The following is a 115,343-nucleotide window of genomic DNA, read 5'->3' as shown; positions in this document are numbered from 1 at the left end:
CCTTGTGCACGCGATAGGAAATCGCGCGATCGTTGTACAGGGATGCAAAGACGTGGCGGATCTTTTCCAGCACGTCGTCGATGCCGACCACGTTCAGGTAGGTTTCCTGCTGGCCGGCGAAAGAGGCGTCCGGCAGATCTTCGGCGGTGGCCGACGAACGCACGGCAAACGAGCCTTTGCCATCGGCATCCAGCTGGGCGAAAGCGCCACGGATGGCCTGTTCAAAAGCAGCCGGGAACGGCGTGTCGATCACCCACTGGCGGATTTCCGCGCCAGCGGCGGCCAATTCGCGCACGTCGTCGGCATTCAGCGCATCCAGACGCGCCTTGATGCGGGCATCCAGCCCGGTGGACTGTAGAAAATCGCGAAACGCATCTGCAGTGGTCGCAAAGCCGCCCGGCACCCGTACCCCGGCGCCGGCCAGCTGACTGATCATTTCACCGAGAGATGCGTTCTTGCCCCCTACCGAGTCCACATCCGACATGCGGAGCTGCTCGAACGATACAACGTACGACATGATGTCACCTTTGAGATAGAGAAAGCGTGTTTGCCCGACGCACGCAATGCGATGAACCGCATGCGTCTGGCAAACCAGCCTTGCCTGACCATCAGGTGACTGGTAACCTTCGCGGATTGTACCGTTTCTAAGGCTTGATGGTTCAACATCCATGATCAATCCCGTCACCGAACGCCCCGTCTTCATCGTCTCGGATAGCACCGGGATCACCGCCGAGACCTTCAGTCACGCCGTCCTGTCGCAATTCGAGGAAATCGCCTTCCAGGCCGTGCGTCTGCCCTTCATCGATTCGGTCGAAAAGGCGGACGCCGCCGCCCGCCGCATCACCCAGCGGGCGGATCAGGGCGGGCCGCCGCCTCTGGTGTTCAGCACCCTGGTCGATTCCGACATCGCCGATCGCATCCGCAAGGCCCCCTGCATCTTTCTGGACCTGTTCGGCGCCTTTGTGCAACACCTGGAAAGCGTGCTGGGGGTGAAATCCAGCCGCTCGGTGGGCCGGTCACACACCAATGGCCTGTCCAAGCAATACAACAACCGCATCGAGGCCATCAATTTCAGTCTGGCTCACGACGACGGTCAATACATCCAGGGGCTGGAACAGGCCGACGTCATCCTGGTGGGGGTCTCGCGCTGCGGCAAAACGCCTACCAGCCTGTACCTGGCCATGCAGTATGCGGTCAAGGCCGCCAACTACCCCCTGATCCCCGAAGACTTCGACCGCGGCGCCCTGCCCGCCACGCTGCTGCCCTTCCGGCGCAAGCTGTTCGGCTTGTCCATTCAGCCCGAACGCCTGTCGGAAGTCCGCAACGAACGCCGTCCCAACAGCACCTATTCATCCCTGAAACAGTGCCGCCAGGAAATCGCCGATGCCGAACGCCTGATGCGCATGGAAAATATCCCCTGGCTGTCGACCACGACGCGTTCCATCGAGGAAATCTCTACCAAAATCCTGGATGAAGTCGGCCTGGATCGCACCACCTATTGACGCCCGACCCCCGCAGCCGATGCAGCATCCGCGCCAGAGATCAGGCGAGCTGCTGCCGGCGCTGCTCGAACAGGCAGATGGCGGCGGCGGCGGCGACATTCAGGGATTCGACACCGTCCGATTGCGGAATATGTACCCGCCAGTCGGCGATACGCAGCAGATCCGGCGTCACGCCCCGCCCTTCATTGCCAAACAGCCAGGCGCACGGCGAGCGCAAATCCTGCTGGTACAAGGACTGAGCCTGTTCCAGGGTGGTCGCCGCCAAAGGAATCTGCAAGTGACTGTGCAAAGCCAGTAAATCCACCCGCTCGTGCACTTGCAATGCAAAATGCGCGCCTTGCCCGCTGCGCAGCACTTTGGGCGACCAGGCGGCAGCGCAACCGATGGACAGAAAGGCGGCCTTCAGACCGGAAGCGGCAGCCGTGCGCAGCAACGTGCCCAGATTGCCGGGGTCCTGCACGCGATCCAGCCATAGACAGCCTTCTGTGATGCGCTCGGGCAAGGTCGCGACCGGCGGTTCGACCAGGAAAAACACGGCAGGACCATGTTCGACCTGAGACAGGCCTCGCGCCAGACGGTCCTCGAGCACGATGCGGCGGGTGCGTTCGCATTCGCGCCAGAGCGGCTTGATCCAGCCGGGGGACTGCGCCTGGACGGCCTCGCCGACGATCAGCGCCTGGGGCAGCCCGTAATGTTCAAGCCAAGCGCGGCACAGATGCTCGCCTTCCAAGAGAATGCGGCTTTCGATATGCGCCGTGCGTCCCTGGGCCAGGCGCAGCCAGAGCCGGTAATCGGGATTGTCGCGCGAGGCGATATGCCGCACAGGGACGATGGAACTCATGCCGGGGTATCCCGCAAAAGCCGCTGAACCGGGGCAAAGCTGCGCCGGTGCGCGGGACAAGGACCGAACTGCGTCAGGCGGGCCAGATGCAGGGCCGTGCCATATCCCTTGTGTTGATCAAAAGCGTAGCATGGGTACTGCGCATGCAAGGCCAGGCAGCAGGCGTCACGAGCCGTTTTCGCCAGGATCGAGGCGGCGGAGATCGCCGGTTCCAACGCATCCCCGCCGACGACGGCACGGGCGGGACACGGCAAACCCAGCGGCAGACGATTGCCGTCCACCAGAATCAGCTGCGGCGTCCGGGACAGATCCGCACAGGCCTGGCGCATGGCCAATAAGGTCGCCTGCAGGATATTCACGCGGTCGATGGTCTCTACATCCGCTTGGGTGACGGCCCACGCCAGGGCGCGCTCGCGGATCTGCACCGCCAGCATTTTCCGACGCTTGGCGCTGAGCTTCTTGGAATCATTCAGGCCCTCAATGGGCCGGTCCGGGTCCAGGATGACAGCAGCGGCAAAGACAGGCCCTGCCAAAGGCCCTCTGCCCGCTTCGTCGACCCCGGCGATCCAGTCCGCCGACGGCCCGGCTGCGGCGAACAGATCAGGCTGCATGGCCATGACAGACATCCAGAATCGCCTGGGCCGCCAGGCCCGGCGTGTCGCGGCTCAGGCTGGCGTGCAGCGCGGTAAAGCGCTGGGCGACGCGCTGGCCATGTTCGCGGTCGCTCAAGGCGATCCAGGTCTGTTCCGCCAGCCCTTCGGGCGTTGCGGCTTCTTGCAGCAGTTCCGGGACGACGAAATCTCTTTCCAGAATATTGGGCAGCCCCACCCAAGGCAGGCTGGGCGCTTGCTGGCCGGACTTCCAGGCCATGATGCGCCGCATCCAGGGGCTGATGACGTAGGAAATCACCAAAGGCCGCTTGAATAGCGCCGCTTCCAGGGTCGCGGTGCCGCTGGCCACCAGCACGGCGTCGGCGGCTTCCATCGCATGCCAGGCAATCGGCCATTCGCTGGAATCCAGGCCATCCGCGCGCGCACCGGCAGACGACGCGGCGGGCAAGGCGCTAAGCACTCTGCAGCCCGGCACCGGGTTGTCGGCCAGGATGGCTTCGAACTGCGCCCGTCGTTGCGCATTGACGACCGGCACGATAATTTGCAGATCAGGGTCCTGTCGGCGCAGGATCTGGGCCGCCTGCAGGAATCTAGGCGCCAGCAGACGCAACTCGGATTCCCGGCTGCCCGGCATCACGGCCAGCACACGCGTTGCAGGGTCCAGGCCCAGCACGGCCCTGGCTGCCGCACGGTCCGGCCGTGTAGGAATCAATTCGGCCAAGGGGTGGCCGACGTAGGTCACGGGCACGCCCTGTTCGCGGTACAGATCCACCTCGAAGGGGAACAGCACCAGCATGTGCGACACGGCACGACGAATCTGATGGATGCGCTCGAACCGCCAGGCCCAGATCGAAGGTCCGACGAAGTGCACGGTCGGGATACCCGCCGCCCGTACTTTTTCTTCCAGGCGCAGATTGAAATCCGGCGCGTCCACGCCGATGAAGACGTCGGGCCGCTGGGCCAACACCCGGTGGCGCGTGTCGCGCCACGTACGGATCAAACGCGGCGCCGCGCGCAAGGCATCGACATAGCCGAACACCGACAAGGCATCCATGGGATGCCAGGCCTGAAAACCGGTTCGTGCCATGGCCGGCCCGCCGATGCCGGACGCCGCGGCAGCGGGATCCCGCGCCTGCAGACCCCGGATCATGCGGGCAGCCAGCAGATCTCCGGAAGGCTCGCCGGCCACGATGGCAGCGCGGATGCCGCTGGCCATCAGAGCAGGCTTCCGGGTGCCTGGAATCCGACCCAGGGGCGGTCCGGGACGACGATGGGGATCACGGACGCGCAATGCCCCGACTGGAAGTCCGCAGAAAATCCAGCAAGGTCTGGACGGCAGGGGCCTCGTCGGGATGGTCGGCCTGCAAAGCTGCCAGGCCCTGGATGGCCTGGTCGATGTCGAGCTGGCGGCGGTACAGGATTTTGTAGGCTTCTTTCAGCACCTGCAGGTCTGCGGGGGTAAAGCCGCGCCGGCCCAGGCCTTCGGAATTGATGCCGACCGGACGGAAGGAATCCCCTGCCCCGATCATATAGGGTGGAACATCCTGACGCACCGAGCTGGTGCCGCCGATCATGGCATGCGCCCCGATGCGGACGAACTGATGGATGGCCGACAGGCCGCCCACGATGGCCCAGTCGCCGATGTGAATGTGCCCGCCCAGCTGAACACTGTTGGAAATGACGATGTGGCTGCCCAGCTGGCAATCATGGGCGATGTGCACATAGGCCATGATCCAGTTGTCATCGCCCAGCCGGGTGGCGCCCACGTCCTGCACCGTGCCGATATTGACCGTCACGAATTCACGGAAGGTGTTGCCGGCGCCGATGTCCAGCGTCGTGGGTTCTCCCTGGTATTTTTTGTCCTGGGGAATGCCGCCGATCGAGCAGAAACGGTAGAAATGATTGTCGGGGCCGATGGTCGTGTGGCCGTCGATCACGCAATGCGGGCCGACGCGCGTCCCTGCCCCGATGCGGACATGTTCCCCGATGATGCTGTAGGGGCCGACGCTGACGGTCTCGTGGAGCTGCGCCCCCGGCGCCACGATCGCCGTGGGATGTATCTGCGCCGCCGTCATTATTCTTCCAGGATGCGCACCGCGCACATGATCTTGGCCTCTGCCGCGATCTGGTCGCCCACTTTGGCCACGGCCGTATATTTGCAGATGGAGCGGCTGAGCTTATCCGCCGAGACTTCCATGCGCAGCTGATCGCCCGGCACCACGGGACGGCGAAAACGCGCGCCGTCAACACCCACCAGGTAGTAGGCGATTTTCGTGCTGGCCAGATTGGGGGCGCCTGCATCGGCAAAAGAAAACAAGGCGGCGGCCTGTGCCAGGGCCTCGATGATCAGCACGCCGGGCATCACAGGGTGATGCGCGAAGTGTCCTTGAAAAAACGGTTCGTTATAGGTGACATTTTTGATGGCGACGATGCTCTTGCCTGGATCCATTTCCAGGACGCGGTCCACGAGCAGCATCGGCTGTCGGTGCGGCAGCCGTTCCATGATGTCTTTGATATCGAGTTCCATTATTATGTGTCCTGCTTGTAATTCATCAATTCAGCCAGGCTGGCTGCTTGCCGCTCTGTCGTGCGCACGCGCTTGCGTAATTGCGCCAACTGGCCGATGACCGCTGCATTGTGCTGCCATGCCCCATGCTCGGCCACAGGAAAGACGCCGGTATAACGACCGGCAGTCAGAATATCGGATGTCACCGCCGTTCCGCCGGAAATATGGACATCGTCTCCCAGCGTCAGATGGCCGCCGAACATGGCCGCGCCGCCGATGACGCACCGCTGGCCCATGATGGTGGATCCTGCCACCCCCACGCAGGCAGCCATGGCGGTGTGGTCTCCGATGCGGCAATTATGGCCGATCATGATCTGGTTATCGAGCTTGACCCCGTCACCCAAAACCGTGTCCTCGACCGCGCCACGATCCACCGTGGTATTGGCGCCGATCTCGACGTCATTGCCGATCTGCACACCGCCCAGTTGAGCGATTTTCGCCCAGGCGCCTGGCGTCCTGGGGTCGGGAGCAAAACCAAAACCGTCGGCGCCCAGCACCACGCCGCCATGCAAAATGGCCCGGTCGCCTACTTTGACCCCATGATAAAGCGTGACGTGCGCATGCAGCAGACTGTCGCGCCCGATGACGCAGTCCGGCCCGATCACGCAGCCAGGGCCGATCCGGGTACCGGCGCCGATCCGGGTGCGCGATTCGATCACAGCCAAAGGCCCGACATGCACGCCGTCTTCCAGGACTGCATCGTCGGCCACCACCGCGCTGGGGTGTATGCCCGAAGGCAGACCGGCCAGGCGATGCTGATCGAACCACTGCGCCAGCAGGGCGTACATCAGATAGGGTTGGCTGCACAACACGGCGACCCAAGCGGGAGATTCCGGATGCTGGGCCTGGAATTCCGCCCAGTCCTGAGGGCGCAGAATCACGGCGGCAGCCTGGCATTCGGCCAACTGTCCTTGCAAGCGCGGATTGGACAGAAAGCTGATTTCCGTCGGCCCGGCGGTATGCAGGGAGCCTATGCCCGCGATGCGCAAGGCATCAGCCGACACCGTACCGGTGATGCTGCACCCCAGCCCGACCGAGTCTGCAGCCTGCAAAAGCTGTGGCAGCGCAGGAGCCCGCTGGGGCGCAAGCAACACCGGCATTGGAAATCAGCCGCCCAGCGCCTTGATGACCTGATCGGTGATGTCCACGCGCGGACTGACGGTCACGGCGTCCTGGATGATCAGATCGTAATTCTGCTGTTCGGCGATTTTCTTGATCGCAGCGTCGGCCTTTTCCACGATGGCGGAGAATTCCTCGTTGCGACGACGGTTGAAGTCTTCCTGGAACTCACGGCGCTTGCGCTGCAGATCGGAATCCATGTCCTGCAATTGACGCTGGCGCTTGACACGTTCGGACTCGGACAGCACGGGCGCGTCCTTGTCCAGTTGTTGCGCCTGGGACCGCAGGCTGTCCGAGAGCTTCTGCAGATCCTGGTCGCGTTTCTTGAATTCGGATTCGATTTTGGTCTGGGCGGCCTTGGCGGGCTTGGAATCCCGCAGGATGCGCTCTGTGCTGACGAAGCCGATCTTGGTTGCCTGAGCATACGCCGGGGCGACAAACAGCGCGCCCAAGCCGATCGCAGCAGCTACCGCCAAAGCACGGTGGCTGGACATGGCGCGTTGCGCCAAAGTTGAAACATTCAAACCTGAAAGAGTCATGATGACAAAACCACCTGCGATCAACGCTGCGATAAAAGAGGACTATTGTGCCATTAAACGATCGAATCAGAAACCTGTCCCGATCTGGAATTGAAATGCTTGTTTCTGGTCGCCTTCCTTGGCGTTCAGCGCCCGGCCAAACGAGAGCTGCAAGGGACCCAGCGGCGATTCCCAGGACAGGCCCAGACCTGCGGAGTATTTCCAGCCGCAAGGATCGGCCACCTGACCAGACTGCCCTTGGGCGCATGGGGAGCCATCGGTGTTGGAGATCTGCCCCGCGTCGGTGAACATGAACCAGCGCAGGGTACGATCACGCGTCGCGCCGGGGAAAGGCAGATACAACTGGATATTACCCACGATGCGTTTCGAGCCGCCCAGGTAGGTGTCGGTCAAGGTGTCGCGCGGCCCCAGCGATGAACCCTCGTAGCCGCGCACCGAACCGATGCCGCCGGCATACATGTTCTTGATCACCGGGAAAGGCTTGTTGCTGTTGCCGTAAACCTTGGCCCAGTCCATCTGGCCGTTGAATGCCAGCGTAAAGGCGCGGCCCAGGGGCAGGTAGTACTGCTGCTGCCCCGACAGCTTGTAGTAACGCAAGTCCATGGTGGACACGTCGGCGGACAGACGTGTGAAGCTGCCCCGATGCGGCGCCAGTGCGCTGTCGCGGGTGTCTTTCGCCCAGCCCACGTTGAAGATGCCGGCATTGGTGGTTTCGCCATACTGGTCTGCGAAATCCTGGTAGGCCAGCGGTGCCGGGTTGCAATTCGTCGTCGTGCACCGATTGATGTCCTTGAGCGAATTGCGCTCGAAGGTCACGCCGGCGAAGATACGGTCGACTTCGGAAATCGGCACCCCGAAATTCAGGCCCAGGCCCATGGCTTCTACGGTGTACCAGCCCAGCGAACCGCTGTCGGCCACGTCGTACGGCGTGGTGCGGCGGTAGTAGATCGAGGTGGTCTTGCTGATGCCGTCCTGCGTCCAGTAGGGGTTGGTGTGCGAGAGCACGGCAGCCCGGTTGGTCTTGCTGGTATTGACGTTCAGCGACAAGGAATTGCCGCTGCCAAAGACGTTGTCCTGGCTGATGCCGGCCGACAGCATCAGTTTGTCCGTGGTGCCATAGCCCACGCCCAGATTGATCATGCCGGTGGGCTTTTCCTTGACGTCCACATTGACGTCGACTTCGTCGGGAGAACCCGGCACCGGCTCGGTCTTGACGTCGAGTTCGCTAAAATATCCCAGGCGGTCGATCCGTTCCTTTGAGGTTTTGATGCTGGAGGCATCGTACCAGGCGGCTTCCTGCTGGCGCATTTCCCGGCGCACGACTTCATCCCGGGTGCGGGTATTGCCGCCGACGTTGATCCGGCGCACGTAAACACGGCGGCCCGGATCGACATAGAAGGTCAGCTTGGCGACGTGCGTGTCGTGATCCAGCACCGGATTCGGGTTGACGTTGGCAAAGGCGTAGCCCAGCGAACCCAGATAATCGGTCAAGGATTTGGCGACCGCGTTGGTTTTCTCCGCCGAGAACGTCTCGCCTTCTTTGACGGTGAGCAGCGGCTGGAGTTTGTCCTCCAGGCCCAGCAGGTCGCCAGCCATGTCGATCTGGCCCAGCTTGTAGGGTTCGCCTTCATGCACCGTCATGGTGATGTAGATATTCTGGCGATCCGGTGAGATCGTGACCTGCGGGGGTTCCATGGAAAATTCCAGGTAGCCGCGATCCAGGTAGTACGAGCGGATGCGCTCGGCATCGCCTTCGAGCTTTTCGCGCGAATATTTATTGGTGCCCGTATACCAGGTCATGAAGCCGCCGGTGGTCAGCTCCAGCTGGTCTTCCAGGGTGCCTGCCGAGAACGCCTTGTTGCCGATGAATTCGATCTTGGCGATCGTGGCGACATCGCCTTCGAAGATATCGAAGCTGACCCCCACGCGATTGCGCGGCAGCGGCGTGATGACGGGGCTGATCTGCACCCCGTACTTGCCCTTGGACAGGTACTGTTGTTTCAGTTCGAAGACAGCGCGGTCCAGCATGGCCTGATCGAAGATCCGCCCCTGGCCGAAACCGACCTGGGACAGGGATTTCGTCAACGCCTTGGCATCGAATTCGCGCATGCCGTTGAAGTTGAGGGACGCGATGGTCGGCCGTTCTTTGACGGACACCACCAGCACGTCGGCGCGCGAATCGATCTTGACGTCGCTGAAGAAGCCCGTGCCATAGAGCTTTTGAATGGCGCTGGCGGCTTCTTCTTCAGTAAATGTTTGTCCGATCTTGACGGGCAGATACGTGAAGATCGTGCCCGGATCGACCCGTTCAATGCCCTGAACCTGAATATCGCGTACGACAAACGGGGTAAAGGCGGCGGCCACGGTCGGCGCCAGCAATGCAGCCAGCACCACGGGAATGGCACGCTTGATGAGACGAGAGTTCCGGAGAGACGACATCCTGGCAATCCTTTTCAGCCGTAGCAGGGACATGGGATAAGTGATGCGCGATTGTAAGTCACAATCCGATCACCTGAAAAGCCGCGAAAAATCATTGAACAAGGCAAGAAACATCAGACCGAATACCACACTGATGCCGATCCGGGATCCGAGGTCGCGGACACGCTCTGATACCGGCCGCCCGCCACGCAAGGCCTCGATCAAATAAAACAAGAGATGGCCGCCATCCAGCATGGGAATGGGCAGCAGATTCAGGACGCCGATACTGATGCTGATCAGCGCCAGAAAGTGCAGATAGGCTTCCAGCCCGATGCGAGCCGTCTGGCCGGCATATTCGGCGATCGTGACCGGCCCGCTGATGTTACGCCAGGAAACAGCGCCCACCACCATGCGGCCCATCATGCGCACGGTGAACACACTCGTATCCCAGGTTCGACGTACACCCGACCAGAGGCTGTCCAGCGGCCCCAGGCGCACCAGCACCAGGGGCTGGCGGCCCTCCACCAGCGCGCCGATCCGACCGATCTCCCGCCCGGCCTCGGTCACGGACGCCGGCGCCACGTGCAGATTCAGCACGGTCGCCTGCCGTTCGACGGTCAGCGACAGCGGCTGGCCGGCGTGATCCTGGACGATCTGCACGAATTCCTGGACAGACGGTTGTGGCTTTCCTGCCACTGCCAGGATGACGTCGCCCGGCAGCAGGCCGGCTTGCTGGGCGACCCCATCGGGGCTCAGGGGACCGATGACCGCCTGCGGCGCCTGCAGCGCCAGTCCCGCCTGGACCAGCGGATCGGGGCCGTCCGGGCCAAAATTGTGCGCAGCCAGTTGCAGCGTCGCCTGGCGATCCGCCTGACCGGGAGTCTGCACAAGCAGCGTCACCCGCCCGCCCTGGGCCAGGGGTTCGAGCAACTGCCAACGCGCTTGGGTCCAGGAAGCCACCGGCTCGCCGTTCACGGCCGCAAGTCGGTCGCCCGCCTGCAAGCCGGCCTGGGCCGCCGGTGTGCCGTCAGCGGGACTGGCCAGAATGGCGGCGGGTTCTTGAGCGCCCCACATCCCCAGGAAGGCGTAGATGAGCGCCGCCAGCACCAGATTGGCGATCGGCCCTGCCGCGACCACCGCTACCCGGCGGGACAAAGGCTGGGCATTGAAAGCGGACCGTTGCGTGGCGGCATCTGCGCCGGGGGGCGCCTCGTCCAGCATTTTCACATAGCCGCCCAACGGGATGGCCGACAGCGCCCATTCCGTTCCGCGGCGGTCGGTGCGGCGCAGCAGAATCGGGCCAAACCCCACGGAAAAGCGCAGGATGCGCACCCCGCACCGACGGGCGACCCAATAATGGCCCAGTTCGTGAAAGGTAACCAGCAGGCCCAGGGCCAGAATGAAGGAAAGCAGCGTCAATAACATGCAGGATCAGCGCAGGGCCATCTGGCAGTAGCTGGAAGCGGTCCGGCGGGTCTGAGCATCCAGATCCAGGACTTCGTCCAGCGAGGCAGGTGTCCGGGCACCGACGCTGCCGGATGCGTCCAGACAGCGTTCGATGATGGCGGGTATCTGAGTATATCGGATGCGCCCCTGCAGAAAGCCGTCGACGGCGACCTCGTTGGCGGCGTTCAGGGTGATGCAGGCGTTCTGCCCTTGCTTCAAGGCGTCCAGCGAGAGTTTCAAGCAGGGAAAGCGCTGCAGGTCAGGGGCTTCGAAATCCAGACGCCCCAGGCGGGTGAGTTCCAGCAGCCCTACCCCGCTATCGATGCGATCCGGATAGCCCAGACCAAAGGCGATGGGGGTGCGCATATCCGGCTGGCCCAGCTGGGCCAGGATGGACCCGTCTGTGTACTCCACCATCGAATGGACGATGCTTTGCGGATGAATCACGACCTGGATGCGTTCCATCGGCATGGCGAACAGCCAATGCGCCTCGATGACTTCCAGGCCTTTGTTCAGCATGGTGGCGGAATCCACCGAAATCTTGCGCCCCATGCTCCAGTTCGGGTGGGTGCACGCCTGCTCGGGGGTGACGTGTTCCAGTTGGTCCAGCGCCGTACAGCGAAAGGGGCCGCCCGACGCGGTCAGCAGCAGCCGGCGCACGCCAGCCGCCGGCTGGGCCGGCGCGCGCGCGCGATCCGCGGACTGGGGCAGACACTGGAAAATCGCATTGTGTTCGCTATCGATGGGCAGGAGTTCAGCCCCCGCATCGCGGACGGCCTGCATGAACAGGGTGCCGGCGGCCACCAGCGCCTCTTTGTTGGCCAGCAGCACGCGCTTGCCGGCGTGAGCCGCCGCCAGAGCGCCCGGCAGGCCGGCAGCCCCCACGATGGCGGCCATGACGGTGGTGACCTCGGAATCCGCAGCCGTGTCGGCCAGCGCTTGCGCGCCCTGACGGATCTCGGGGATCGGCAGGCCGGGGGGCCAGGCGGCCAGAAAGCGCTGTCGCGCAGCGTCGTCGGGCACGATCACGACCCGGGCGCGATGCTCCGCCGCCTGGGCGGCCAGCGATTCCATGCGGCTATGAGCGCTGAGTGCGTGAACCGACAGCCGATCCGGATGGCGGGCCACGACGTCCAGGGTGCTGACCCCGATGGACCCAGTGGAACCCAGGATACACAGACGTTGGACAGCAGACATGGCCTTACCCGAGCAGCAACAAAAGAATGGCCGCCGGCGCGACCGGCAGCACGGCATCAATCCGATCGTACACCCCGCCGTGCCCCGGCAGCAGCTGGCTGGAATCTTTGACGCCGGCGCGGCGCTTGAGCAGGGACTCGAACAGATCCCCGATGATAGACCAGGCGGCCAGAACAATGCCGACCAGGACCAGGCCCGGCCACCCCAGGCGCGGCAGCAGCAAGGCCCCATAGCTGTCAGGCCACCAGACCGCCGTGGCCAGCAGCCAGAGCGTGGCCGCCAGCACGCCACCCAGCGCCCCTTCCCAGGTCTTGCCCGGACTGACGCGCGGCGCCAGCTTATGGCGCCCCAGACTGCGGCCGGTAAAGTAAGCAGCAATATCGGCGCACCAGATCAAAGCCCACAGACTGATCAGCGCCGCCGCGCCATACTGCACGAAAATCCATGCCAGGGCATACCAGGTCGCCAGCAGCGTCAGTCCGCCGGCCAGCGCCAGCCCTGCCGCCGGGCAGCGACCCGGCACCTGGGCCCGCACCACCATCCAGAGCGCCGGCACGGCCCAGAACAGCACCGCCAGCGGCAGCAGGATCGTTTGAAACACGCGCTGCAAATCCGCCTGACCATCTACCAGCAGCCGAGACACCACCCCCAGGATGCAGGCCGTCAGAAAGGCCGCCACACCCCGCACCAGCGGGCGCGGCCACACCAGCCGCCACCATTCCCACAAAGCGCAGGCAGTCATGATGGTCAGCAACGACAGCATGGGCCAGGGGGTGGACGCCGTCACAGCGCCCGCGACAATCAGCAACAGAATGATCGCGGTAATGATTCTTTGACGCAGCATGGGGCTTCCTTCAGGTCGACGCGCGCAACTGTTCGCTGGTGCGACCAAAGCGCCGCTCCCGGTCACGATACCAGGCAAAGGCCTGATCGATGTCCTGCGCGCCGAAATCAGGCCAGTAGCAGGGGGTGAAATACAGTTCGGTATAGGCGAGCTGCCACACCAGGAAATTGGAGATGCGTTGCTCGCCGCCCGTGCGGATGAACAGGTCGGGTTCCGGCGCATAGGCCATCGCCAAATGGGCGCTCAGGGCGTCCTCGTCCAATTGTTCCGGATGGGCGGCCAGATCGGGACGATCCGCCAGCAAGGCCCTGGTGGCCTGCAGAATATCCCAGCGCCCGCCATAGTTGGCGGCAATGGTCAGCACCAGCGACGATTGCCCGGCGGTGCGGGCTTCGGCGTCGCGGATCAGATCCTGCAATTTACGATCGAAAGGCGTCAAATCCCCCACGATGCGCAAGCGCACCCCCTGGGCGATGAGTTTATCGACTTCTTTTTCCAGGGTGCGCACGAACAGCTTCATCAGCAGCGAGACTTCCTGGGCCGGGCGCCGCCAGTTCTCGGAACTGAAGGCGAATAGCGTCAGGTACTCGACGCCCCGGTTTCCGCAGGCCTCGACGGCGCGGCGGACTGCCTGCACGCCGCGCACATGACCTGCCGTACGCGGCAGCAGGCGCTGCGTCGCCCATCGTCCATTGCCATCCATGATGATGGCCACGTGTCGAGGGGTTTGCCCGGTCTCGGGAATGCTGCGTGTGGAGCTGTCGGTCATGCGGCTGCGATCAATCCAGTGGCGGCGATCAGACCGTCATGATCTCGGCTTCTTTCTGAGTGACGAGCTTGTCGATATCGGCCACGTAGCGGTCCGTGAGCTTTTGAATCTCGTCCTGGCCGCGGCGCTCGTCGTCTTCGGAGATATCCTTGTCCTTGAGCAGCTTTTTCAGGGTGTCGTTGGCGTCGCGGCGCAGATTGCGCACGGCGACCTTGGCGTCTTCGCCCTCGCCTCGCACGACCTTGGTCAGATCGCGGCGGCGCTCTTCGGTCAGGGCCGGCATGGGCACCCGGATGTTGTCGCCCATGGCGATGGGGTTGAGCCCCAGATCGGATTCGCGGATAGCCTTATCCACCGCCGCGGCCAGGGATTTTTCCCAGACCTGGACGCTGAGGGTGCGGGCGTCGATCACCGTGACGTTGGCCACCTGGCTGACCGGCACGGGAGAACCGTAATATTCCACCTGCACGTGATCCAGAATGCCGGCATGTGCGCGGCCAGTGCGGATTTTGCCCAGGTTGGTCTTCAGGGATTCGATGGTCTTGCCCATGCGCTCGTCAGTCGAGCGGCGAAGGTCGGAAAGGCTCATGAGGATTCCTATACCTGCACCAGGGTGCCTTCGTCTTCGCCGCAGACGACGCGACGCAGGGCTCCCGGTTTGTTGATCGAAAAAACCTTGATTGGCAGTTTCTGGTCGCGGCACAAGGCGAAGGCGGTGGCATCCATGACTTCGAGGCGACGCACGATGGCCTCATCGAAGCTGATGCGCGAATAGCGGGTGGCGCTGGGGTCCTTATTGGGATCGGCGCTGTAGATCCCGTCGACCTTGGTGGCTTTCAGCACGATTTCGGCGCCGATTTCGGCCCCGCGCAGGGCAGCGGCGGTATCCGTCGTGAAAAACGGGTTGCCGGTACCGGCGGCAAAGATCACGACCTTGCCTTCTTCCAGGTAGCGCAAGGCCTTCGGGCGAATGTAGCGTTCGACCACCTGATCGATATTCAGGGCCGATTGGACGCGGGCGTCTACACCGTGATTCTTCAGGGCGTCCTGCAGGGCCAGGCCGTTCATGACCGTCGCCAGCATGCCCATGTAATCGGCAGTGGCGCGGTCCATCCCCTGGGCGCCGGGCGCAACACCGCGGAAAATATTGCCGCCGCCGATGACGACGGCCAGCTGCACGCCAAGCGACACAATGCCGTGGATTTCTTCGGTCATGCGAAGAATGGTCGCGCGGTTGATGCCGAAGGCATCACCCCCCATCAGCGCCTCGCCTGAGAGTTTCAACAGGACGCGCTTGTAGGCTGGATTTGACATGCACCAGATTCCTGGAAGGACGAAGAAAGAAAGGAAAACGTCCGGGACAGACGTGAAACGGCATCGCGCACGCGGCGCGATGCCATCGTACCTGAATCAGAGGGAATCAGGAACCGCTGGCGGCAGCGGCGACTTCGGCTGCGAAATCCTCGGATTTCTTCTCGATGCCCTCGCCCACGACAAACAGCGTATAGCGGTTGATGCGCGCGCTATTTTCCTTGAGCATCTGTTCCACGGACTGTTTATCGTTCTTGACGAACGGCTGCGACAGCAAGGTGACTTCCTTGAGGAATTTCTGCACGGCGCCATCGACCATTTTCGCGACGATTTCAGCCGGTTTGCCGGATTCAGCGGCTTTTTGCTCGGCGACCGAGCGTTCGGCGGCGATCAGGGCCGGATCCACGCCGCCTGCGTCCAGCGCGCGGGGCTTGGTGGCGGCAATGTGCATGGCCAGGTCTTTGCCGATTTCGTCCGCACCGGCAAAATCAACCAGCACGCCGATACGGCCGCCGTGCACGTAGCTGTTCAGACCGTCCACGGTCTCGAAGCGCTGGAAGCGACGCACAGTCATGTTTTCGCCGATCTTGCCGATCAGGGCGGCGCGGGTGGATTCCACCGTGCCCTCGCCCATGGCGCATTGGCCCAGAGCGGCCACGTCAGCCGGATTCTGTTGGGCGACCAGACGAGCCAGATCGTTGACGAATGCCACGAAGTCGTCGTTTTTAGCGACGAAGTCGGTTTCGCAGTTGACTTCGACCAGTGCGCCGGTTTTGCCGTCGGCGGCGATGTGCAGGCCGATCAGGCCTTCGGCGGTAACGCGGCTGGCGGCCTTGGAGGCCTTGCTGCCGAGCTTGACGCGCAGCAGCTCTTCGGCACGAGCCAGATCGCCATCAGCCTCTGTCAGGGCCTTTTTGCATTCCATCATGGGCGCGTCGGTCTTTTCGCGCAGTTCCTTGACCATGGCGGCGGTGATTTGAGCCATTAGATTCTCCTGTTCGATCAATGCGGATACCGGCAGGCGCCGGTATCGGGCTGACAGGCGCGGGGCGGACCCGCGCCGGTGAGATGAGGGGGACGAAGAGGATTATTCCTCGTGCGTGTCCTGCTCGACCTCGATGAATTCTTCGCCTTCGGCCAGCTCTTCGACCAAGCCGTGGATGCTTTGTTCACGACCGGCCAGCACCGCATCGGCCATGCCGCGGGCATACAGAGTGATCGCCTTGGACGAGTCGTCGTTGCCGGGGATGACGTAATCGATGCCTTCGGGCGAGTGGTTGGTATCGACCACGCCGACCACCGGGATGCCCAGGGTGCGGGCTTCGGCCACGGCGATCTTGTGGTAGCCGACGTCAATGACGAACAGGGCTTCGGGCAGCGTGTTCATGTCCTTGATGCCGCCGATGGACTTGTTCAGCTTGGTCAGTTCGCGTTCGAACATGAGCGCTTCTTTTTTGCTCATGTGTTCGGTCGCGCCTTCGGCTTGCTGGACTTCCATGTCCTTCAGGCGTTTGATGGACGTTTTGACCGTCTTGAAGTTGGTCATCATGCCGCCCAGCCAGCGGCTGTCGACGTAAGGCATGCCGCAACGCTGGGCTTCGGCTGCCAGCAATTCGCGGGCGGAACGTTTCGTGCCGACAAACAGCACGTTGCCGCCACGGGCTGCCACCTGACGCACGAACTGCGTGGCTTCCAGGTATTTCGCAACCGTGCGTTCCAGGTTGACGATGTGAATCTTGTTGCGCTGGCCGAAAATGTATTCGGCCATTTTCGGATTCCAGTAACGGGTCTGGTGGCCAAAGTGCACACCAGCTTCCAGCATTTCACGCATGAGGCTCATGGAAATTCTCCAAAGGGTTTGGTCTTGTACATAGCCAGCATCCGGGACTAACATGACCTGCATTAAGGCCCACGTCCCAGACACCCATGGGTGGCTATGCACGCTATTTACAGCGAAGCCTATAATTCTACTATTCTTCCTATCTTTTCAGCAAGTTTTCCCCATGATTCCATTGATCACAGACCCCCAGGAACTCTCCCAGATGCGCGCCGCCTGCCAAGCCGCCGCCAGCATCCTGGATTATCTGGCACCGCATGTGCGCGCCGGCGTCACCACCGGGGAACTTGAACGTCTGTGCATGGATTACCTGACCAATGTGCTGAAGGTCGAATCCGCCACGGTGGGCTACGCACCGCCAGGCTACCCGCCCTACCCGGCCTCGATCTGCATCTCGGTCAATCATGTCATCTGCCACGGGATCCCCGGCGATAAGGTCCTGAAAAACGGCGATATCCTGAACATGGACATCACCATCATCAAGGACGGCTGGTTCGGCGACACCAGCCGCATGTACTACGTCGGCGAACCCTCGATCCTGGCCAAGCGCCTGACCGAAACCACCTACGAATGCATGTGGCTGGGCATCGAACAAGTCCGCCCCGGCGCCACGCTGGGCGACATCGGCCATGCCATTCAACAGCATGCCGAGGCCGCCGGCTTTTCCGTCGTGCGTGAATACTGCGGCCACGGCGTCGGTCGGCGTTTTCACCAAGACCCGCAGGTGCTGCACTACGGCAAACCGGGTACGGGCCAGCGCCTGGAAGCCGGCATGATCTTCACCATCGAACCCATGATCAACGCCGGACGGCGCGAAATCCGCACCCTGGCGGATCAATGGACGGTGGTCACTCGCGACCACAGTCTGTCGGCCCAATGGGAGCACAGCATCCTGGTGACGGATCAGGGCTACGAAGTCCTGACAGTCTCGCCCGGCATGCCGCCGCCCCCGGCCCTCGTCAAAGCCGCTGCCTCTGCATGATCTCCGCGTCGCAAGACGGCATGACCGCCTTGCGCAGCCGCCTGCAGGCGCGCCGCGCGCAAGCCGTCGCGACATATCGCCAGCAGCTGCGCGCCGAAACCCTGCTGACCGCCTTGCGTCGGATCGCCGATCAGGCGGTCCGCGAACTGCTGAAGCTCCACCCGCTGCCTAAAGACGCTTGTGTAGCTGCCGTCGGCGGCTACGGGCGCGGCGAACTCTATCCTGGTTCGGACCTGGACATCCTGATCCTGCTGGAACGCAGTCCGAACGCCGATGACCGCAAGCAGATAGAGGCTCTGATCGCCGCCCTGTGGGATGCGGGCCTGGAACCAGGCCATAGCGTGCGCACACTGGCGCAATGCCGCCACGAGGCCGGCGCAGACATCACGGTGCAGACTTCCCTGCTGGAGGCCCGTTGGCTGGCGGGCAGTCGAAATCTGTTCCAGGCATTCAGCTCCCAGATGCAGGAAGATCTGGATCCGCGCGAATTCTATCTGGCCAAGCGCACCGAAATGCAGCAGCGCCACGCGCGCCACCAGGACACGCCCTATGCGCTGGAACCCAACTGCAAGGAAGCCCCCGGCGGCCTGCGCGACCTGCAGGTGCTGCTGTGGCTGGCACGCGCTGCCGGTTTGGGGGTCAGCTGGAAGGCCGTGGCCCGCACCGATCTGCTGACACCGACCGAATTCCGTTCTTTGCGCCGGGCCGAACGCGCCTTCAAACGCCTGCGCATCGAATTGCACCTGCTGGCGGGGCGTCGCGAAGACCGGGTGTTGTTCGATCTGCAGCCGCGCCTGGCGCATATCTACGGCTTTACCGATCAGCCGCACCGCCGCGCCAGCGAACTGCTGATGCAGCGCTACTACTGGGCGGCGCGGGTGGTGTGCCAGGTGAATCGCTTGCTGATGCAAAGCCTGGAAGAGCATCTATTCCCCCTGCCGCAGGCCGATGCCGTCGCCCTGGATGATGATTTCTGCATCCGCCGAGACCACCTGGCGCTGCAGCGCCCCGATGCGTTCGAACGCAATCCCGCCCTGCTGTTGCGTGTCTTTCTGGTCATGCAGCAGCATCCCGAGCTGCAAGGCATGGCAGCCGGCACGTTGCGGGCCATCTGGCATGCGCGGCGGCGCATCGACAAGCAGTTCCGCGACAACCCGGTCAACCGCCGGCAGTTCCTGCAGATCCTGCAGCAGCCGCGCGGCATCGTCCACGCTATGCGCGACATGACGATGTGGAATATCCTGCCGCGCTATCTGCCGGTCTTTCGCCGCATCGTCGGCCAGATGCAGCACGATCTGTTCCACGCCTATACGGTGGATCAGCACATCCTGATGGTGATCCGCAATCTGCGGCGCTTCACCATGCCGGAGCACGCTCAGGAATATCCCTTGGCCAGCCAGCTCATCGCGGACCTGGACGAGCATTGGCTACTGTACGTGGCCGCCTTGTTCCATGACATCGCCAAGGGCCGGGGGGGCGATCATTCTCAGCTAGGCGCCGCCGAAGTCCGCCGTTTCGCCCGACAGCATCAGCTACTGCGCGAACAAGCCGATCTGCTGGAATTCCTGGTGCGTGAGCACCTGACGCTTTCCCAGGTAGCGCAGAAGCGCGATCTGAGCGACCCCGGCGTGATCCACGAATTCGCCACTCGGGTCGGCACACAGCGGCGCCTGGCGGCCCTTTATCTGCTGACGGTAGCCGATATCCGCGGCACCAGCCCCCGCGTCTGGAATGCCTGGAAAGGCAAACTGCTGGACGATCTGTATCACCAGACATTGGCAGCCCTGGGCGGCGCCAGGCCCGATACCGGTACCATCCTGGCGCTGCGCAAAGAAGCCGCCGCCGCCGAGATCCGCCGCCTGGGCCTGCGCGACGAGAGCCGCGATGCCTTCTGGTCGCAGCTCGATGTCGCCTATTTCCTGCGCCACGATGCCAATGAAATCGCCTGGCACACGCGCCATCTGTATCACCGCTTTCAGGGGCCGGACCCCGTGGTGCGCGCGCGGGTTCTCGGGCAGAACGAAGCGCTGCAGATTCTGGCTTACGCTCCCGACCGCGCCGATCTGTTCATGGACATCTGCACCTATTTCGACCGGCACGGGCTGAGCATCCAGGATGCCCGCATCCATACGACACGCCAAGGTTGGGCGCTGGACAGCTTCATCGTGCTGCTGCCCGACGGGGACCGCGACTATCGCGCCCACGCCAGTGTCATCGAACACGAATTGCGAGCGGCGCTCGCGGCGCCGCCCAGCACCTCGCCCCGCCCGTCTACTTTGCAGCGGCGGGGATCGCGGCGCTCGCGGGTCTTTCCCATCATGCCCAGCATCACCTTGCAGGCGGATGAGCAGGGCGGCATCTGGCGTCTGTCGGTCACCGCGGCGGACCGCGTCGGTTTGCTGCACGATCTGGCGCGTGTTTTCACCCGCCACGGCGTCAGTCTGAAAATGGCGAAAATCATGACCCTGGGCGACCGGGTCGAAGACATTTTCATCCTGCAAGGGGCCGTCCTGGAACAGACGCGCGGCCAGATGCAGTTCGAACGCCATATCTTCGACGCCCTGGCAGCCAACGCCGATACTCCCTCGATTTCCGGATCGCATCCGGCCACTTCACCGATCAATCCCTCATGAACAAAAATCGATCCGACCGCATCTTGAGATCCATATCCCTGCTGTGCTTGGCCGCCGTGGGCTTTGCCTTGGTGTCGCAGCACCTGTTCGGTATGCAGCCATGCGCCTGGTGCGTGCTGCAGCGCCTGATCCTGCTCGCCATCGCGGCGGTCTGCGGTCTGGCCGGCACCGGCTGGGGGTCCGCCCTGGCCCGGCGGGCGGGCGCGGTGCTGGGAGCAGCGCTAGGGATCGGCGGCATCATCGCCGCCTGGTATCAGTATTCCGTGGCCAGCAATGCGTTTTCCTGCGCACAGACCTTCGCGGACCGTTTCATTGCCGGATCAGGGCTGGATTCCGCCGTGCCCTGGCTGTTTGGCATCTACGCCAGCTGTGCGGACGCGCGCGTCAGCCTGCTGGGGATCGAATATGCGCTGTGGGGGCTGATGCTGTTCGTGATCTGCACGGCCTTGTGCCTGTGGGTGCTGACCAGGGGGAAGTAAAAGCCCCCACGCTGCGCAGCCTGACGGCTGCTTGCTGCCCCCCAAGGGGGCTTCTCCGACCTTGGGGCGGCCCGGCGGTCGGAGCGCCCCCACGCTGCACAGCCTGATGGCTGCTTGCTGCCCCCCAAGGTCGGAGGCCTATATCAACTATCGTCGGACACGGCTGGCGTCATCGCGCCGGAGCGGATGGGCTGGCCGCCCCGCGACTGGCTGAGGCGTTCCAGATAGGCGGCATCGATGTCGCCCGTCACGTAGCGACCGTTGAAGCAGGACGACTCGAAGACCTGCAAGGCGGGATTCAAGTCGCGCAGCGATTGTTCCAGATCGTCCAGATCCTGATAGACCAGGCTGTCGGCGCCGATCTCGCGGGCGATCTGATCGGTGTCGCGGCCTGTGGCGATCAGTTCGGTCTGCGTCGGCATGTCGATGCCGTAGACGTTCGGATAGCGTACCGCCGGGGCCGCCGAGGCGAAATAGACCTTGTTGGCGCCGGCGGCGCGGGCCATATCGACGATTTCCCGGCTGGTGGTGCCGCGCACGATGGAATCGTCCACCAGCAGCACGTTCTTGCCGCGAAATTCGAGATCGATCGCGCTGAGCTTCTGGCGCACGGATTTCTTGCGCACCGCCTGGCCGGGCATGATGAAGGTACGCCCGACATAGCGGTTCTTGATGAAGCCCTCGCGGTAGTTCAAGCCCAGCCGCGAGGCCAGTTGCATGGCGGACGGTCGGGAAGAATCGGGAATCGGCATCACCACGTCCACATCGCCCAGGCGCAGCGTCTTGGCGACTTTATCGGCCAAATATTCCCCCATATGCAGACGGGCATCATAGATGGAGACCCCGTCCATGATGGAATCGGGGCGGGCAAAATATACGTATTCGAAGACACAAGGCGTCTGGACGGCATCCGGGTCGCCGCACAATTCGTGGCTGACCTCGCCGTCTTCGGTGATCACCAGCGCTTCGCCAGGCGCAATATCGCGCACCAGAGAAAATCCGCTGCCGGTCAGCGCGACCGATTCGGACGCCAGCATCCACTCGACGCCCGCTTCCGTCTCGTGACGGCCCAGGCACAAAGGGCGGATACCGTGCGGATCACGAAACGCCACCAGGCCGAAGCTGCTGATGCGGGCGATGACGGCATAGGCGCCCTTGGCCCGACGATGCACGGCGCGCACCGCCTGAAACACCGCATGGGCATCCAGCGTGCCGCCGTTGGAAGCCTGTTGCAGTTCGTGAGCGAACACGTTCAGCAGGACTTCGGAGTCGGAATTGGTATTGATGTGGCGCCGGTCGTGCTTGAACAGGGCTTCGCGCAATTCGCGCCAGTTGGTCAGATTGCCGTTGTGGACGAACGTGATGCCGAACGGCGCATTGACGTAAAAAGGCTGGGCTTCATCCACGCTGGCGCTGGATCCTGCCGTGGGATAGCGCACCTGCCCCACCCCGCTATTGCCGGGCAGCGCGCGCATATTGCGGGTGCGAAAGACATCCCGCACCAGGCCATGCGCCTTGTGCATGCTGAAAAATTGTTCGTGCGCCGTGGCTATTCCGGCAGCGTCCTGACCCCGGTGTTGCAGCAGCAAGAGACTGTCATAGATCAGTTGATTGACTGGGCTTTTGCCCATCACACCGACGATTCCGCACATGATTGAGTTCCGGGCTAATAGGGAAGCAGCTGAGCCACATCGACGGGCAGCAGCAGTTTGACTTGTTGAAAACCTTTGGTCAGGGCCTGAGAAGTGCGGGCCTGTTGCCACCAGGGTTCTTGGGGCAATTCCGTGTAACCGGCCAGGCCCACCAGGGCCAGCACCAGCACCAGTCCCCGCACTGCACCGAAAACAGCCCCCAGACCATGATCGGCCGGGGTCAGGCCGGTGCGATCCACCAGCGCGCCCAGCGCCATGTTCAGCAGGCCGACGGCCAGCAGCGCCAGGATGAAGATCGCGCCATACGCAGCCAGGGTGCGCAGCAAACCGTTGTCTATCAGGGTATCGAGCCAGACGGATGCCGTCGGCCCCCACCAGATGGCGGCGAGAAAGGCCACCACATAGGCGACCAGCGACAGGACTTCTCGCAAGAAGCCGCGCAGCAAGCCGATCAGGCAGGACACCACCACGATCGACAGGACAATGTAGTCGAAGCTGGTCACTTGTCGGAGATCAGGCCGTTCTGGTATCCCAGGGCTCGCAGGCGGGCCTGGGCAGCCTGGGCGGCCTCGTGCGAGCCAAACGGCCCGACACGCAGCCGGTAGACGGTGCGACCGCCGGATTGACCGCGTTCGACATAAGCATCCGTGACGCCAGCCTGACGCAGGCTGTCGCGCCGACTCTGGGCGTCCTGTTCGGTCGTATAGGCGGCCACCTGCAGGTAGTAGCGTCCCTGCCCGGATGCCGACGCAGCCTTATTGTCCGGGGATTTTCCCGACAGCAGCGCCAGCGCCACAGACCCATCGTCGGTACGTTCCATCGATTTTGCCGGCTTGGCTGGTTTGGCGGGTTCTTCAGCGGGTTTGTCGACAGCGGGCGGCGGCGCAGGCGGCTGGATGGGGGGCACGGCGACTGCCGGCGACTCGGGCTGCGCAGCGGCGGGTTCCGGGGCATGCGGCGCGCTGTTCGGCTCATTTGCCGGATCGGGCGCGGACACGCTGCCTTGGTTCGGGTTGGCGGCGGCGTCATCACCGGCATGCGGGGCGGCATCCACAGGCGCCGGGATGCTGGAGGTCGGCGGCAGACCTGCCGGCGCAGCGGGCACGACGACGGGCGCATGCGCATCGTCTGGCGCAGGTTCGTCGAACAACCAGGGCACCACGATGAAGGCCGCCAGCACCAAGGCCAACGCGCCAATCAGGCGGCGGCGGGCCTTGCTGCGCAGTTCTTTCAGTTGGGCTTCGGTCGCGCCGCCGGAGCGTGTGCCGGCGCGTTTTCCCGCGTCGGTCCCTTGACGAAAAAGCATCGTGCAGCTTACCCGTTAGCTAAAGGCGGGCCGACGTTCCCGCCCGATCAAGAAAGGACGTCCCGGCCTTCCTGGCGCAGGACCTGCAATACCGGGCCAACCGTCGCAAAGGACCCGAACACGAGAATTCTATCATTGTCGGTCGCCAGCTTACGGGCTTCGGCAAAGGCTTGTTCCGGACTGTCAAATGTGGAAACCTGCACATCACGCACCGCAACAGGCGGTCGCGGGGCGGCGCGCACGCCGGGCTTGCCGTCGGCGCGTTTGATTTCCGCCGATTGGGCGATAAAGGGATCCAGCGGCGCAGTATCGCCGGTGAGACGGTGGATGACGTCCGCCAGTTCCTGAGCTGTCGTGCCGCGCGGCCCTTCCAGCGTCGCGCACAGCCAACGGTCGATCCGTCCCGCCAGGCGCGACAACGTGGCCTCGATGTCCTTGTCGTGCAACATGCCGACCACGGCGTAGGTGTGGGGGTAATGCCCCATGCTGTCCAGATTCTGGCCCACCGCCGCCGCTGCATGCGGGTTGTGGCCCACATCCAGGATCGTGGCCGGCAGGCCCGGCAGGATCTGCATGCGACCCGGCAGGCTGACGTGCAGCAGGCCCTGGCGCACGTTCTGCTGGGTCACCACCAGCCGGTCACGTAGATTTTCCAGCGCGGCCAGAACCGCCGCGGCATTCAGCAGTTGATTGGCGCCACGCAAAGCGGGATAGCCCAGGGCGTTGCGGCGCTGATTGCGCCCCCCGTAGGCCCACTGCTGGCGGTCGCCGGAATAATTGAAGTCGATGCCGAAACGCCAGAGATCCGCACCGATTTCAGCGGCATAGTCGATGACGGTCTGGGGTGGCACAGGGTCGGCGCAGACCGCCGGTTTACCGGGACGGAAGATATGCGCCTTTTCCCAACCGATAGCCTCGCGCGTGTCGCCCAGATAGGCCGTGTGGTCCAGATCCACGCTGGTCAGAATGGCGCAGTCCGTGTCGATCAGATTGACGGCATCCAGGCGCCCCCCAAGACCGACTTCCAGGACGACCACATCCAGATTCGACGCCTGGAACAACAGCAGGGCCGCCAGCGTCGTCATCTCGAAATACGTCAGGGTGGTATCGCCTCGCACTGCCTCGATACGTTCCAGCTGCGCCACGATGTCGGCGTCGGACGCTTCCTGACCGTTGACGCGGATGCGTTCGTTGAAACGCAGCAAGTGCGGCGAGGTGTACTGGCCGACCCGATAGTTGGCATCCAACAAAATGGATTCCAGCATGGCGCAGGTAGAGCCTTTGCCGTTAGTGCCGGCAACGGTGATCTTGACGCAGCCCAGCGACAGATCCAAACGCTGGGCTACCGCCCGAATGCGATCCAGCCCTAGATCGATGGTTTTGGGATGCAGGGTTTCCAGATAGGCCAGCCAGTCGGCCAGCGCAGCGCCTTGGGCGGGAGCAATCGATGACATAAGAATGACAATCACACAAAAAGAAAACGGCAGGTGCCGATGTTAGCACCTGCCGTTGAAAAGAAACCCGGACATCCCCTCTGCCTGTACGGCCAGCCATAGAGGCTTCCGGATACCGCTACTGCCTGTGCGGCCCGCCATAGAGGCTCCGACCGCCGGGATGAACCCGGACACGGGACAGTCCTTGCGGACTGCCCCGTGCCTGGTAAATCCGAGCAGCCTGCAGGCTGCGAGGTGGGCGGATTACCTCTTTCGGGCCGGGGGCACGTCCGTGCAGTGGCCGTCGGCCACTTCGGCGGCCATGCCGACCGATTCGCCCAACGTCGGGTGCGGGTGGATGGTCTTGCCGATATCCACGGAATCCGCGCCCATTTCGATGGCCAGAGCGACTTCGCTGATCAGGTCGCCCGCATGGGTGCCGACGATGCCGCCGCCCAGGATGCGACCGGTCTCGGCGTCGAACAGCAGCTTGGTGAAACCCTCGTCGCGGCCATTGGCGATGGCCCGGCCCGACGCCTGCCAGGGGAACAGGCCTTTCTTCAGGGCAACGCCCTGTTTCTTGGCGTCTTCCTCGGTCAGGCCGACCCAGGCGACTTCCGGATCCGTATAGGCGACGGACGGAATCACACGAGCATCGAAATAGGCTTTTTCACCGGCGATGACTTCAGCGGCGACGTGGGCTTCGTGCACGGCCTTGTGGGCCAGCATGGGTTGCCCCACTATGTCGCCGATGGCGTAGATGTGCGGCACATTGGTGCGCATCTGCTTGTCCACCGCAATGAAGCCCCGGTCACTGACCGCCACCCCGGCGTTTTCCGCGCCGATCTTCTTGCCGTTGGGCGAACGGCCCACGGCTTGCAGCACCAGGTCGTAGCGCTGCGGTTCTTTCGGGGCCGAATCGCCCTCGAAGGTCACCCAGATGCCGTCTTCCTTGGCTTCGGCGGCCACCGTCTTGGTGTTCAGCATGACGTGGTCGAAGCGCTTGGCATTCATCTTGTCCCAGACCTTGACCAGGTCGCGGTCAGCGCCCGTCATCAGGGTGGGCAGCATTTCCACGACGTCCAGGCGGGCGCCCAGCGCGGAATAGACCGTGCCCATTTCCAGACCGATGATGCCCCCGCCGATGATCAGCATGCGCTGCGGAATGGCTTGCAGCGCCAGCGCGCCGGTGGAATCGACGATGCGCGGGTCTTCGGGCAGAAACGGCAGTTTCACGGACTGGCTGCCCGCGGCGATGATGGCCGAGGCGAACTTCACCGTGGTCTGGCCGCCGTCGGCCTTGCTCACCGTCAGGTGGTGCGGGTCGGCAAAGGCGCCGACACCCTGGATGACCGTGACCTTGCGGGCCTTGGCCATGCCGGCCAGGCCGCCGGTCAGCTTGCCCACCACGCCGTCCTTGTAGCCGCGCAGGGCATCCAGATCGATCTTGGGTTCGCCAAAGCTGATGCCATGCTCCGCCAGGGACTTGGCTTCTTCCAGCACGCCCACGGTGTGCAGCAGCGCCTTGGACGGAATGCAGCCCACATTCAGGCAGACCCCGCCCAGGGTGGCGTAGCGCTCGACCAGCGCCACCTTGAGGCCCAGATCGGCGGCGCGGAAAGCCGCCGAATAACCACCCGGCCCGGCGCCCAGCACCAACACATCGTAATCCGCGTCCGCCGTGCCGCCGAAGCTGGCTGCCGCCGGCGCAGGCGCGGCAGGTGCCGGCGCGGCCTGAACGGCTGCCGGAGCAGCCGACGCGGCAACAGGCGCAGGTTCAGCGGCTTTGGCTGCCGGCTCGGCGCTCGCGCCGCCGGCCTCGACCCGCAGAATCGTGGCGCCCTGAGCAACCTTGTCGCCGACCTTGACCAGGATTTCCTTGACCACCCCGCCCTGATCGGCCGGAATTTCCATGGAAGCCTTGTCGGATTCCACCGTGATCAGGCTCTGCTCCGGAGCGATGGTATCGCCCACGGCCACCAGGACTTCGATCACATCCACCTGATCGAAGTCGCCGATGTCCGGTACGTTGACGTCCTTGAGACTCATGCGACCCCCTTACAGGATGATGCGGCGGAAATCCGCCAGCAGACCGGCCAGATAGGCATTGAAACGCGCGGCGGACGCCCCGTCGATCACACGGTGATCGTAGGACAGCGACAGCGGCAGCATCAGACGCGGCTGGAAGGCGGTGCCATCCCAAACCGGCTGCATGGCGGAACGCGACACGCCCAGGATGGCGACTTCAGGCGCATTGATGATGGGCGTGAAGTCGGTGCCGCCGATTCCGCCCAGGGACGAGATCGAGAAGCAGCCGCCTTGCATCTGCGCAGGCGACAGCTTGCCTTCGCGCGCCTGAGCCGCCAGTTCGGAGGTTTCGTTCGCCAGTTCCAGCACCCCTTTCTTGTCGGCATCCCGGATCACCGGCACGACCAGCCCGTTGGGCGTATCGGCGGCAAAGCCGATATGGTAGTAGTGCTTCAGAACCAGATTGTCGCCGTCCAGAGACGCGTTGAATTCCGGGAATTTCTTCAGGGCGGCCACGACGGCCTTGATCAGGAAGGCCAGCATGGTGACCTTGATGCCGGCCTTCTTGTTTTCCGCATTCAACTGCTGGCGCAGGGCTTCCAGGTCGGTGATGTCGGCCACGTCGTTGTTGGTGACGTGAGGGATCATGACCCAGTTGCGATGCAGATTGGCGCCGGAGATCTTTTTGATGCGCGACAGGGGCTTGGATTCGATCTCGCCGAACTTGGCGAAATCGACCTTGGGCCAGCCCAGCACGCTGAAGCCCTCGCCTGCCGGCAAGGTGGACCCCACCGGGCTGGCGCCGCCAGTGGACAGGGCCTGCTTCACATACGCCCGAATGTCATCGGCGGTAATGCGATTTTTCGGGCCGCTGCCGGTGACCTGAGCCAGATTGACTCCCAGTTCGCGGGCGAAATGGCGCACGGACGGCGAGGCATGGGGCAGGTTGCGCAAGGGCACGTCGGCCTCGGCAAAAGCTGCCGTGGGTGAGGTGCGGTCCGGCGTGCTGGACGCCATCACCGGCGCTACGGCAGGCGCGGGAGCGGCAGGCGCTTCGACTGTCTTGGGCGTCTCGGCGGCCTTGGATGCCTCAACTGAAGCAGGCTCGGCTGCCTTGGGCGTCTCGGCTGCCGGCGCCGCAGCGGCGCCTTCGGCGGCTTCGACTTCCAGGATGACGGTCCCTTCCGCGACCTTGTCGCCGACCTTGACCTTGAGAGCCTTGACCACCCCGCCCTGCGAGGCGGGGATTTCCATGGAGGCCTTGTCGGATTCCACGGTGATCAGGCTTTGCTCGGCCTGGATGGTATCGCCTACGGCCACCAGGACTTCGATGATCTCGACCTGGTCGAAGTCACCGATGTCGGGGACTTTGATTTCCACGATGCTCATGTTCCTCGTCCTCCTCAGGCGTGATGCGGGTTGGCCTTGTCGGCGTCAATCCCGTATTTGGCAATGGCTTCGGCGCATTTCTTGATATCGATCGAACCCTCGTCGGCCAGGCTGCGCAAGGCGGCCAGGACGATGAAGTGGCGATCGATCTCGAAGTGCTTGCGCAGTTCGGAACGGAAATCCGAACGACCGTAGCCGTCGGTGCCCAGGACCTTGAAGTGACGCCCGTCCGGAATGAAAGGACGGATCATGTCGCCATAGGCCTTGATGTAGTCGGTAGAGACAATGATCGGACCCTGGGTGCCCTTCAGTTGCCGGGTGACGTAAGCTTCCTGGGCCGGCTCGGTCGGGTGCAGCAGGTTGTGGCGCTCGACGTCCAGGCCGTCGCGGCGCAGTTCGGTGAAACTGGTCGTGCTCCAGACGTCCGAGGTCACGCCCCAGTCTTTTTCCAGCAGTTCCTGGGCCGCCATGACTTCGCGCAGAATCGTGCCCGAACCCATCAGCTGCACATGGTGCTTGGCGGCTTTGGCGCTGGACTGCAGCTTGTACATGCCGCGCAGGATGCCTTCTTCGTCGCCGGCGCGCAGGCCGGGATGGGGGTAGTTCTCGTTCATCACCGTGATGTAGAAGAACACGTCTTCCTGGTCGTGCATCATGCGCTGCAGGCCGCTGCGAATGATGACCGCCACTTCGTGCGCAAACGAAGGATCGTAGGCCACGCAGTTGGGAATCAGGGATGCCTGGATGTGGCTATGGCCGTCCTCGTGCTGCAGGCCCTCGCCGTTCAGGGTGGTGCGCCCCGCCGTGCCGCCCAGCACGAAGCCGCGCGCCAGCATGTCGCCCGCCGCCCAGGCGTGGTCGCCAAAGCGCTGGAACCCGAACATCGAGTAGTAGATGAAGAACGGGATCATGATGGTGTTGCTGACGGAATACGAGGTCGCCGCCGCAATCCAGGAACTGAAGCCGCCGGCTTCGTTGATGCCTTCCTGCAGCAGCTGACCGTTTTCCGCTTCGCGGTAGTACATCACCTGGCCCTTGTCGACCGGCACGTACTTCTGGCCTTCGGGGGCGTAGATGCCGATCTGTCGGAACAGGCCTTCCATCCCGAAGGTACGCGACTCGTCCACCAGGATGGGCACGACGCGCGGGGCAAGGTCCTTGTCACGCAGAATCTGATTGAGCACCCGCACGAAAGCCTGGGTCGTGGAGATTTCCCGCCCTTCCGCGGTGGGTTCCAGCACGGCCTTGAAGGCATCCAGGGGCGGCACCGGCAGGGACTGATCGGCCTTGGCGCGGCGGTGCGGCAGATAGCCGCCCAGCGCCTTGCGGTGTTCGTGCAGGTATTTCATTTCCGGGGAATCTTCGGCCGGCTTGAAATACGGGATGTGCTCGACCTGATCGTCGGGGATGGGGATATTGAAGCGGTCGCGGAATTCACGCACCGAATCGATGTCCAGTTTCTTCTGCTGGTGAGTCGGGTTTTTAGCCTGGCCCACGTGGCCCATGCCGTAGCCCTTGATGGTCTTGGCCAGAATCACGGACGGCTGGCCCTTGTGGCCGGAGGCGGCTGCAAACGCGGCGTAGACCTTGTGGGGATCGTGGCCGCCGCGATTCAGACGCCAGACGTCTTCGTCGCTCATGCGGCTGACCATTTCCAGCAGTTTGGGATGCTTGCCGAAGAACTTTTCGCGCACGAACTTGCCGTCGTTGGCCTTGTAGGCCTGGTATTCACCATCGACGGTTTCTTCCATGACGCGACGCAGGATGCCTTCTTTGTCGCGGGCGAACAGCGGATCCCAATAGCCGCCCCAGATCAGCTTCAGCACGTTCCAGCCGTTGCCGCGGAAGGCGCCTTCCAGTTCCTGGATGATCTTGCCATTGCCGCGCACCGGACCGTCCAGGCGCTGCAGGTTGCAGTTCACGACGAAGATCAGGTTGTCGAGTTTTTCCCGCGCAGCCAGACCGATGGCGGCCAGGGATTCGGGTTCGTCGATTTCACCGTCGCCCAGGAACACCCAGACCTTGCGCTCGGCCGTATTGGCCAGCCCACGGGCGTGCAGGTATTTCAGGAAACGGGCCTGGTAGATGGCCATCATGGGCCCCAGGCCCATCGACACCGTGGAAAACTGCCAGAAACCGGGCATGAGTTTCGGGTGCGGGTAGGAAGACAGACCCTTGCCCTTGCCGCCGACTTCCTGGCGGAAGTAGTCCAGATTTTCTTCGGTCAGACGGCCTTCGAGGAAGGCGCGTGAATACATGCCCGGAGACGAGTGGCCCTGGAAGTAGATCAGATCGCCGCCGTGATCCTGAGACTCGGCGCGCCAGAAGTGATTCTGACCGCACTCGATCATGGTGGCCAGCGAGGCGAAGGACGCAATATGCCCGCCCAGGCTGCCGCCATCGGCGGGTTCGACCTTGTTGGCCTTGACCACCATCGCCATCGCATTCCAGCGGATGTACGAGCGGATGCGCTCTTCCAGCACCATATTGCCGGGATGCGGGGGTTCCAGCCCAGGAGGAATCGTATTCACATAGGCCGTATTCAGGGAATACGGGATGTGCGCACCAGAACGACGGGCGAGATCGATCAGTTTTTCGATCAGGAAATGAGCCCGTTCAGCGCCTTCTCGGTCGAGTACGGCTTCGAGGGCGTCGAGCCATTCCTGTGTTTCCTGGTGATCGGGATCCGCCGCGGCGGCCTGGACTTGATCAAGAGAGGACATAGTGCGTGTCTCCTGGGGTGTGAGTCGAGGGCGCAACCACATAGCGCGCCCGCCTGATAATTTAGCCGGATATCAAGAAATGTCCTGAACACGAACACATCCAGGGGTCCGGCACCTGCGCCCATTCTAGGAAAGACACCGGCACAAGACAAGCAAAATTTCATCTCGTGGTATGAATTTTTATTATGTGAAATGATGGATAGCTATTTCCCGTCTAAAATGGCACCATCGCAAGACCTTCCCGGCCATGGCAAATCCCAATCGCAAGTCCCTGATTCCGACGACATTCTATGAGCACGCCCGCCATAGCCGCCGTCTGTATTGGCTGACCCCGGCCATCGTACTGGTCCTGTATCTCTGCGTCATGGGCGCCTTCATCTGGCTGCAACGCCTGCAAAGCGACAGCGTGATGTTCGTCACCATCGATCAGGAAACCCGCCAGCAACGCCTGATGATGGTGGTCTTCGCGCTGTCGCTGGTCATCGTCTTCAGCCTGCTGGCGCTGTGGCGCTATACCCGTTTTCGCACCCTGGCCGAAGCCGCCCTGATCGCCGAAACCGGTTTTCGCCGCGCCATGGAAAATTCCATGTCCACCGGCATGCGGGTGTTCGACATGCAGGGCCGCATCGCCTATGTGAATCCGGCCTTCTGCCGCATGATAGGCTGGAACGAGGCCGATCTGATCGGACGCACCGCCCCCTTTCCCTACTGGCTGCCGGGCCGCCACGACCATCATCGCGAAACCCTAGCCCAGCTGCTGTCGGGCCGTACGCCCAGCAGCGGCCTGGAAATCGAGGCCCAGCGCCGCGACGGATCGCGCTTCACCGCCCGTATGTATGTGTCGCCGCTGCGCGACCCCAACGGTGAACAGATCGGCTGGATGACGTCCATGACCGACATCACCGAACCCAAACGCATCCGCGAAGCCCTGACCGCCGCCCACGAGCGTTTCATGACAGTGCTGGAAGGCCTGGACGATGCGATTTCGGTGGTCGCCGATACGTCCGAAGGCCTGGAACTGCTGTTTGCCAACCGCACCTATCGGCGCCTGTTTGGCGCCCAGACCAACGGCCACGCGCAGTTGCTGGGCGGGCGCCTGGGCCGGTTCACCGACGAGACCATGGAACTGTTCTCGCCCACCGCCGAGCGCTGGTTCGAAGTCCACCACCGCATGCTGGCCTGGACGGATTCGCGGCGCGTGCGCCTGCAGGTCGCCCGCGACATCACCGAGCGGCGCAAACACGAAGAAGAATCCCGCGTGCAACAGGAAAAGGCCCAGCTGACCAGCCGCCTGACCACCATGGGCGAAATGGCCTCGTCGCTGGCGCACGAACTGAACCAGCCCCTGACGGCCATCAGCAACTACAACATGGCCGCCGTCGCCATGGTGAAATCCGGCAAGGCGCCCACCGAATCGCTGCTGCAGGCCCTGGAAAAAGCATCGCAGCAGGCTGAGCGGGCGGGAAAGATCATCAGCCGCATTCGTGAGTTCGTCAAACGCAGCGAGCCTCGCCGCCAGGCCGTGGGCCTCGCCCGCATCGTGGAAAACGCCGTGGGCTTTGCCGACATCGACGCGCGCAAGCGACAGATCGATATTGTCCAGAGCCTGCCCGATCCCATGCCCGACGTGCTGGCCGACCCCATCCTGATCGAACAGGTGCTGCTGAACCTGCTGAAAAACGGCGTCGAGGCCATGGAGCACAGCGACTACCGCAGCCTGCACGTCAATATCCTTGACCAGGACCCTCAGATCGAGATCGCCGTCATCGACCGAGGCCACGGCCTGCGCAACCCGGAACGCCTGTTCGAGCCTTTTTACAGCACCAAATCCGAAGGCCTGGGCATGGGCCTGAATATCTGCCGTACCATTATCGAATCTCATCACGGGCGCCTCTGGGCGAGCCCGAACCCCGAAGGCGGAACCATATTCCGCTTCACCCTGCCCAAGGCGCCCGCGAACGCACAGGCAGAATCCACGGAGGAAACGCAAGCATGACCGACCCTCAAGTCTCCAGCATCATCTATATCGTCGACGACGACGAGGCTGTCCGCGACTCCTTGCGCTGGCTGCTCGAAGCCAACGGCTACACCGTCCGCAGCTTCGCCGGTGCCGAGGAATTCCTGGACTCCTACAACCCGGACCAGACCGCTGTCCTGATCGCGGACGTGCGCATGCCCGGCATGAGCGGCCTGGAACTGCAGGAAACCCTGATCGCGCGCAAGGCCCCCCTGCCCATCGTCTTCATCACCGGCCACGGCGACGTGCCCATGGCAGTGTCGACGATGAAAAAAGGCGCAGTGGACTTTCTGGAAAAACCCTTCAACGAAGCGGACCTGCGGCGCATCGTCGCCGGCATGTTGGCCCAGGCGGACGACCGTGTGCGCGAAGCGCAAGCCCAGCGCGACCAACAGGCCGTGCTGGGGCGTCTGACAGCCCGCGAACAGCAGGTCCTGGAACGCATTGTGGCGGGCCGCTTGAACAAGCAGATCGCCGGCGATCTGAACATCAGCATCAAGACCGTCGAAGCGCACCGCGCCAACATCATGGAAAAACTGGAAGTCACCACGGTGGCCGATCTGATGAAAATCGCCCTGACCCGTACCGAGGAAGCCGGCTCATGAATTCCCGCATCATCGATGGCAAGGCCCTGTCGGCGCAGGTGCGCGCCGATGTCGCCAAACAGGTCCAGGCGCTGAAGCAGCGCGGCGTCACCCCCGGCCTGGCCGTGGTGCTGGTGGGCGACGACCCGGCATCTCAGGTCTATGTGCGCAACAAGGCCGCCGCCTGCGAGGCCGCCGGCATGCTGTCGCGCGTCATCCCCCTGGGTTCGGACACGCCGGAAGGCGAACTGCTGGCAGTCATCGATACCTTGAACCAGGACCCGGCCATCCACGGCATCCTGGTGCAGCTGCCGCTACCGGGACACATCGACACCGGCCTGGTCATCGAGACCATCAGCGCCGCCAAAGACGTGGACGGCTTCCACGTCAGCAATGCCGGTCTGCTGATGACGGGCCGCCCCCTGTTCCGTCCCTGCACCCCGTATGGCGTCATGAAGATGCTGGAATCGGAAAACGTGCCGCTGCGCGGCGCCGAGGCCGTCATCGTGGGCGCCAGCAACATCGTTGGCAAACCCATGGCCATGCTGCTGCTGGCCGCAGGCGCCACCGTCACGCTGTGCAATTCCAAAACCCAGGATCTGGGCGCCCAGACGCGACGCGCCGACGTGCTGGTCGTGGCGACCGGCAAACCCGGCATCGTCCGCGGCGACATGATCAAACCGGGCGCGATCGTGATCGACGTCGGCATCAATCGGCTGCCCTCCGGCAAGCTGGTCGGCGACGTGGATTTCGATTCCGCCGCCCAGGTGGCAGCCGCCATCACGCCCGTGCCTGGCGGCGTGGGTCCCATGACCATCGCCATGCTGCTGGTCAACACCCTGGAAGCCGCCGAGCGCACGCTGAACTCTTGAAATTCGGGCCCCCCGCCCTCATGTGCCGTTTATGACTTCTTCTTCGATTTCCACTCAGAATCCCCTCCTGGCGCCCGCCGAGGCCGCCGTCGATTACAGTGCGGTCCGTCCCGTGCACATCGAGCCCGCCGTCCGCGAACTGATCGCCGAGACCCGTGCCGCCATCGACTCGGCTGCCGGCTGCGCCGAACCGCCCAATTGGGAAAACCTGGTCGAATCCATCGAAGATCCGTCCGAGCGCCTGCACCGGGCCTGGTCCATCGCCGGCCACCTGAACAGCGTGGTCAACACCCCGGAACTGCGGGCGGCCTATAACGCCTGCCTGCCGCTCATGAGCGAATTTTCCACCTGGGTGGGCCTGCACCAGGGGCTGTATGAACGCTACCGTATGCTGGCCGCCAGCCCTGCATACGCCGAACTATCCGCCACCCGGCGGCGCATCGTCGATCTGGCCTTGCGCGATTTCCGCCTGAGCGGCGTCGAACTGCAGGGACAGGCCCGCGAGACCTATGCCCGCAACGCAGACCTCCAGGCCCAGGTATCGCAGAAATTTTCCGAAAACGTGATGGACGCCACGGACGGCTGGTCCCTGCTGATCACGGATGAAAGCCGCCTGAAAGGCCTGCCCGACAGCGTGGTCGCCAGCGCCCGGCAACTGGCGCAGTCCGCCGACGAAAGCGGCTGGAAACTGACGCTGCACATGCCCTGCTACCTGCCCGTCATGCAGCACGCCCAAGATCGCGATCTGCGCCTGACGGTCTATCGCGCCTATGCCACCCGCGCCTCGGACCAGGGCGACCTGGCATTCGACAATTCCGAATCCATCGAATCGCTGCTGGCGCTGCGGGCCGAAGAAGCCGCTTTGCTGGGCCACGCCGATTTCGCCGCCCTGCGACTGGAAACCCGTATGGCCGACAGCGCCCCGCAGGTCCTCGGTTTCCTGCGCGAACTCGCCGCCAAGGCACGGCCCAGCGCCCAGCGCGACCTGGAAGAACTGCGCCGCTTCGCCGCGCAGCATCTGGGACTGGATACGCTGGAACCCTGGGACATCGCCTACGCGTCCGAACGGCTGCGCGAACAGCGCTATGCCTATTCCGACGAGGAACTGCGCCCCTATTTCACTGAATCCCAGGTACTGAAGGGCCTGTTCGACGTCATCCACACCTTGTTTGGCGTGCGGCTGCAAGCCTGCAACGCCCCTGCCTGGCACCCGGATGCTCGCATCTATCAGGTGCTCGACGGCCAGGGACAAGAACTGGGCCGTCTGGGCATGGATCTGTATGCCCGCCCCGGCAAACAGGGCGGCGCCTGGGTGGACAGCGAACGCAGCCGTCGCCGTCATGGCGATGTGCTGCACCGCCCCCTGGCGTGGCTGACCTGCAATTTCTCGGCCCCTCACGATGGTCGCGAAGCCCTGCTGACGCATGACGACGTCATCACGCTGTTCCACGAAAGCGGACACGCCATGCACACACTGCTGTCCAGGGTCGACGAGCCGGGCGCATCGGCTTTTGCCGCTGTGGAATGGGACGCCATCGAACTGCCGTCGCAATTCATGGAAAATTTCTGCTGGGAATGGGGCGTGCTGAAATCCCTGACCCGTCATATCGACACCGGCGAATCCCTGCCCCGTGCGCTCTACGACAAGCTGACCGCGGCCCGCAATTTCCAAAGCGGTCTGCAAACCTTGCGCCAGGTGGAATTCTCGCTCTTCGACATGCTGATCCACACGCAGAATCACGGCCTGTCGATCAGCGCGGTGCTCGACACCTTGGATCAGGTACGTCAGGAAGTCGCTCTGCTGATTCCGCCCGCCTGGCATCGTTTCCCGCATGCCTTCTCGCACCTGTTCGCCGGCGGCTACGGCGCGGGCTACTACAGCTACAAATGGGCCGAAGTGCTGTCCGCCGACGCCTTCGCGGCATTCGAGGAACACGCTCAGGCGCAAGCCGACGGCACCCGCAATGTGTTCGATGCGGATACTTGCCGGCGCTACCTGGACGAGATCATCGCCGTGGGCGGCGCCCGTCCAGCGGCGGATTCCTTCCGGGCCTTCCGGGGCCGGGACCCTTCGCTGGACGCGTTGCTGCGCCACAGCGGATTGATCGAAACATAATGGGTAACAAGCCCCCACGCTGCGCGGGCTTCGCCCGCTTGCTGCCCCCCAAGGGGGTGCTTTTTGCCTTGGGGCGGCCCGGCTGCAAAAAGGCCTTCTTGAGCGGCAAACAATCGCGGCCTGCGGGCCGCTCACGCCCAACGGGCAGGGGCTTCGCCCGGCGTCTGCTGGCTGCGCTGGCTCTGTGGGCGGGCGGCCTGAGTCTGGCGCTGGCCGCCGTGCATCCGGTGCGCGGCTTCCTGCCGGACCTGCAGTTCAAGCTGCAAGGCGCGGGCGATGTCACCGTCACCCAGCAGGCCTTTGCCGGCAAGATCGTGTTGATGTTCTTCGGTTACGCCAGCTGCCCCGATATCTGTCCCACCACCATGGCCCAACTGGCTCAGGTGACGGAATCCCTGGGGGCCAAGGCGGACCAGGTCCGCATCCTGTTCGTCAGTGTCGACCCGCACCGGGACACCCCGGATATCCTGCAAGCCTATGTGGATCAGTTCGACCGCCATGCCATCGGCCTGACGGGCGACGAATCCGCCATTGCCGCCCTGGCCCGCCGCTATCGGGTGGCCTATCAGATCGAAGCGCCCGACCCCGCACACCCCGAGGCGTCCTACGAGGTCGCCCACAGCCGAGGCATCTACGCCTTTGACCAGCAGGGCAAGGCCGTCTGGCTGGCAGCGGATGGCGAATCGCAGGAAGACCTGCTCGCCGCCATCCAACCGCTGCTGCGCTAAGCCGACTGACGCAAGGCGTCGCGCAGCGCCGTGCGAATGCCTTCTTCGATGGTCGGGTGATAGAACGGCAAGGCCAGCATCTGCGGCACCGTCAATTCCATCTGCAAGGCCCATGCCAGCAGATGCGCCACGTGTTCGGCATCCGGGCCGACCATTTCAGCCCCCAGGAAACGCTGGTCGGCGCGCCGCATATATACGTGCAGCAGACCCTGATTGCGCAGCATGACGCGCGAGCGCCCTTGACGGGTCCAGTCGACCTCGCCAATCGCCACGGTATCAGGATCGCAGGCGCCAAAGCCCCCACCCACCTGCATGATCTGCGGATTGCTGAATACCACGGCCATCGCCGCCCGGCGCGACGGCGCCTGCACATCCGGCCAGGCTGCCGCGTTGCGGCCTGCCAAGCGGCCATCGTCCGATGCCTCGTGCTGAATCGCATGCCGCCCGGTGACGTCGCCGGCCAGAAACACAGGCTGCCCGCGCACCTGCAGCGTCGCCGGGTCGATCCGGGGCATGCCTCGTTCGTCCAGCGACATACTGGTGCGTTCCAGATGCAGGGACGCCAGCACAGGTCGGCGCCCTGCCGTCAGCAGCACATGATCGAAGCGCTCTTGGGTTTCGGGACCCTCGCCCACCGTCCAGCCGACCACCGCCTGATCGCCATCCCGCCGCACGCTGCTGACCTGGGCATGACGCACCAGATTGAGTTCCGGCGCCAGCAGCGCCACGGCGGCCTCGCGCACGGCGGGGTCGGACAGGTGGGCAAAGCTGGCCGAACGGTTCAGCACGCGCACACGCACCCCCAGGCGCGCCAGGGCCAGCCCCAGTTCGACACCGATCACACCGGAGCCAACCAGCAATACGCTGCGCGGCAAATCCCGCCAATCGAAGACATCATCGTTGACGATGGCCAGATCGCCCAGGGACTGGTAGATATCCGGCACCACGGGCTGGGTGCCGGTGGCGATGATGATGCGCGAGGCATGGATTTCATGCCCCTGGTCGCTTTGCAGCACACCATCGCGCAGGAATTCCACACGGGCATCCAGACGATGTTCGGGCGGCATGGCCTGGACATCATCCACCACGAATCCCACGAAACGATCCCGCTCACGTCGCACGCGGTCCATGACCGCCACCCCGTCCACCTGCACGGCGCCGGTCGCTCCGACACCGAACCCGGGCGCGTGACGAATCGCATGGGCCGCCTCGGCGGCAGCGATCAGCAGCTTGGACGGCATACACCCCACCCGGGCGCACATGGTGCCATGCGGGCCGCTCTCGATCAGCAGGGGTTTCAAGCCCGCTTTGATGGTCTCGCGGTACGCCGGCAAACCCGCCGACCCCGCGCCGATGATGGCGACGTCACATTCGATACGCTGATGCATGGCAGTCTCCGCTCAGGCAGCTTGAACGTCGTAGCCCTCGTCGACGATGGCGGCCCGCAGCACGTCGGCAGCGACCGTCGACGCGATGACGACCCGGCGAGCGTTCAGGTCCGTGGAAACCTGCGCGTCAGGCGCAACGGCCTGGACGGCTTTGGTGATGGTCTGCACGCAATGATTGCAGGTCATGTCGGATACGAGAAAGGCGGTTTCCATGAAAAGCTCCAGATGAAAGATAAGAGCATCTTAAACCCTGACACGATGGTAAGCTCAAGTGCACATTCGTGCTTGACCTTACCATAAGGTCAAGCTTGATCATACAATCATCATCATGATCAAGAGTCCTATTATGAGCACTCATTCCCTCCCCCTCAGCCTCGATCTGCACATCGAAGGCATGACCTGCGCCTCGTGTGTGCGACGTGTTGAAACCGCGCTTAAAGCCGTGCCAGGCGTGACCGAAGCCAGCGTCAACCTGGCAACGCACCGAGCGCTTGTTGCCCTGGGTCCCGAAGGGGCCGACCCCCAAGCGCTGCTGGCCGCCGTCAGCAAGCGCGGCTACGAGGCTCAGATCATCGACACCGAGCAGCCTGCCGCGGCAGACGACATGACGGCTGAAGACGCCTTGGCAGGACGGCGCTTTGCCTGGGCAGCGATCCTGACCCTGCCTGTGTTCGTGCTGGAAATGGGCGGACACCTGATTCCCGCCCTGCATCACCTGATTCAGGAAACCATCCCCGCCCAGACGCTGGCCTGGCTGCAGCTCGTGCTGACCACGGCGGTGCTGGCCGGGCCGGGCCGCAGTTTCTTCACGCGCGGCTTCAAGGCTCTGGCGCACGGCGGCCCGGACATGAACACCCTGGTGGCCCTGGGGGCCGGCAGCGCCTGGCTGTACTCCACTTTGGTGACGCTGGCGCCGACGATCTTCCCCGCCGCCTCCCGGCACCTGTATTTCGAAGCTGCCGCCGTGGTCGCGACCTTGATCCTGCTGGGTCGCTGGCTGGAATCCCGAGCCAAAGGCCGGGCGGGTTCCGCCATCCGCGAACTCGTGGGTCTGCAGCCGCGCACGGCCTGGGTGCGTCGCGACGGCGACTGGGCGGAAACCCCCCTCGACAAGCTGATCAGCGGCGACGAGATTCGCGTGCGCCCCGGTGAAAAAATCCCGGTGGACGGCATCGTGCTGGAAGGCGAATCCTGGGTGGATGAATCCATGATCACCGGCGAGCCGCTGCCTGCCAGCCGGCGCGCAGGCGACCGTCTGATCGGCGGCACCCTGAACACGCAGGGCAGTCTGATTCTGCAGGCCACTGAAGTCGGCAGCCAGACCGTCTTGGCCCAGATCATCCGCCTGGTCGAACAGGCGCAGTCCGGCAAGCTGCCGGTGCAGCAACTGGTCGACCGGGTGACCGCCTGGTTCGTGCCGGTCGTGATGGTGCTGGCGGCGCTGGCCTTCGCCGCCTGGTGGATCTGGGGCCCGGACCCCGCCCTCGCCCACGCCCTGGTGGCGGGGGTGGCCGTGCTGATCATTGCCTGCCCCTGCGCCATGGGTCTGGCCACACCGATTTCCATTCTGGTCGCCACCGGCCGGGCCGCCAGCCGAGGCATCCTGTTTCGCCAAGGAGACGCCCTGCAGCGCTTGCGCGATGCCCGTCTGATTGCCTTCGACAAGACCGGCACGCTCACGCTGGGGCGTCCCGTCCTGACGGACCTGCTGCCGCTGGATGGCGGCGACACGACCGAACTGCTGGCGACCTTGGCGGCTGTCCAGGCCGGCTCTGAACACCCCATCGCCCACGCCATCCGCTCAAGCGCCCAGGAACAATCGCTGGCCGTGCCGGACGCCACGCAATTCGAGGCCGTCACCGGCGCGGGGGTACGGGCTCAGGTGCAGGGACACCGCTACCTGATGGGGTCTGTGCGCCTGATGCAAGACGCCGGAGTACCCGTGTCCGCCTCCGCGCTGGACCGCATGCAGACCCTGGCTCAAGCCGGCAAGACGCCATTTTTGGTGGCCCGGGATGAACAATTGAGCAGCATCGTCGCGGTAGCCGATACCTTGCGGCCCTCGGCGCGCGCCCTGATCCAGCGGCTGCACGCCCTGGGGCTGAAGACCGCCCTGATCACCGGCGACCATGAAGCTGCCGCGCATGCCGTAGCCCAGGACCTGGGCATCGATATCGTGCACGCCCAAACTCTGCCCGAACACAAGGCGGATCTATTGCGCGAACTGCAGCAATCCATCGGCCCACTGGCTTTCGTAGGCGATGGCATCAACGATGCGCCCGCCCTGGCCACAGCGGATGTCGGTATCGCGATGGGACACGGTACGGATGTAGCCATCGAATCCGCCGATGTCGTGCTGATGAACGAGGACCTGGAATCGATCGCACGCGCCATCACGCTGTCGCACAAGACCCTGCGCAACATCGGCCAGAACCTGTTTTGGGCCTTCGCCTATAACGCCGCCCTGATTCCCGTGGCCGCGGGCGCCCTGTATCCCTGGACGGGTCTACAGCTATCGCCCATGCTGGGCGCGGGCGCGATGGCGCTGTCCAGCGTGTTCGTCGTCACCAATGCCTTGCGCTTGAAGACTCAATCTCTGGAAACGGGAAACTGATATGCACACCATCGGCGATGCCGCGGATCAAACCGGCCTGACGCCCAAGATGATCCGCTATTACGAAAGCCAGGGCCTGTTCACCCCCCAGGGGCGCAGCAGCGCCGGCTACCGCCTGTACGACGAATCCGATCTGCATGCCTTGCGTTTCATCCGCAGTGCGCGGGAACTAGGCTTTTCGCTGGCCCAGATCGCGGACCTGATCAGCCTGTGGCACGATCGTCATCGCGCCAGCGCCGAGGTCAAGCGCCTGGCCCTGACCCACATCCAGGACCTGGAAGCCAAGGCAGCGCTATTGCAGAGCATGGCCAATACCTTGAGGACCCTGGCGCAACACTGTCATGGCGATGCGCGTCCTGACTGCCCGATTCTGGAAGGCTTGGCCGCGCGCCATTCGCGCACGAATGCCCGGTAATCAGGCCGTTGTGCAGGCGTCGGCGCATCGATCGGTGTGCCGATGGCCAGGTATCCCATGAACTGTTCGTCCAGGGCGTCAAAGCCCAGTGCTTCTCCCATACCATCCAGATAGGTACCCATGCCGGTGCTCCAGAAACCATGGAACCCCAGCGCGTGAGCGGCATTGAGCATGTTCATCACGGCGCATGCGACGGACAGATGGCTTTCTTCGGCACGGATGCGGCCATTCGGGTCCGGGCGGCAGGCCAGCAGAATCACCAGAGGGACCTTCGCCAGCCATTTGCGGGCATTCGCCGCCTTGTGATCCGGCAAAGGCTTGCCCTCGGCCAGCGCCACACGCACGGCGACATCCACCAAAGCCGGCACGTCGGCGCCGCGCACCAAAGCAAAGCGCCAGGGGCGGATGGCGCCATGATCCGGCGCCCGCATGGCTGCCTGCAAGATCAGGTCCAACTGCGGCTCGGCGGGTCCGGGGGCCTGCACGAATTTCACCGACTGGCGGCTTAACAGAGTTTCCAGAACGGGGGATTCCAACACGGGGGACATGGCGCTCCTAATGGCCGGCCCATCGGGCCAGAACTCAAGAGATCAAGAATGCACGTCGGCGCTGCGCCGCCGACGCAGCGCTAGCGACCGGCAGCCTGCACCATCAGGGCTTTCATCTGCCGGATGGCGGGTTCCCAGCCATCGAAGACAGCCTGTGCCACGATGGCATGGCCGATATTCAGTTCACTGATGCCCGGCAGCGCCGCCACAAGCTGGACGTTGCCGTAGTGCAGGCCATGCCCGGCATTGACGCGCAGCCCTTCGCCCACGCCCACCGCAATCGCAGCCCGCAGACGTTCCAGCTGAGCCGCCTGCTGAGCGGGGTCCGGCGCATCGGCGTAGGCCCCGGTATGCAATTCAACGATCTGCGCGCCTGCCCGCGCCGCCGCAGCGATCTGATCGGCTTCGGGGTCAATGAACAACGAGACCCGAATGCCGGCATCGTGCAAACGCGACACCGCTGCGTGTACCTCGTCGAACCGGCCCAGCACGTCCAGACCGCCTTCGGTGGTCAATTCCAGGCGGTGTTCCGGCACCAGACAGACGTCGTGGGGTTGCACGCGGCAAGCGATGTCCAGCATTTCCGGCGTGATGGCGCATTCCAGATTCATGCGGGTGCGCAGCACCGGCCGGATCGCCCAGACATCGGCATCCTGAATATGCCGCCGATCTTCCCGCAAATGCAGGGTGATCAGGTCGGCGCCGGCTTCTTCGGCCCGCAGCGCAGCCTGCACGGGATCTGGATAAGTGGTCATCCGCTGCTGACGCAACGTGGCCACATGATCGATGTTGACACCCAGTTCCATCATCCTTCCTTTGCAGGCAGGTCGTCAGGCGACCAGCCCCCGCCCAATGCCTTGTAAAGCTCGACGCGGTTCGCCAGGGCAGCCGCTCCCAATTGGATGAATTGCTGCTGCACACCATACAAATTGACCTGGGCGGTCTGCACCTGCAGGAAACTGTCAACCCCGGTCTCATAGCGCACTTCCGCCAGCTTCAGGGTTCTGAGCGCTGCGGATTCCGTCGCGCGCAGGGCATCGAGCTGGCGGCTGTAGGTCGCCTCGCCTGCCAGACCATCGGCGACTTCGCGGAAGGCGGTTTGAATGGTTTTTTCGTAAGTAGCCACCGCAATATTGTTGCGTGCTTCAGCCACGTCCAGATTGCCTTTCAGCCCGCCGCCCGCGAACAGCGGGACCTGGATCTGCGGCGAGAACTGCCAGTACCGCTGGCTGCCGCCAAACAGGCCGCCCAATTCCGGGCTGGCAAAACCCAGCAGCCCGGTCAGGCTGATGCGCGGGAAAAAGGCGGCCCGCGCCGCGCCGATCTGGGCGTTGGCGGCTTTCAGGCCGTGTTCGGCGCCAATAATGTCGGGACGGCGTTCCAGCAACTGGGACGGCAATCCGGCGGGAATGGCCTGCAGCAACTGATCGCGGCCAAACGGCAGCGGCGCCGGCAGGTCGTTCGGCAGCGGGGTACCCAGAATCAGTTGCAAGGCATTGGTCGCCTGGGCCATGGCGCGTTCCGCCGCCACCAGGTCCGCCCGAACGGAGTCCAGCTGCGCCTGCGCCTGCGCCAGATCCAGGTCCGATGCGACGCCCACGTCAAAGCGCGCCTGCACCAGGTCCAGGGACCCCTGACGCGCTTGCAGCGTCTTGTCCATCAGCTCATGCAGAGACTGTGCGGTACGCAAACCAAAATAGGCCTCGGCGGTCTGCGCGATCAAGCCCAGCTGCACGGTGCGGCGGGCCTGTTCGGTAGACAGGAATTGCTGGTAGGCGGATTCGCTGAGATTGCGCACCCGACCGAAAAAATCGAGTTCGAAGGTTGTCATGCCCACGCCGGCCACAAAACTGCGGTTGACGGCGGGACTGCTTTCCCCGCCATTGCGCATATTGGCCGGTTGGTGGGAGGCTTGTTCGGTGCCCTGCGCCCCGATCGTGGGCAAGAGGTCGCTACGCGCAACGCCGAACTGGGCGCGGGCCTCTTCCACGCGCTCGACGGCGATGCGCAGATCACGGTTGTTGTTCAAGGCCAGCTCGACCAGCGCCTGCAGGCGGGGGTCCAGGAAGACGTCGCGCCAAGCCGGCAGCGCCGCCTGGTTGACGGCATCAGCCGTCAGGGGGAACTGGTCCGGGACCGGCGCCACCGGTCGATTGTAGGTAGGCGCCAGGGAGCAAGCCCCCAGAGCCAGGCACAGGGTCGTCATGGCCCCCAGGCGGCCTCGTCGCGTCCAGGATGTCATGATCGGTCTCCGGTATTTGCTTCCCCGGCGGCGGGAATATGCGGCGCCTGATGGCCCAGCAGTTTCGGTTTGGTCTTGAACAATTTCAAAATCACTACAAAAAAGGTCGGCACGAACAGCACCGCCAGCGGCGTGGCAGCCAGCATGCCGCCGAACACACCCAGGCCCACGGCATTCTGGCTGGCTGCGCCTGCGCCATTGGCCAGCACCAGCGGCAACACACCCAGGATGAAGGCGAAGGACGTCATCAGGATAGGCCTGAAACGCAGGCGGGCAGCCTCGATGGCGGCTTCCTGCAGGCCTGCCCCGCTGGCATACAGGTCTTTGGCGAATTCGATGATCAGGATGGCGTTTTTCGCAGCCAAACCGATCACGGTCACCATCCCGACCATGAAATACACATCGTTATCTTTGCCCATCAAGCTACTGAGCAACACGGCGCCGAGCATGCCCAGCGGCACCGCCAGCATCACCGAGAGCGGGATGGCCCAGCTTTCGTACAAGGCGGCCAGCACCATGAAAACCACCAGGATCGACAAGGCCATCAGGATCGTGGACTGGCTGCCCGCCTGAATTTCCTGGTAGGACAGGCCGGTCCATTCATAGCCCAGGCCGGGCGGCAACTGAGCGATCAGGCGTTCCATTTCGGCCATGGCCTGGCCGGTGGAATACCCCGGCGCTGCCGAACCGCCGATCCGGATGGATTCATAGCCGTTATAGCGCACGACCTGGATTGGCCCCCGCGTCCATTCCAAAGATACGAACGAGGACAGCGGCACCATCTCGCCATTGGCGTTGCGGGCATTGAGCCGCAGAATATCGTCCGGATTCATCCGGGCGTCCTGGTCGGCCTGGACCCAGACATTCTGCACCCAGCCCTGGTTGGTGAACTTGCCGATGTAGGACGAACCGATCGCCGTGGAAATCAGCTGAGCCGCTTCCGAGAAATCCACGCCCAAAGCAGCGGCCTTGTTGCGGTCGATATCCACTTTCAATTGGGGACCCGCGCCCAGGCCGGTGACACGCGTACCCGTCAGGATGGAGCTTTGAGACGCCAGCATCAGCAACTGTTGCGTGGCATCCTGCAGCGCATTGCTGCCCACGCCGCTGCGGTCTTCCAGGCGCAGGTCAAAACCCGAGGCATTGCCCAGCGAGGAAATGGCAGGCGGCGTGATGGAAATCACCATCGAGTCCGGCAAACCGAACAGGAGCTTGCCCATGGCGGTGCCGGAAATCGCTTGCGCCGAGTCGCCCGGCCCCTTGCGCTCTGCAAAGTCCTTCAGAGGCACGAAAGCGATGGCGGCGTTCAAGCCATTGCCGTTGAAGCTGAAGCCCTGAACGGCGATGATGTTGGCCACCTGCGGCAAGGCCATGAAGTATTTTTCGACCTGCTCGATGATTTCCACCGTGCGGTTGGACGAGGCCCCCGACGGCAGTTCGATATTGGCGATCACATAGCCTTGATCTTCTTCGGGCAGGAAGGACGTGGGCAGGCGCACAAACAACCAGCCCAGCACCCCTACCAGCACGGCGAACATCAACATCATGCGCCCGGCTCGCTTCAGGCTGCGCGTGACCCAGTGGGTATATCCCTGCGTCGTGCGATCAAAACTGCGGTTGAACCAGCCGAAAAACCCACGTTTGGCGGCATGATGCCCCTTTGGGATAGGCTTGAGAATAGTGGCGCACAGCGCCGGCGTGAAGGTGAGCGCCAGCAAGGCCGAAAACAGGATGGAGACCGCCATCGCCACGGAAAACTGGCGATAGATCACCCCCACGGACCCGGACATAAAGGCCAGCGGCAGAAATACGGTGGTCAGCACCAGGGTGATGCCGACGATGGCGCCACTGATCTGCGGCATGGCCTTTTTGGTGGCTTCTTTGGGCGACAGGCCTTCTTCGGCCATGATGCGCTCGACGTTTTCCACCACCACAATGGCATCGTCCACCAGAATCCCGATGGCCAGCACCATCGCGAACATGGTCAGCACGTTGATGGAAAAGCCCAGGGCCAGCATCACGGTGAATGCGCCCATCATGGCCACCGGCACGACCAGCGCGGGGATCAGGGTGTAGCGCACGTTCTGCAGGAACAAGTACATCACCACGAACACCAGCACCATGGCTTCAAGCAGCGTGTGGATCACTTGTTCGATGGACAGATTGATATACGGCGACGTGTCGTAAGGAATCTGATAGGTGATGTTGTCCGGGAAGAACTCGGCCAGCTCGGCCATTTTGGCTTTGGCTAATTTAGCCGTTTCCAGGGCGTTGGCCGAGGGCGTCAGCGACAGAGCGAAAGCAGCCGTCGCCTTGCCGTTCAAGCGCGCGCCGAACTGATAATTGTCCGAACCAAGCTCGACTCGGGCGACGTCGCGAATGCGCACCGAAGATCCATCCGGATTGGCCCGCAACACGATATCGCCGAATTCTTCCGGCGTCGTGAGCTGACCGTTGACGACCAGAGGCGCCACGGTGCGCTGGGTATCAGGATTCGGGGGAGACCCCAGGAGACCGCCGGAAATCACCAGATTCTGGGATGCCAGAGCGCTATTGACCTGAGACATGCTCAGGCCGTAGCCGACCAGTTTCTGGGGATCGACCCAGACGCGCATGGCCCGGCTGGCGGCAAATAGCTGAAACTGGCCCACACCCTTGATCCGCGACATCGGATTCTGGATATTGCGCGTAATGTAGTCCGCCAGCGCATATTGGTCGACGGAACCGTCTTTGGACGACAACGTGACTACCATCAGGAAGCCGGAGCTCGACTGATTGACCTTCAAGCCCTGCTGCGTCACGGCGGCGGGCAGTTTGGCTGTTGCGTTGGACAGGCGGTTTTGCACGTCCACCTGAGCCAGGTCGATATCCGTGCCAGGCACGAAGGTCACGGTGACCTGGGCTTGGCCGTTGGAATCGCTGACGGATTCGTAATACAGCAAGCCCTTGGCGCCGTTCAACTCATTTTCGATGACGCTGGCCACGCTAGTGGCGACCTCGGATGCCGAGGCGCCCGGATAGGTGGCGCTGATGGTCACGGTGGGCGGAGCGACGTCGGGATACTGCGACACCGCCATATTGGGGATGGCCAGGATGCCGGCCAGCGCAATGGCCAGCGCGACTACCCAGGCAAAGATCGGCCGTTCAATAAAAAACTGTGGCATGAGAGCTCGCGTGAAAACCGGACAAAGGGCGGATGGGCTGGCGTTTAGCCGGCCTTGGCCTGCGAATCTGAATCAGCGGCAGGTTTCTGCCCCGATGGCTGGCCGTCAGCCGGCGCAGCCGCGCCAGCTCCGCCCGCGGCATCCGGCGATTTTTTCCAGGGCATGGCTTGCACTGGCGCACCTGGACGGATCTTCTGGAAACCCTCGACCACCAGTTCGTCACCGGCCTGCACGCCTTCGTACACGATATAACCCTGCTCTGTGCGTGGGCCGATCTGGACGGGGGTGAACATGGCTTTACCGTCTTTCACCAGCACCACCGTGCTGTTGCCGTCCGCCGTGCGCTGAATGGCCTGTTCCGGCACGATCAACGCCTTGGGGTCCGTGCCCTGAGCCAGGCGCACTCGCACATACAGGCCCGGCAGCAGAATCTGTTCCGGATTCGGGAAAAGCGCTCGCAAGTTGACCTGCCCGGTGCCGGGATCCACCGCCACACCGGAGAACAGCAGCTTGCCTTCATGGCGGTATACGCCACCGTCGTCCAGCAGGACTTCGGCCTGGGTATTGCCCTGGGCATCGGGCGTCACCACGCCATCGGCAATCTGCCGGCGCAAGGTGGAGATCTGCGCCACCGGCTGAGTGATGTCCACATAGACCTGATCCAGACGATGGACCGTGGCCAACTGAGTAGCGGAACTGGCGCTGACCAAGGCCCCGACCGTGACCAGCGATTTTCCGATCTGTCCGTCGATGGGCGACGTGACTTTGGTGTAGCCCAGATCGATGGCCGCGGCTTCCAGGGCGGCCTTGGCAGCGGCGACGCCGGCTTCGGTCTGACGCGCGGCGGCCACGGCATTGTCATAGTCCTGCTGACTGACGGCATGCTGCTGGATCAGTTTGCCAAAACGCTGCGCCTGCAATTTGGCGGTGGTCGCGGCTGCCTGAGCGTTCTTGAGCTGGGCTGCCGCCTGATCGCGGACAGCCTGATAAGGCGCCGGATCGATGGTGAACAGCAGCTGGCCGGCTTTGACTGTGCCGCCCTGCTCGAATTCGATGCCTTGCACGATGCCTGTCACCCGGGCGCGGATTTCGGCGTCTTCGATGGCCTGCACACGGCCTGGCAGCTCGGTATTGACGACTGCCTTCTGGGGCTGGATCTGGACGACGCTGACCGGGACTTTCATGCCTTGCATGCCCTGTTGAGCTTCATTGCCGCAAGCGGCCAATGTCAGCAGCAGCGCCAGTGACAAGGGCCGTAGAGCCCGACTGGCGGACAGTTGCAGAAAGGCCATAAGAAAACTCCCGAATGAATAATTTTTAGAGGAAAGGCAGAAAAGAAGACCGTCTCGGGTATGACCGGGACACCCGCCACGTCAGGTCATGACGCCGCTGCTGTCCTGGACAATCCAAAAGTATAAAAGGAAACCCCGCGACTCAGAAGGGGAATTTGAGGATAAGGACATTACTCGGAACCCTCTGCAAAATGAGTCACCAGAATATCGATGCGGGCTTTCATCGTTTCCAGCGACGGGCGATCCGCGAACTGACCTTCCAGCGCCAGCAAGAAAACCTGCGCGGTATCCGCATCGTTCAGCACCTGGAGCACACATCCCAGCACGCCTTCCCGGTGCTTCCAGGCAACGGTGGGGCGCAGACGTTCATAAACATCCTGAAATTCATCCGCCATGGGGGCGGCGACCATTTCCGACCAGGAATCCAGCACCAGACAATCGCAGACGGCCCGCAAACGCTGGCGAACGGTGCCGCGCTGTCGGGCCGCCTGGCTGGCGGGTTGCACGCGCGACAGAATCCAGGCATCGAAGCACTGGATGAAGATGTCTTCTTTGTCTTTGAAGATGCGATACAGCAGCGTACGAGAAATCACCGCCCGCTGGGCGATGTCTTCCAGGCTGGTGCGGGAAAAGCCGAAATTCAGGAAGCACCAGCGCGCCGCATCCAGGATGCGGGTGCGCCGTTCTGCCTGGGCATCCGGACTCAGTTTTTGTGACATCCAGACATTTTGACAAAAAACATGTTTTTTGTCAAAATTATCCGAGCAGCAAGGTATCGTCCGAGAGTTCCTCGCCCCGCACCCGTTCAAACATGGCCAGCAGATCCGAGACTTCCATGCCGCGCCGGGTATCGCCGGACACATCCAGCACGACCCGTCCTTGGTGCAGCATGACCGTACGGTCGCCCACGTCCAGCGCCTGACGCATGCTGTGCGTGACCATCATGGTCGTCAGGCCGTGTTCCGCCACGATGCGGGCGGTCAGATCCAGCACGAACTGCGCGGTGCGCGGATCCAGCGCCGCGGTGTGCTCGTCCAACAGCAGAATGCGCGACGGCCTGAGAGCCGCCATCAACAGGCTGACGGCCTGGCGCTGGCCACCGGACAACAGGCCGATGCGGTCCGTCAGGCGGCTTTCCAGGCCCAGGCCCAACATCGTCAGACGCTCGCGAAACAGCACGCGCATTTCTTCGCGCACCGCCTGACGCAGGCTGCGGAACTGACCCCGGCCCAGGGCCAGGGACATGTTTTCTTCGATGGTCAGGTTTTCACAGGTGCCCGCCATCGGGTCCTGGAACACACGAGCGACTTTGCGGGCGCGATCCCAGACGGGCTGGCGCGTCACGTCTTCATCGTCGATCAGGATGGCGCCGCCATCAATGGCCTGCTCGCCCGAAATGGCGTTCAGAAAAGTGGATTTCCCCGCCCCGTTGGAGCCGATCACCGTCACGAACTGGCCCGCGGGAATATCCAGAGACATGCCGCGCAAGGCCTGGGTTTCGATGGGCGTGCCGGGGTTGAAGGTCAGATGCAGATTCTGTGCGCTCAGCATGTCAGGCCCTCTTTTTTGACAAGCGCTGCTTGACCAGCGGAATGACCAGTGCCACCGTGACCAGCACCGCCGTGACCAGGTTCAGGTCCTGGGCCTTGAGACCGACGAAATCGGCATTCAGCGCCAGCGCGATGAAGAAACGGTACAGCACCGCGCCGATGACCACCGCCAGCGTCGCCACCATCAGGCGGCGCGTGGGCAGGATGGATTCACCGATGATGACGGCGGCCAGACCGATCACGATCGTGCCGATCCCCATCGAGATGTCCGCCCCGCCCTGCGACTGGGCGAACAAAGCCCCCGCCAGGCCGCACAGCGCATTGGAAATAGCCATGCCCAACAGAATCATGCGCCCTGTATGAATACCCTGGGAACGCGCCATGCGCGGGTTCGACCCGGTGGACCGCATCGCCAGACCGACCTGGGTGGCAAAAAACCAGTCCAGCAGCAATTTGACGGCCACCACCAGCACCAACAAGATGAGCGGTCTGGCGATGAAGTCGTCCAGGCCTTCGGGCTGCAGCACGGTAAAGACCGTTGGATCGGTGATCAGCGGCACATTGGGAGCATCCATGATGCGCAGATTGATCGAATACAGCGCGATCATCATCAGGATACTGGCCAGCAGATCCATGATCTTGAGACTGACGTTCAGCCAGCCGGTGATCATGCCGGCAAAACCCGCCGCCAGGGTGGCGATCAGGGTAGCCAGAAAAGGGTCCATGCCGTGATGAATCAGGATGGCGGCAGTCGCCCCCCCCAGGGGGAAACTGCCGTCGACCGTCAGGTCAGGGAAATTCAGGACACGAAAGGAAATCAAGACGCCCAAGGCGACCAGGCCAAAAATCAGCCCGATCTCGAAGGCGCCCCACATCGAATAAATGGACATGAGCGCAACAGCGGATTACTTGATGACCTGGGCGGCGGATTTGATCAGCGCATCCGACAAGGTCACGCCTTGTTTTTCAGCCGCACCGGGATTGACGAACAATTCCTGTTTGGCGCTGGTTTCCGAAGCGATGTCGCCCGGCTTTTCGCCTTTCAGGATACGCGCCACGACAGCACCGGTTTGCAAGCCCAGATTGTGATAATTGATGCCCAGCGCGGCGATGGCACCGCGTTTCACGCTGTCGGTATCCGAGGCGACCAGCGGGATCTTGGCGGAATTCCCGACCTTGACCAGGGATTCGTAGGCGGACACGACGTTGTTGTCGGTGTTGGTGTAGATGACGTCGACCTTGCCGACCAGGCTGCGGGCGGCAGCGCCCACGTCCACCGTCCGGGCGGCGGTTGCCTCGACCAGGCTCATGCCGGCCTTCGGCAGCAATTCGCGCATCTGCTTGACCACGACCACGGAATTGGCTTCACCGGGGTTGTAGACCATGCCGACCTTTTTCGCATTGGGCACGACTTTCTGGATAAGTTCGATCTGCTTTTCCAGCGACAGCGCATCGGACACCCCCGTGACGTTGGTGCCCGACGGCCCCCAGTCCGCTACCAATTGGGCGGCCACCGGATCCGTCACGGCGGCATAGACCACGGGGATGGTCTTGGTGGCGGCCACCACGGCCTGCGCGGACGGCGTGGCGATCGCCACGATCACGTCGGGCTTGTCGCCAATGAACTTGCGGGCGATCTGAGCAGCAATCGCCGTATTGCCCTGGGCCGTCTGAAATTGCCATTTCAGGCCTTTTGCTTCGGTGTAGCCGGCCTTGGTCAGCGCCTCGTGGATGCCGTCCTTCACCGCGTCCAGCGCCGGGTGTTCGACAATCGAGGTCACGGCCACCGACTGAGCCTGCGCCGGCGTGACAGCCAGGGCGCCGACGACCGCGGCGGCGCCTGCCAATGTGCGAAGAACGGGGTGCAGATTCATCATGTAAGGCTCCTTTGAGGATGAAGCATGGGTATTCGTATTATGTGACGGCGCTTAGTTTAACCCGCAGCGCAGACGGTCGGCGGCCTGTACCGCCTGCATGAACGCCTGAATCTTGGCGGGGTCCTTGATGCCCGGCGCGGATTCCACCCCGCTACTGACATCGACCGCAAAAGGCCGCTGATCCGCGATGTCCACCCCCACCCCGGCTGCCGTCAGGCCGCCAGACAGCACCAGGGCCGGCGCGTGAGCGTCTCTAGGCAGCTGCGTCAACAGATCCGTATCGAAACGGCAGCCGCTGCCCCCATACGCGGGGCTGTAGCTGTCGAACAGCCAGCCGCTCGCCCGAGAGTAGCCGGCACAGGCCGCCGCCAGACCGGCGGCTGAATCCAGGCCCGGCGCGCCGACGCGGAAAGCCTTCAGGTAAGGCGCGCCGAACTGCCCGCAGAAATCGGCGGATTCTTCGCCGTGGAACTGCAGCAAATCGGGACGCACAGCATCCAGCACCTGTCGGACATCGTCAGGCTGCGGATTGACGAACAAGGCCACCACCGACACAAAGGCGGGGACCTGCGCGCGTAGAGCGGCGGCCTGCTCCAAGGTCACACAGCGTCGGCTGGCAGGATAGAACACCAGGCCGACGGCATCCGCCCCGGCCTGAACAACCGCCAGCACATCGGCGGGCCGAGTCAGGCCGCAGATCTTGACGCGAGTGCGACTGAGGGGGGTCACTGGAACGCCCCCGCCGCATCCCCGCTGCCGTAAGAATCCTGGCCGTAGGCGCTATTCTGGCCAAAGGTGACGGAATCGGGATTGACCGTGGGGGCGTTGCCCTTATAGTGCGTGACCATGCCAGGAAAGCTGAGCACCGCGATCACCATCAGGATCTGGATGACGATAAAGGGGATGGAACCCCAATAGATCTGCGCCGTGGTGACCTTGGCAATGAGCTTGCCGGTGACCCGGTCGTGATAGTCCTCTTTCGGCGCCACGGAACGCAAATAGAACAGAGCGAAACCAAAGGGCGGGTGCACAAACGAGGTCTGCATATTGACCGCCAGCAGCACACCGAACCAGATCAGATCGATGCCCATCTTGTCGGCGACCGGCCCCAGTAGCGGCACGATAATGAAGGCCAGCTCGAAGAAATCCAGAAAGAAGGCCAGGAAGAACGTGACCAGGCTGACCACGATCAGAAAGCCCAGTTCCCCGCCCGGCACGTGCAGCAGCAGCTGTTCGACCCACAGATCGCCGTTGATCCCCCGGAAGCTCAGGCTGAAGATCGTCGAGCCCACCAAAATGAAGATCACGAAACACGTCAGGCGCGCCGTGCTTTCCATGGCCTGGCGCAGCTGCTGCATGGAAAACCGCCCGCGCGACAGCGCCATGACGAGCGCACCCACGGCGCCCATGGCGCCGCCTTCGGTGGGGGTCGCCACGCCAATGAAGATCGTGCCCAGCACCAGGAAGATCAGGGCCAGCGGCGGAATCATGACAAAGACGACTTGTTCGGCCAGCGACGACAGCCAACCCAGGTGCAGGAGCTTGTTCCCCAAGGCCATGACCAGCGCGGCCACGCCCCAGATCAGCAAAACGATGACGACCCGCTCGTCCACCGGAATATCGGCATGAGACCGGAAATAATACTGAGATCCCCAGTACGCCACCGCAGCGGCGATCACCGTCAGGACAAGCAAAGAGCGCAGGCCGCGACGACCATACGCATCGATCTCGCCCCTGGCTTCCGGTGGCAGCGCCGGCGCCTGATTGGGCCGCAGGAACGCCACGACAAACACGTACAGCATGTAAGAGCCTGCCAACAACAGGCCGGGCAACATGGCGCCCCGGTACATATCGCCGATAGATCGACCCAACTGGTCGGCCAGCACGATCAGCACCAGCGAGGGCGGGATGATCTGAGACAGCGTGCCCGATGCTGCGATCACGCCCGTCGCCAGGCGCCGGTCATACCCATAGCGCAACATGATGGGCAGGGAAATCAAACCCATGGAAATCACCGAGGCCGACACCACGCCGGTGGTCGCCGCCAGCAAGGCGCCGACAAATACCACGGCGATCGCCAGCCCCCCGCGCAGAGGGCCGAACAACCGCCCGACGGTGTCCAGCAAGTCTTCGGCCATCCCGGAGCGTTCGAGGATCAGCCCCATAAAGGTGAAAAACGGCACCGCCAGCAAAGAATCATTGCTGACGATGCCGAATATCCGCTGGGGCAAGGCCTGAAACAGCAGCGGACTCATGAGATTGAAATCGATGGCGACCAGGCCGTACACCACGCCAGTGGCCGCCAGCGAAAATGCGACGGGGAAACCCAGCAGCAGGAATCCGATCAGGTTGACGAACATGATCGGCGCAAGATTATTAGCGAGAAATTCCATCTTCAGCGCCCCCGCACCGATTCAGCAGGTTGGCTGGCCTGTTGCTGGGCCAAAATATCTTCGACGAGCGCTTCCTCGTCGCTCTTGCCGTCCGATACCCGCATAGGGTTGGAGCACGCGCCGCGCAAAAAACCCACGCATTTGACGAGGTGTGACACACCCGCCAGGATCAGCAGCCCGAAACCTACGGGAATCAGCAATTTGGCGGGCCAGCGGATCAAGCCTTCGGTATTTGAGGACAGCTCATGCAGCACATAGGATTCCCAGAAAAAGGGAATCGACAGCCAGAACACCAGACAGGCGGCAGGCATCAGAAAAAACACCACACCGAACATCTCGATCCAGACCTGGACGCGTTCCGGTAGTTTCTGCGACAGCACATCGACCCGGACGTGCTCGTTGCGCAAAAACGTATACCCCGCCGCCAGCAGAAAAATGGCGCCGAACAGATACCACTGCAATTCCAGCCAGGCATTGGAACTCAAGCTGAAGAATTTGCGCATCACCGCATTGCCCGCACTGATCAGCGCGACAATCAAGATCAGCCAGGTCACTGTCTTGCCTACCGCTATATTCAGGGCATCAATCCAGCCCGCCATCTTTAATAGGATTTTCATTGTTCGCCTACAGAACACGACATACCGCAGTTGTTTGTCGGCAGGCAATATAGCCCGAACGGACAAGCAAGGGACATCATTCGGCTCCGGATCACCGCAAAACGTCCAATTCTATCCGATAGGCCAGGCCGTTCACCACGGGAAAGACCCGGAAACGGTCGCCAGGCCATATCATTCCTGCGCTATCCGCCACCAGGCGCCCAGGTGGCGATGCAAGGCGGCGGCGGGCGGCAAAATGGGTAAATCCGGCGCCTGAGGATAATCCACATGGGCCAGGTACAGGCCGTCGGGCATGAAGGTCGGCGCCGCCTGGCTACGATCGCGGCCAGCCAGTAGATCCCCTGCCCAGTCGGACGGACGCCGACCGCGACCGATCATCACCAGGGTTCCCATCAGATTGCGCACCATATGGTGCAGAAATGCATTGGCCCGAAATTCGAAGATCAGGAAATCCCCCTGACGGACGATATTCAGCGCCTGCATGGTACGCACCGGGCTGGCCGCCTGGCATTCGGAAGAACGAAAGGCGCTGAAATCGTGTTCGCCCAACAAGCATTCGGCAGCCGCCCGCATGGCCTGATCGTCCAGCGGATCATGCACCCAGCCGATGCGGCCATGCAGCATAGGCGAACGCACGGGCGCGCTGCGCAATACGTAGAAATACGTGCGGGCGCGGGCATCGAAACGGGCATGAAAATCCATCGCGGCACACCGCGCCCACTGTACGGAGATACTGGGCGGCAGGTGCGCATTCAAACCCCGCACCCAGGACTCGTCACGGCGAACGGCATCGGTATCCAGATGTACGATCTGCTGCAGCGCATGCACACCGGTATCCGTGCGCCCGGCACAGATCGTGGCCACCGAGGGCGTCGCCAGAAACGACGCCAAGGCGGCTTCCAGGGTGTCTTGCAGTGTGCGGCCCCCCGGCTGGGTCTGCCAGCCGTGCCAGCCCGAGCCATCGTAGCTCAGGCCCAGGACGATTCTGGACACGGGGTGTCAGGCCTGCGGAGGAGCCTGTCCGTCATCCCGCGACGGCAGTTCCAGATCGACGCCCTGGAGCTTGTCGCGCACCATGGCTTCGGTGATCTGGGGGCTGTCATCGGTATCGTCCCGCGTCGTATTGGCGCGCCGCAACAGCCAGGCGATGATGAAGACAATCACGGCCAGCAACGCGGTCATCACCCACAGCAGATGATCTTGAATCCAGGACACACGATGTTCGGCCTGCGGAGAAGCTTGTAGCTCGCTCGCCGCCGCGGCGGCAGGCCCCTGAGGCGCCAGACCAGGTCCCGCGCCTATGTCTTTGCCGGACTGCCCGGCGGCTGTGCCGGCAGCGCCTGCTTGCGCCCCCGCCTGACCGGCCTGAGCGCCGGACGACCCCGCCGCACCGCCTGTTGCCGCGCCACCAGTTGCCCCAGCGGCTGTGGCGGCGTCGCCGGCTTGAGCGGTGGTTGCGCCACGGGCCGGCTGCCCGTCTGCGGAAGCAGAAGGGCTGCTGGCTTGGGGATTGGCCTGGGCGGCTGATTCACGACCTGCTTCACTGATGGCCGAGGCGACCTGTTCGAGGGACTGGCCCAGCACCTGGGCCCCGTGGGCGGCTGCCGTGCGAGCGGCTTCCCCTTGGGATTGCAGGGCTTTGTTCAGATTCTGGACGTTGTCCTGCAATTGACCCACGCGGGATTCCGCATCCTGCAGGGCATGGCCTTGCGCGGCACGCGCATCGGCAGCGCTGGATGCGCCGCCCTGGCTAAGCTGCACACGATCCCCCGCCCCGGCGCCCGCCGACTGCGCGGGCGTCTTGGCATCCGACGATACCGCCCCGCCAGCGGCCTGAGCGCCGACATTGGCTGCCGCATCGGCCTGCCGGCCCCGCAGCCGGGCGAAGGCCACGGTCTGATCATGAAACTGCTGGCGGGCCTGGGCATCGGAGATCGACAGCATGTCATCCACCGACGGCACCGCCAAGGAAGCGCCCGCACGCACGAGATTGATGTTGCTGTGAATGAAGGCCTGTGGATTGGCGCGCTGCAAGGCCATCATCAGCTGATAGACCGATACGCCATCCACCGCATGTCGGCGCGCGATGGCGAACATGGTATCGCCCGAGCGCACGGCGATGGCGCCCGCAGGCACCCTGCGGATGCTGCTGGGCTTGGCGGCGGCACCGATGGCGGGCGCCGTGCCGGCCTGGGCAGGCGCAGCCGATTGGCTGGCCGGCGCATCCACCCGCAAGGGGCCGGGAGCCACCAGCGACACCTGGTAGCGCTGCGCGCCAGTGGCCATCTGGACGTCCAGCAGCAAATCCGCCAGCGTCCCGGAAAACGCCTGCGTCGACGCTACCCGCAGAACACGCCGCGCCCCGGCCTGGGCGCTGGGCGTCACCGTGATGTTCAGGCTATCGAGCGCCACCGGCGGCGTCAGCCCGGCAGCCGTCCAGTCGGCCACGGGCGCCGGGCGCGCAGACAAGGCCTGCAGGTCAGCTGCCGTCAGGTCGGAGACGGGTACCAGGATCAGCAAGGGTTCGCCGACCGCCGAGGCTAAGCGAGCGTGACCGAAATCAGCTGCCTGGACGGACCCGGCAGCCAATGCGGCCAGGGCCAGCGCGCTACTGCCGATCAGGCGGGCGGCGGACTGCATCAAAGTTCACCCAGTGCGATGCGCAGCATACGGCGCAGCGGTTCGGCGGCCCCCCACAACAACTGATCGCCCACCGTGAAGGCGCTGAGGTATTCAGGCCCCATGGACATCTTGCGCAGCCGGCCAACGGGAATATCCAGGGTGCCGGTCACGGCCACGGGAGTCAGAGCCTGCATAGAGGATTCCTTGTCGTTGGGTACCAGACGCGCCCAGTCAGTCCCGGTGCGCACGGCGTCGTTGATTTCGTCCAGCGGAATATCGCCACGCAATTTGATGGTCAAGGCCTGGCTGTGACAGCGCATGGCGCCGATGCGCACACACAGACCGTCCACCGGCACGGGGGTCGAGCCAAAGCCGGGGCCACGGCCCAGGATCTTGTTGGTTTCCGCCCCGCCCTTCCATTCTTCGCGCGACATGCCATCGCCCAAGTCTTTGTCGATCCAGGGAATCAGGCTGCCGCCCAGCGGCACACCAAAATTGTCGCGCGGCAGATCGGGATTCTGTTGCGCCTGGAGCACGCCGCGGTCGATATCCAGGATGGCGGATGCCGGGTCGGCCAACTGCGCGCCGACCGCCTGATTGAGAATACCGAACTGCGTCAGCAATTCACGCATGTGGCGCGCACCGCCGCCCGACGCTGCCTGATAGGTCATGGAGCTCATCCATTCGACCATATCGGCCTTGAAGAGGCCTGCCAGCCCCATCAGCATGCAACTGACCGTGCAATTGCCGCCGACATAATCGCGCACGCCGCGTTGCAGGGCCGCATCGATCACCGGGCGATTGACCGGATCCAGCACGATGACGGCATCGTCGTTCATGCGCAGAGTGCTGGCGGCATCGATCCATAGGCCTGTCCAGCCGGCGGCGCGCAGTTTGGGGTAGACGGCGGACGTATAGTCGCCGCCCTGAGCGGTGACGATAATGGGCAGTTTTTTGAGCGCGTCGATATCGTGAGCGTCCTGTAAAGGACCCGCCCCCGTCGCCCATTCCGGCGCCGGCCCGCCAGCGTTGCTGGTGGAAAAGAACACGGGTTCAAAAAAAGCAAAATCGTTTTCTTCACGCATGCGCTGCATGAGCACCGAGCCCACCATGCCACGCCAACCGACCAAACCTACTGCCTGCGCCATAAATATCCGCCCAAACCAAATAATAAAAGTACAGAGTTCTTTATTCTAATGCCTTCAGCACGGCATCGCCCATTTCCGAGGTCGAAACCCGCGTGGTGCCGGCCTCGAAGATATCGGCAGTGCGTAAACCTTGCGCCAACACGGCCTGCACGGCGGCTTCAATACGATTCGCTGCCGCGCCCGCATCCAGAGAATACCGCAGCATCATCGCGGCCGACAAAATCGTTGCCAGGGGATTCGCAATATTCTGCCCCGCGATGTCCGGCGCCGAGCCGTGGCTGGGCTCGTACAGACCCTGGCGGCTGGCATTCAGCGAGGCCGACGGCAACATGCCGATGGATCCCGTCAGCATGGCGGCCTCGTCGGACAGAATGTCGCCGAACAGATTGCCGGTGACCACCACGTCAAAGGCCTTGGGTTCGCGCACCAATTGCATGGCGGCATTGTCCACGTACATATGGGACAACTCGACCTGGGGGTAATCGCCAGCCACATCGATCATGATGTCACGCCAGAACTGCGAGGTTTCCAGCACATTGGCCTTGTCCACGCTGCAGAGCTTGCCCTGGCGTTTGGCGGCGGCCTGAAAGGCGACATGCGCGATGCGGCGGATTTCGCTTTCCGCATAGTGCATGGTGTCGAAGCCCTGGCGTTCGCCCGCAAAGGGGCCGTCATCCAGGGTGCGCACACCGCGCGGCTGGCCGAAATAAATATCGCCGGTCAGTTCGCGCACGATCAGAATATCCAGGCCGGCGACGACTTCGGGTTTCAGCGAAGACGCATTGGCCAGTTCGGGGTACAGAATGGCCGGACGCAGATTGGCGAACAGGCCCAGGGCCTTGCGCAGCCCCAGGACGGCTTGTTCCGGGCGCAGCGCGCGTTCCAGTTTGTCGTATTTCCAGTCGCCCACCGCACCAAACAGAATGGCGTCCGACTGCAGGGCCAGGTCCAGCGTGGACTGCGGCAAGGGATGCCCCTGAGCCGCATACGCCGCGCCGCCAACAGGCGCTTCGGCAAACGACAGGTCAAGATCCAGGGCGCGCAGCACACGCACGGCCTGTTCGACGATTTCCGGGCCGATGCCATCGCCCGGCAGGACTGCAATTTTTGAACTCATGGGGATTCCAGGTCACAAGAACCCGGCCAGGGGCGGCAAAGCCATGCCGCCCCTGTGGCCGGGTCCGGGATTTGATGAAACAGATTCAAGGGGTATTGGGCGCAGCTTTGACCAGCCAGGGATGCTGCGCCAGCCGGCGGGATTCGAAGTCGCGGATCTGATCGGCATGCAACAGTGTCTGGCCGATTTCATCCAGGCCCTCGAGCAGCGATTTCTTGCGATAGGCATCCACTTCGAAGGCCCAGCTCGCGCCATCGGGCGCCGTCACCTGCTGCTGCGCCAGATCGACCGTCAATTGATAGCCGGGAGCAGCCGCCACGGCCTTGAACAGCTGGTCCACCACATCTTCCGGCAAGATGATGGGCAGCAGGCCGTTTTTAAAACTGTTGTTAAAGAAAATATCCGCGTAGGACGGCGCGATCAACGCCCGAAAGCCGTACTGCTGCAGCGCCCAGGGAGCATGTTCGCGGCTGGACCCGCAACCGAAATTCTTGCGGCACAGCAAGATGGAAGCGCCCCGATAGCGCGGCTGATTCAGCACGAAATCCGGATTCAGGGGCCGACCGCTGTTGTCCATGCCCGGTTCGCCATGATCCAGGTAGCGCAATTCGTCGAACAGATTGGGGCCGAAGCCGGTGCGCTTGATCGACTTCAGAAACTGTTTCGGAATGATCAGATCGGTATCGACGTTGTCGCGATCCAGAGGGGCCACCAGGCCCTGATGGGTGGTAAAGGCTTGCATGATGATCCTATTGGAAAGTGCGCACGTCGACAAAATGACCGGCTACCGCAGCGGCAGCCGCCATGGCCGGGCTGACCAGATGCGTACGCCCGCCCTGCCCCTGCCGCCCTTCGAAATTGCGGTTGGACGTCGAGGCGCAACGTTCGCCCGGCTCCAGCCGGTCGGCATTCATCGCCAGGCACATGGAACACCCCGGTTCGCGCCATTCGAAACCGGCATCCAGAAAGATGCGGTCCAGGCCTTCTTTTTCGGCTTGTTCTTTCACCAGCCCGGAACCCGGCACCACCATCGCCAGACTGACGTTGGACGCCACGCGCCGGCCCTTGGCCACCGCCGCAGCGGCCCGCAGATCTTCGATGCGGGCATTGGTACAGGAACCGATGAACACTTTATCGATCGCAATGTCGCTGATGGCCGTGCCCGGCTTCAGATCCATATACTGCAGCGCGCGTTCCATGCCCTTGCGGCGCACGGCATCGCTTTCCGCCGCGGGATCGGGCACCTGACCGCCCACGAACGTGACCATTTCAGGCGACGTACCCCAGCTGACCTGCGGTTGGACGACCGCCGCATCGAATTCCACGACCAAGTCAAAGGCCGCATCGGGATCGGAGTGCAGCGTCTTCCAGTAGGCCACGGCCTGATCCCACAAAGCGCCTTCCGGCGCATAGGGACGGCCCTTGAAATAATCAATCGTGGTCTGGTCCACGGCCACCATGCCGGAGCGCGCACCGGCCTCGATCGCCATATTGCACATGGTCATGCGGCCTTCCATGGACAGGGCCTGCACGGCGCTGCCGCCGAATTCGATGGCGTAGCCCGTGCCGCCCGCCGTCCCGATCTGGCCGATCACGTACAGGATCAAGTCTTTCGCCGTACAGCCAAAGGGCAAGGCACCATTGACGCGCACCAGCATATTGCGGCTTTTCTTCATCAGCAGCGTCTGGGTGGCCAGCACGTGCTCGACCTCGGATGTGCCGATGCCGAACGCCAGCGCGCCCATGGCGCCGTGGGTGCTGGTGTGCGAATCGCCGCACACCACCGTCATGCCCGGCAGCGTCGCGCCCTGTTCGGGTCCGATGATGTGCACGATGCCCTGACGCCGATCATTCATGCGGAACTGCGTGATGCCCCAGGCATCGCAGTTCTTGTCCAGGGTATCGACCTGCAGACGGGAAATCGGATCCTGGATGCCCTGGGAACGGTCAGTGGTCGGCACGTTGTGGTCGGACACCGCCAGGTTGGCGGCGATGCGCCAGGGTTTGCGGCCCGCCAGCTCCAGGCCTTCGAAAGCCTGCGGGCTGGTGACTTCGTGCACCAGATGGCGGTCGATATACAGCAGACAGGTACCGTCCGGGCCTTGATGCACCACATGGGCATCCCAGAGCTTGTCATACAGGGTTTGGGGCATGGTCGTGATCTCTAAAATCGGAAAGGTGCGCCGGTCGCCGCCGGCAACTGAAAACCATTATGCCAGTGTGATATCTCGTCGCAAGACCAGTCATTATCCTAGTATCAGAGGTAACTGGTACCCGTTTCCGCCGCGTCGGGCGCGTCACTCGGCAAAAGGCACGGCGGGCGCCAGGCCCCCGCGTGTCACTGCCGTTGCTGATACAGGGGCAGCACCTGGGCCGAGGCCTGCTCCAGATCCTGAATACGGCTTTGCGACGATGGGTGCGTGGACAGGATTTCCGGGGGCGCGCCGCCGCCCGCCTGCCCCATTTTTTGCCACAGCGTGATGGCGGCACGCGGATCGTAGCCCGCCCGCGCAGCCAGTTCGACCCCCATGCGGTCGGCTTCGGTTTCATTGGCCCGGCTATTGGGCAGCGTAAACATCACCTGGCTAAGATTCGAGCCCAGGTCCGCCACGGCCTGACTGCCCGTGACGGCGGCCAGGATCGAAATGCCCATGCTGGTCCCCATCTGGCGCGACACCTGTTCCCGCGCATGTTCACGTAAAGCGTGGGAAATTTCGTGTCCCATGACAGCGGCCAGTTCGGCGTCCGTGGGCTTGATCTTGTCCAGCATCCCGGTGTAGACGGCCATCTTGCCGCCCGGCATGCACCAGGCGTTGATTTCGTCGGACTTCAGGATGTGGACCTCCCAGGCCCAGTTTTTGGCATCCGGGCGAAAAGCGCCTACCTGCGCGATCAGGCGCTTGGCAATGGCTTGCACGCGCTGAGTCTGCGCAGCGGACGGATCCAGCGCCTGCTTGGCCCGCGCCTGGGCCAGGATCTGCTGATACTGGCTGGCGGCTTCCTGGTTCAGCTCAGCCTCTGAGACCAGGCTGGACATGTACTGGGTCCGATGGATGCCGATCTGCCCCGACTGGGTGGTCTGCACGGGGGCGCAGGCGCTCAGCGCCACGGCAAGCCCGGCACTGGCCGCCCAGCGTACGGTCTGGCGGGATCGGATAAAGACGGGGGCTGATCTGAACATATGCGTATTTCCCCAGAGTGATTCAGGCGCATTGCCCCCGATGGCGCAAAGCGTGATCCATCAACACGATGGCCAACAGGGCCTCGGCGATGGGGGTAGCCCGAATCGCCACGCAGGGGTCGTGCCGCCCCAGAGTCTGGACCATGACGGGGTCGTTGGCCTTGTTCACCGACCGCCGTTCGACCCGGATGCTGGACGTGGGCTTGATCGCCAGAGACACCAGCAGCGGCTGCCCCGAGGAAATCCCGCCCAGAACACCGCCCGCGTGGTTGGCCAAGAAGCCGTCCGGGCTGAGTTCATCGCCATGTTCCGAGCCGCGCATGGCGACGCACTCGAATCCCGATCCGATGGAAACGCCTTTGACTGCATTGAGCCCCATCATGGCATGAGCGATATCCGCATCCAGGCGATCATAGAGCGGTTCGCCCCAGCCGGCAGGCAGGCCTTCGGCCTGGACTTCGATGCGCGCGCCGATGGAATCCCCGTCATGACGCAGCTGGTCCATGAAGGCTTCCAGTTGCGGCACGATGGCGGCATTGGGCGCATAAAACGGATTTTCAGACACGGCATCCCAGGATTCGAAGGGAATCGGGATCGGCCCCAGCTGGCTCATGTAGCCGCGGATGCGCACGCCGTATTCCTGCATCAGCCATTTGCGGGCCACGGCCCCGGCGGCCACGGTGGGCGCGGTCAGGCGGGCGGATGAGCGACCGCCGCCGCGCGGGTCGCGGATACCGTACTTTTTCCAGTAGCTGTAATCGGCATGGCCGGGCCGGAAAGTATCGGAAATGGCGCTGTAGTCCTTGCTGCGCGCATCGGTGTTGCGGATCAGCAGACCGATGGGCGTGCCGGTGGTTTGGCCTTCGAACACACCGGACAGAATTTCCACCGTATCCGGTTCGCGGCGCTGCGTGACATGGCGCGACGTCCCAGGCCGGCGACGGTCCAGTTCGGTCTGGATGTCGGCCTCGGAGAGCGGCATGCCTGGGGGGCAGCCATCGATCACGGCGCCAATGGCCGGGCCGTGAGATTCGCCAAAATTAGTGACACAAAACAAGGTGCCCAGGGTATTGCCAGACATGGTCGGTATGCAGTGGGAAAAGTGAATGGAGAGTTCGAAATTCATTATGGCATGTCCAGCGTTTCGGTGTATCAGCCGCCTCCAGCCCTGGGGGCGCCGCCATGCCATGATCGAGGGATAACCCGACTTCACTCCGTACCCAGGTCCGTAGGCCATAGTGTCCGCAACACGTGATCATTTTTACAAGGCACACGGCCATGTTTTTGCCCTCTTTGTCTCGTTTGGGCGTCGCCGCCAGGTTGACGCTCGGCTTTCTGGCCGTTGCGCTCATCGCCCTGTGCATCGGCGGCATCGGGCTCTATGCCAGCCAGCGGCTCAACACCCTTGCGGAATCCATGTACAACCGCGACCTGCACGGCCTGCAAATCACCGCCCAGGCCAATCAGCAACTGCTGCTGACCGCCCGCGCCATCCGGATCGCCGCCCTGGCACCCACGCGGGAGATCCGGAACACGCAGCTATCCGCCGTCAACACGCACCTGCAGGCGCTGGATCGCGAGCTGTCCCGCGCAACCTCAGTGGACACCAACCAGGATGGCCAGACCCTGCTGCTGGGCACGATCGAGGCCTCTCGCCGCTATGCCAGCGGCATTCGCCAGGTGGCCGACCTGATCTCTCGGGAAGCCCTGCCTGCCGTGCGCCCATCGGTTTCCATGCTGTACCAAGAGATCGTGCCCCTGGCCAATCAGATTGAAACATCGATGGAACGGCTGATCCAGCATCGCCAAGAACAGGCGCTGGCGCTGAGTCAAGAGACGCGCACCATCTACGGCCAGACGCTGTTCCTGATTATCAGCCTGACCTTGGCCGGCGCACTCTGCGCCTTTGTCTTGGGGATCGTCCTGGCGCGAGGCCTCATGCGCCAGTTGGGTTCAGAGCCCGCCGAGGTCATGCAGATTGCGCAAACCATTGCCGCCGGCGATCTCAGCCAGACCATCGATACCCGGCGCGCGCCGCGTCACAGCATCCTGGATGCCATGGCGCACATGCAGCAGGCCCTGGAAGGCATCGTCACCGAAGTTCGTGTCAGCAGCGACCACATCGCCACGGGATCTCAGCAAATCCAGTTGGGCAATACCGATCTGGCCCAACGCACCGAGCGCCAGGCCTGCGACATTGCCGAAGCCGCTGCTGCCGTGGAAGAGATCACCGGCACGATGCAGAACAACGCCGCCGCCACCCGCGACGCCACCACCCTGACGGCGCAAGCCGACGCCGCCGTCTCCCGCAGCCTGAGCCAGGTCCAGGAAATCGAGCGCATCCTGAGCCGCCAGGAAGAAAACTCGCGCGCCATCGAGGGCATCACCAGCCTGATCGAAGGCATCTCCTTCCAAACCAATATCCTGGCCCTGAACGCCGCTGTCGAGGCCGTGCATGCCGGCACTCACGGTCAAGGATTTTCCGTGGTCGCCGCACAGGTCCAGGAACTGGCCCGCCGCAGTTCCGATGCCGCCAAAGAAATCGCCACGCTGATCGACGGCAACACCCGCTATGCGGCGCTGATCGCGCAAAGCATCCAGCAAACCGCTGCGGACATCCGCCTGTCCGGCGAGCAGATCGGCCAGCTCAATCAATCGGTGGCGCAAATACAGGCCAGTACGGAAGAACAGGCCGCAGGGCTGCGGCAAATCAACACCACTATCGGGCAACTCAGCGACATCACGCAGGACAATGCCGCGCTGGTCGAAGAATCCGCCGCCGCTTCCAGAAGCCTGGCCCGACAGGCCCACACCCTGGTCACGACCGTCGGTTCCTTTCAGCTGCGGTCCGTCAAGGCAGACGCGCTGCCGACGCTCTTGCGCGCCTGACACGGGTCGCCGCCGTCAGGCCCCAGCAGGCATGCCAAGCCGCACTGGCCGCGTCGACCAGGGCCTTCCGCACATCCCGGCAAGGCCGCCTGCAGGCGGCGCAGGCGGTGCTTCAGACGCGCCAATTCGGCGCGCGTCGCCTGGATGTGCCGCGCCAGCGTCTGCTGCATGTCCGCACATTCCGGCGCCGGAGATCGCAGCAGCAGGCGGATCTCGTCCAGCGACAAACCCACGGCCTGCAAGCCGCGTATCTGCTGTACATCGCGCACCCAGACATCTGGATAGCGTCGCGGGCTGCCAGGATAACGCGACGGCACCGGCAGCAGATTGCGCCGCTGATAGTAGCGGATCGTCTCGATGCCCACGCCACTGGCACGTGCAAATTCGCTGATCTTCATGCTGGTATTCCGTTGTTGACCTGACCGGGACGGTCATTGCCCCGAGCCGCCGCACAATCCTAATTCATGACACGAAGATCGGTCTTGTTCCAGATCAGGACGAACAACTGACGGCCACCGGCGGCGTGTCGGCGGTGGGCGGCTGCGCGTAGCGTTCATCGCCAGGGCGCTGGGCATAGGGATCCTGCAGACGTTCCATCAAGCGATCGATTTCCGAGGCGTCGCCTTGTTGAGCCGCCTGGATGGCCTGCTGCGCCAGGTGGTTGCGCAGCACGTAGAGCGGATTGACGCGGTCCATGGCGGCTTTGCGATCCGGCTGCGGACGCGGGTCTTGCGCCAGTCGTGCCTGATAACGGTCCAACCATTGTCGGGCGGACTGCGGGTCGGCAAACAGGTCCAGCCAGGATCGGGCATCCCCGTCCGTATCGGCCAGACGACGGAAAGCCAGCGTGAAATCCGCCCGCTGCTCGTGCAATAGTTTCCACCAGGCATTACCCAGGTCGGCGTCTTCCGGGCGCCAATCGCTCAAGCCGAATTTTTGGGCCATGCCGGCGTAATAGGCCTGCAAAAAGACCGACTCGAAAGGCGCCAGGGCGGCTTCCAGATCAGGCGCCAGGCAGCCCAGCACCTGCAGGCTTTCCGCCAGCCGGGTCAGATTCCACTGCGCCACTGCCGGCTGCGCATTCCAGGCATAGCGCCCCAGGGTGTCGCTGTGATTGCAGACATGATTGGCCTGAAAGGCGTCCATGAAACCATAGGGGCCGTAATCCAGCGTCAGGCCCAGCATCGACATATTGTCGGTGTTCATGACGCCATGACAGAACCCGACCAGTTGCCATTGGGCCATCAGGCGGGCGGTGCGGCGGGTGACTTCCGCCAACAGCCGGCAGGCCGTGGCCGGCCTGTCGGCATCGGCGGACGGCCCGACCCGGCAATCGGGAAACCAGTGCGCGACCACATAATCCAGCAACGCCGCCTGCTCGATCGCCGAATGCGCCCAGTGCTCAAAGTGACCGAAACGGACGAAAGACGGCGCGATCCGCGTCACGACCGCCGCGGTTTCGGGCGTTTCGCGGATCACGGGATCGCGGGATGCCACCAGCGCCAAGGCCTGCGTGGTGGGAATGCCCAGGCCGTCCATGGCCTGACTGGCGAGATATTCGCGCACGCTGGAGCGCAACACCGCCCAGCCGTCGCCCATCCGCGAATACGGAGTGCGCCCCGACCCTTTCAACTGGATTTCCCAACGCCCCTGCGGCCCGGCGACATCGCCCAGCAAATGCGCCCGGCCATCCCCCAACTGCCCGGCCCAGACGCCGAACTGATGGCCGCTATAGACGGTCGCCACAGGCTCCACCCCTGGCAGACGCCCGCTGCCAGCGCACAAAGCCAGAAAGGCGGGCGCGTCCAGCGCCGCAGCATCCAGCCCCAACAAGGCCGCCACCGCTGGATTGACATGCAGCAGACGGGGTTCTCTCAAGTGGCGCGGCGCCACCCTGGTGTAAAAAGACGGCGGCAGTTCCTGGGCAAAAGAACAGCCTGCCCCCGCCTGGCCCGCAAACAGATCGTCGGGCGCCAGCGCATCCGTCCGGGATGGTGAAGGGTCCGTGCGACGCATGATGTCACCCTATTCCGCTGTCTTGCGGCGGGCGGCCCGTTTGGCGGGCCGGACATACAGGATGGCGCTGGCATACAGCCCCAGGGACAGGACGATTTCCAGGCCGGCCAGAGCAGCCGATGCCGCCGAGGCATCCGACCAGGCCCGCACCGCGCCTTCCATCAGATAGAGCAGGCTGAGCATCGCCACCCACTGCAGGGTATACAGCCTGGCTTTCAGCACCCCGCCCACGGCAAACAGCAGCGGCAACGCTTTCAAGGCCATCAGGGTCCCCCCAGGTCGCAGCGGCGCCCACCATAGTTCCCAGCCCACGCTCAAGACGATCAGCGCGATCAGGCAGAAGCAAGCCAGCCGGTGCAGGCCTGAATTGAGTTTCGTTTCCATGCTGCTATTATGGCTCGAAACCTGTCCTCTGCCTCTTGATGATGACGCAGCCAACTGTTGTTTCCACCACCGAACGCCGCACCCGTGCGCTCGACATTCTGCGATTCACCCTGGACTTTGCCGGCCATCGCAAACTGACCCGGGTCGCGTCCAGCCTGACGTTCACCACCGTGCTGGCCATCGTGCCGCTGCTGGCGGTGGTCCTGGCGCTGTTCACCGCCTTTCCCCTATTCGCCCAATTTCACCAGGCGCTGGAAACATTTTTAAGCGAAAGTCTGCTGCCCCCGTCGGTCTCGGACACCATCATGCGGTATCTGAATCAGTTCGCCGCCCAGGCCTCGGGGCTGACGGCGGTGGGGGGCGGTTTCCTGGTCGTGACGTCGATCCTGCTGATCATGACCATCGACGAGGCCTTCAACGAAATCTGGAACGTCGCCCGCCAGCGCCCGCTGCGCCAGCGCCTGCTGGTCTACTGGGCCATCATTTCTTTGGGGCCGATCTTCACCGGCGCCAGTCTGTGGGCAACATCGGTACTGGCGCGCGAGTCGCTAGGCTACATCGGCAATCTGCCCGAAGGGCTGGGCCTTCTACTGGGGCTGCTGCCCTTTTTGCTGTCGGTGCTGGGCTTCACGGCGCTGTTCGTGTTCGTGCCCAACTGTCGTGTGCTGTGGCGCGATGCGCTCGTGGGCGGTCTGGGTACCGCCATCATCCTCACCCTGATGAAGGCGGCCTTCACCTGGTATCTGACGCAATTCCCGTCCTACACCGTGATCTACGGGGCATTCGCCACCCTGCCCATCTTTTTGCTCTGGATCTATCTGTCCTGGCTGGTGGTCCTGCTGGGGGCCACGGTCGCGTCCCTGCTGCCCGCCCTGCGCCTGCACCGCTGGGCGCTGCGCAGACACCCTGGCGCCCAGATCGTGGACGCCCTGGGGATTCTGCGTCTGCTGTGGCGAGCCCGCGACACCTCTCCCCCTGGCCGCAGCCTGGAGTTCCTGGAAAAGCACCTGCGGGTTCATCCCGATGCGCTGCACGACATTCTGGCCATGCTGCGCGAACTGGGCTATGCGGTCCCGACCGCGGACAGCGATCATTGGGTCCTGGCCTGCGATCCTCAACAAGCCACCTTGGGGCCCTTGACCGATCGCCTGCTGCTGGATCGCAGCCAGTCGGGATTAAGCCCCCCGATATCCGAGGCGCTCGCCGCCACCCTGCGCCATCAGCCGCCCACGCTGGATGTGCTCTTCCAGCAATCGGCTACCGCAAATCCGGATGATGATGCACAATAAGCATACAGGGGGCTTTTTCCGGAAATTCCCCAGGAAATCATTAAAAAAAACAGCCCATAGGAATCCAATATGCTGAAAGTCTCTGAAATCCTGCGTGTGAAGGGGCACACGCTATACACCGGCAGCCCCGACATGCTCGTCCACGAGGCCATTACCTCGATGAGCCAGCTGGACATCGGATCCCTGGTCATCATGGAACACGGCCAATTGGTCGGCATGCTGACCTTTCGTGAAATCATCAACCACCTGAACCAGCACGACGGCCAGACAGGGGACTTCACCGTGCGCAGCATCATGGACGATGCTCCGGTCAGCGTCACGCCCAATACGGACGCCGACGAAGTCCAGCGCCTGATGCTGGACAAGCACGCCCGCTACATCCCCGTCATGGACGGCCCCACTTTGATGGGCGTGATTTCTTTCTACGACATGGCCCGCGCCATCGTCGAGGCGCAGCAGTTCGAAAACAATATGCTCAAGGCCTATATCCGCGACTGGCCCAGCGAGGACGTCGGGGCCTCCGCTCGCAAATCCTGATCCCCGCCGCTCACCAGAGCATCCCAGGCTCGGCGCAGCCCCTCGGGGCCGCCGGCCCGCAGGGCCTTGGGGTCGGACAGCAGCCGACGCCACTGACGCGCCCCCGGTCGGCCTGAACGCCAGCCCAGCAGGCTGCGCACCAGCACATGCAAAGGTTCACCCGCGGCATGCTGTCGCGTCACATAGGCCAGAAACCGCTGCAACACGTCGTCGGCCCAGGCCGCCTCGTCCAGCGGTTCGGTCGCTACGGGGGACGCGTCCCCCTGCTGGCCCATCCGGCGATCCAGAACAGCCAGGATATCCGGGTGATGCCAGGCGGCACGGCCCAGCATGACCCCATCCAGGCGCCGCATCCAATCCAGGCAATCTTCCGGATCGGACAGACCGCCGTTCAGCACGATGCGCGCATCCGGGAAATCCTGTTTCAGGCGCAGGACTTCGGCATAGCGCAAGGGCGGTTTTTCCCGGTTGTCCTTGGGTGACAGGCCTTTCAGGACCGCATTGCGGGCATGCGCGATGAACACCCGGCAGCCTGCTTCGTACAAGACCCCGACAAAATCCCGCACAAAATCATAGGATTCATCGTAGTCCAGCCCCAAGCGGTGCTTGACCGTCACGGGCACCGGCACCGCCTCTTGCATTGCTCGCACACAATCCGCCACCAATTGCGGTTCGGCCATCAAGCAGGCGCCGAAAGCGCCGCTCTGCACCCGTTCCGACGGGCAGCCACAGTTCAGATTGATTTCGTCATAGCCCCAGTCGGCCCCCAGGCGGGCACTGCGTGCCAGGGCATCGGGATCGCTGCCCCCCAGTTGCAAGGCGACGGGATGCTCGGCGGCATCGAAATCCAGATGACGGGCGGCATCGCCATGCAGCAAAGCCCCGGTCGTGATCATTTCGGTATACAAGCGGGCCCGCGGAGCCAGCAGCCGGTGAAAATACCGGCAGTGGCGATCCGTCACATCGATCATCGGGGCCACACACAAACGCCAATCAGCCATTGTCACAATTCAGTCAGAAGGAACCGCTATTTTACTTTCGACTAAAATGCCGCGTTGAATCAACCCCCTTGCGGCCATCCAGCCGCCTGTTTCGCTCATGGCCGTATTCACCTCTGTCTCTGACGACGACGCCCGCACCCTGCTGCACCGCTACGACCTGGGCGAGCTGGTTGCGCTGCGCGGGATCACCGCCGGCATCGAAAACACCAATTATTTCCTGGATACGACGCAGGGGGCCTATGTCCTGACCCTGTTCGAAGTGCTGACGGCCGAACAGCTGCCTTTCTACATCGAACTGATGCACCACCTGGCCAGCCGTGGCGTGCCGGTACCACAACCGCAAACGTTGCGCGACGGCACCCGCCTGACCGTGCTGCACGACAAGCCCGCGGCCATCGTCACGCGCCTGAAAGGCGGCTACGAACCCGAACCCGGCCCGGCCCACTGCGCGCTGGCGGGAGCGACCCTGGCCCGCGCCCATCTGGCCGCTCAGGACTTCCCCCTGCATCAGCCCAATCTGCGCGGCCTGCCCTGGTGGCAGGCAACGATGCCCAAAGTCTTGCCGTTCCTGGATGCGGACCAGGCCGCCCTGCTGACCCGTTGCGTGCAGGAACAAAACGCCTTTGCCGCCAGCCCGGCGCTGGCTGCGCTGCCATCGGGGCCCGCGCACTGTGATCTGTTCCGTGACAATGTCCTGTTTGACGGCACGTTCGAATCGCCGCACATGGGCGGCTTCATCGATTTTTATTTTGCCGGCTGCGACGCCTGGCTGTTCGACGTGGCGGTCAGTGTGAACGACTGGTGCATCCAACGGTCCACCGGCGCCTTCGTGCGGCGGCGCCTGCAGGCCTGGCTGCAGGCCTACCATGCCGAGCGCCCCTTTACCGCCGCCGAGCAGGCCGCCTGGCCGACCATGCTGCGGGCCGCCGCCCTGCGCTTCTGGATTTCCAGGCTGTATGATTTTTATCTGCCGCGCCCGGCGCAAACCCTGAAACCCCACGATCCGCGCCATTTCGAGCGTATCCTGCGATTGCGAGATACGCAGGACGCTCCCGTCTTGCCTCAGGCCCACGCATGAACCCCCTTTCCCTGCAAGCCGCCATTCTGCCGCCCAGCGCCGGCTGGGGCTGGATCGTCCAGGGCTATGCCCTGTTCCGCCGCCAGCCGCTGGCCATGATCTTCTGGAGCACCACCACCAGTTTCCTGATCAATCTGGGCAGCGCCATCCCCATTCTGGGCCAGATCCTGCTGGTCAGCCTGACGCCTTTGCTGACGTTCCTGACCCTGTGCGCCTGCCGTCAATTAAGCCTGGGCCAGCGCATGCTGCCCGGCTTGTGGCTGCGCCCCCTGCAGACCGCCGGGGTCACCGGCACGCTGCTGCGTCTGGGGTTTGCTTATCTGGGCTGCACGTTCCTGGCCGCCGTGGTGGCGATCCTGCCCTTTTTGCCGCAACTGCTGGATGCCATCGGCAACCAGGCGCAGCCGGACTACGAGGCGCTGGCCGGCGTCATGACCCGGCCCATGATCGTGTTTGGCGGCTTCTATGTGCTGCTGTCCGCCCTGTTCTGGCATGCGCCGGCCTTGATGGGCTGGCATCGGCTGCCGCTACGCCGCGCCCTGTTCTATTCCATGGTGGCCTGCTGGCGCAATAAATGGGCCATCGTGCTGTACGTCGCCAGCTGGGCCGCCGTCTTTTTCGGCCTGCATCAGGTGCTGGATATGTTGGCGGCGACCGGCCTGTCGACCACGGTGCTGATCTGGCTGTCGCTGATCATGGACATCCTGATCACCGCCCTGCTGTATTGCAGCTTCTACCCGATCTACGCCACGATCTTCCGGGACAGCGTCTCGTAAGCGTTTGCGCCGGCCCAGCGCCGCCAGGCCTGGGCGATCCTGCGATCCCAAGCAGCCTGCCGGCAATATCCCGGCGGCAGTTCCAGCACCGCCCAGGCGCGTGGGCAGACAGCGCACCGCCCCGGCGACCACTGCGGCAAGACGCGCAGGATCTCCCCCGCCTTGCCCAGAAACAGCAGATCCACGGGCTGCGCCAGGCCCCATCCCTGCACGGCGCGGCAACGCGGCAGCAGCAACCCCCAAGGCGTATCGCCCCACGCCTGCCAGGCGTGCAGGCCCAACAGGCGCTGCCGGAATGTGCGGGTTTCTCGCAAATGCAGCGCATGCGCAGACCGCACCCAGGCAGGCTGATCACGTGGGCCGCCCAAACGCTTCATAGACCGGCATCCAGCAATTTGACCGCCACCGGGAAGCCAATCACCAGGAACGTGCAGGGAAAGATGCACAGCACCATGGGGAACAGCATCTTGACCGGCGCCTGCAGCGCCAGAGTTTCTGCACGCACAAAACGTTCGCTGCGCTGACGTTCCGCCTGGGCGCGCAGCAACGGTCCCAGACTCATGCCCAGACGGTCCGCCTGCGCCAGAGTCATCACCAGGCTGTGCACACCGGCAAGATCCGATCCGTCAGCCCACTGCGCCAGCCAGCGGCTGCGATCCACCCCAGTGCGTTCCAGGGCACTGGCATCGCGCAGGCTTTGGCGCAAGGGTCCTGCGGGCGCGTGATCCGCCACCTGCCGCAAGGCGGCTGACAAGCTGAGACCAGCTTCCACGCACAAGGTCATGAGATCCAGCATGAACGGCAGCTCTCTTTGCATGGCCTGACGTCGCACCGCCGCCCGCTGTCGCAGACGCTGATCGGGCCACAGATAGGCCACCCCGGCAACCGCCAGGACCAACACGATTCCGGCGCGCAAAGACAGGCCCAGCACCCATGCCATGCCGCCCCCCAGCACCAGCCCCGCCCCTGCCAGCAACACGCGCGCCGCCAGCCAATGCTCGGCGCGCCAGGCGTCCGACAAGCCCGCGCGCGGCCCCCAACGCCGCAAGCGGCGGCGCATGGGCCATGTCACCCAGGCCGTGCAGCTGGGCGCCAGGGCCTGGACCCAAGGCCACCAGAACGCCGCGGGCGATATCCCTGCGCCTCTGGTCGCCTGAGCGACCCAGGGCCAGCCCAGCACCCAGCACCCCAGGCAAACCGCCACGACCGCCAGCCACAGCCCCATCCAGAACCACACCATGTTCCCCCCCTGAGGAAGCCTTCCACCCCGGGTATTTCAGACGTCGATGGCGGCCACCCGCCGTATCCAGACGATGCCTACCCCTTCCAAGACCACGATGCCCAGCAATACCAGCCAGCCATACCAGGTCTGGTACAGCAAAGCCATCGCCTCGGGTTCCAGGCGGTTGAGCACGAGCAACAAGCACACGGGCAAACTCGCCATGATGTGGCTTTGCATCCGCCCTTGGGCGGTCAAGGCCCTCACCCGCCCCAACCAATGGTGACGAGCCCTGAGCGTCTGAGCGATGCGTTCCAGCGTGTCGGCCAGACTGCCGCCTGTCTGGGCGGCGATTCCCAGCGCCGATACCACCAGGCTGCAGGATTCGGTCGGCATGCGCTGATGCAATTGCCTCAGCGCATCCTGGAACCCCAAGCCCAAACGCTGTTCCCGCAGCATCAATGAAAATTCCTGGGACAGCGGCGGCAACGACTGGGACACGATGTGCTGCAAGGCCGGCTGCAAGCCCGCGCCGGCTCGCAGCGCGCCCGCCAGCGCCTGCATCAATTCCGGCAATTGCGCATCGAACTGATGGGCGCGGCGCTGCCGCATCTGCCGCAATACCAGGGAAGGCGCCATGACAAGCCCCACCAGCACGGGCAAGACGCCCCACCACTGCCCGGCCAGCCAAGCAGCCGACAGCAACACGGCAGCCCCTGCCGCCCACCACAGCGGTCGCAGTCGTTCCGCATCGACAAACAGGAAAGAGGCATCCAAAGTGCGCCGCGCCTCGTCTTGCAAGCGCGCGTCATAATCCTGCCAGAGCCTGAAGATCCGGCCCAGCGCCAGCCAAGCGCCCAGCGCCACGCAGGCCCCCAGCACCAGGACCAACAGGGCGGCTAACATAGCGCCGCCTGCACGGAATCGCCCAACGCAGCCTGTCCCTGGCATACCGAGCGCTGAGAAAAAAGCTGGATATCCAGCGCCGCTTCGCCCTGGAATCCCTCCGGCATCAGTCCGCACCCCGTAAAGACCGCCGGCGGGCCGACCTGAGCGATGAACAGTTCCTGCAGTTGGATACGACCGCTTTCCATGCCCGTGACCTGGACGATGGCGCTGAGCAAGCGCCGCCCGTCGGCGGTCCGCACTAGTTGCACGATCAGATCGATACTGGCGGCGATGTGTTCACGTACTGCCGCCAGGGGCAAGTCCATGCCGGCCATCAGAATCATGGTTTCCAGGCGACTCAAGGCGTCCCTGGGACTGTTGGCATGCAGGGTGGTCAGCGACCCCTCGTGCCCGGTGTTCATGGCAGCCAGCATGTCAAAGGCCTCGGCGCCTCGGCATTCGCCGACGACGATACGGTCGGGCCGCATGCGCAGCGCGTTGCGCACCAGGTCGCGGATTTCAACGCGGCCTCGGCCTTCCAGATTGGGCGGCCTGGCTTCCAGACTGACAAGATGGCGGTGATTGAGCCGCAGCTCGGCGGCATCCTCGATGGTGATGATGCGTTCGTCGGCCGGAATGGCATTGGACAGGACGTTCAGCAGACTGGTCTTGCCCGATCCGGTGCCGCCGGAGACCAACAGATTTTTCCGCTGCCGGACGCAATGCGTCAGAAAAGCCGACATGGCCTCATCCAGGGCGCCGACCGCCAGCAGATCCTGCATCTCCAGGCGGCGCGCGGGAAATTTCCGGATGGTCAGGCTGGCGCCCCGCAAGGCCACCGGCGCAATCACGGCATTGACCCGCGAGCCATCCCGCAAACGCGCATCCACCATAGGAGAGCTGTCGTCGATGCGGCGCCCCAGCGGCGCGACGATACGATCGATGACGCCCAGCACCGCTTGTTCGCTGCTGAAGCTGGCCGGATCGCGCACCAGACGCCCGGCCCGCTCGACGAAAATTTCATCATGGCGGTTGACCATGATTTCCGTCACGCCCGGATCGGCCAGCAAAGGTTCCAGCGGCCCCAGGCCGACCGCCTCGTCGACCAGGTCCCGCAGCAAGCCTTCGCGATCCAGATTGCGGGGCAGGCTGTCGTCTGTTTCCAGCAGCTCGGCCAATACCCGCGTCGCCTCGGACCTCAAGGCGGCATCGCTCATGCCGCCGATGTCCCGGCGGCGCAGCTGCAATGCCCCGATGAGTGCCTCATGCAGACGGCGCCGATGGATGTCCCGGCCCGGCGGCGGTGCCGCCACGGCATCCAAGTCCGGGACGGGTTCCACCTTGATCGCCACGGCTGAGGCGCCATGCAACGGTACCGGATCGCCCCCCTGCCGGGCAGCATGCCCTGGCGCCTGCGACGCTGTGCGGTCTCCGAAAGCGGCGGCGGGTTCAGCCACACCGAGCGCACTGCCGGCGATCGAGGGACCCACCGTTATCTCGAGGGTCCGCAGATCGTTTGGCTGCGGCGGTCGCCCGCCCAGACCGTCACCCCCGCCCGCACCGCCACTGCCCAGCAGATGGACTCGAATCAGACAGGGCCCGATCAGCAATTCGTCTTCCGGCTGCAAAGGCCCATAAGAAGCCACTCGCCGACCATTGACGCAGGAGCCGAAGATCGACCCCAGATCTTCCACCCATATTTCATGGTCTCGGCACAACAGCCGGGCATGATGACGGGCCACCCGCCAGCTCTTCAAGACCAGCCCGCAATCCAGCTCGCGGCCTATCAGCAGGGGCAAGGCATGATGTTCGCGCACACGGCGGCCATCTTCGAAATGCAGATCAAGTTCTACATCATTCATGGCTGCGCCTCTTGCCATTGAGACCCTGAACCGCGGGTGCGCGGATTCCAGCCCGCCCGGCCCACCAGAGGCCGTTCAGCCCCCAGCGAGCGGATGGGATTCATCAGGCTGGCCGGTTGGGGGAAAGCCTGCCGCAGCACGGCAGTCGTGCGCGCCACCCGGGTATGCACATCGGGATGGTCCGCCGTCACCAGCTGCGGCGTCACCAGAATCGCGAGCTCCGTCTCGTTACGCTGGAAGCGGACCGAGCGGAACAAAGCGCCCAGCACCGGCAAAGACCCCAGACCGGGAATACGATCGACGTTATCGGCGGTATCGCGGGACAGGAAACCGGCCAATACCAGCGTCTGCCCCGATCGGACATTGAATTCCGTGGCCGTGCGCCGCGTCTTCAGAGACGGCCCGCCGGGTACGGACAGCGCCGTATCGACGGAACTGACCTCGACCTCGATACGGGAACGCACAGCGCCGCTGCGTTCTACCGAGGGCGTGATGCGCAGCGACACCCCATACGGCTTAAACGCCGTCTGCGCATTGCCGTTGCGATCCACGGTGCTGTAGGGGACTTCGCCCCCCGCCAGAAATTCTGCCGTCGCCCCGCTGCGGGCCAGCAACTGCGGCTGCGCCAGCACCACCGCCCGGCCTTCCTGAGCCAGGGCATTGAGCTTGGCCGAGAGCAGCGCATTGATGCCGAAATACCCTGCCCCCTGCGCCGCCGGAAACAAGAGCGGCAACACGGATTCGCCGGGCCGATCGGCAAAGCGCCGCGACCCGCCGTCCCAGCCCAGGCCCGCCGTGATGCCGCCTGCACTCTGCGGATCCCAGCGCAAACCCAGTTCCCGCATCAGGGTCTTGGGCACTTCGACCACCTGAACGTCGAGCAGCACCATCTGATCCCACCCCACCGTCCCGGTGAAGTCCAGCAATTGCGGATAACGGCGACCCAGTTCCGACAAACGCTGCCGGTCCGCATCGGACAGATCGTCGCCTTCGATCAGAAGTTTGTCCCCCAAGGGCGTGACCCTGGCGCCCGGAATACGCTGCAGCACCGTGCGCAGTTCATCCTGCAGCTGGCGGGCGCCTTCCGGAGAGACTTCGACGGCATAGCGGGACACCTGCCCATCCGCCGTCCAGGCATGCAGGGTGCTAAAACCAGGCTTGCGGGCAAACAGGATGACCTCGCGGTCGTCCGTGCTGACGGCATTGATGATCTGGCCATCCCCCACCGCCACCCGCGCCACCCCCGGAATTCCCAGCACACGGACTTCTCCGGCCTGCAGGGACACCCGTGTTTCGGACGCCGCTGCTGACACGCAGACGGGCCAGACCACCGCCAGCACGCCGCTCAGCCAGAAGCCGGTCCATGAGCGCCATGCCCTCGGACGGCGGTGACTGCCTGGCGCCGTCTTGTCGACGACAGACGACCCAGGCGCACGCGACACGCGGATCATGGCTGCGTCTCCGGATCGGGCGCTATCGGGGAAGCCACCGGCCAGGGCGCTTCCTGCAGCAGGCCGTCTATGTCATCCATTGGAAAACCGGTCGCCGCGCCGGATCCCGTCGTTGCCCCTTCCAGACCGCCGCGCCGCCAGGCGCTGCTCAGGGATTGCCCGGACGGCAGATCAAACAAGCCATTCCTGGCACCGGCAGGTGCGCCGCCTCCGGCGCGCGCCCAGGCAGGCATGCCTTGAGCCCTGGAACCGCCATATAAAATCACCGCCTTGCGCACGGCAGGCGCCGCCGGTGCATTGATCCCCAGCAAGGCAGCCAAGTCGCCCCGAGCAGCGCGCCGGTCTGCCTGGTCGTCTTCTGGATGACGCAAAATGGCGGTCAGCGTGCCCGCCTGCCGGGCGGCCACCAGTTTGACCACGTCCGCAGGCGCCGCATCCAGCGTCACCGTCGAATAGGACGCCTCATCGACGCCGGATCCGGTCGTGCGGGTTTCGCGGCCTGTCGCCAGCACCAGCACACCCTGCAGCAAAGGGGCGGTCAAGCGTTTGCGCTGATGATCGAAAGACACATACAAATCAATCAGATCGCCAGGCTGCAAAAGGCCGGACAGGGAATTGACCTGATCCACCGGCAGGGTGATCGCCCGGCGGCCCGGCGCCAGATGCGTGGAAAACGCCGTGTGCGGTTGCAAGGCATGCGCTGCCAAAATGGCATCGCCCGCCTTCAGGGGCGCCGCCAGCACACGGCCTTCCAGATCGGCGTAGCGGGCGGCGGGCAGGCTGTCATGCCCCACCCACTGCGCCGGAAAGCTGCGCACAGCCAGATGTTCGGACAACAGCCGTGTACCGACCGGCAAGTCCTGCGACGCCACGATGCGCTCCACCATCGGCAGGCGGGCCAGGTCTTCGGCCAGCTTGACCCGTTCGCGCACGTGCAGAGCCAGAAAAACAGCCGCCAGGACGCCGAGGCCCAGCGCCAGAGCGGCCAACACAGCCGCTCTGGGAAGGCGGATAAAGGGCAATATCATGAGGACTCCTTGGGGCGATACAGGAAGGTCAGGCCAACGGATTGCCGGCGCGGATGCAGATGGACGGACAAACGGCTGCCATCGGGATGCCGCCATTGCGCTGGCAGCGAAACATCCGCGCCTGCGGCATAGTCCGCGTTTTGAACCAGATCGGCGACAGACCAGCGGGCGGCCTGCAAGGCCTGTCCCACGGCAGCCGCTACCCGCGTCACCGTGCCTGGACAATCGAAGCTGCTCAGCAACGCGAGATCGGCGGGCGGACGGCTGGACATCTGCAGCATCCTGCGAGCACCGGCAGGCGCCAGGCTGACAGGATCAAACGCCGCCGACGCGGCAGCGACAGGCACCAGGCGGGACACCAGTCCGATGGTCCCCTCCGCCCCCGGCTGCACCTGCGCCAGCCAGTGTTCCGCCCCTCGTCCACCGGATAGAAACAGCGCGGTCCCATCCAGCTGCAACCGCGTCAACCGCCCCTCGGAGACAGCTGCCAGCCGACGGGCAGCGTGCGCAGGATCCCCTGGCGCCTGGAAGCGCTGCAGCGACACCTGCGCCCCTTGCAGATCGAACTGCTCGGGCGCCGCCCAGACCCACCCAGCCTGCCGAATCGCCTCTGCCGGGTCCCATGTCTGCGCGGCAGCAATCCCCGGCAAAACAGCCGCCGCCAGGGCCAGCCCCCACCCCAACACTGCACGCAGCCGTCTCATGGCGCACCCTCCGCCTGCAAATGCCGTGCTGGAATCCTGCCGGTCCAGGCGGCCAGCCAATCCCATCGCGGGCGATCCCGCCCCCAGGCGGCGTCGACGCCCTGCAAACGCTGATCCGCCACCCTGCCCGCTGCCTGCGAATCACGCGCGTAACGCCCCCAGACCTGCTCACTACCGCCCAGCACCGCCTGCACGGCGTCATCCCCGTCAGCCGCTCCGGCGCCCCTGAGGATCGCAGTGTGACGCTGCAGGGATAAGGACAGCTGATCGAAATCCCGCAAACTGCCCGACACCTGCTCCCGACCGGCGGTGCGGGCGCCAGCCTGGAACCGCCGCACGGTCTCATCCCCCAGCCGCAATTCCTGGCGAGCCTGGGTTGCTCCCGCCACCGGATCCCCTGGTCCACGGCCCGGGCGCGCCGGCAAAGGTTCCTGGCGCAGCGCGATGCCGTGCGGCAACAGGTCTCTCCCTTGACGATCTTGACCGCGCTGGCCAGCGGCCAGGCCGTCATCCAGCGCCTGAACCGTCACATCGGCATCCGGGACGCCCTGGTGCGCCCAGGCAAAGGCTGCCTGACGGCTGACATGGGACAACTGCAGCGCCGCATCCTGGACGCGCCCCAGCCAGGCCACGCCCAGCCACAGGCTGGCCAGCGCCCCCAGCACCACCAGAGCTTCGGCCAAGGCCTGACCTGTTTGATCGCTCATCCGCGCCATCTCAGTCTCCGGGGAGCAGCAGCAGCGGCGCCGCCAGCCGCGCCTGCCAATAGGGCTGAAACAGATGAGCGGATTCGTTCCTGCCATCCGTCCGGCGATCGGGGCGCGAAAACAGGGTTTCCGCCGCGCTGCGGGCATGGACCGGCCCCTGTGCCGGATCATCCAATGTCAGGCGCACCACAAACCCCGCCGCCGCCTGCTGCCCCTTGCCAGGCACGACGTCCAGATAGCCCGCCAGCCCGCGCGAGGGCCAGGCCTGGCGGCTTTGCATGGCATAGGAATTTGCCAAGGGATTGGCCTGGCCGCCCAGCAGATCCCATTGCGTCGCGGCCTGCACCCAGCGCCAGAAGTCCTGTTCGGAGAAATCCTGCGGCGCATCCTGCGCATGATCCGCGCCGATGGCCTGCCCCGGCTGCGCCGGCATCCAGGCCCAGCCCATGGCATATTCGCGGTAATAGCAGCCAATCCAGCGATTGGAGCGCACGGCATGAAAAGATTGCGTATCCCCGGACTGCCATCGCCCGGACGCATCCAGCGCCGTGTCGCCTCGGCGGCGCAGTTCGTGCCGCAGCCCAGGGCAGCGTGGATCGACCGACCAGGCGTTCTGCGCCGTGGCGTGACGCGGCCCCAAAAAAGCGTACAGGCCCGCCATGTCCCGCAGCAGCTGAAACAAAGCGGCATCCGCTGGCCGCGCGCGCAACAGGCCCGGCCACGCGTCATCCGACACGACGGGCAGCAGCGCCTGGGCAGGCCGATCGGGATAATGAGCCGCCAACACGGCGCGTATGGCGTCCAGGCGCGCCTGTGGCAGCCCCCGCACCAAGGCGCGAGACAGATCCTGCGCGTAGTCGTGGACAAAGGATTCATGCGCGGCAAAGGCCCGCCCCAACGATTCGCCTGCCTGGGCCTGAACATCCATCCCAACAGCAGAGGCCGCCGACAGATAGGCCCGCCCCTGGTCCGCACCGAACAACATACCGATCAGATGCGCGGGGGGATTGCCCTGACCCAAACGCTGCGCCTGTGTCCCGCCATAATGCGCCCACGAACCCAGTGTCAACAGATGCGCCATCGCCAACTGGTGAGCCAGCTGCGCGCGATTCAGATAGGACAGGAAGTTCAGCGTGCGGGCCTGAACCAGGGCCCCGCTATACGCAGCGGCGTCCAGACCATGCACCATCCTGGCCTTGGCGGCCACGACCTGGCCGGTGGAAAAATATCGGACCCAGGCCAGGCCCAGCACCGCCACCAGCAGCATGCCCAGCACCAGCATCTGCCCTTTCTGGGCATGAGGGGTAGCCATGTGCTATTGCCCCGCCGCTGCGTTGCCGGTAAAGGATTTCAGGCTTTTAGCGGCAGCCTGGGACGCCGCTGATTCGGCTGCGGACTGCGCCATGCGGGATTGTTCGCTGCCGTCCTCGCCAGCGATTTCCCGCGCCATGGCCGCCGTCTGGGCGCGGATGACCTGGCCGAACAACTGATAAACGGCGATGGCCGCCACGGCCACCAGCGCGACCACCACGACATACTCGACCATGGCTTGCCCCCGCTGACGGACATGGGCTGCCAATCGACTGCGCGGCCTGACAAAAGGACGGCGGCAGGCGGGGAATCCGGGGAAGAATGGCGCAGGCGCGCTCAAGCGCCTGAATAAAGACAGGAAGCGATGACGGCAGGCGGACATGGCGGACTCCGGCAAAACAAGACAGGAACCCAGTGTGCCCCGCCCCGGCCTGCCCGCCTATTCGCACTTCCCGACTAGGACAAAAGCCGTCCGGTATCCAAAAAAGCCTTGGACGCCGGACGGCTCTTGTGCCTGCTGATGCCTTAGCCGATACGCACCTGCAAAGCGCCCAGGCCGTCAATCTCGCCGCGCAGCCGGTCGCCGACCACCACGGCGCCAACGCCCGCCGGTGTACCGGTAAAGATCAGATCGCCTGCCTTCAGTTCAAACAGGGTGGACAGATAGGCGATGGCTTCGGGCACGGACCAGATCATGTCGGACAGGTCGCCGGACTGGCGCGGCTGGCCGTTGATGGTCAAGCTGATCGCCCCCGATGTCTTCGACCCTGTCGAGGACACCGGATGCACGGGTCCCAGCACCGCGCTGTGGTCAAAACCTTTGGCGGTATCCCAAGGGCGACCGGCCTTTTTGGCCTCGGCCTGCAGATCGCGACGCGTCATATCCAGACCGATGGCATAGCCCCAGATCGCGCTGGCGGCCTGATCGACGGTCAGATCACGCCCCCCGCTACCCAGAGCGGCCACGAGTTCAATCTCGTGGTGCAGATCGCTGGTCGCGGGCGGATAAGGCAGGACGCCTTCGGCGCCGTCAGCTACGTTCAGCACGACATCGGCGGGTTTGCCGAAGAAAAAAGGCGGCGTGCGGCCCGTGTCACCCATTTCGCGGGCATGCTCAGCGTAGTTGCGACCGACGCAGTAAATGCGGCGCACCGGAAAGCGCGCCTGTGTCCCCTGCACCGCCAGAGATGCCGGGGTCGGGCGGGGAATGACGGTGTCTTCCATCAGAACTCCTTCAGTAAAAGGCCCGACTCAAGGCCGGGCCGGGGTAAGGCATCAAAACGATTACTTGCCCTGCTCGTAACGCTCGGCGGAAGCGCGGATTTCCTGTTTGGCGGCGTCCAGCCCGGACCAGCCCTGGACCTTGACCCATTTGCCCTTTTCCAGGTCTTTGTAGTGCTCGAAGAAATGCTGGATGCGCTGCAGTTCTTCGGCAGGCAGATCCGCCGTGGAGTCGATGTGGCGATACGGGGGGTAGAGCTTATCCACCGGACGGGCCAGCAGCTTGGCGTCCTTGCCGGCTTCGTCTTCCATGTTCATCACGCCCAGCGCGCGGCAGCGGATCACCGCCCCCACCTGGATGGGAAACGGCGCGATCACCAGCACGTCCACGGGATCGCCGTCTTCGGACAGGGTCTGCGGAATATAGCCGTAATTGCAGGGGTAATGCATGGCCGTCAACATGAAACGGTCGACGAACACGGCGCCGCTGGCCTTATCGACTTCGTATTTGACGGGATCCGCATTCATGGGGATTTCAATGACGACATTGAATTCTTCGGGCAGCTTGTCGCCGGCCGGCACACGATCTAGGCTCATGAAGTTCCTTGGTTTGTCAGTCTATAAAACAAAACTATTTTTGTCCGCTGCGATCAGAGGTCAGAGACATATCGACGCCCGGCAGAGGCGCGGTGTCGAAATAATCGTCTTCGGCGGCGGATGGCGGCGGGCGTTGCGCGGGCGCAGGCGTGACGGGCGGCGGCACGATTTCCAGCGATTCCTCGTTGCTGTCCTGCAGATACGCCGCGCTGGCCGCTATCGGCATGATGGGCGCAGCGACCACCGCGCCCGCGGGGCTACGCAAAAATTGCGGATCCGCGCGGGTATCGGCAGCCGGCAAGGGGCGATGGATCAACGGCAGTTCCGTGTCGGCGGCCTCGCAGGCCCGCCGCCAGTGCTGCAGCGCCCGATCGGGATGCCCCAGCGCATCATGCAAATTGCCCAACAGCGCATGGATATGGATATCGGCCCGCAGCGCCAGACTGCGTTCCAGATAATGTTCGCCCTGCCCCCATAGCTGCGCCGCCAGGCACAGCTGGCCCAGCGCTGCCAGCAGACCGGGATGATCCGGATGGGACTTGAGCCAGAGTTCGGCATGGCCCAGCCGCTGACGGGCTTGTTCCGCATCACACTGCGCATAGGCCCGCAGCAAGCGGTCGTCCAGCTGACGATTCAAGGCCGCCCCGAGGATGCGGGCCGCTTCAGCGGGGTGGCCCAGGCGTTCCTGCGCCCGCGCCCCGGCCAGCGCCACCAAGGGCGTCAGGCGCTCATCGGCGCTGAGATCCCCCCAGAGCGCATTCCAGCCGGACGCGTCGACGGATTCCAGCCGCTGCGCGGCGGATTCACAGATGAACAGCCGCGCCTGAGTCTCGTCGATGGCGCTACGCCGCAGCAGCAGCCGCGTCAGGGCATAGACGCGATCCGCATGTCCCAGCTGGCGATGCGCCCGCAGCAACAGGCGGGTCGCATGCAAAAAGCGAGAGGACGCATCCTGCAAGGGTTCCAGCAGATCCAGGGCATCCTGGGCGCGGTTCTGATCCAGCCACATTTCCGCCGTGACCGTATCGACGGCTTGCCGCAGGCGGCTGTCCTGCCCGGCACCGTCCTGAGCCAACTGCAGGGTCTGGTCGCGGCGCGCGTACTCGCCCAGCAAATGCAAAGCCCGCGCGGCGCTGAGTCCGGCCAGGACCTTGCGGTCCGCCGAGCGGGTGCGCGACAGCAAGCTGGACAGATCTTTTTCCGCTTGCACGTAGCGGCCTTCGAGAATATTGATCCAGCCGCTTTCCAGCAGGACGATGTCTCGGCGCTGGGCGCGGCGACCGCGCCAGGCTCGCAAACGGTCGGGACTGTTGCCCATCCAGTGCAGCAGGCGCAGCAGCCAATGCAGCGCGATGAATGCCACCAAGGCCAAGACCAGCGCCAACGGCAAGGACATTTCCAGCCGCCAGGGCTGCGCCACGATAATGACATTGCCGCTGTGGTCGTTGACCATCAGGGCCAGCGTCACGGCGACGGCCAGCAGAATCAGGGTCCAGATCCAGGATCGCATCACGTCCCCCTATCAGACCGCGCCGGCGCCAGCGGGCGTCTGCACAGCCGGGGCGCTGTCGTCCTGGATGGGCGCATCCGGATCGTCGGACGCATTGTCGTCCTGTGCGGCCTCGGCATCCCGCGCGGCGGCGATGGCGGCCAGGCTATTGCTCATCGACGGCAGGCTTGCCTCGATCGGCGTGTCGTGCAGGGTCCGGGCCAGCGTCAGGGCCTGGCGCGAGGCTTCGGCGCGCATGTCGTAACGCTGATCGATCGCCCGAGCAACCCGGTCGAGTTCAGACTTCCAGATGCGGGACTGGTGCATCATGAGCGCCAGTTGCGCGGTGATGGTGCGCTGCTTCAGACCCTCGCGAAACCGCTGCGCCTGATCCGGCGACAACAGCAAGGCAGCGGAATCACCCACCCGACGAATATCGAACAAGCTGCGTAAATCCTGCGTCACCTGCGCCGCCGCGTCCTGCGTCCAGTGCCAGCTATCTTGCAGGACACCCTGCCATCCCGTGGCAGCCGGGGTTTGAGACGTCCCCTGGTCCGCCACGGCTGACGGCGCCACGGCGGCAGCGGGCGCGGCGGTGATGGCTGGATCCGCCGCGGTGGCGGCGTCCGGCACCAGCAGCGGCGCCGTGCTGATCAGGTCGGATAACTGATCCAGCTGCGCCGACAAAGCCGGCAGATTGACCGTGGCCACGGCCCGCAGACGATCCAGGTCGCCATTGACGGACTGCTGCAAGGCGGCCAGATTGGGACGGTTGGCCCGCGCCAGCTGCGCCTGGGCGGCTTCCAGGGAAATGATCGCATTGGCAACATTGCCCCCTAGGGACAACTGCTGCTGGGCGATGGTGACCAGTTGGTCAATGTCATTGATCAGCAGCAGGTCGGATCCGCTGTCGGTCATCAGTTGCAGGGCCTGATCCAGTTCCTGCAATTGGCTGCTGGTGGATTCCAGCGCGCCCCGCAGTTCTTCGACCTGAGCAGTCTGCTGGCGCGCCAGCGACAGGGCCTGAGCGGCCTGGGTGCGAGCATCCTGAATCGCCTGCGCATTGTCGTCATGCTGGCGCTGGAAATCGCCCTTCAGGGCCAGATATTGGCGGTTTTGTTCGTATAGCGCCGCTGCCAGCACCAAGGCCATCAAAACGAATATGACCAACAGCACGCGCCCTATGCCGCTTGAACGCCGGGGTGAGGCCTGCGCCCTGGTCGGGACCGATGCGGGCGCGGCGGAATCGGGGGAAGAGGAAGGCGTGCTGTGATCGGATTCGCTCATGACGGCGTTCAGGTCCTTCAGGAAAGCTGTCGGGATGCTGCCACTATAGCCTGAAACAAAGCAGCCCCATCGGGACCGCTCATCGTGATGTGCAACATTCCGTCAGGCCGGTCAGCGTAGAGATATTGTAAACGCCGCGCGATGCGTTCGTGCAGCGTGACGACATGCAGGACTGGCGGCCAGTCCAGATGGCAGGCCCGTAAACTGGCCTCGATGGCCGACAGCGCTTCCAGGCTGGTCACCAGCAATACCAGGGGCGTCGGGGATGCCAGCCGGGCGCAAACAACGGCATCCCATTCGCAGGGATCCCGCTGATACAAGGCATGGCAGCTTACCTGCCAGCCCAGTTGCCGCAAGCCGTCCGCCAGCCAGTCTCGCCCCCGAGTAGCGCGCAGGATGTGCGCCTGCCCGGCAGGCAATGCCTGCGCCTGGATCACGGCCAGCAAGGATTCGGAATCCGGCGGCGCGCCATCCGCAGGCGCCAGGATCTGGGCTGGCGGCACATGGGTCCGCAAGGCCTGGGCCGTGGCGCTACCCACCGCCCCCGCCCAGGCGCCCACTGGCCAAGGGGCGCACTGCTGCGAAAAATAGGCGGCCACCGCCTGACCGCTGACAAAAACCAGCAAATCGCCGGCGCTGGGCAAGGGACGCGGGGTATCCAGCCAGTGGATCGCCAACGCCGGGGCTTCGAGGACCGCCAAGCCGGCTTGGCGCAAGGCCTGCGCCAAGGATTCGTTGCGCCCTTGTGGACGCGTCAGCAGCACCTGAGCGGCGGATGGCTGGCCCTGCACGTCATCAGACCGACAGGCGGGCCAGGATGACGTCGGCGCCCTGGCCGAGCAGATCCTGCGCCACTGCGGCCCCCAGCGCTTCCGCCTGATCGGCAGCGCCGTGCGCCTGGGCCCGCAGCACCCGGCTGCCATCGGGTTCGCCGACCAGCGCCCGCAACCACAGGCCATCTGCCTGCGCCACGGCGTAAGCGGCCAGCGGCACCTGGCAGGACCCCCCCAGCGCGCGCGAGACTGCGCGTTCCGCCAGCGCGCAAGCCGTCGTCTGGGCGCTGACCAGAGGCGCCAGCCAGGCGGCCATGTCGGCGCGCGCCGCCAAGGTCTCGATGCCCAAAGCGCCCTGCCCTGCAGCCGGCAAACTGAGTTCCACCGGCAGCACGGCCCGGATTCGGTCGCCCAGCCCCAGGCGCTGCAGGCCGGCGGCAGCCAGCACAATGGCGGAATAGTCGCCCCGGTCCAGCTTGGACAACCGTGTATCCAGATTGCCGCGCAAGGGCTTGATGACCAGGCCGGGATAGCGCGTGCGCAACTGCGCTTCGCGCCGCAGACTGGATGTGCCCACGACGGCGCCCGCAGGCAGATCATCCAGGCTGGATGCCGTATTGGACACCAGCGCATCGCAGGGATCGGCGCGATCCAGGATCGCCGCCAGGGTGAACGGATCGTGCAGGTCAACCGGCACATCCTTCAGGGAATGCACGGCCAGATCGGCGCGCCCATCCAGCAAAGCGGTTTCCAGTTCTTTGACGAACAAGCCCTTGCCGCCGACCTTGGACAGGGTGCGATCCAGGATCTGGTCGCCGCGCGTGGTCATTTCCAGCAGCTCTACCCGGCAATCGGGATACAGCTGCCGCAAGCGGTCCCGTACATGATGGGCCTGCCATAGGGCCAGGCGGCTGGCCCGGGTGGCGATCACGAGTTTTTCTGGCGTAGCGAAAGACATTACAGCGTTATCCTGGAAAGCAGCAAACGGGCAAGCAAGCCGATGACAGCCAGAGCCATCAGGGCTTGCAATAAAGAGGGGCGTTTCAATTTCATGAAGCAACCTTGTTTTTCACCTGCGCCGCACGGTGGCGGGCCAGCCAAAGACCGGTTCCGATCACCAACAAGGCGCCGGCGATTTCCGCGATCAAACGCAGCGACGCGCCATCCACCGACGCCAGCCAGGGAGCCAGCGCAATATCCGTGACCAGCATACCGCCGGCGATCCAGCCCAACAGGCCGGCGCCAAACGTAACCAGCATCGGGAAACGGTCCAGCAGTTTAAGCACCAGCGTACTGCCCCACACGATGATGGGAACGCTGAGCAGCAGGCCGAAACCCACATACAGGATCTGGTGATCGGCAATGGTGTTCTGAGCGGCAGCAGCGATCGCCACGACATTATCCAGGCTCATGACGAAATCCGCCACGATAATGGTGCGCACCGCCGCCCAGACAGACTGGGCGCCGCCGACCTGCTCATAGGCATCATCGTCGGACTGCATGAGTTTGACGCCGATCCACAGCAGCAGGACCGCCCCTGCGATCTTCAGATACGGCACCGTCAACAGGGCCAGGGCAAAAGCGATCAGGATGACCCGCAGGGCGATGGCGCCCGCCGTTCCCCACAGAATGCCCTGCAATCGCCGACGAGGATCCAGCTTGCGGCACGCCAAGGCGATGACGACGGCGTTGTCGCCCCCCAGCAAGATATCGATCAGGACGATCTGCAGCACCGCCCCCCAATGCAATTGCTCCAGCCAAGTCAGCAGCATGTGTCAATTCCTGTTTGTCTTTATCCTCGCGGGCAGACGGCCCCTGTGCCGGGGTGGAGTGCTCGTGAAAAAGGCCCGCCGGGCGGGCCTTTCCTGGTACGGGGCGAGCATTCCCGCCCCGTCAATACACAATCAATTACAGCACGGTTTTGAGCAGTTTGCCCATTTCCGAAGGATTGCGCGTCGTGCGGATGCCGCAGGCTTCCATGACTTCCAGCTTGGCATCGGCCGTGTCGGCGCCGCCCGAAATCAGGGCGCCGGCGTGACCCATGCGCTTGCCGGCAGGGGCCGTGACGCCCGCGATGAAACCGACCACGGGCTTTTTCATGTTGTCCTTGGCCCACTGCGCGGCATTGACCTCGTCGGGGCCGCCGATTTCACCGATCATGATGACCGCGTCCGTGTCCGGATCGTCATTGAACATCTTCAGCACGTCGATGTGCTTCAGACCGTTGATCGGGTCGCCGCCGATCCCCACGGCGCTGGATTGGCCCAGGCCCAGTTCCGTGACTTGCGCCACGGCTTCGTAGGTCAGCGTGCCCGAGCGGCTGACGATGCCGATGCGGCCCTTGCGATGGATGTGGCCCGGCATGATGCCGATCTTGATTTCATCCGGCGTGATCAGGCCGGGGCAGTTGGGGCCCAACAGCAAGGTCTTGCGGTTTTCGGCGCGCATGCGGTTGCGCACTTCCAGCATGTCGCGCACGGGAATGCCTTCGGTGATGCAGATGGCCAGATCCAGGTCGGCCTCGACGGCTTCCCAGATGGCGGCGGCAGCGCCCGCAGGCGGCACGTAGATGACGGACACGGTCGCGCCCGTGGCTTGCTTGGCGTCTTTCACGGAGGCGTAGATGGGGATGCCTTCGAAGTCCTGGCCGGCCTTTTTCGGATGCACCCCGGCAACGAACGCCGCCTGGCCGTTGGCGTATTCACGGCACATGCGGGTATGGAACTGACCGGTCTTGCCGGTGATTCCCTGGGTGATGACCTTGGTGTCCTTGTTGATCAGAATCGACATGTTCTATTCCCTGTAATGCTTATTTCACAGCGGCGACGGCAGCGGTCGCGGCTTCGGCCATGGTGTCAGCGCTGATGATGGGCAGGCCCGAGGCCGCCAGCATCTGCTTGCCCTGTTCTTCGTTGGTGCCGCGCATGCGGACCACCAGCGGCACGCTGAGGTTGACCGCCTTGCAGGCTGCAATCACGCCTTCCGCGATCACGTCGCAGCGCATGATGCCACCGAAGATATTGACCAGAATGGCCTTGACGCCGTCGTTCTTCAGCATGATCTTGAAGGCTTCGGTGACCTTTTCCGCCGTGGCGCCACCGCCCACGTCCAGGAAGTTGGCCGGCTCGCCGCCGAACAGCTTGATCGTGTCCATGGTGGCCATCGCCAGACCGGCGCCATTGACCAGGCAACCGATGTTGCCGTCCAGCTGAATGTAGGCCAGATCGTATTTGCTGGCTTCGACTTCGGCGGGGTCTTCTTCGGCCAGGTCGCGGTATTCAAGAATGTCAGGATGACGGAACAGCGCGTTGGAATCGAAGTTGAACTTCGCGTCCAGAGCGATGACGTTGCCCTTGCTGTCGCGGTTCAGGGGATTGATTTCCACCAGCGCGGCATCGGTCTCCATGTAGCAGGTATAGACCTTCTGGCAGATGTCGATGAACTGAGCGACGGAGTCCGCCGGCATGCCCACGCCCTTGGCCAGTTTGTCGCCATCGGCCTGGGTGAAACCCTGCAGCGGATCGATCATCACGGTGATGATTTTTTCCGGGGTGGAATGCGCGACTTCCTCGATGTCCATGCCGCCTTCGCTGGAGGCAATGAACGCCACTTTCTGCGTGGCACGGTCGGTCACGGCGGACAGGTAGTATTCCTGCTGGATGTCGGCGCCGTCTTCGATGTACAGGCGACGTACTTTCTGGCCTTCGGGGCCGGTCTGGTGCGTGACCAGCTGCATGCCCAGGATCTGGCCGGCCAGGGTCTTGACCTCGTCCAGCGATTTGGCGACTTTGACGCCGCCGCCTTTTCCACGACCACCGGCATGAATCTGCGCTTTGACGACCCAGACGGGTCCGCCCAGCTTTTCGGCTGCAGTCACGGCTTCTTCGACCGAAAACGCGGGGATGCCACGCGGGACAGTCACGCCAAACTTCTTCAGCAATTCCTTGCCTTGATATTCGTGAATTTTCATGAGTTACCTGTCAGTAAAGAAAAAAAGAAAACCACTAGCGGACCGTTTCGGGCCGCCAGCCTGGGCTAGGCCCGGAAGTCTAGCTTTCATGTCGCTCTGCCGGGGAAACATACCAGGGTGCATAGTGTTTCTGCACCGCCGGACCATCCACCCGAAGCGCGTGGCAGCCGTCCAGCTGAAAGGGGCGCTGGCCGTCCGGGTTCTGCCGCCGCTGGCCGGCCATCGTCTGGACGGCAGCAGTCGGCAGGACATTGGTGAGTTCAGTGATATGCGTGCAGCCCGCCGTACGGCCAAAGCGTTCGCGCACCCGCTGACGAAATTGATGCAGCAGATTCAGGCCGACCAGATCGCCGTAGTCCGGCGCGATCGCGCTGCAAAATTCCCCATAGGGAGCAGCGTCGTAAGCAGCCTGGGCATCGGTGATGGTGAACTGCGCATCGATGGTGACGCGCAGATGCATGTGATGGATGGGGGCGCCTGCGGGATGCACTTGCCCGTCATGCAGGGGGAACTCGTAGGATTTCGTGTCTATGAGTTCGGCTTCCAGGTCCCATAGGCCGTCTTCCCGCGCATAGGATTGGACGCGAATGGATCGCGTATGCAAAGGTTGACGGGGGCTCGTCGGCGGGGACAAGGGCATGGGAATGCAAAAGGCCAGAATCTATTTAATCTTTCGATTATACCGTGCATAAGCATTCTCTTATGAGCCCCCGTCCGACGAGCTCCGCAATCAGGCGGCCTGGCGCAAGGTCCTGGCTGCGTGCACCATGGATTCCAGGGCTGCCCGCGTTTCCGGCCAGGCGCGCGTTTTCAGGCCGCAATCGGGGTTGACCCACAAGCGCTCCGCCGGCAGACGCTGAGCCGCCTTGCGCATCAGATCCACCATCCAGTTTTCCTGGGGCACATTGGGCGAATGAATGTCATAGACCCCCGGGCCGATGTCGTTCGGATAAGCGAAGTCCTCGAAGGCGCCCAGCAGCTCCATATTCGAGCGCGAGGTTTCGATGGTGATCACGTCCGCATCCATCGCCGCGATCGCCTGGATGATGTCGTTGAATTCCGAATAGCACATGTGCGTATGGATCTGCGTGTCGTCGCGCACCCCGCTGGTGCTCAGACGGAAGCTATCCACCGCCCAGTCCAGATAGGCGGCCCAGTCGCCCCGGCGCAGCGGCAGGCCTTCCCGGAACGCCGGCTCGTCGATCTGGATGACGGTGATGCCGGCCTTTTCCAGATCCAGGACTTCGTCGCGCAGCGCCAGGGCGATCTGGCGGCAGGTCTGGTCGCGCGGCTGATCGTCGCGCACGAAAGACCATTGCAGAATCGTCACAGGGCCGGTCAGCATGCCCTTGACCGGCTTGTCGGTCAGGGATTGCGCATAAGACGACCACGCCACGGTCATGGGCGCCAGCCGGGCCACGTCGCCGAAAATCAGCGGCGGTTTGACGCAGCGCGAACCATAGCTCTGCACCCAGCCGTAGGCGGTAAAGGCAAAGCCGGCCAGCAGCTCGCCGAAATATTCCACCATATCGTTACGTTCGGGCTCGCCATGCACCAGCACGTCCAGGCCGACCTCTTCCTGAAAACGGATCACACGCTCGATTTCCGCACGTATCGCTTTTTCATAGGCGGCATCGCCCAGCGTGCTCGCGCGCCAGTCACGGCGCAGCGCGCGGATGTCGGGGGTCTGCGGAAAGGAACCGATGGTCGTGGTCGGAAAAGCCGGCAGCCCCAGGCGTTGCTGCTGGCTACGGATACGCAGAGCAAACGGCGTCCGGTTGCGGCTGATCGTGCCGCAATCCGCCAGCCGAGCGGCCACATCCGCCCGGTGAATGCGGCTTGATGCGGCGCGGTTGCGCAGCGCCTGACGGGCGGCGTCCAGCGCCTGTTGTTCGGCCGCGCCGGCGGTGCCGTCGACCAGGGCCTGCAGCAAGCGCAGCTCGTCCAGTTTCTGGATGGCAAACGACAGCCAGCTGCGCAGTTCAGCATCCAGGCCGGCTTCCAGAGACAGATCGATCGGCGTGTGCAGCAAGGAGCACGACGGCGCCAGCCACAGACGGTCTTTCAGGCGCGCGGCAGCCGCCTGGACCTGCGCATGGATCCGATCCAGGTCCGCGCGCCAGACATTGCGTCCATCGATGATTCCCAGCGACAGCACCTGCTCGCCTTGCACCCCAGCCAACACCGCATCCAGCTGGTCGGGCGCCCGCACCAGATCCACATGCAGGCCGTGCACGGGCAAGGACTGCACCACATCCAGCGCATCGCCGATGCCGCCAAAATAGGTGGCAAGCAGGATTTTCGGCCCCTGTACCGTCAGGCGAGCATACACATCGGCAAAGGCCTTTTTCCAGGCCGCCGGCAGATCCAGCACCAGAACCGGTTCGTCGATCTGTACCCAATCCACGCCCTGGGCGGCCAGACGCTGCAACACCTGTTCGTAGACCGGCAACAGCGCGGCCAGCAAGGCCAGCTTGCCCTCGTCGGCGGCGCCACCCTGCGCGAAAGCATCACCCTTGCCCAGCCACAGCCAGGTCAGCGGTCCCGGAATGACCGGGCGGGCGCGATGCCCCAGCGCCTGGGCCTCGGCCACCTGTTCAAACAGGGATTCGCGTGCAATCCGGTACGTCTGGCCGGGATGCAGTTCCGGCACGATGTAGTGATAGTTGGTATCGAACCATTTGGTCATTTCGCACGCCGCAGCGGGCGTACCCGACGGCGCACGGCCCCGCGCCATCCGAAACAGGGTATCCAGTTCGACCGGCGCGGACTCGTCCTGGCCAAAGCGGGCCGGCACCGCGCCCAGCAGCGTGCTCCATTCCAGAATCTGGTCATACCAGGCGAAATCCCCGACCGGCACCCACTGCAGCCCGGCTTGCGCCTGCACTGCCCAGTGGCGGGCCCGCAGCTCACGCCCGGTCGCCAGCAGGCTGTCCCGATCCGCCTTGCCGGCCCAATAGGCTTCCTGGGCCCGCTTCAATTCCCGATCGGCGCCAATGCGAGGAAAACCAAGATTATGAATGATTGTCATGTTGAATCCCTGATAACATTAATAAAATTCAATGAATGCCATTGTGCATGGGATGAAACAAAATAAAAAATCAAATCCTGCACGGATAACATGAGGAAAATTCATGATAGAAGTCAAACACCTGGAAACGCTGCTGGCGATCCGTGACGGCGGCAGTTTGCAGGAAGCCGCCGAGCGCCTGCACCTGACCCAGTCCGCGCTGTCACACCAGTTGCGCGATCTGGAAGTCCGCCTGAAAACCCCGTTGCTGAACCGCCGCACCCGACCGGCGCGCCTGACCACGGCGGGATTGCGCCTGGTGGCCTTGGCCGAAGACGTCCTGCCTCGCATTCGTGCCACTGAACTGGAACTGCGCCGTCTATCCGCCGGACGCGCCGGCAGGCTGCACGTCGCCATCGACTGTCATTCCTGCTTTCAATGGCTGATGCCCACGCTGGACACCTTTCGCAAGGACTGGCCGGACGTGTCTTTGGACTTGAGCGCGGCGTTTTCTTTCGCCCCCCTGCCCGCCCTGATCCGGGGAGATCTGGACGTGGTGATCACATCCGACCCGGACACCCTGGATGGGGTGCTCTATGCACCGCTATTCGCTTACGAACTGGTGCTGGCGGTGTCCAGCCAGGGGCCGCTGGGCACCGCGCGCAGAATCGAGGCCGAAGACCTGCGCGATCAGGTGCTGATCACCTATCCGGTGGATCGCAGTCGCCTGGATGTCTTTACGGCGCTGCTGGACCCCGCCGGCGTCGAACCCGCCGGGGTTCGCACGGCGGAACTGACCCCCATGATCGTGCAACTGGTCGCCAGCGGTCGCGGCGTGGCGGCCCTGCCCAACTGGGCGCTGGAGGAATACCGTTCATTGCCGGGCTTGCATATCTGCCGGCTGGACGATGGCATCTGGCGCACACTGCAGGCCGGTATCCGCGCAGAAGACGCGGATACCGCCTATGTGCAGGCGTTTCTGGAACAGGCCAAGCGCACGTGTTTCGAGACTTTGCCGGGCATCCGCCAGGCCGCCTGACGCGTCAGGCGGATTCATCCGCCGCCGGGCCGCCGTCGGCATCGGCAGAGTCCGGATCAAAAGCGCCATCGCGATCGGCCAACAGACGGCGGATGACGTCACCGCCAAACCCCCGCCCCGCTAAAAAACGGTACTGCCGAGCATAGTCGCGGGCATCCACGGGCGGCGCGGAAAATTTGCGCTGCCAGACAGCGCGGGCGCGTTCGGGTTCGGACGCGCGCAAGGTGTCCTGCAGATCCACCAGCTGTTCGTCTGCCACCCCCTGCTGACGCAAGGCGCCCAGAATGCGCTGTGCGCCCTGGCGATCCGCCGTGCGATGCACGTACGCCTGGGCATAGCGCTGATCGGACTGCCATCGGGTGCGCTGCAGATCATCCAGGACGGCTTCGATTTCAGCCGGGTCGTCGCAATAGGCGGACAGTTTGCGCTGTAATTCCAGGCGGGAATGTTCCCGCCTGGACAAATAGCCCACGGCCCGAGCTTTCAGGCTGAGACCAGGCCGGGAGGGCTTATTCTCCATCCGCCGCCGCAGGGACGGGCACACCCCCCGTCGGCGTGGCGCGCAGCACCACCCCCAGGTGTTCGCGCACCCGGTTTTCGATTTCAAAAGCCAGGGCCGGGCGTTCTTTGAGGTAGTCGCGGACGTTGTCCTTGCCCTGGCCGATGCGGTCGCCGTTATAGCTGTACCAGGCGCCAGCTTTATCGACGATGCCTGCCTGCACGCCCAGGTCGATGATTTCGCCTTCGCGAGAAATGCCGGCGCCATACATGATGTCGAATTCGACCTGCTTGAAGGGCGGCGCGACCTTGTTTTTGACGACCTTGACGCGGGTTTCATTCCCCACGATTTCATCGCCCTTTTTGATGGAGCCGATGCGGCGGATATCCAGGCGCACGGAAGAATAGAATTTCAGGGCGTTGCCGCCCGTGGTGGTTTCGGGGTTGCCGAACATGACGCCGATCTTCATGCGGATCTGGTTGATGAAGATCACCATGCAATTGGCGCGTTTGATGGTGGCGGTCAGTTTGCGCAGGGCCTGGCTCATGAGGCGGGCCTGCAGACCCGGCAGGGAATCGCCCATGTCGCCTTCGATTTCGGCTTTTGGCACCAAGGCGGCGACCGAGTCGATGACGATCAGGTCGACCGAGCCGGAACGCACCAGCGCATCGGTGATTTCCAGGGCCTGTTCGCCGGTGTCGGGCTGGGAAATGAGCAGGTCTTCGAGATTGATCCCCAGCCGCGACGCATACTGCACGTCGAGCGCGTGTTCGGCGTCGATGAAGGCGCAGGTGCCGCCGATTTTCTGCATTTCGGCGATGACCTGCAGCGTCAGCGTGGTCTTGCCGGACGATTCGGGGCCATAGATTTCAACCACCCGGCCACGCGGCAGGCCGCCGACACCCAGGGCGATATCCAGCCCCAGCGACCCAGTGGACACGACCTGGATGTCGTGTTCGATCTGATTGTCGCCGTAGCGCATGATGGAGCCTTTGCCGAATTGCTTTTCGATCTGCGACAGCGCGGCAGCCAGCGCCTTGGCGCGTTCGGGGTTGGCCTTGCCGGTGCGTTCGTCCATGGGGGGTTTCCTTTTACGGGATGCTGAAGATGAAATAGGGAAATTATGGCATTAATTATACTGTATAAAAACCCAGATATAGCAAGTCGATCCCATCCCGCCCCGGCAAGACCACCCGGCGCGCGGTCCATCCAGTCCATCGTTAACCCTAAATGACGGCCCGCCGCGCCCCATGCGACAATCCACGGCATCACTGGTGACTCGTCACCCGCCCCTGTTTCCCTAGATCCAATCCCGCCATGCGTATCCTGATTGCCGAGGACGACAGTATTCTCGCGGATGGGCTATCCCGGTCGCTGCGCTACGACGGCTATGCTGTAGACGTCGTCCATGACGGATCCAGCGCCGACTCCGCCCTGCAGCTGCAAACCTTCGACCTGCTGATTCTGGACCTGGGCCTGCCCCGCCTGAACGGCCTATCCGTGCTGCGCAAACTCCGCCAGCGGGGTACTCCCCTGCCCGTGCTGATCCTGACGGCTGCGGATTCCATCGAACAACGCGTCGAAGGCCTGGATCTGGGCGCGGACGACTACATGTCCAAGCCCTTCGCGCTCAGCGAACTCGAAGCCCGCGTCCGGGCGCTGATCCGCCGCCACGGCGCGGGGCGGGCATCGGTGCTGCGCCATGGCCGCCTGGCCTTCGACCTGAATGGCCGGATCGCCACCATCGACGATGCGCAGATCGAACTGTCCGCCCGCGAAACCAGCCTGCTGGAAATCTTCCTGTCGCGCAGCGGTCGCATGATCAGCAAACACCAGCTGGTGGATCTGCTGTGCGAATGGGGCGAAGAAGTCACCACGAATGCGATCGAGGTCTACATTCACCGCCTGCGCAAGAAAATCGAACCTGCGGACATCCACATTCTGACCGTGCGCGGCCTGGGATACTGCCTGGAACCGGAAAGCCGCAACCAAACGGCCGACACGGCGACCGCCGACTGACGACGCCCATGTACTCGGACCCGCTCCCTGGCTACGTCCGGCGACGCCGGCGGCGGCGCCATGCCACCCTGCTGGGCCGCATTCTGCTGTGGATGATCGTGCCACTGTTCGTGCTGTGGTCCATCGGCATCGTCATCACGTATTTCATTTCCCTGAACATCGCCAACTCGCCCTACGACCGCACCCTGTCCAGCCACCTGCGGCTGCTGCGTCACGAGGTCGAACAGCAGCGTCTGTCCACCGGCATCGCGCTGTCGGAATCCGCCCGGACCATCCTGGCGGGCAACAGCGACGATACCCCCACCACCTGGCAGATCCTGGACGCCAACGGCCACCTGATGGCCGGCAACCCCAACATCCCCACGCCGGAAAACTGGACCTACGACATCGACCAGATCCGCTATCGCAACGCCACGATGGATCACCGAACGATCCGTCTGGCCTATCTGTGGGGCGGGCGCGACCGCGACGGAACGGGCTTCCTGACCGTCGTGGCCGAACCCAGCGAAGCGCGCGCCACCCTGCAGCAGGAAATCCTGACCGGCATGCTGACGCCGCAACTGATCATCCTGCCGCTGGCGGCCATGCTCGCGGGCCTGGGACTGACACAGGGCCTGGAACCCCTGAGCCTGCTGCAAGAACACATGCGACGGCGCAAACCCAGCGACCTGTCACCGATCCGCGACGATCTGGCGCCGGCGGAAATCGTGCCCCTGATCGCCGCCATGAACAACGTGCTGCAGCGCCTGTCGGCGTCCATCGATTCGCAGCGGCGCTTCGTCGCCAACGCCGCCCACCAGCTCAAAACGCCTCTGGCCGGCATTCGCACTCAATGCGAAATCGCCCTGCGCGAACAGGAACCCGCGCGCATGCGCGACAGCCTGAAACAACTGATCACCGGGTCCGAGCGCGCAACCCGGCTGGTCAATCAATTGCTCTTGCTGGCGCGCGCCGAGTCCTTGGACCCCAACCAATCCCGCACCACCGAACAGCTGAATCTGTACGATCTGGCTGCCGAAGGCACGGGCGCATGGGTGGAAACCGCCTTGCAGCGCGGCATCGATCTGGGCTTCGAATCCCCAGACGAAGACCTGCCTATCTTCGGCAACCGCACCATGATCCGCGAACTGCTGAACAATCTGATCGACAATGCCCTGCTGTACACCCCGTCGGGGGGCCAGGTCACGGTGCGGGCATTGGCCGACGGCGACCTGGCCTGCCTGGAAGTACAGGACACCGGCCCCGGCATTCCACTGGACGAACGACCCAGGGTCTTTGACCGCTTCTACCGGATACTGGGTCACGAAGCCGAAGGCAGCGGCCTGGGCCTGGCTATCGTGCGCGAAGTCGCCGAACATCACCAGGCCAGCATCGCCTTTCTGCCGCCCGGCAACCACCACGACCCGGTCAGCGCCGGCACCCGACTGCGGGTGTCCTTCCCCCGCGATCACGTTCCCAGGACCCGCACGTGAACCAGTCTCCCCTCATGACGCCCGACTCCACGGACGACGCCCGGCGCCCCATGACGCACGAAGAGCGCCGGGTGATCCTGGCCTCGTCCATGGGGACGGTCTTTGAATGGTATGACTTCTACGTCTACGGTTCGCTGGCGGCGATCATCGCCCAGCATTTCTTTTCCGGCGCCAATTCCACTGCCGGCTTCATCTTCGCCCTGCTGACCTTTGCCGCAGGCTTTGCCGTGCGCCCCTTTGGCGCCCTGGTCTTCGGTCGCCTGGGCGATATGGTCGGGCGCAAATACGCCTTTGTCATCTCGATTCTGATCATGGGCCTGTCCACCTTCCTGGTCGGCGTGCTGCCCTCCTCGGCCTCGATCGGCACCGCCGCGCCCATGATTTTGCTGTTGCTGCGCCTGCTGCAGGGTCTGGCCCTGGGCGGTGAATACGGTGGCGCCGCCGTCTACGTGGCCGAACACGCCCCCAATCACCGACGCGGGTTTTTCACCAGCTGGATTCAAACCACGGCAACCACCGGCATGTTTCTGTCCCTGGTCGTGGTGCTGGGCACCCGCGCCACCCTGGGACAGGAAGCCTTCGAAGCCTGGGGCTGGCGGGTGCCCTTCCTGATTTCCGTGCTGCTGCTGGTGATTTCGGTCTGGATCCGGCTGCGGTTGCACGAATCCCCCGCCTTCACCCGCATGAAATCCGAAGGCCTGATTTCTCGCGCCCCCATCAAGGAAGCCTTTGGTCGTTGGCGCAATCTGCGCCTGATCCTGCTGGCCCTGTTCGGCTTGACGGCGGGCCAGGCGGTCGTCTGGTACACCAGCCAGTTCTACGCCCTGTATTTCCTGACGGAAACCCTGCGAGTAGATGCCAATATCGCCAACATCCTGGTGGCCCTGGCATTGCTGCTGGCCTGCCCCTTCTTTCTGGTGTTCGGCGCGCTATCGGACCGGATCGGACGCAAGCCCATCATCATGGCGGGCTGTCTGATTGCTTGCCTCAGTTATTTCCCGGTCTTCAAAGGCCTGACCCATTACGCCAATCCAGCGCTGGAACGGGCGCAGAAAAGCGCCCCCGTCTACGTGGTGGCCGACCCCGATAACTGTTCGCTGCAATTCAATCCCATCGGCACCGCGTCGTTCACCAGTTCCTGCGACCTGCTGAAGGCCTTCATGGCCAGCCATTCGGTGCACTACATCAACCAAAGCGCGCCGACCGACACCGTGGCCTATGCCTTGGTCGGCGACCAGCGCGTCGATTCCTTCGAGGGCACCATCCTGCCACGCGCCGAATTCGCCCAGCGCAGCGCCGCCCTGCAAGACACGCTGCGCCAGGCGGTCCGCGATCACGGCTACCCCCATCATGCCGATCCCTCGCAGATGAATTACGCGATGGTGCTGTTGCTGCTGTTCTTTCTGGTGCTGCAGGTCACGATGGTCTACGGGCCGATTGCAGCCATGCTGGTGGAAATGTTCCCGACACGCATCCGCTATACGTCCATGAGCGTGCCCTACCATATCGGCAACGGCTGGTTCGGCGGATTCGTGCCGCCGGTGGCCTTTGCCACCGTCGCCACCACCGGAAATATGTACGACGGCCTGTGGTATCCCATCGTCATCTGCGCCATGACCTTGATCATCGGCATGCTGTTCATCCGCGAAACCTGGCACAACGATCTGGATGCGGTCTGATTCAGAGTCTCGTCAGGGATGATCCTGTAGAATCTTGATGTGCATCAATGCTAGGCCTCGGCATCCTGTTCCCCCTTGCATCCCGACCCTGCACACGATTGATGCGCCACCGTCCCTGCACCCCCCGCGAGCCTTTTTGTGCACGGACGGCTGCCCCTCATGGCCCGGTCCACACACCGGGCCTTTTTTTATCCTCTGTTTTACTGGCCTGCCGTCATCCCGGCCCTGATGACGGCGCAGCGGCGCGAACAGCATCGCGTACAATCAAAGCCCCTTTTTCATCGCCGCTTGCCGGCCTATCCGCACACGACCATGTGGTTCAAGAATCTCAAGCTCTATCGCCTCGCCCCCAACGCCAAGCTGACTGTCGCCGATCTGGAAGCCGCCCTGGAACCCTTGGCCTTCCAGCCCGGCAGCAGCCAGGACAGCCAGGTATCCGGCTGGCTGCCGCCCAGGGATGACAGCGGCCTGGCCTATGCCCAGCATGGCCAGATTCTGCTGCGGCTGCAGACCGAGAAAAAACTGTTGCCGACCACCGTGGTCAATCAGGCCAGTCGCGCCCGCGCCCTGCAGATCGAGGAACAGCAGGGCTATAAGCCTGGGCGCAAGCAGATAAAGGAAATCAAGGAACAGATGACGATGGAGCTGCTGCCGCGCGCCTTCGTGATCGCCCATGACACGCACATCTGGATCGACACCGTGAATCACTGGGTGGCGATCGACGCCGCCGCCACGGCGCGCAGCGACGAGGTCCTGGGCCTGCTGGCGAAAACGCTGACGCCCTTTCCCATCGTGCCGCTGCACGTGGAAATGTCGCCCGCAGCCGCCATGACGCTGTGGCTGACGGAAGACGAAGCCCCCGCCGGTTTCACCATCGATCAGGACACCGAATTGCGCTCGACCGGCGAATCCCGCGCCACCGTGCGTTATGTGCGCCAGACCGTGGACGCCGACGAGGTGCGCCGCCACATCCAGGCCGGCAAACAATGCACGCGCCTGGCCATGACCTGGAACGACCGGGTGTCGTTCGTGTTGACCGACAACCTGGACATCAAACGCGTCGCGCCCCTGGACGTCCTGAAAGAACACCAGGACGCCCAAGCCGCCAACGAGGCCGAACAGTTCGAGGCCGATTTCGCCTTGATGACAGGCGAAATCGCCCGCATGCTGGACGACCTGGTGGCGGCGCTGGGCGGAATGAAGGCGGATACGAAGTAGCGGGATAGCCCCACCTTGGGGCGGCCCGGCGGCAAAAGGGGCCCTACGCCGCTACCTGCGGCTTGCCGTCCTGATCAGTACATGCCGTGAAACACGCTGTCGTCCGGCCCGATGTGGGACGGCGGCGTCCAGGTCACGTCGCGCAGGGAATGCTGCACCAGGCTTTCCACCCCCAGCAGGACGGCAAATATCGCCATGCGCACCGGAATGCCATTGTCCGCCTGACGGAAGATCGCCAGGCGCGGATCGTGGTTCAAGTCGGTGCTTAAATCATGGGCGCCTTCGCGGCTATCGCGCGGCAGCGGGTGCATGACGATGACATCCGGCCCGCAGCAGGCATCCACCAGGGCGCGGTCCACCTGGAAATCGGCTGAATAGCCTTCCAGGTTTTCACCGCTGAAGCGCTCTTTTTGCACCCTGGTGGCGTAGATGACGTCCGCGCCCTTCAGCCCGGCGGCCAGGTCGTGGGTCTGTTCGATCACATGGCCGTTCTTGCTGGCCTGTTCCAGCAGGTAGTCGGGCATTTCCAGTCCTGGGGGCGACACCAGCGTGAACTTCATGCCCCGGTACAGCGCCAGCAGCTTGATCAGGGAATGCACGGTGCGACCGTATTTCAGGTCGCCCGCCATGACGATGTGGGCGCCGTCCAGCAATTTGCCCAAGCGGGAAAATTCCGTCAGGATGGTGTACAGGTCCAGCAAGGCCTGGCTGGGGTGTTCGCCCGCCCCGTCGCCGCCATTGACCACCGGGATATTGGTGGCGGCGGCGAATTCGGCCACCGAGCCTTTGTCCGGGTGACGGATCACCATCGCATCCACATAGCCGCTCATCACGCGGCTGGTGTCATAGATCGATTCGCCCTTGGCCATCGAGGAAAATGTAAAACCGGTGGTATCGCAGACCGAACCGCCCAGGCGGCAGAAGGCCGCCCCGAAACTGACCCGGGTGCGCGTGCTGGCCTCGAAGAACAGATTGCCCAGCACCGCGCCTTCCAGCACCCGCGAGACTTTTTGCCGCCGGGCGATGGGCTGCATCAAATCCGCCACGCGGCACAGTTCTTCCACGGATTCCCGCGTGAACTGATCCACGGACAGCAATTGATGCTTGTTGTCGATCGCGATGCGGTCACGCAGGGAACCGGACTGCGCGCTTTGCGCATACTTTTCCATCAACGCGCCGTTTTCGACGATTTCCGTGACGAAACGCGAGACGACTTCCGGCATGCTGCGCGCTTCCTGGGAACCTTCGGGCAAGAGCCAGGTATCCAGCGCACGGCGCTTGACGCCGATGCGCGCGGCAAACACGTCGCGGGTCAGATTCAGGCGACGCATGGCATCGCGCAGGAAAACTTGCTGAGAAACGGCCATGCTCGGCTCCTATATACGCAATGCGTAGATTTTCGCCGAACTTACAACAGAAGCGCAAGTATTTTATTACCGCACGCCGGCCACCGAGCGAGCCGCCACATCCGCATTGTGCGCAGACCCCACACCAAAGGCCAGCTGCTGTTCCTGAATGGGAGCAGCATAGGCCGGGGCCGCCAGCATGATCTGCCCCACCACCAACGCCAGGCGCAGGCCGGGGTTCGCCGCCGTGGCAGCGCGAATTTTTGCCAGCCCTTCGTCCTTCAGGATCAGGACCAGTACCCCGCCGCCAGCCTGATCCGTGGCCGACTGGACACCCATCAGGTCACTGCGGTCGATGATGGCGTCGGTGCGCACATACAACAGACCCGAGGGTTTCAGCGGCACCGGAGTCCAGCCCGGATGCGAACGGGTATCCGCCAAAAACACACGCAAATCGGCAGCCTCGCGGCTGGCGGTCACGGCTCGGACCGGATCGGCATGCGCCGGGGCCGATGCGCCAAGCTTCGCGCTGACGGGCGCCGCCTGGCTGGACGAGGATCCCCGCCCCGCCCCCGGCACCGTCTGGCAGGCTGCCAGCGCGGATACCAACAACACCAGCAATCCTGCCCGCCAGCAACGCCACCGTCCGCCACCCTGTTTGTCTAATGAATTCATGCTTCGTACCTCCTTGCTCTGATCCCTATCCCCCGATGATGACATACTTCGCCGGACACCCTCACGCGACGCCGACGCTAGCGACCATTACTTCCAGATGCCGCCCAGGTCCCGGCGCGTACGGTGACCCACGCCCGATCCAGCACGCTGCCGGCGGCGTCCCGCAACTCGAACACATGCCGCCCCGGCTGAGGCGCCCAATCCGGCGCGCCGTCCGGCCCATACCGCTGACCATCCAAAAACCAGCGGACATCGGCGACCGGGCGCGACAAGGCATCCACCGCGCGCAGCCGCACGCGTTGGCGGTCCCAGGGGATGTCCGGGTCCAAAGCGATCACGGTGCCGTCGACCGGCTCGGCAATTCGGGGGCGACCGGCCTGGGCGGGATCGCGGCTGGGCGGGGCGAACAGCGCCTGGGCGGTATCGCCCAGGAAGTATTCCGTACGGGCAGGCTCCAGGCCATCGGCAAACCGGATGCGCGCCGAGGTTACGCCATCCGGCAAAGGAGGTTGAGCAGGCCGCAACGCCAGCCATGCCATCAGATCGTGCCAGATCGGCCCGGCGCCACTGACGCCGGACACCTGGCGCATGCTGGCCCCCGCGCTATTGCCCACCCAGACGCCGACGGTATAGGCGGCGGACCAACCCACGCACCAGTTGTCGCGCATGTCCCGGCTGGTACCGGTCTTGACCGCCGCCCAGGTTCCCGTCGCCAGCGGGCTGTCCAGGCCAAACGTCCGCGCCCGCGCCTGGCGATCCGCCAGGATATCGCCCACGATCCAGGCCGCGCCGGGGGAAAACAAGGCATGACCGCTCTGCGGGCGATGGGTATCCACCGACCGCGTCGACACCGGCGCATAATCGCCGCCGCGCGCCAGCGCCCGGTAAGCATTGCTGAGAGACAGCAGCGTCACATCCGCCGAGCCCAGCGCCAGACTGTAGCCGTAGTAGTCCCCGCCTTGCGTCAGCGGCAGACCCAGGGCCGTCAGGCGCTGCGCCAGCGCATCCGGCCCGACCAGCATCAACGCCCGCACCGCCGGAATATTCAGGGACGAGGCCAGCGCCACCCGCGCACTGACCCAGCCACTGAAGCGATGATCGTAATTGTCAGGAATGTACAGACCGCTGCCGCCATCCAGGCCCAAAGGACTGTCATCCAGCAGAGACGCCGCCGTCAGGCGCCGTTCGTCCAGCGCCTGGGCGTACAGAAACGGTTTCAGGGTCGAGCCGGCCTGGCGCAGCGCCTGGGCGTGGTCCACATCCGCCGCCTCGGACAGATTCCCGGACGATCCCACATAGGCCAACACGGCCCCCGAACGATTGTCCAGCACCACCACGGCGGCGTCTGTGACGCCTGTCCCCTGCAGGTCCCGCAGGTGGCGGCGCACTGACCGCACCGCCAGTGCCTGCAGTTCGGCATCCAGCGTGGACGGGATCGTGCCATCCGCCTCGACCTGCCCATCGCGCAGCAACTGCCGCGCCCAATGCGGCGCCAAGCCTGGGGTTTCAAAACGCCGCGCCTGCGCGCGTGACAACGACAAGGCGATGACATCCCGCAGGCCAGCGCACGCGTCCGGGCGCCCCAGATCGCGCAGCACCGCGCAACTGCGCTGGGCCAGCACGGACAGCGGGGCATTGGGGCCGCGCAGCAACACCGCCGCCAGGGCGGATTCCTGCAAGGTCAGCCCCGACGCCTGTTTTTGGAACATCACGCGCGACAAGGCATCCACGCCCCGCAGCTCGCCCCGATAGCTGGCCAAGTTCAGATAGGCTTCCAGGATCTGCGTCTTGGACCAGCGCGACTCCAACTGACGGGCCGCCTGCATCTGATCCCATTTCTGCCAGACGCCCCGGCCATCCGGCCCGCGCCGCAGATCCGCATCGAGCATGGCCGCCAGCTGCATGCTCAGGGTCGAGGCCCCGCGCCGCCCATCGCCCCACGCCGCCGACCAGGCCGCCGAGGCGCTGGCCAGCCAATCCACCCCGCCATGCGCGTAGAACCGCTGGTCCTCGGACTGGATCACCGCCCGCTGCAAGGCGGCGGATATATCCTGCAGCGGCACCCAGTCGCCACGCCGGGCGGAAAAATCCGTCCGGATGCGCTGGATTTCGCGGCCATCCGCCGCCAGCAGCCGGACGTCCGATGGGCGCCAGGACTGGCGCACCGTCGCATAATCCGGCAAATCAGCCGATGCGCCAAGATCCGCCGCCGACGCCGACCAGACTGGCATCCACCACAAAGCCGCCCCCAGCAGCCCGATCCCCGCGCCCCGCCAGATGTTCAATCCACCACCTGGAAAGGCGTATTGGGCAGACTGCCGAATACGTCCGGCTGATACAGGGCCTCGATGCGCGTCGGGGGCAATTGATAATCGCCCGGCGTATTCAAGCGCACCGTATATTCCAGGGTCTGGACGCCGGCGTTCAGGACCTCGAAATACGCCCGGTACATGCCCGCGTCCCGTTCGACGAAGGTCGGCCTGTCCCAGAACGGCTGATCCTGGGATTCATCCTGGACGGCGATCGCCGAATCCCGGCCCAGGCCACCCCCCAGGATGGACGCCCCCGCCGGCACCGGGTCGCTGATCACCGACCAGACCACCGGTTCGCGGCTATGGATGCGCAGGCTGACCCGGTAGACATCCCCCACCGACCAGCGATCCGGATGGGCGCGGGACACCGGCGTGATGCTGCGTTCCACCCGCATGCCGGCATCCACGGCCTGAGTCTGCGGCACCGCCGCGCGCGCCGTGACGGTCGCCCAACCACCGCCCGCCCCCTGCTGCGCCAGATCCAGCGTCCCCTTCCGGGACGACGGCCAAGGCAGATCCAGCGACTGACGATGGATGCCATCGGTCTGGGGCATGTCCGCCCAGGCCAGCGTCTTTTCCGCCCCCGGCGCCAGCGTCACCGACACGGCTCCCTGCCTCGCCTGGCGTTCCTCGCGCCGGGCATAGTCGTTGACCGCCAGCACCCCCAGGACATTGGCGGCGGTCGTCGACCAGGCCCCCTTGCTTTGCAGGGACAGCAACCCCGTCATCAGGCGCGACAGATCCGGGCGCCATTCAGGGCGCGGCAAAACTGTCATCAGCAAGCGCGCCTGGGCCGTGGTTACATTGCTCATCAGCCACCAGCCCTGGCCCGCCGTCTCATCCGACAGGACCAGAGACGTGCCGTGACGACTGAGCCGCGCCCGCAAGACAGCGTCGGTCTGCGCCTGCAGGGCCGCGCGATCCGGCAGATCGGGCACGTGCTGCAGGATGGATAGCCAGGTCACCACGGCAGGCGTCGGCCAGTCACTGACGTCCAGCGCAAAGGAATCCAGCATGCCCGGTTGCCACGCGCCCGCCAGGGCCAGGGCATCGATCGCGATCAGCTTGCGCCAGAACAGATCCTGCACCGGCGCCCAGGCGGTCTCGCTCAGGCGGCCCAGCACGAAATCCTGCAGGGCCGACAGCATGCGGACACGGGCCTGATCGGGCAGCGCATAGGGCCACCCCATCGCCTGCGCCCGCGCCGAAACCTCGATCAACTGCGCCGTCAGGATCACGCTGCCGCGTCCGCCGGGGAAATAGGCCAGCAGACCGGCTTCGTCCTGGTAATCCGGCAGACGCTGCATCAAATTTTGCCAAGCCGCCGCATCCTGCATGCCGATCGCCTTGGAACTGAGCTGTTCCACGCACGTGTAGGGATAGGCCGCCAGCCAGTCCCGCACCCCCGGCAGCGTCCCCGCCAGACTGGATTGCAGGCGCACTGTCACCCCGCCGCGCGGCGCCCCCTGGGCATTGAGCACAGCTTGCGCCGACGCATCGACCGGCAGGTGCTGCGGCGACCCCTGGCGGATCTGCAGCAAGGTCGCCTGACGCACCGCCACCGGCACGGCAGGCAACAGGGTCTGACGCACCATGATCCGGTCGGCGGTCTGCCCGCCATCCTGTTGGCTCTGTGCCGCAAAGGTCCACTGCAGGGCCTCGCTGTCCCGATGATTGCCCAGCAGCGGCGCATCCACCGGCCAATGCAAGGTGGCCGATGCGCCCGCCGCCAGATCCAGAGCCTGGTCCGGCAAGGCCTGCCCGGCGCTGTCCGCCGCCTGCACCTGCGCCGACACCGTCAACGACAGCGCCGCCTGAGTACGATTGCGCACCGTGACGCGCGCCTGATAGTGATCACCCTCGCGCACGACCTGAGGCAGGCCCGACACCACCTGCAGATCCTGTGTGCTGATGATATCGGTCGACCCCGTGCCGAAACTGCCCTGCCCATGATCGACCACGGCCACCAGCTTGAAGCGCGTCAGCGAATCGTTCAGCGGCACGGCGACCCGCGCCCGGCCTTGCTCGTCCAGCGTCAGGTCGCTGCGCCACAGCAGCAGGGTGTCGAACAGTTCCCGCGTGGCGCCAAAACCCCCGCCCCCGCCTGCCGGCACTGCCTTGCGGCCATAATGCCGGCGGCCCACCACCTGGCCCTGGCTGGTGGCCGTGCGCACGCCCTCGTCGCGCATCACGCGCATGGCATCCAGCAGATCCCAGCTACGGTTGTCCATCAATTCCAGCAAAGCAGCGTCGACAGCGGCAAACGCCACCCCGGCGCCCGCCGCCGGCTTGCCGTCGGGCAAGAAGGCCTGGATCTCGACCTGAGCCGTGTCGCGCACCTGATAGGTGTCATGGTCGGCCTTGATCTGCACCTGCAGGCGATCGGCATCGCTGCTGACTCGAATCTGCGCCAGGCCGACCCGGAAGGACGGCTTGGCCAGATCCACCAACCCGGTCGGCGCCGGCGCATCATCCGCCTGCGCCGACCGGGCACGCGCCCAATCCAGGGGATGACGCCAGCCCCAGTCAAAGAAAGAAGCCCAGGGCACATGGCGGATGCGACCGCGCACCGCCAGCACCGAGACATAAACATTCGGCCCCCATTCCGCTTTGACCAGCAGACGCACGACAGGTTCGTCGCCATCCAATGCGACGACATGGGTTTCCAGCACGCCTTCCCGTTCCACGGCGACCAGGGCCTGCGCCTGACGGAACGGCATGCGCACGGTGAATTCGGCAGTCTCGCCCGGCTGATAACTGGCCTGGGACGGAATCACATCGATGCGATCATCATCCCCCCCGGCAAACCAGTTTTCGCCGCCCCAGACCCAGATCGAGGTCGCCGCCCTGGACACGCGGCCCTGGGCATCCTGCGCCTGGGCGAACAACTGGATTTCCCCGTCGCGATCCAGGCTGACCGGGCATTCCAGCAAGCCTTTGGCATCGGTCTTGCCTTGGCACAGCGTCCCCAGGGAAGCGATCTGCGCATGCGTGTCGTAAGTGTAGAACCCCCCCACCAGGCGCTTGCGCGTCGAATAGGTGGTGCGCACCCGGCCATCCAGCTGCACCGGCGCCCCCGCCAGCGGACGGCCCTGCGGGTCCACGGCCAGCAGTTTGACGGTCGCGGTCTCGTTGCGCGACATCCAGCGCCCCGTCTGCAAGCCGGCCACCACCGCTGCCGGCCAGACTTGCGCGGTGTGCGACAAGGTCTGGATTTCCCCGTTAGGGTCGGCAAACGAAGCCTCGAAGCGCCAGGACTGCGGGTCTTGCACCGCAGGCAGATCCTTCAGATCGACGCGCGCCGCCCCTTGCGCATCCAGGCGCACCGGCTGCTTGTCCAGAATCAGGCGGCGCAGGCTATCGGACGCGGCCTGATCCGTCGCATCCTGCAAACTGTCCGGCACGCCGAAATTGAAATCCGCATAGGCCTCGAAACCGGGGAACAGCGGCTGGGCCACTGCCGAGAGGGTCGCCTCCAGATCCCGTGCCGGCCCGCCGGACAGCCAGGCCAGTTGCAAATCGGCCTGCACCGCCGCCGGGGCGATCAGGGCGCCGGTCACGTCAGGCGCATTGCCGCTCGACGCAGCCGCCGGCGCCGCGATTTTCAGCGACCCGGTCAGCAAGGGCAGCTTGAAGGCCTCGACCCGGAAGCCGCCGGCGTACAAGGTGGGCGTCCAGCCCGCGTCCGGGTCGGCCGCAGCGTCCATCTGGATGGCATACTGCCCCAGCCGCGCCGTGCGGGGAATCGCGTAATCCAGCAAGGCGTATAGCCCGCCGCTGGCGCTTAATTGCCATGTCAACGGCAGCTTGACCGCATCGCCCGAACCCTCGTGGACGATCTCCGCCGTCTTGGGCAGGCAATCTTGCTTGGCCGCCTTCAGGCAGTCCGTCGGCGGATTGCGCACCCCGTCGCGCGTCAGATCGCGCAGCAAAAGTTTCATCGAAACGGTTTCCCCCGCCCGCAGCAGGGTCCGATCCATGACGGCATGGGCCACCTGATCCGGCGTCGACGACCGGCTGGTGGGCACATCGAAGCGCCAGGGCTCGATCCCCTGGTCCCAGCTGGACCAGGCAAAGGAAAAATCCGCCTGACCCTGCGCTGCCGGATGGTCGGCGGCGACCCGCGCCGTCACGAACACGCCCGATTGTCCGGTGCCTTCGCAATACGCATCCGCCGGCACCGCCCCGACAGAATGCCAAATTCCCTGCTGATTTGTTTGCCCCTGACGGATGCGCGTGCCATCGCAGCTCAGGATCGCCACCTGGGCGTCGGGTACCGGCTGCCCGCCATCCAGCGTCGTCACCCAGACCAGCGCATCGTCACGCCCGGTCTTGATGTGCACTGCCAGGTTGGTCACCAGCACCGCCGAGCGCACATACATGGTGCCGCCCGGATGGTCCTTGCCGGACAACAGGGCCGCCCCCAAGCGGGGGGATGCGGCTTCCAGCACATGCAGGCCAGGTTCCGCCACCGGCACGCCAATCATCTCGATATCTTTGCCCTCGGCATCCTGCAGCCCCGGCAAGGTCAGCGTACGGGCCGCATCCTGTGCGCCGAACACAGAACGCGAGCGTACATCGATCCACGGTTCTCCCTGCTGCTCGCGGCGCATGGGGCGCGAGGCCAACACATCGGCAAACTGACCCGCCGTCAATTCGCCTTCTTGCAGGCGCTGGACCTTTGCCATCCACTGCAGCGCCTGCACGTCGTCCGTCGTGACGTGATCATCCACCTGCCCGGCGGAAATCATCAGCTCCTGCGTGCGCAGCTGCGGCCCCACCCGTCGCAGCGCCAGCGGCACCAGGGCCGGCAGATCCTGGGCCGGCGCGCCTTCGGCGAAACGTTCCACAATCCCGAACGGCCCGGAGGCGAATTTCACCAGCGGCGGCAAGGCATCGATGGGGATATTCAGAGGAAAGCGCGAGGCATTGGCCAGCGCGCGCCCCATATCGTCGCGCAGGTCCTGGGGCAGCACCAGCCGCAACGTGGACCGTTCCGCGAAAGGCGCGCCAAACGTCAGGCTGGAGATGGCGTCACTGCCCGCGTTGTCCACGTCGGTCTGCACCCGCCGCAGACCGTCCGGGGTGTCGAGCGTCACCTGGCTGGCCAGCGCACGCGGCACCGGGCTGGAAAACGTCACACCGATGGGAAACAACGGCGAACACGGCGCCTGCGCGTTGACGCGAGTGCAACTCATCGAGGCCCGGAAGGGTTCGCGCACCTTGAAATCCTGTGCCAGCGCCGTCCGGCTGGCGACCCCCGGCTGGCCCGGCAAATCCGGCGACTTGACCCCTGGGGCCACCACCAGGCGCACCTGGGCCGAAGACGGCAGCAGGCGTTTACATTGCAGCAAGCGGACATGGGCCTGGCTTTGCTGGCCTTCGTCATCCCAGCCAATGGACCGCAGGATCTGATCCCGTTGATCGCCGTCGATCAGGCGCACCGGCACGGATTCGCCCAGCCCCTGCACCTCGCACCGCGCATGCTTCAGGATCGACTGCGGATCCGTCGCCGTATTGAAGCGCAACACAAAGACCTGGTCTTCGGCGATCGGGCCGCCCCAGGGATATGACAGCCGCGCGCGCGGCCCGCCCGTGGTGAAGGCATAGGTTTTACCGCTGTCCAGCGGCTGGCCTTGCAGGTCCCGGAAATCGGGATTCGGCGCGGCCTGGCACGCCACGGCGCCCGCCAGCGGTTTTTCAAACGCATAGACCCAGTGCTGCGGGTCCACCCAGCGGCCCGCCCCCCGCACCGCATCCGAATCGCACTGGATCCGGTACGGATCCGCCGCCAGATCATTGCCCAGCGCGATGGCCGGCACGTCGAAATCCACCTGCACCTGCAGAATCCGCGCCATTGCGCCCTGGGGCGTAAAGCGCGCCACCTGCGCCGCAGAGGTCGACGCAGCCCAGCCCAGCACCAGACCTGCCAGCAGAGTACGGGAGAGGATCAGATGCATGGGACGGCCCTGTTCGGAGGTTCTGCTGATGCCGGCCCCGCGCAAGCTGACGCGACCAGGCGACGATGCAGGCAGATTACCATCCGCCCGCCGCCGTCGCCAGGGCGTCTTATGCGATAATCCCCGTTTTCCCGGCGGCTGGCCACGCAAGCCCGCTGCCGTCGGGGGCCTCTAGCTCATGCCTGGTTAGAGCAGCGGACTCATAATCCGTTGGTGCCGAGTTCGACTCTCGGGGGGCCCACCAGAATTCATGCGGTTCTTCAGTGCCCCACCACCATCGCCATGCTTACTTGATGGGGGAAAAATTGACACACCGATCTTGCTTGAGCCCGCCAGGCTCTACCCCATTAACGGGGGATGGACATCCATCAGACACGGTTGATGACACCGTTCCAGCCGCATTGAGCCAAGACCCTCATGCGGTAATTCTCAAAGTTTCTGAAGCCGTAGGCCCTACGCGAGAGCATCTCCATCTTGGTGTGGAATCCTTCGGTGATTCCATTGGATTTGGAGAAGCGCCACATGCGTACGATGGGCTCCAGCCACGATGTTAGCGTAGCAGCCAGCGCCCTGGCTGGGCTTTGCTCGAACTGACGAATCAGCGCCAGGAACTTGGGCAGCATCTTTCTGGCACGCTTGGCCTTCAGAGACTTGAGCACCAGAAAGCCGTTGAGCTGCTGCTTGGCGAAGTACAGTGCCTGCAGCACGGGCGTTTGGGCCAGGTATTGGTGCAGCCGTTCCTTCTGCACGGCGGACAACTTCCAATGATGCCGACGCATCAGGCTGAGCAACCCCCGATTCTTGCGACCTTCGGGATCGTGCTGCTGCCACAGCTTGAGGAAATGCTGATTGACCAGGCGCACGACATGGAAGCGGTCGGCGACGATTAGGGCATTGGGGAAGTACTGCTGGGCGATCCGCCGGTAGGTCTCGGATAGATCCATGACGATGACTCGCACGTTCTCCTTGCCGGGCAGGCGCTTGAGGTAGCTGCTCAGGCTGGCTTCCGAGCGCCCCAGCACGACATCGAACACCTTGTGGTTCTTCAGATCCACCAGCGTGGTGGCATAGCCCTTCTTGCGGGTGAAGAAGTGTTCATCGATGCCCAGCACCTGGGGGCAGGACCTGCCCGACAACTCCGCGACGCGCTGCTTCACAAAGGACTGATACCAGCGCTCGACGGTGGCGCTGGCGATCTGGTGGGTGCGGGTGAGCTTGCGCTGACTGACGCCTCCGTCATGAGCCTCGAAGACCTCCATCCGGTAGGCCTCGGTAGCCCGCCGTCGGGGGCGGATGCCGGGGAACTGCTGGCGAAAGTAGCGATTGCAGTCGGTGCAGTGGTACTTGGGCACTGTCAGGTGCAAGACCATGAGCTGGTTGCCCTGGCGGGTGTGCTTGAGCGTCCTGTGGTGCGTGGCTTTGATGCGCAGCTGATCGCCTGTGCAGTGCGGGCAGGCGGGGCGCTTGCGCGGTCTGGCCCAGACGTGGATGTCCTGGGCGCGCTGGACCTGCTGGACCACCAGGCCG

99 protein-coding genes and 1 tRNA gene (1 of these 100 running past the window's edge) are annotated in these 115,343 nt (G+C 64.0%); 22 read left to right on the top strand and 78 right to left on the bottom strand.

The window, feature by feature from the left end:
• Positions 1-517, bottom strand: partial view of a phosphoenolpyruvate synthase gene (gene ppsA, locus WBF69_RS01860; RefSeq protein ID WP_424260629.1) — the start only. It extends 1,862 nt beyond the left edge of the window; 517 of the gene's 2,379 nt are visible here — the first part of the coding sequence; it begins with the start codon at positions 515-517; its stop codon lies off the left edge, out of view.
• Between the two features lie 151 nt (positions 518-668).
• Between ppsA and ppsR the strand changes: the two genes are divergently transcribed.
• On the top strand, positions 669-1,502 hold the full coding sequence (gene ppsR / locus WBF69_RS01855; protein WP_424260627.1) for a posphoenolpyruvate synthetase regulatory kinase/phosphorylase PpsR: 834 nt from the start codon (positions 669-671) through the stop codon (positions 1,500-1,502).
• A gap of 40 nt (positions 1,503-1,542) precedes the next feature.
• Here the strand turns inward: ppsR and WBF69_RS01850 are convergent, their stop codons facing one another.
• From WBF69_RS01850 to rpsB, 16 genes are all read right to left on the bottom strand, one after another.
• Positions 1,543-2,325: a TrmH family RNA methyltransferase gene (locus WBF69_RS01850; protein WP_424260871.1), complete on the bottom strand. Its 783-nt coding sequence runs from the start codon at positions 2,323-2,325 to the stop codon at positions 1,543-1,545.
• Positions 2,326-2,339: 14 nt separating this feature from the next.
• Positions 2,340-2,960 carry a ribonuclease HII gene (gene rnhB, locus WBF69_RS01845; RefSeq protein ID WP_424260625.1) on the bottom strand — a complete coding sequence of 207 codons (621 nt, stop codon included), beginning with the start codon at positions 2,958-2,960 and terminating at the stop codon, positions 2,340-2,342.
• Complete coding sequence (gene lpxB / locus WBF69_RS01840; RefSeq protein WP_424260623.1) at positions 2,944-4,170, bottom strand: lipid-A-disaccharide synthase; 1,227 nt, start codon at positions 4,168-4,170, stop codon at positions 2,944-2,946. Before lpxB ends, rnhB begins: the two co-directional genes overlap by 17 nt.
• A gap of 61 nt (positions 4,171-4,231) precedes the next feature.
• Positions 4,232-5,029: an acyl-ACP--UDP-N-acetylglucosamine O-acyltransferase gene (gene lpxA, locus WBF69_RS01835; RefSeq protein WP_424260621.1), complete on the bottom strand. Its 798-nt coding sequence runs from the start codon at positions 5,027-5,029 to the stop codon at positions 4,232-4,234.
• Positions 5,029-5,481, bottom strand: a complete 453-nt coding sequence (gene fabZ, locus WBF69_RS01830) for a 3-hydroxyacyl-ACP dehydratase FabZ (protein ID WP_291768721.1) — start codon at positions 5,479-5,481, stop codon at positions 5,029-5,031. The genes lpxA and fabZ overlap by 1 nt, the downstream gene beginning before the upstream one ends.
• Positions 5,482-5,483: 2 nt before the next feature.
• Complete coding sequence (lpxD, locus tag WBF69_RS01825; RefSeq protein ID WP_424260619.1) at positions 5,484-6,620, bottom strand: UDP-3-O-(3-hydroxymyristoyl)glucosamine N-acyltransferase; 1,137 nt, start codon at positions 6,618-6,620, stop codon at positions 5,484-5,486.
• Positions 6,621-6,626: 6 nt separating this feature from the next.
• Entirely contained in the window at positions 6,627-7,178 is a 552-nt protein-coding gene (locus WBF69_RS01820; RefSeq protein WP_424260617.1) for an OmpH family outer membrane protein, read from the bottom strand.
• 66 nt (positions 7,179-7,244) lie between these two features.
• Positions 7,245-9,617, bottom strand: coding sequence for an outer membrane protein assembly factor BamA (gene bamA, locus WBF69_RS01815; RefSeq protein ID WP_424260615.1), 2,373 nt, complete (start codon positions 9,615-9,617; stop codon positions 7,245-7,247).
• A gap of 69 nt (positions 9,618-9,686) precedes the next feature.
• On the bottom strand, positions 9,687-11,021 hold the full coding sequence (gene rseP / locus WBF69_RS01810; RefSeq protein WP_424260613.1) for an RIP metalloprotease RseP: 1,335 nt from the start codon (positions 11,019-11,021) through the stop codon (positions 9,687-9,689).
• A 6-nt stretch (positions 11,022-11,027) separates the two neighbouring features.
• Positions 11,028-12,239 (bottom strand): 1-deoxy-D-xylulose-5-phosphate reductoisomerase, encoded by a 1,212-nt coding sequence (gene ispC, locus WBF69_RS01805; protein ID WP_424260611.1) that lies wholly within the window; start codon positions 12,237-12,239, stop codon positions 11,028-11,030.
• Positions 12,240-12,243: 4 nt separating this feature from the next.
• On the bottom strand, positions 12,244-13,083 hold the full coding sequence (locus tag WBF69_RS01800) for a phosphatidate cytidylyltransferase (protein WP_424260609.1): 840 nt from the start codon (positions 13,081-13,083) through the stop codon (positions 12,244-12,246).
• Positions 13,084-13,093: 10 nt separating this feature from the next.
• Complete coding sequence (uppS, locus tag WBF69_RS01795) at positions 13,094-13,852, bottom strand: polyprenyl diphosphate synthase (protein WP_424260607.1); 759 nt, start codon at positions 13,850-13,852, stop codon at positions 13,094-13,096.
• A gap of 28 nt (positions 13,853-13,880) precedes the next feature.
• Complete coding sequence (gene frr / locus WBF69_RS01790; RefSeq protein WP_424260605.1) at positions 13,881-14,441, bottom strand: ribosome recycling factor; 561 nt, start codon at positions 14,439-14,441, stop codon at positions 13,881-13,883.
• Between the two features lie 8 nt (positions 14,442-14,449).
• Positions 14,450-15,166 (bottom strand): UMP kinase, encoded by a 717-nt coding sequence (gene pyrH, locus WBF69_RS01785; RefSeq protein WP_323017510.1) that lies wholly within the window; start codon positions 15,164-15,166, stop codon positions 14,450-14,452.
• A 106-nt stretch (positions 15,167-15,272) separates the two neighbouring features.
• Positions 15,273-16,148 (bottom strand): translation elongation factor Ts, encoded by an 876-nt coding sequence (gene tsf / locus WBF69_RS01780; protein WP_424260603.1) that lies wholly within the window; start codon positions 16,146-16,148, stop codon positions 15,273-15,275.
• 102 nt (positions 16,149-16,250) lie between these two features.
• The gene (gene rpsB / locus WBF69_RS01775) at positions 16,251-17,003 is read right to left on the bottom strand and encodes a 30S ribosomal protein S2 (protein WP_424260601.1); all 753 of its coding nucleotides are present in this window, start codon (positions 17,001-17,003) and stop codon (positions 16,251-16,253) included.
• Between the two features lie 166 nt (positions 17,004-17,169).
• Between rpsB and map the strand changes: the two genes are divergently transcribed.
• From map to WBF69_RS01760, 3 genes are read left to right on the top strand one after another with little or no spacing between them, the layout of a single operon-like run.
• The gene (gene map / locus WBF69_RS01770) at positions 17,170-17,982 is read left to right on the top strand and encodes a type I methionyl aminopeptidase (RefSeq protein WP_424260869.1); all 813 of its coding nucleotides are present in this window, start codon (positions 17,170-17,172) and stop codon (positions 17,980-17,982) included.
• Positions 17,979-20,615: a [protein-PII] uridylyltransferase gene (locus WBF69_RS01765; protein WP_424260599.1), complete on the top strand. Its 2,637-nt coding sequence runs from the start codon at positions 17,979-17,981 to the stop codon at positions 20,613-20,615. The genes map and WBF69_RS01765 overlap by 4 nt, the downstream gene beginning before the upstream one ends.
• Entirely contained in the window at positions 20,612-21,094 is a 483-nt protein-coding gene (locus WBF69_RS01760; protein WP_424260597.1) for a disulfide bond formation protein B, read from the top strand. Before WBF69_RS01765 ends, WBF69_RS01760 begins: the two co-directional genes overlap by 4 nt.
• 143 nt (positions 21,095-21,237) lie before the next feature.
• On the opposite strand, the gene purF is transcribed toward WBF69_RS01760, so the two are convergent.
• The 7 genes from purF to aceE all read right to left on the bottom strand — a co-directional run bounded on the left by purF (position 21,238) and on the right by aceE (position 31,625).
• Positions 21,238-22,746, bottom strand: a complete 1,509-nt coding sequence (gene purF / locus WBF69_RS01755) for an amidophosphoribosyltransferase (RefSeq protein WP_424260595.1) — start codon at positions 22,744-22,746, stop codon at positions 21,238-21,240.
• A gap of 14 nt (positions 22,747-22,760) precedes the next feature.
• Positions 22,761-23,249 carry a CvpA family protein gene (locus WBF69_RS01750; RefSeq protein ID WP_424260593.1) on the bottom strand — a complete coding sequence of 163 codons (489 nt, stop codon included), beginning with the start codon at positions 23,247-23,249 and terminating at the stop codon, positions 22,761-22,763.
• Entirely contained in the window at positions 23,246-24,052 is an 807-nt protein-coding gene (locus tag WBF69_RS01745) for an SPOR domain-containing protein (RefSeq protein WP_424260591.1), read from the bottom strand. The genes WBF69_RS01750 and WBF69_RS01745 overlap by 4 nt, the downstream gene beginning before the upstream one ends.
• A gap of 47 nt (positions 24,053-24,099) precedes the next feature.
• Positions 24,100-25,506 (bottom strand): bifunctional tetrahydrofolate synthase/dihydrofolate synthase, encoded by a 1,407-nt coding sequence (gene folC, locus WBF69_RS01740; RefSeq protein ID WP_424260589.1) that lies wholly within the window; start codon positions 25,504-25,506, stop codon positions 24,100-24,102.
• Between the two features lie 243 nt (positions 25,507-25,749).
• Positions 25,750-27,534 carry a dihydrolipoyl dehydrogenase gene (gene lpdA / locus WBF69_RS01735; RefSeq protein ID WP_424260587.1) on the bottom strand — a complete coding sequence of 595 codons (1,785 nt, stop codon included), beginning with the start codon at positions 27,532-27,534 and terminating at the stop codon, positions 25,750-25,752.
• Between the two features lie 9 nt (positions 27,535-27,543).
• Positions 27,544-28,902 carry a dihydrolipoyllysine-residue acetyltransferase gene (aceF, locus tag WBF69_RS01730; RefSeq protein ID WP_424260585.1) on the bottom strand — a complete coding sequence of 453 codons (1,359 nt, stop codon included), beginning with the start codon at positions 28,900-28,902 and terminating at the stop codon, positions 27,544-27,546.
• A 14-nt stretch (positions 28,903-28,916) separates the two neighbouring features.
• On the bottom strand, positions 28,917-31,625 hold the full coding sequence (aceE, locus tag WBF69_RS01725; RefSeq protein WP_424260583.1) for a pyruvate dehydrogenase (acetyl-transferring), homodimeric type: 2,709 nt from the start codon (positions 31,623-31,625) through the stop codon (positions 28,917-28,919).
• Positions 31,626-31,872: 247 nt separating this feature from the next.
• Between aceE and WBF69_RS01720 the strand changes: the two genes are divergently transcribed.
• Genes WBF69_RS01720 through WBF69_RS01700 form a run of 5 tightly spaced genes read left to right on the top strand, consistent with a single transcriptional unit; the run spans position 31,873 to position 37,942 of the window.
• The gene (locus WBF69_RS01720; protein ID WP_424260581.1) at positions 31,873-33,621 is read left to right on the top strand and encodes a PAS domain-containing sensor histidine kinase; all 1,749 of its coding nucleotides are present in this window, start codon (positions 31,873-31,875) and stop codon (positions 33,619-33,621) included.
• Positions 33,618-34,247, top strand: coding sequence for a response regulator transcription factor (locus tag WBF69_RS01715; protein WP_424260579.1), 630 nt, complete (start codon positions 33,618-33,620; stop codon positions 34,245-34,247). Before WBF69_RS01720 ends, WBF69_RS01715 begins: the two co-directional genes overlap by 4 nt.
• Positions 34,244-35,098 (top strand): bifunctional methylenetetrahydrofolate dehydrogenase/methenyltetrahydrofolate cyclohydrolase FolD, encoded by an 855-nt coding sequence (gene folD, locus WBF69_RS01710; protein ID WP_424260577.1) that lies wholly within the window; start codon positions 34,244-34,246, stop codon positions 35,096-35,098. Before WBF69_RS01715 ends, folD begins: the two co-directional genes overlap by 4 nt.
• A gap of 31 nt (positions 35,099-35,129) precedes the next feature.
• Positions 35,130-37,214 (top strand): M3 family metallopeptidase, encoded by a 2,085-nt coding sequence (locus tag WBF69_RS01705; RefSeq protein WP_424260575.1) that lies wholly within the window; start codon positions 35,130-35,132, stop codon positions 37,212-37,214.
• Positions 37,214-37,942 (top strand): SCO family protein, encoded by a 729-nt coding sequence (locus WBF69_RS01700; RefSeq protein ID WP_424260573.1) that lies wholly within the window; start codon positions 37,214-37,216, stop codon positions 37,940-37,942. The genes WBF69_RS01705 and WBF69_RS01700 overlap by 1 nt, the downstream gene beginning before the upstream one ends.
• Here WBF69_RS01700 and WBF69_RS01695 read toward each other — a convergent pair.
• Positions 37,939-39,330 carry a dihydrolipoyl dehydrogenase gene (locus WBF69_RS01695; protein WP_424260571.1) on the bottom strand — a complete coding sequence of 464 codons (1,392 nt, stop codon included), beginning with the start codon at positions 39,328-39,330 and terminating at the stop codon, positions 37,939-37,941. The two genes, WBF69_RS01700 and WBF69_RS01695, sit on opposite strands and share 4 nt — an antisense overlap.
• Before the next feature lie 12 nt (positions 39,331-39,342).
• Positions 39,343-39,543, bottom strand: a complete 201-nt coding sequence (locus WBF69_RS01690) for a heavy-metal-associated domain-containing protein (RefSeq protein WP_424260569.1) — start codon at positions 39,541-39,543, stop codon at positions 39,343-39,345.
• A 133-nt stretch (positions 39,544-39,676) separates the two neighbouring features.
• On the opposite strand from WBF69_RS01690, the gene WBF69_RS01685 reads away from it, so the two are divergent.
• Entirely contained in the window at positions 39,677-41,944 is a 2,268-nt protein-coding gene (locus tag WBF69_RS01685; protein WP_424260567.1) for a heavy metal translocating P-type ATPase, read from the top strand.
• A gap of 1 nt (position 41,945) precedes the next feature.
• On the top strand, positions 41,946-42,359 hold the full coding sequence (gene cueR / locus WBF69_RS01680; RefSeq protein ID WP_424260565.1) for a Cu(I)-responsive transcriptional regulator: 414 nt from the start codon (positions 41,946-41,948) through the stop codon (positions 42,357-42,359).
• Here the strand turns inward: cueR and WBF69_RS01675 are convergent.
• From WBF69_RS01675 to aroC, 20 genes are all read right to left on the bottom strand, one after another.
• The gene (locus WBF69_RS01675; protein WP_424260563.1) at positions 42,284-42,907 is read right to left on the bottom strand and encodes a nitroreductase family protein; all 624 of its coding nucleotides are present in this window, start codon (positions 42,905-42,907) and stop codon (positions 42,284-42,286) included. The two genes, cueR and WBF69_RS01675, sit on opposite strands and share 76 nt — an antisense overlap.
• A gap of 80 nt (positions 42,908-42,987) precedes the next feature.
• Positions 42,988-43,716: a pyridoxine 5'-phosphate synthase gene (pdxJ, locus tag WBF69_RS01670; protein ID WP_424260561.1), complete on the bottom strand. Its 729-nt coding sequence runs from the start codon at positions 43,714-43,716 to the stop codon at positions 42,988-42,990.
• The gene (locus WBF69_RS01665) at positions 43,713-45,149 is read right to left on the bottom strand and encodes an efflux transporter outer membrane subunit (RefSeq protein ID WP_424260559.1); all 1,437 of its coding nucleotides are present in this window, start codon (positions 45,147-45,149) and stop codon (positions 43,713-43,715) included. The genes pdxJ and WBF69_RS01665 overlap by 4 nt, the downstream gene beginning before the upstream one ends.
• Positions 45,146-48,313 carry a multidrug efflux RND transporter permease subunit gene (locus WBF69_RS01660; RefSeq protein ID WP_424260557.1) on the bottom strand — a complete coding sequence of 1,056 codons (3,168 nt, stop codon included), beginning with the start codon at positions 48,311-48,313 and terminating at the stop codon, positions 45,146-45,148. Before WBF69_RS01660 ends, WBF69_RS01665 begins: the two co-directional genes overlap by 4 nt.
• 44 nt (positions 48,314-48,357) lie before the next feature.
• Positions 48,358-49,605, bottom strand: a complete 1,248-nt coding sequence (locus tag WBF69_RS01655; RefSeq protein WP_424260555.1) for an efflux RND transporter periplasmic adaptor subunit — start codon at positions 49,603-49,605, stop codon at positions 48,358-48,360.
• Positions 49,606-49,775: 170 nt separating this feature from the next.
• Complete coding sequence (locus WBF69_RS01650) at positions 49,776-50,324, bottom strand: TetR/AcrR family transcriptional regulator (protein WP_424260553.1); 549 nt, start codon at positions 50,322-50,324, stop codon at positions 49,776-49,778.
• Positions 50,325-50,361: 37 nt separating this feature from the next.
• On the bottom strand, positions 50,362-51,156 hold the full coding sequence (locus WBF69_RS01645; protein WP_424260551.1) for an ABC transporter ATP-binding protein: 795 nt from the start codon (positions 51,154-51,156) through the stop codon (positions 50,362-50,364).
• Between the two features lies 1 nt (position 51,157).
• On the bottom strand, positions 51,158-52,045 hold the full coding sequence (locus WBF69_RS01640) for an ABC transporter permease (RefSeq protein WP_424260549.1): 888 nt from the start codon (positions 52,043-52,045) through the stop codon (positions 51,158-51,160).
• Positions 52,046-52,060: 15 nt separating this feature from the next.
• A complete protein-coding gene (locus WBF69_RS01635) occupies positions 52,061-53,029 on the bottom strand; it encodes an ABC transporter substrate-binding protein (protein WP_424260867.1) in 969 nt (322 codons plus the stop codon).
• Positions 53,030-53,083: 54 nt separating this feature from the next.
• Entirely contained in the window at positions 53,084-53,761 is a 678-nt protein-coding gene (locus WBF69_RS01630; RefSeq protein ID WP_424260547.1) for a phosphoribosylanthranilate isomerase, read from the bottom strand.
• Entirely contained in the window at positions 53,758-55,425 is a 1,668-nt protein-coding gene (locus tag WBF69_RS01625; protein ID WP_424260545.1) for a TRAP transporter large permease, read from the bottom strand. Before WBF69_RS01625 ends, WBF69_RS01630 begins: the two co-directional genes overlap by 4 nt.
• 2 nt (positions 55,426-55,427) lie before the next feature.
• Positions 55,428-56,042: a TRAP transporter small permease subunit gene (locus WBF69_RS01620; RefSeq protein ID WP_424260543.1), complete on the bottom strand. Its 615-nt coding sequence runs from the start codon at positions 56,040-56,042 to the stop codon at positions 55,428-55,430.
• Positions 56,043-56,213: 171 nt separating this feature from the next.
• A complete protein-coding gene (truA, locus tag WBF69_RS01615; RefSeq protein WP_424260541.1) occupies positions 56,214-57,035 on the bottom strand; it encodes a tRNA pseudouridine(38-40) synthase TruA in 822 nt (273 codons plus the stop codon).
• Between the two features lie 6 nt (positions 57,036-57,041).
• A complete protein-coding gene (locus WBF69_RS01610; protein ID WP_424260539.1) occupies positions 57,042-58,682 on the bottom strand; it encodes a type IV pilus assembly protein FimV in 1,641 nt (546 codons plus the stop codon).
• Positions 58,682-59,812 (bottom strand): aspartate-semialdehyde dehydrogenase, encoded by a 1,131-nt coding sequence (asd, locus tag WBF69_RS01605; RefSeq protein ID WP_424260537.1) that lies wholly within the window; start codon positions 59,810-59,812, stop codon positions 58,682-58,684. Before asd ends, WBF69_RS01610 begins: the two co-directional genes overlap by 1 nt.
• Before the next feature lie 40 nt (positions 59,813-59,852).
• Entirely contained in the window at positions 59,853-60,929 is a 1,077-nt protein-coding gene (gene leuB / locus WBF69_RS01600; protein ID WP_424260535.1) for a 3-isopropylmalate dehydrogenase, read from the bottom strand.
• Positions 60,930-61,014: 85 nt separating this feature from the next.
• Complete coding sequence (leuD, locus tag WBF69_RS01595; protein WP_424260533.1) at positions 61,015-61,671, bottom strand: 3-isopropylmalate dehydratase small subunit; 657 nt, start codon at positions 61,669-61,671, stop codon at positions 61,015-61,017.
• A gap of 7 nt (positions 61,672-61,678) precedes the next feature.
• Complete coding sequence (gene leuC / locus WBF69_RS01590; protein WP_424260531.1) at positions 61,679-63,082, bottom strand: 3-isopropylmalate dehydratase large subunit; 1,404 nt, start codon at positions 63,080-63,082, stop codon at positions 61,679-61,681.
• A gap of 185 nt (positions 63,083-63,267) precedes the next feature.
• Positions 63,268-64,110, bottom strand: coding sequence for a M48 family metallopeptidase (locus WBF69_RS01585; protein WP_424260529.1), 843 nt, complete (start codon positions 64,108-64,110; stop codon positions 63,268-63,270).
• Positions 64,111-64,132: 22 nt separating this feature from the next.
• Positions 64,133-65,191: a chorismate synthase gene (aroC, locus tag WBF69_RS01580; protein ID WP_424260527.1), complete on the bottom strand. Its 1,059-nt coding sequence runs from the start codon at positions 65,189-65,191 to the stop codon at positions 64,133-64,135.
• Between the two features lie 197 nt (positions 65,192-65,388).
• Between aroC and WBF69_RS01575 the strand changes: the two genes are divergently transcribed.
• The gene (locus WBF69_RS01575) at positions 65,389-66,999 is read left to right on the top strand and encodes a methyl-accepting chemotaxis protein (protein ID WP_424260525.1); all 1,611 of its coding nucleotides are present in this window, start codon (positions 65,389-65,391) and stop codon (positions 66,997-66,999) included.
• Here WBF69_RS01575 and WBF69_RS01570 read toward each other — a convergent pair.
• The 3 genes from WBF69_RS01570 to WBF69_RS01560 form a co-directional block, all read right to left on the bottom strand.
• On the bottom strand, positions 66,948-67,397 hold the full coding sequence (locus WBF69_RS01570) for a MerR family transcriptional regulator (RefSeq protein ID WP_424260523.1): 450 nt from the start codon (positions 67,395-67,397) through the stop codon (positions 66,948-66,950). The two genes, WBF69_RS01575 and WBF69_RS01570, sit on opposite strands and share 52 nt — an antisense overlap.
• Before the next feature lie 94 nt (positions 67,398-67,491).
• The gene (locus WBF69_RS01565; RefSeq protein ID WP_424260521.1) at positions 67,492-69,015 is read right to left on the bottom strand and encodes a protein adenylyltransferase SelO; all 1,524 of its coding nucleotides are present in this window, start codon (positions 69,013-69,015) and stop codon (positions 67,492-67,494) included.
• 9 nt (positions 69,016-69,024) lie between these two features.
• Positions 69,025-69,399, bottom strand: coding sequence for a DUF2069 domain-containing protein (locus tag WBF69_RS01560; RefSeq protein WP_424260519.1), 375 nt, complete (start codon positions 69,397-69,399; stop codon positions 69,025-69,027).
• A gap of 41 nt (positions 69,400-69,440) precedes the next feature.
• On the opposite strand from WBF69_RS01560, the gene WBF69_RS01555 reads away from it, so the two are divergent.
• Positions 69,441-70,688 carry a YihY family inner membrane protein gene (locus tag WBF69_RS01555; protein ID WP_424260517.1) on the top strand — a complete coding sequence of 416 codons (1,248 nt, stop codon included), beginning with the start codon at positions 69,441-69,443 and terminating at the stop codon, positions 70,686-70,688.
• Between the two features lie 69 nt (positions 70,689-70,757).
• A complete protein-coding gene (locus WBF69_RS01550) occupies positions 70,758-71,225 on the top strand; it encodes a CBS domain-containing protein (protein ID WP_424260515.1) in 468 nt (155 codons plus the stop codon).
• On the opposite strand, the gene dusA is transcribed toward WBF69_RS01550, so the two are convergent.
• Positions 71,171-72,232: a tRNA dihydrouridine(20/20a) synthase DusA gene (gene dusA, locus WBF69_RS01545; protein ID WP_424260513.1), complete on the bottom strand. Its 1,062-nt coding sequence runs from the start codon at positions 72,230-72,232 to the stop codon at positions 71,171-71,173. The two genes, WBF69_RS01550 and dusA, sit on opposite strands and share 55 nt — an antisense overlap.
• A 91-nt stretch (positions 72,233-72,323) precedes the next feature.
• Here dusA and WBF69_RS01540 point away from each other — a divergent pair, with 91 nt between their 5' ends.
• Together WBF69_RS01540 and WBF69_RS01535 are read left to right on the top strand one after the other, a co-directional pair.
• Positions 72,324-73,304: a homoserine kinase gene (locus tag WBF69_RS01540; RefSeq protein ID WP_424260511.1), complete on the top strand. Its 981-nt coding sequence runs from the start codon at positions 72,324-72,326 to the stop codon at positions 73,302-73,304.
• On the top strand, positions 73,301-74,080 hold the full coding sequence (locus WBF69_RS01535; protein ID WP_424260509.1) for a BPSS1780 family membrane protein: 780 nt from the start codon (positions 73,301-73,303) through the stop codon (positions 74,078-74,080). Before WBF69_RS01540 ends, WBF69_RS01535 begins: the two co-directional genes overlap by 4 nt.
• Here the strand turns inward: WBF69_RS01535 and WBF69_RS01530 are convergent.
• The 21 genes from WBF69_RS01530 to metE form a co-directional block, all read right to left on the bottom strand.
• Positions 74,047-74,457 carry a hypothetical protein gene (locus WBF69_RS01530; protein ID WP_424260507.1) on the bottom strand — a complete coding sequence of 137 codons (411 nt, stop codon included), beginning with the start codon at positions 74,455-74,457 and terminating at the stop codon, positions 74,047-74,049. The genes WBF69_RS01535 and WBF69_RS01530 overlap by 34 nt on opposite strands.
• Positions 74,454-75,320: a type II secretion system F family protein gene (locus WBF69_RS01525; RefSeq protein WP_424260505.1), complete on the bottom strand. Its 867-nt coding sequence runs from the start codon at positions 75,318-75,320 to the stop codon at positions 74,454-74,456. The genes WBF69_RS01530 and WBF69_RS01525 overlap by 4 nt, the downstream gene beginning before the upstream one ends.
• Before the next feature lie 36 nt (positions 75,321-75,356).
• On the bottom strand, positions 75,357-76,205 hold the full coding sequence (locus tag WBF69_RS01520; protein ID WP_424260503.1) for a type II secretion system F family protein: 849 nt from the start codon (positions 76,203-76,205) through the stop codon (positions 75,357-75,359).
• Positions 76,199-78,049 (bottom strand): ATPase, T2SS/T4P/T4SS family, encoded by a 1,851-nt coding sequence (locus WBF69_RS01515; protein ID WP_424260501.1) that lies wholly within the window; start codon positions 78,047-78,049, stop codon positions 76,199-76,201. The genes WBF69_RS01520 and WBF69_RS01515 overlap by 7 nt, the downstream gene beginning before the upstream one ends.
• A complete protein-coding gene (locus WBF69_RS01510) occupies positions 78,046-79,500 on the bottom strand; it encodes a type II and III secretion system protein family protein (RefSeq protein ID WP_424260499.1) in 1,455 nt (484 codons plus the stop codon). Before WBF69_RS01510 ends, WBF69_RS01515 begins: the two co-directional genes overlap by 4 nt.
• Entirely contained in the window at positions 79,497-80,528 is a 1,032-nt protein-coding gene (cpaB, locus tag WBF69_RS01505; RefSeq protein ID WP_424260497.1) for a Flp pilus assembly protein CpaB, read from the bottom strand. Before cpaB ends, WBF69_RS01510 begins: the two co-directional genes overlap by 4 nt.
• Positions 80,525-81,232 carry a hypothetical protein gene (locus WBF69_RS01500; RefSeq protein WP_424260495.1) on the bottom strand — a complete coding sequence of 236 codons (708 nt, stop codon included), beginning with the start codon at positions 81,230-81,232 and terminating at the stop codon, positions 80,525-80,527. Before WBF69_RS01500 ends, cpaB begins: the two co-directional genes overlap by 4 nt.
• Positions 81,229-81,939 carry a hypothetical protein gene (locus WBF69_RS01495; RefSeq protein WP_424260493.1) on the bottom strand — a complete coding sequence of 237 codons (711 nt, stop codon included), beginning with the start codon at positions 81,937-81,939 and terminating at the stop codon, positions 81,229-81,231. Before WBF69_RS01495 ends, WBF69_RS01500 begins: the two co-directional genes overlap by 4 nt.
• Before the next feature lie 10 nt (positions 81,940-81,949).
• Entirely contained in the window at positions 81,950-83,251 is a 1,302-nt protein-coding gene (locus tag WBF69_RS01490) for a hypothetical protein (RefSeq protein ID WP_424260491.1), read from the bottom strand.
• Between the two features lie 3 nt (positions 83,252-83,254).
• Complete coding sequence (locus WBF69_RS01485; RefSeq protein WP_424260865.1) at positions 83,255-83,485, bottom strand: hypothetical protein; 231 nt, start codon at positions 83,483-83,485, stop codon at positions 83,255-83,257.
• 290 nt (positions 83,486-83,775) lie between these two features.
• Positions 83,776-84,474, bottom strand: coding sequence for a fumarylacetoacetate hydrolase family protein (locus WBF69_RS01480; RefSeq protein ID WP_424260489.1), 699 nt, complete (start codon positions 84,472-84,474; stop codon positions 83,776-83,778).
• Positions 84,475-84,534: 60 nt separating this feature from the next.
• Positions 84,535-85,068, bottom strand: coding sequence for an inorganic diphosphatase (gene ppa / locus WBF69_RS01475; protein WP_424260487.1), 534 nt, complete (start codon positions 85,066-85,068; stop codon positions 84,535-84,537).
• Positions 85,069-85,102: 34 nt separating this feature from the next.
• Positions 85,103-86,578 carry a heme biosynthesis HemY N-terminal domain-containing protein gene (locus WBF69_RS01470; protein WP_424260486.1) on the bottom strand — a complete coding sequence of 492 codons (1,476 nt, stop codon included), beginning with the start codon at positions 86,576-86,578 and terminating at the stop codon, positions 85,103-85,105.
• A 12-nt stretch (positions 86,579-86,590) separates the two neighbouring features.
• Positions 86,591-87,844 carry a uroporphyrinogen-III C-methyltransferase gene (locus WBF69_RS01465; protein WP_424260484.1) on the bottom strand — a complete coding sequence of 418 codons (1,254 nt, stop codon included), beginning with the start codon at positions 87,842-87,844 and terminating at the stop codon, positions 86,591-86,593.
• Between the two features lie 17 nt (positions 87,845-87,861).
• Positions 87,862-88,635 carry a uroporphyrinogen-III synthase gene (locus WBF69_RS01460; protein WP_424260482.1) on the bottom strand — a complete coding sequence of 258 codons (774 nt, stop codon included), beginning with the start codon at positions 88,633-88,635 and terminating at the stop codon, positions 87,862-87,864.
• Positions 88,636-88,639: 4 nt separating this feature from the next.
• Positions 88,640-89,575: a hydroxymethylbilane synthase gene (gene hemC, locus WBF69_RS01455; RefSeq protein ID WP_424260480.1), complete on the bottom strand. Its 936-nt coding sequence runs from the start codon at positions 89,573-89,575 to the stop codon at positions 88,640-88,642.
• Positions 89,576-89,666: 91 nt separating this feature from the next.
• Positions 89,667-90,386 (bottom strand): TerC family protein, encoded by a 720-nt coding sequence (locus tag WBF69_RS01450; protein ID WP_424260863.1) that lies wholly within the window; start codon positions 90,384-90,386, stop codon positions 89,667-89,669.
• A 139-nt stretch (positions 90,387-90,525) separates the two neighbouring features.
• A complete protein-coding gene (gene sucD / locus WBF69_RS01445; RefSeq protein WP_424260478.1) occupies positions 90,526-91,407 on the bottom strand; it encodes a succinate--CoA ligase subunit alpha in 882 nt (293 codons plus the stop codon).
• 19 nt (positions 91,408-91,426) lie between these two features.
• Complete coding sequence (sucC, locus tag WBF69_RS01440; RefSeq protein ID WP_424260476.1) at positions 91,427-92,587, bottom strand: ADP-forming succinate--CoA ligase subunit beta; 1,161 nt, start codon at positions 92,585-92,587, stop codon at positions 91,427-91,429.
• Positions 92,588-92,666: 79 nt separating this feature from the next.
• Entirely contained in the window at positions 92,667-93,227 is a 561-nt protein-coding gene (locus WBF69_RS01435; RefSeq protein ID WP_424260474.1) for a DUF2889 domain-containing protein, read from the bottom strand.
• Between the two features lie 90 nt (positions 93,228-93,317).
• Entirely contained in the window at positions 93,318-95,618 is a 2,301-nt protein-coding gene (metE, locus tag WBF69_RS01430; RefSeq protein WP_424260472.1) for a 5-methyltetrahydropteroyltriglutamate--homocysteine S-methyltransferase, read from the bottom strand.
• A gap of 103 nt (positions 95,619-95,721) precedes the next feature.
• On the opposite strand from metE, the gene WBF69_RS01425 reads away from it, so the two are divergent.
• Entirely contained in the window at positions 95,722-96,636 is a 915-nt protein-coding gene (locus WBF69_RS01425; RefSeq protein WP_424260470.1) for a LysR substrate-binding domain-containing protein, read from the top strand.
• A gap of 4 nt (positions 96,637-96,640) precedes the next feature.
• Here the strand turns inward: WBF69_RS01425 and recX are convergent, their stop codons facing one another.
• Both recX and recA read right to left on the bottom strand, forming a co-directional pair.
• Positions 96,641-97,156 carry a recombination regulator RecX gene (gene recX, locus WBF69_RS01420; protein WP_424260468.1) on the bottom strand — a complete coding sequence of 172 codons (516 nt, stop codon included), beginning with the start codon at positions 97,154-97,156 and terminating at the stop codon, positions 96,641-96,643.
• Positions 97,146-98,213 (bottom strand): recombinase RecA, encoded by a 1,068-nt coding sequence (gene recA, locus WBF69_RS01415; RefSeq protein ID WP_424260466.1) that lies wholly within the window; start codon positions 98,211-98,213, stop codon positions 97,146-97,148. Before recA ends, recX begins: the two co-directional genes overlap by 11 nt.
• A 239-nt stretch (positions 98,214-98,452) precedes the next feature.
• Between recA and WBF69_RS01410 the strand changes: the two genes are divergently transcribed.
• The 4 genes from WBF69_RS01410 (at position 98,453) to WBF69_RS01395 (ending at position 103,523) form a co-directional block, all read left to right on the top strand.
• Positions 98,453-99,154: a response regulator gene (locus WBF69_RS01410; protein ID WP_424260464.1), complete on the top strand. Its 702-nt coding sequence runs from the start codon at positions 98,453-98,455 to the stop codon at positions 99,152-99,154.
• Positions 99,155-99,162: 8 nt separating this feature from the next.
• Entirely contained in the window at positions 99,163-100,626 is a 1,464-nt protein-coding gene (locus WBF69_RS01405; RefSeq protein ID WP_424260462.1) for a sensor histidine kinase, read from the top strand.
• A gap of 50 nt (positions 100,627-100,676) precedes the next feature.
• Positions 100,677-102,305, top strand: a complete 1,629-nt coding sequence (locus tag WBF69_RS01400) for an MFS transporter (protein WP_424260862.1) — start codon at positions 100,677-100,679, stop codon at positions 102,303-102,305.
• Between the two features lie 312 nt (positions 102,306-102,617).
• Positions 102,618-103,523, top strand: a complete 906-nt coding sequence (locus tag WBF69_RS01395; protein ID WP_424260860.1) for a recombination-associated protein RdgC — start codon at positions 102,618-102,620, stop codon at positions 103,521-103,523.
• A 74-nt stretch (positions 103,524-103,597) separates the two neighbouring features.
• Here WBF69_RS01395 and WBF69_RS01390 read toward each other — a convergent pair whose 3' ends face one another.
• From WBF69_RS01390 to WBF69_RS01375, 4 genes are all read right to left on the bottom strand, one after another.
• On the bottom strand, positions 103,598-104,890 hold the full coding sequence (locus WBF69_RS01390; protein ID WP_424260460.1) for an aspartate carbamoyltransferase: 1,293 nt from the start codon (positions 104,888-104,890) through the stop codon (positions 103,598-103,600).
• 66 nt (positions 104,891-104,956) lie between these two features.
• Complete coding sequence (locus WBF69_RS01385) at positions 104,957-105,544, bottom strand: hypothetical protein (RefSeq protein WP_424260458.1); 588 nt, start codon at positions 105,542-105,544, stop codon at positions 104,957-104,959.
• A gap of 77 nt (positions 105,545-105,621) precedes the next feature.
• Positions 105,622-107,829: a penicillin-binding protein 1C gene (gene pbpC / locus WBF69_RS01380; protein ID WP_424260456.1), complete on the bottom strand. Its 2,208-nt coding sequence runs from the start codon at positions 107,827-107,829 to the stop codon at positions 105,622-105,624.
• Positions 107,826-113,816, bottom strand: a complete 5,991-nt coding sequence (locus WBF69_RS01375) for an alpha-2-macroglobulin family protein (RefSeq protein WP_424260454.1) — start codon at positions 113,814-113,816, stop codon at positions 107,826-107,828. The genes pbpC and WBF69_RS01375 overlap by 4 nt, the downstream gene beginning before the upstream one ends.
• Positions 113,817-113,981: 165 nt before the next feature.
• Between WBF69_RS01375 and WBF69_RS01370 the strand changes: the two genes are divergently transcribed.
• Positions 113,982-114,060: transfer RNA gene (locus WBF69_RS01370), tRNA-Ile, on the top strand.
• A 124-nt stretch (positions 114,061-114,184) separates the two neighbouring features.
• Here WBF69_RS01370 and WBF69_RS01365 read toward each other — a convergent pair.
• A partial coding sequence (locus tag WBF69_RS01365) for an ISL3 family transposase (RefSeq protein ID WP_424260452.1) occupies positions 114,185-115,343 on the bottom strand: 1,159 nt, incomplete at its 5' end.

The organism is Castellaniella sp., assembly GCF_049673105.1.
Taxonomy (GTDB): domain Bacteria; phylum Pseudomonadota; class Gammaproteobacteria; order Burkholderiales; family Burkholderiaceae_B; genus Castellaniella.
This window is presented reverse-complemented; position numbering and strand designations above follow the sequence as displayed.

Coding starts and splice junctions, on each gene's coding strand:
- ppsR (WP_424260627.1), top strand. CDS start 669: ATGATCAATCCCGTCACCGAACGCCCCGTCTTCATCGTCTCGGATAGC.
- rnhB (WP_424260625.1), bottom strand. CDS start 2,960: ATGGCCATGCAGCCTGATCTGTTCGCCGCAGCCGGGCCGTCGGCGGAC.
- lpxB (WP_424260623.1), bottom strand. CDS start 4,170: ATGGCCAGCGGCATCCGCGCTGCCATCGTGGCCGGCGAGCCTTCCGGA.
- lpxA (WP_424260621.1), bottom strand. CDS start 5,029: ATGACGGCGGCGCAGATACATCCCACGGCGATCGTGGCGCCGGGGGCG.
- fabZ (WP_291768721.1), bottom strand. CDS start 5,481: ATGGAACTCGATATCAAAGACATCATGGAACGGCTGCCGCACCGACAG.
- lpxD (WP_424260619.1), bottom strand. CDS start 6,620: ATGCCGGTGTTGCTTGCGCCCCAGCGGGCTCCTGCGCTGCCACAGCTT.
- WBF69_RS01820 (WP_424260617.1), bottom strand. CDS start 7,178: ATGACTCTTTCAGGTTTGAATGTTTCAACTTTGGCGCAACGCGCCATG.
- bamA (WP_424260615.1), bottom strand. CDS start 9,617: ATGTCGTCTCTCCGGAACTCTCGTCTCATCAAGCGTGCCATTCCCGTG.
- rseP (WP_424260613.1), bottom strand. CDS start 11,021: ATGTTATTGACGCTGCTTTCCTTCATTCTGGCCCTGGGCCTGCTGGTT.
- ispC (WP_424260611.1), bottom strand. CDS start 12,239: ATGTCTGCTGTCCAACGTCTGTGTATCCTGGGTTCCACTGGGTCCATC.
- WBF69_RS01800 (WP_424260609.1), bottom strand. CDS start 13,083: ATGCTGCGTCAAAGAATCATTACCGCGATCATTCTGTTGCTGATTGTC.
- uppS (WP_424260607.1), bottom strand. CDS start 13,852: ATGACCGACAGCTCCACACGCAGCATTCCCGAGACCGGGCAAACCCCT.
- frr (WP_424260605.1), bottom strand. CDS start 14,441: ATGAGCCTTTCCGACCTTCGCCGCTCGACTGACGAGCGCATGGGCAAG.
- pyrH (WP_323017510.1), bottom strand. CDS start 15,166: ATGTCAAATCCAGCCTACAAGCGCGTCCTGTTGAAACTCTCAGGCGAG.
- tsf (WP_424260603.1), bottom strand. CDS start 16,148: ATGGCTCAAATCACCGCCGCCATGGTCAAGGAACTGCGCGAAAAGACC.
- rpsB (WP_424260601.1), bottom strand. CDS start 17,003: ATGAGCCTCATGCGTGAAATGCTGGAAGCTGGTGTGCACTTTGGCCAC.
- WBF69_RS01765 (WP_424260599.1), top strand. CDS start 17,979: ATGATCTCCGCGTCGCAAGACGGCATGACCGCCTTGCGCAGCCGCCTG.
- WBF69_RS01760 (WP_424260597.1), top strand. CDS start 20,612: ATGAACAAAAATCGATCCGACCGCATCTTGAGATCCATATCCCTGCTG.
- purF (WP_424260595.1), bottom strand. CDS start 22,746: ATGTGCGGAATCGTCGGTGTGATGGGCAAAAGCCCAGTCAATCAACTG.
- WBF69_RS01745 (WP_424260591.1), bottom strand. CDS start 24,052: ATGCTTTTTCGTCAAGGGACCGACGCGGGAAAACGCGCCGGCACACGC.
- folC (WP_424260589.1), bottom strand. CDS start 25,506: ATGTCATCGATTGCTCCCGCCCAAGGCGCTGCGCTGGCCGACTGGCTG.
- lpdA (WP_424260587.1), bottom strand. CDS start 27,534: ATGAGTCTCAAGGACGTCAACGTACCGGACATCGGCGACTTCGATCAG.
- aceF (WP_424260585.1), bottom strand. CDS start 28,902: ATGAGCATCGTGGAAATCAAAGTCCCCGACATCGGTGACTTCGACCAG.
- aceE (WP_424260583.1), bottom strand. CDS start 31,625: ATGTCCTCTCTTGATCAAGTCCAGGCCGCCGCGGCGGATCCCGATCAC.
- WBF69_RS01720 (WP_424260581.1), top strand. CDS start 31,873: ATGGCAAATCCCAATCGCAAGTCCCTGATTCCGACGACATTCTATGAG.
- WBF69_RS01715 (WP_424260579.1), top strand. CDS start 33,618: ATGACCGACCCTCAAGTCTCCAGCATCATCTATATCGTCGACGACGAC.
- folD (WP_424260577.1), top strand. CDS start 34,244: ATGAATTCCCGCATCATCGATGGCAAGGCCCTGTCGGCGCAGGTGCGC.
- WBF69_RS01705 (WP_424260575.1), top strand. CDS start 35,130: ATGACTTCTTCTTCGATTTCCACTCAGAATCCCCTCCTGGCGCCCGCC.
- WBF69_RS01700 (WP_424260573.1), top strand. CDS start 37,214: ATGGGTAACAAGCCCCCACGCTGCGCGGGCTTCGCCCGCTTGCTGCCC.
- WBF69_RS01695 (WP_424260571.1), bottom strand. CDS start 39,330: ATGCATCAGCGTATCGAATGTGACGTCGCCATCATCGGCGCGGGGTCG.
- WBF69_RS01690 (WP_424260569.1), bottom strand. CDS start 39,543: ATGGAAACCGCCTTTCTCGTATCCGACATGACCTGCAATCATTGCGTG.
- WBF69_RS01685 (WP_424260567.1), top strand. CDS start 39,677: ATGAGCACTCATTCCCTCCCCCTCAGCCTCGATCTGCACATCGAAGGC.
- cueR (WP_424260565.1), top strand. CDS start 41,946: ATGCACACCATCGGCGATGCCGCGGATCAAACCGGCCTGACGCCCAAG.
- WBF69_RS01675 (WP_424260563.1), bottom strand. CDS start 42,907: ATGTCCCCCGTGTTGGAATCCCCCGTTCTGGAAACTCTGTTAAGCCGC.
- pdxJ (WP_424260561.1), bottom strand. CDS start 43,716: ATGATGGAACTGGGTGTCAACATCGATCATGTGGCCACGTTGCGTCAG.
- WBF69_RS01665 (WP_424260559.1), bottom strand. CDS start 45,149: ATGACATCCTGGACGCGACGAGGCCGCCTGGGGGCCATGACGACCCTG.
- WBF69_RS01660 (WP_424260557.1), bottom strand. CDS start 48,313: ATGCCACAGTTTTTTATTGAACGGCCGATCTTTGCCTGGGTAGTCGCG.
- WBF69_RS01655 (WP_424260555.1), bottom strand. CDS start 49,605: ATGGCCTTTCTGCAACTGTCCGCCAGTCGGGCTCTACGGCCCTTGTCA.
- WBF69_RS01650 (WP_424260553.1), bottom strand. CDS start 50,324: ATGTCACAAAAACTGAGTCCGGATGCCCAGGCAGAACGGCGCACCCGC.
- WBF69_RS01645 (WP_424260551.1), bottom strand. CDS start 51,156: ATGCTGAGCGCACAGAATCTGCATCTGACCTTCAACCCCGGCACGCCC.
- WBF69_RS01640 (WP_424260549.1), bottom strand. CDS start 52,045: ATGTCCATTTATTCGATGTGGGGCGCCTTCGAGATCGGGCTGATTTTT.
- WBF69_RS01635 (WP_424260867.1), bottom strand. CDS start 53,029: ATGAATCTGCACCCCGTTCTTCGCACATTGGCAGGCGCCGCCGCGGTC.
- WBF69_RS01625 (WP_424260545.1), bottom strand. CDS start 55,425: ATGGAATTTCTCGCTAATAATCTTGCGCCGATCATGTTCGTCAACCTG.
- WBF69_RS01620 (WP_424260543.1), bottom strand. CDS start 56,042: ATGAAAATCCTATTAAAGATGGCGGGCTGGATTGATGCCCTGAATATA.
- WBF69_RS01610 (WP_424260539.1), bottom strand. CDS start 58,682: ATGCAGTCCGCCGCCCGCCTGATCGGCAGTAGCGCGCTGGCCCTGGCC.
- asd (WP_424260537.1), bottom strand. CDS start 59,812: ATGGCGCAGGCAGTAGGTTTGGTCGGTTGGCGTGGCATGGTGGGCTCG.
- leuB (WP_424260535.1), bottom strand. CDS start 60,929: ATGAGTTCAAAAATTGCAGTCCTGCCGGGCGATGGCATCGGCCCGGAA.
- leuD (WP_424260533.1), bottom strand. CDS start 61,671: ATGCAAGCCTTTACCACCCATCAGGGCCTGGTGGCCCCTCTGGATCGC.
- leuC (WP_424260531.1), bottom strand. CDS start 63,082: ATGCCCCAAACCCTGTATGACAAGCTCTGGGATGCCCATGTGGTGCAT.
- WBF69_RS01585 (WP_424260529.1), bottom strand. CDS start 64,110: ATGTTCAGATCAGCCCCCGTCTTTATCCGATCCCGCCAGACCGTACGC.
- aroC (WP_424260527.1), bottom strand. CDS start 65,191: ATGTCTGGCAATACCCTGGGCACCTTGTTTTGTGTCACTAATTTTGGC.
- WBF69_RS01575 (WP_424260525.1), top strand. CDS start 65,389: ATGTTTTTGCCCTCTTTGTCTCGTTTGGGCGTCGCCGCCAGGTTGACG.
- WBF69_RS01570 (WP_424260523.1), bottom strand. CDS start 67,397: ATGAAGATCAGCGAATTTGCACGTGCCAGTGGCGTGGGCATCGAGACG.
- WBF69_RS01565 (WP_424260521.1), bottom strand. CDS start 69,015: ATGCGTCGCACGGACCCTTCACCATCCCGGACGGATGCGCTGGCGCCC.
- WBF69_RS01560 (WP_424260519.1), bottom strand. CDS start 69,399: ATGGAAACGAAACTCAATTCAGGCCTGCACCGGCTGGCTTGCTTCTGC.
- WBF69_RS01555 (WP_424260517.1), top strand. CDS start 69,441: ATGACGCAGCCAACTGTTGTTTCCACCACCGAACGCCGCACCCGTGCG.
- WBF69_RS01550 (WP_424260515.1), top strand. CDS start 70,758: ATGCTGAAAGTCTCTGAAATCCTGCGTGTGAAGGGGCACACGCTATAC.
- WBF69_RS01540 (WP_424260511.1), top strand. CDS start 72,324: ATGGCCGTATTCACCTCTGTCTCTGACGACGACGCCCGCACCCTGCTG.
- WBF69_RS01535 (WP_424260509.1), top strand. CDS start 73,301: ATGAACCCCCTTTCCCTGCAAGCCGCCATTCTGCCGCCCAGCGCCGGC.
- WBF69_RS01530 (WP_424260507.1), bottom strand. CDS start 74,457: ATGAAGCGTTTGGGCGGCCCACGTGATCAGCCTGCCTGGGTGCGGTCT.
- WBF69_RS01525 (WP_424260505.1), bottom strand. CDS start 75,320: ATGGTGTGGTTCTGGATGGGGCTGTGGCTGGCGGTCGTGGCGGTTTGC.
- WBF69_RS01520 (WP_424260503.1), bottom strand. CDS start 76,205: ATGTTAGCCGCCCTGTTGGTCCTGGTGCTGGGGGCCTGCGTGGCGCTG.
- WBF69_RS01515 (WP_424260501.1), bottom strand. CDS start 78,049: ATGAATGATGTAGAACTTGATCTGCATTTCGAAGATGGCCGCCGTGTG.
- WBF69_RS01510 (WP_424260499.1), bottom strand. CDS start 79,500: ATGATCCGCGTGTCGCGTGCGCCTGGGTCGTCTGTCGTCGACAAGACG.
- cpaB (WP_424260497.1), bottom strand. CDS start 80,528: ATGATATTGCCCTTTATCCGCCTTCCCAGAGCGGCTGTGTTGGCCGCT.
- WBF69_RS01500 (WP_424260495.1), bottom strand. CDS start 81,232: ATGAGACGGCTGCGTGCAGTGTTGGGGTGGGGGCTGGCCCTGGCGGCG.
- WBF69_RS01495 (WP_424260493.1), bottom strand. CDS start 81,939: ATGAGCGATCAAACAGGTCAGGCCTTGGCCGAAGCTCTGGTGGTGCTG.
- WBF69_RS01490 (WP_424260491.1), bottom strand. CDS start 83,251: ATGGCTACCCCTCATGCCCAGAAAGGGCAGATGCTGGTGCTGGGCATG.
- WBF69_RS01485 (WP_424260865.1), bottom strand. CDS start 83,485: ATGGTCGAGTATGTCGTGGTGGTCGCGCTGGTGGCCGTGGCGGCCATC.
- WBF69_RS01480 (WP_424260489.1), bottom strand. CDS start 84,474: ATGGAAGACACCGTCATTCCCCGCCCGACCCCGGCATCTCTGGCGGTG.
- ppa (WP_424260487.1), bottom strand. CDS start 85,068: ATGAGCCTAGATCGTGTGCCGGCCGGCGACAAGCTGCCCGAAGAATTC.
- WBF69_RS01470 (WP_424260486.1), bottom strand. CDS start 86,578: ATGCGATCCTGGATCTGGACCCTGATTCTGCTGGCCGTCGCCGTGACG.
- WBF69_RS01465 (WP_424260484.1), bottom strand. CDS start 87,844: ATGAGCGAATCCGATCACAGCACGCCTTCCTCTTCCCCCGATTCCGCC.
- hemC (WP_424260480.1), bottom strand. CDS start 89,575: ATGTCTTTCGCTACGCCAGAAAAACTCGTGATCGCCACCCGGGCCAGC.
- sucD (WP_424260478.1), bottom strand. CDS start 91,407: ATGTCGATTCTGATCAACAAGGACACCAAGGTCATCACCCAGGGAATC.
- sucC (WP_424260476.1), bottom strand. CDS start 92,587: ATGAAAATTCACGAATATCAAGGCAAGGAATTGCTGAAGAAGTTTGGC.
- WBF69_RS01435 (WP_424260474.1), bottom strand. CDS start 93,227: ATGCCCTTGTCCCCGCCGACGAGCCCCCGTCAACCTTTGCATACGCGA.
- metE (WP_424260472.1), bottom strand. CDS start 95,618: ATGACAATCATTCATAATCTTGGTTTTCCTCGCATTGGCGCCGATCGG.
- WBF69_RS01425 (WP_424260470.1), top strand. CDS start 95,722: ATGATAGAAGTCAAACACCTGGAAACGCTGCTGGCGATCCGTGACGGC.
- recX (WP_424260468.1), bottom strand. CDS start 97,156: ATGGAGAATAAGCCCTCCCGGCCTGGTCTCAGCCTGAAAGCTCGGGCC.
- recA (WP_424260466.1), bottom strand. CDS start 98,213: ATGGACGAACGCACCGGCAAGGCCAACCCCGAACGCGCCAAGGCGCTG.
- WBF69_RS01410 (WP_424260464.1), top strand. CDS start 98,453: ATGCGTATCCTGATTGCCGAGGACGACAGTATTCTCGCGGATGGGCTA.
- WBF69_RS01405 (WP_424260462.1), top strand. CDS start 99,163: ATGTACTCGGACCCGCTCCCTGGCTACGTCCGGCGACGCCGGCGGCGG.
- WBF69_RS01400 (WP_424260862.1), top strand. CDS start 100,677: ATGACGCACGAAGAGCGCCGGGTGATCCTGGCCTCGTCCATGGGGACG.
- WBF69_RS01395 (WP_424260860.1), top strand. CDS start 102,618: ATGTGGTTCAAGAATCTCAAGCTCTATCGCCTCGCCCCCAACGCCAAG.
- WBF69_RS01390 (WP_424260460.1), bottom strand. CDS start 104,890: ATGGCCGTTTCTCAGCAAGTTTTCCTGCGCGATGCCATGCGTCGCCTG.
- WBF69_RS01385 (WP_424260458.1), bottom strand. CDS start 105,544: ATGAATTCATTAGACAAACAGGGTGGCGGACGGTGGCGTTGCTGGCGG.
- WBF69_RS01375 (WP_424260454.1), bottom strand. CDS start 113,816: ATGCATCTGATCCTCTCCCGTACTCTGCTGGCAGGTCTGGTGCTGGGC.